The sequence below is a fragment of the Burkholderia sp. Tr-862 genome (genome assembly GCF_011753085.1).
Lineage (GTDB): Bacteria > Pseudomonadota > Gammaproteobacteria > Burkholderiales > Burkholderiaceae > Burkholderia > Burkholderia ambifaria.
Genome location: NZ_VWWG01000003.1, coordinates 1 through 114,217, shown reverse-complemented (window position 1 = coordinate 114,217; position 114,217 = coordinate 1). Strand labels below are relative to the sequence as shown.

The window sequence follows — 114,217 nt, the reverse complement described above, 5'->3', positions numbered from 1 at the left end:
CCTGGTAGATCAGCCCTTCGTTCAGCAACGCATAGACGACATCGTCGAACGCGGCGGGGACCGCCCGGGTGTCGCCGAACTGGTCGATCCACTTCAGCGCCTCGATGGCTTCGGGAGAAAGGATAGGGGTCATGCGTTGGCCTCCGGCGTCGGTGTCGTTCCATCCTAGCACTTCGTCCGGACGCCGAATACCGAGGCAAACGCGCGCCGCGAAAGCCGGTGCGTCGCGCACGGTCAGACCGCCCGCGCCGCGCCGGCGTACAAACCGCGCTCAGAGGCGCGCGATCGACACTTCGGTGGACTTCACGAGCGCGACGACTTCGGCGCCGACCTTCAGCTCGAGCTCGTCGACCGAACGCGTCGTGATCACCGACGTGACGATGCCGAACGGCGTCTCGACGTCGACCTCGGACACCACCGGCCCGCGAATGATCTCCTTCACCTTGCCCTTGAACTGGTTACGCACGTTGATTGCAGTGATGCTCATCGGGTTGATCGCTCCGAACAAAAAAGTCTGAGAACGGGCGGCCTGCGCCGCCCGGATTTAAACGGCCCAGCGAATCTGCCCGACCGGTCGTACGTGATCGACTTCAAATGCTGCCTCCTGACCGGCGCCGCCCGGCCCGCCCGCGAGCACGCGTTGCAGCACACGGTCTTCCAGCGCGGCGAATGCGGCCGATGCGCGCGCACGCGGCCGATCGAGCGGTACCTGCTGATCGAGGGCGACGCGTCCCTGCTCGATCAGCAGGATGCGGTCACCCAGCGCGACGGCTTCCTGCACGTCGTGCGTGACGAGCAGCGCGGTGAACCGATGCTCGCGCCACAACCGCTCGATCAGCGCATGCATCTCGATGCGGGTCAGCGCGTCGAGCGCGCCGAGCGGCTCGTCGAGCAGCAGCAGTTGCGGCCGGTGCACCAGCGCGCGGGCAAGCGCGACGCGCTGCCGCTGGCCGCCCGACAGCTGCGCGGGCCAGTCGTTCGCCCGCTCGAGCAGCCCGACTTCGTCGAGCACCGCGCGGGCCTGATCGCGCGCGCCGCGCCCCAGGCCCAGCATCACGTTCTGCAGCACGGTCTTCCACGGCAGCAACCGCGCATCCTGGTACATGATCCGCGTGTCGAGCCTGCCGCCGCCCTCGCCGCGCGTCACGAGCGCACCGCTGCTCGGCGCCTCGAGCCCGGCGACGAGGCGCAGCAGCGTGGATTTCCCGCAGCCGCTGCGGCCGACGATGGCGACGAAGCTGCCGCGCGCGATGCCGAGTTCGACGTTGTCGAGCACGGTACGCGTGCCGAAGCGCTTGCTGACGCCCGACAGCGTCACCGCATCGTCGGGCGCAGGGCTGCCGGTGCGCCGCCGCGCGAGCGGAACGACGGATGCGCCGCCGTCCCGATCGACGATCGCCGCATCCCGTGCGGCGGCGTCCGTCACGCGCGCCTGCGCCAGTTCCGCCTCGAGGTCCGCGCCGGCGAGCGGGCCGTAGGCGGCCGCCGAAGTGGTCGCATTCATGCCTTTGCTCCTGATTGATAAGCGGGGTGCCAGCGCAGCGTCACGCGCTCGATCCATTTCGCCAGCACGTCGGCCAGCTTGCCGAGCACCGCATACAGCAGGATGCCGACCACCACCACATCGGTTTGCAGGAATTCGCGCGCGTTCATCGTCATGTAGCCGATGCCCGACTGCGCGGAAATCGTTTCCGCGACGATCAGCATCACCCACATCAGCCCGAGCGCGAAGCGCACGCCGACCAGAATCGACGGCAACGCGCCGGGCAGGATCACGTCGCGGTACAGCGCGAAGCCGCGCACGCCGTAGCTCTTCGCCATCTCGATCAGGTTTGCGTCGACCGAGCGGATCCCGTGATACGTGTTGATGTAGACGGGGAAGAACACGCCGAGCGCGACGAGGAACAGCTTCGCCTTCTCGTCGATGCCGAACCACAGGATCACGAGCGGAATCATCGCGAGCGCGGGGATGTTGCGGATCATCTGGATCGTCGAATCGAGCGCGACCTCCGCCGCTTTCGACAGGCCGGTCGCAAGCCCCAGCGCCAGGCCGACACCGCCGCCGATCGCGAAACCGAACAGCGCGCGCCAGGTACTGACCTTCACATTCGCCCACATTTCGCCCGACGTCACGAGCGACCATGCGGCGCGCACGACCGCCACCGGTTCAGGCAGCACGCGGGTCGACAGCCAGCCGACGCGCGCGCCGACCTCCCACACGACCAGCAGCGCGAGCGGCACGAGCCACGGCGCGATTGCGCGCCACGCGCGGGCGGCCACGGCGGCGCCCGTCGATGTTTTCGTTGTCATCGCAGGCCTCCTTCGCTCAGCTCTGGCTCGCCTTGGGCAGGTAGTTGTTGCCGACGATCTCACCGAACGGACCCGACAGCGGACCGGACGGCCGCTTTGCGCCCTCGCCCTTGATCAGCGGGAACACGAGCTCGGCAAAACGGTACGACTCCTCGAGGTGCGGATAGCCGGACAGGATGAACGTTTCGATGCCGAGGTCGGCGTATTCGCGCATACGTTCCGCGACCTGCTCGGGATTGCCGACGAGCGCGGTACCGGCGCCGCCACGGACGAGCCCGACACCCGCCCACAGGTTCGGGTACACCTCGAGCGCCTCGCGGCCGCCACGCTTGCCGCCGTGCAGCGCGGCCATCCGGCGCTGGCCTTCCGAATCCATGTTCGAGAATGCCTTCTGCGCGCGGGCGATCGTCTCGTCGTCGAGACGGCTGATGAGCCGCTCGGCATCGCGCCATGCTTCGTCCTCGGTCTCGCGCACGATCACGTGCATGCGGATGCCGAAGCGGATCTTGCGGCCGCGCGATTCGGCGCGTGCGCGGATGTCGGCGATCTTCTTCGCGACAGCCTCGGGCGGCTCGCCCCAGGTCAGGTAGGTGTCGATGTGATCCGCGGCGATCGTGTGCGCGGCCGGCGACGACCCGCCGAACCACAACGGCGGATGCGGGCGCTGCACGGGCGGATAAAGCGCCTTGCCGCCCTTCGACTGAAGGTGCTTGCCGATGTAGTCGAAGCCGCCGTTGTCGTGCGATGCGGCGAGCAGCCCGCGCCAGATGTGCAGGAAATCGTCGGTGATCTCGTAGCGCGTGTCGTGATCGGCGAACAGTCCGTCACCTTCGAGCTCGGCGGCGTCGCCCCCCGTCACGACGTTGATCAGCAGGCGCCCGCCCGACAGGCGGTCGAACGTCGCGGCCATCCGCGCCGCCAAGCCGGGCGATGCGATGCCCGGGCGCACGGCGACCAGGAACTTCAGGCGCTGCGTCGCGGGAATCAGGCTCGATGCGACGACCCACGCATCCTCGCAGGAGCGGCCGGTCGGCAGCAGCACGCCTTCATAGCCGAGCGTGTCGGCCGCGACGGCGATCTGCTTGAAGTAATCGTAATCCGCGGCGCGCGCGCCTTCGGCGGTACCGAGGTAACGGCTGTCGCCGTGCGTGGGGATAAACCAGAAAACATTCATCTGCTGCTCCTGCTTGACTGTCCTTGCCGAAATCGGGATAAAACGAGGCCCTGCTCGCGTCGCGGATGAGCGACGCATGCATGATGTGCGTTCGAATCGGGATGGCTCGCCGGTCAGGCCGTGCAGCGGGCGAGTACGCGATTGCACGGCTGTTTCTGAGAAATCAGTCTATGGATCGGTGCAGGGCTTTGGAACGATTTTTTTGAGCTTAAGTTTTCCGCTTTCGTGATTAGCACGACGCTCCAGCGAATATCGCGGCGGCCGGGCCCTATAATGGCGCACCAATCCGAACAACTTCGCGCGGACGGCCCCGGCCAACCGCGCCTGCAATGCACTCACCGATGCAGAAAGTCATCCTGCCATTCCTGTCCGGCTTCCTGGCCGCCCTCTTCTTTCGCGAAGCGACGCTCGCGCTGCTGCACACGGCCGACCTGATCGCCGCAGCCGGATTCTCCACGCAACCGTTCGCACCGCTCGGCATTCCTGAATTTGTCGCGAACGCGCTGATCAGCGCGTGCTGTGCCATCCCGATGGCGTGGCTGCTGCGCGTGTCGCCGGAGCGCGAGGCGCCGTGGATCGGCGCGCTGGTGTTCGGCGGCATCGTGCTGACGGCTGCCCGCGTGTTCGCGATCGATCCGCTGCGTGGAATCTGGCCGTCGGGGAACATGATGCCGGTGCTCGCGTCAGGCTTCGCCGCGAACGCGGTCTGGGGCTTCGGCGCGCTCGTGTTCATGCGCGCGTTCATGTCGGACGACGCCGGCGACGAATGACGCACGTCTCGCGACGAGGCCCGTGCCCACCGCCGCCGAGCCCCACCGGCATCCGCCAATGAAAAGGCCGCCTGCACATGCAGGCGGCCTTTTTGCATTTCACGTCGATAGCGCGCACGTCAGTCCTTCAGATTGCGCAGAGGATGCGTGTCGGGCGTCCACGGGCTGTCGAACATCGCGAGCACGTCGGCCCGGTCGATAGCGGCGGCCGACTTGAAGCGCCAGACTGGCTGGTGGTCCTTGTCGACGATCAGCGCCCGCACGCCTTCGATCACGTCGCCGTGCGCGAACGTCGAGCGCGTGAGGTCGAGATCGCGCCGCAGGCAATCGGCCATCGTCGCGCCACGCGCCCGTTCGACGACTTCGAGCGACACGGCCATCGACAGCGGCGACAACTGGCTGCGCATCGCATGGGTCGCCTTCTCGACCCATCCGTCGATGGCCGCGCAATCCTGCTCGGCGTCGAGCGACGCAAGGATCGCGCCGATATCCGGTCGCGCGAAATGCCGATCGATCCCGGCGCGCGCATCGGCCAGCGCCGACGTGTCGGGCGTCGGGACGACCTTGTGCGCGGCAGCCGCATCGGCCACGCACGCGACTGCCTGCGCGCCGCTGTCGATGCGCGTGCTGCGCAACGTATCGAGCAGCGCCGGCAGCGCGGCATCGGGCAGATAGACGTCGGCGAGCTGCGCATACAGGGCGCCGGCCGCGTCGAGCGACGCGCCGGTCACGGCAAGATAGCGGCCGATCGCGCCCGGCGTGCGCGCGAGGAACCAGCTCATCCCGACGTCCGGGAACAGGCCGATGCGCGTTTCGGGCATGGCCATCTTCGTTGAATCGGTGACGACGCGCAGCCCGCCCGTATGCCGCGCGGCCTGCGAAATGCCCATGCCGCCGCCCATCACGACGCCGTGCATCAGCGCGATGTACGGTTTCGGATAGGTGAAGATCGTGTGGTTGAGCGTGTATTCCTCGATGAAGAACATGTCGATCGCATCGCGGTCGCCGCGCTGCCACGCGTCGTGGAAGAAGCGCACGTCGCCGCCCGCGCAGAACGCGCGCGGATGCGGGCTGTGCACGACGACGGCCACCACGTCGGCGTCGTCGCGCCACGCATCGAGCGCCTGCTGCATCAGGCGGATCATCCCGACCGACAGCGCATTCAGCGCCTTCGGCCGGTTCAGTTCGAGATAGCCGACGCGGTTCGCGACATACGCGCGCACGTCGGGCTGGGCGGCTTCGGCGGAAGCGGAAACGGAAGCGGAATCGGTCATGTGGGCCATCCGGCGTATCGCGGGCGCACGCTCAGTGCGCCTGCATCTTCGAGAACAGGTTCAGCACCACGACGCCCGCGACGATCAGGCCGAGGCCGATCACCGCCGGCACGTCCGGCACCTGACGATAGAGCAGCATCGCGACGAGCGTGATCAGCACGATGCCGGCGCCCGACCACACCGCATAGATGATGCCAACCGGCATCGTGCGCAGCGTGAGCGACAGACAGTAGAACGCGATGCCGTAACCGGCCACGACGAGCGCCGACGGCCAGAAGCGCGTGAAGCCGTCCGCCGCGCGCAGCGCGGACGTGCCGATCACTTCCGCGACGATCGCGATCGCGAGCCATGCGTAACCCGGGAGCTGCATCGCTCAGCTCCTCGAAAGCGCCAGCGCGGCGTAGTCCTGCCCGAGCTCGGCGCACAACGCTTCGACGACGAACTCGTGATCGACGCGCTGCGGCAGCCCCGATGCGGTGATCGAGCCGATCACGCCGGCCCCCGCAACGGTCAGCGGAAACGCACCGCCATGCGGCGAATATTCCGACACGGGAAGCCCGTGCTTGTCCGCGAGCGACGCGCCGGCCTGCTGCATGCGCAGGCCGATCGCATACGAACTGCGGCGGAAATGCGCGACGACGTTGCGCTTGCGGCGCACCCAGTCGGCGTTGTCGGGTGTCGCGCCGGCGAGCGCCGCGTAGAACAGCGGCTGGCCGAACGTGACGATGTCGATCGCGATCGCGTGACCGCGCGCCGTGGCGAGCGCATGCATCCGGTTGCCGAGCGCCCAGGCGCGGGCCGGGTCGAAATGGGGAAATACGAGCGCCTGTTCCTGCGCGCCGATCGATTGCAGATCGTGAGCGATGTCCATGAATCCGTCGATGCAGAAGTAACAGTAGTGAGCGTTGCAACGGCACCGATGCAATCGCGCACGGCTTCGCTGCAAGAATGAACGACACGAGCAAACCGTTCGATTCTAGCGCACGCGCCCGCCGTACCGGCCCCACAAGCTGCCAACGAGCGCCTGCAACGCGATTGTCAAAAAGTGCTTGCATGCGTTCGGGATACTCCATATAATTCATTTCTTCGACGGACGCGGGGTGGAGCAGTCTGGCAGCTCGTCGGGCTCATAACCCGAAGGTCGTAGGTTCAAATCCTACCCCCGCAACCAACGTCCCGATTCATGCAAAAAGCCCGGCTCTACGCCGGGCTTTTTGTTTCTCGCGCCCGATCCCGCGCATCGCGGCCGCGCTTCACGCGGCACGCCGCGCCCATGCGCTCGCGTTCGAGAATGCCCCGCCCCGGTGATACACTCGCATTCACCTCGTCCCTTCCACTCGACATGAAATTCTGCTCCGTCTGCGGTCACGACGTCATCGCGCGCATTCCACCGGGCGACAATCGTGAGCGCTTCATTTGCGATCACTGCGGCACGATCCATTACCAGAATCCGCGTAACGTGGTCGGCACGGTGCCGGTCTGGGGCGATCAGGTGCTGCTGTGCCGCCGCGCGATCGAACCGCGCTACGGGTTCTGGACGCTGCCGGCGGGCTTCATGGAAATGGGCGAGACGACGGCCGAGGCCGCCGCGCGCGAGACGCTCGAGGAAGCCGGCGCGCGTGTCGAGATTCAGAACCTGTTCACGCTGCTCAACGTGCCGCACGTGCATCAGGTCCACCTGTTCTACCTGGCGCGGCTCGTCGATCCGGCTTACGAGGCCGGCGAGGAAAGCCTCGAAGTCAAACTGTTCGACGAAGCCGACATTCCGTGGGACGAAATCGCGTTCCCGACCGTCAGCCAGACCCTGCGCTTCTTCTTCGCCGATCGCGCCGCCGGCGACTACGGCGTGCATACCGGCGATATCTTCCGCTCGCTGCGCAACGGCTGAGCACGCGCCCCATGGTCCCCTGGCTCGGCCCGGACGATCCGTTTCCGCCCGTCGAACGCGCACTGGGTCCCGCGACCGGCGCGCCGGGACTGCTCGCCGCGAGTGCCGACCTGCTGCCGTCGCGCCTGATCGAGGCCTACCTGCGCGGCATCTTCCCGTGGTATTCGGACGGCCAGCCCGTGCTGTGGTGGAGCCCCGACCCGCGGATGATCCTCGCACCGGCCGAATTCAAGGTGTCACCGTCACTGCGCAAGACGCTCAGGCGCGTGCTGCGCGAACCCGCGTGGGAAGTGCGCGTCGACCATGACTTTGCGGGCGTGATGCGCGCGTGCGCGCAAGCGCCGCGCCGCGGGCAGCGCGGCACCTGGATCACGGCCGAGATCATCGACGCCTATACGTCGCTCTACCGCTCCGGCAACGCGCACAGCATCGAGACGTGGCACGACGGGCGCCGCATCGGCGGTCTGTACGGGGTTACGTTCGGACGGATGTTCTTCGGCGAGTCGATGTACGCGGATGCCACCGATGCGTCGAAGATCGCGCTGGCGACGCTGGTCGCCCACCTTCGCGAGCAGGGGCTGGAAATGATAGACTGCCAGCAGAATACGTCGCATCTAGCGTCGCTCGGTGGCCGCGAGATCGCACGCAAGGCCTTTGTTGCTCACGTGCGCCGCGCGGTGGCTGAACCGCCGATTCCGTGGCAGTTCGACAAGCGCGTGCTCGCCGCGCTGACGGGCCCCGCCGAACCGGCGGCGCCCTCCGGGATCGAGCGCTAGCGCGGCACTCCATCCCTGCATCGAGAGCTGCCCATGACTCACCCGACTGAGCTGCCGCTTTCACCGCTTTCGGCGCTGCAATTCTATGCAACGGCGCCCTATCCGTGCAGCTATCTGGACGGCCGCATCGCGCGCTCGCAAGTCGCGACGCCGAGCCACCTGATCAACTCCGACATCTATACCGAGCTCGTGAAGGCCGGCTTCCGGCGCTCGGGCGTCTTCACCTATCGCCCGTACTGCGACGGCTGCCGCGCCTGCGTACCGGTGCGGGTGCCGGTCGGCGCGTTCACGCCGTCGCGCACGCAGCGCCGGATGTGGAAGCGGCACCGCGCGCTCGTCGCGACTGTCTCGCCGCTGCACTACGACGAGGAGCACTACGCGCTCTACATGCGCTACCAGTCCGCGCGCCACGCGGGCGGCGGCATGGACCGCGACAGCCGCGACCAGTACGAGCAGTTCCTGCTGCAGAGCCGGATCAATTCGCGCCTCGTCGAATTCCGCGACCTCGACGCGCCGGGCGGCGAGCCGGGCAAGCTGCGCATGGTCAGCATGATCGACATCCTCGGCGACGGACTGTCGTCGGTCTACACGTTCTTCGAACCCGACGACCAGCACACGAGCTACGGCACCTACAACATCCTGTGGCAGATCGAACAGGCGAAGAGCCTCGGCCTGCCGTACGTGTATCTCGGCTACTGGATCCGCGAGAGCCCGAAGATGGCCTACAAGGCGAACTTCCATCCGCTCGAAGGGTTACTCGACGGCCGCTGGAAAATACTCGATCCCGATCGTGTCGAGCTGCCGCCGGTCGACGCGGCACTGGCGCGCGCGCCGCTGCCGGGCGGACATTCCGGGTCGGGTTGACGAGCCTTCCCGCAGCGCGGCGTCGCGCCTGCAACGGGCACCATTTCCGCCCGTGCATGCGCCGCCGCACCGCAAGAGAGGCGCCCCCGCCGGCGCGCGCGAAGCGAAGCCCGCCCTTGCCGCGCAACTCCCGGTAAAATAGCGGGTTGTCATTCATTCCGGCCGTCCGCCCAATTCCCGTGTTCAGTTCCCTCTATCCGCTGGCCCGCGCATCCCTGTTCAAGATGGATGCGGAAGACGCTCACCACCTCACGCTGCGCGCGCTCGGCGCGGCCGGCCGCACGGGCCTCGCCTGCGCGCTGTCGGCGCGCGTGCCCGATGCGCCGCGCACCGTGATGGGGCTCACGTTCCGCAACCCGGTCGGCCTCGCCGCCGGCCTCGACAAGGACGGCGCGGCCATCGACGGCCTCGCGTCGCTCGGCTTCGGCTTCATCGAGGTCGGCACCGTCACGCCGCGCCCGCAGCCGGGCAATCCGCGCCCGCGGATGTTCCGCCTGCCGCAGGCCGACGCGCTGATCAACCGGATGGGCTTCAACAACCACGGCGTCGACCAGTTCGTGAAGAACGTCCAGGCGGCCCGCTATCGCGGCATCCTCGGCCTGAACATCGGCAAGAACGCCGACACGCCGATCGAGCGCGCCGCGGAAGACTATCTCTACTGCCTCGAGCGCGTGTACCCGTTCGCGAGCTACGTGACGATCAACATTTCGTCGCCGAACACGAAGAACCTGCGCCAGCTGCAGGGCGCGGGCGAACTCGACGCGCTGCTCGCCGCGCTGAAGGACAAGCAGCAGCGCCTCGCCGACCTGCACGGCAAGCTCGTGCCGCTCGCGCTGAAGATCGCCCCCGATCTCGACGACGAACAGGTGAAGGAAATCGGCGACACGCTGCTGCGCCACAAGATCGAAGCAGTCATCGCCACCAACACGACGCTGTCGCGCGCGGCCGTGCAGGGCCTGCCGCACGCGGACGAAGCCGGCGGCCTGTCGGGCCGCCCGGTGTTCGACGCCTCGAACGAAGTGATCCGCAAGCTGCATGCCGAAGTCGGCAGCGCGGTGCCGATCATCGGCGTCGGCGGCATCTTCTCGGGCGAGGACGCACGCGTGAAGCTCGCGGCCGGCGCATCGCTGGTCCAGCTCTATACGGGCTTCATCTATCGCGGCCCCGCGCTCGTGGCCGAATGCGTGAAGGCCATCGCGCGCGAACGCACCGCGTAATATAGTCATAAACAAACGATATTTAGCGGTCGATTGTGTTTTTGCTATGATCGACCGCACTTTCAGAATCAAGCGCCCCGCTGGGGCAAGGGAAGCTCACACGATGAAAATTTCGCTGCTGAAGAAGCTGCTCGTTGCCGGCCTGATCGGCACGTCGTTCGCCGCCGCCACCGCGCATGCGGCCGACCTCCTCGACCAGGTGAAGCAACGCGGCACGCTGCGCGTCGGCCTCGAAGGCACGTTCCCGCCGTTCAACTCGAAGAACCCGCAAGGCGAGCTCGTCGGCTTCGACGTCGACATCGCGAAGGCCGTCGCCGCGAAGCTTGGCGTGAAGGCCGAGTTCGTCACGACCGAATGGAGCGGCATCATCGCGGGCCTGCAGGCCGGCAAGTTCGACGTGATCGCCAACCAGGTCGGCATCACCGACAAGCGCAAGGAAACGCTCGACTTCTCGCCGGCGTACACGTACTCGTCCGCGCAGCTGATCCAGCGCAAGGACGATACGCGCCAGTTCAAGTCGCTCGACGACCTGAAGGGCAAGAAGCTCGGCGTCGCGCTCGGCACGAACTACATGGACATGGCGAAGTCGGTGCCCGGCATCGACGTGAAGACGTACCCGGGCGCGCCCGAGTACCTGCGCGACCTCGCGGCGGGCCGTCTCGACGCGGCACTGAACGACCGCCTGATGCTCGCGTACCTGACGAAGAACTCGCAACTGCCGCTGCGCCCGGGCGCGAACGTCGGCTCGGCGAATCCGTCGGGCATCCCGTTCAAGAAGGGCAACCCGAAGTTCCAGAAGGCGATCGACGACGCCATGGCGCAACTCGCGGCCGACGGCACGTTCACGAAGATCTCGGACAAGTGGTTCGGCATCGACGTGACGAAGCCGATCAAGTAAGCACGCCTCTGTTTCCCGCCTGACGGCGGGCCGGAATGGGCGGCATCCGAAACGATGCCGCCCTTTGTTTTATCGGTCCGGTTTATGATTGCGCTTTCGCGCACGCATCCGCTTCGTATTCCATGTCGACAACGTCCCTGCTCGTCCAATCGCTGCCGGTGCTCGCCCAGGGTGCCGTACTGACCGTCAAGTTCGCCGTGCTGTCGATGGTGTTCGGCCTGCTCGGCGCCGTCATGCTCGCGATGATGGGCATCCGGCAAAGCGAACCGCTCGAGGGCTTCGAACGCATCTGGGTCAACGCGCTCGCGTGGCTCGCGCGCGCGTATGTGAGCCTGATGCGCGGCACGCCGCTGCTCGTGCAGATCTTCGTGATTTATTACGGATTGCCGAGCCTCGGCATCTCGCTCGACCCGACGCCGGCCGGCGTCATCGCGCTGTCCGCGAACGTCGCCGCTTACATGTCCGAAAGCATGCGCGGCGCGATCAACGGGATCGCGCGCGGCCAATGGCTGGCCGCCTACAGCCTCGGGCTGTCGTGGGGGCAGACGCTGCGCTACGTGATCGGCCCGCAGGCGCTGCGCATCGCGGTGCCGAGCCTGTCGAACAGCCTGATCAGCCTGATCAAGGACACGTCGCTCGTGTCCGTGATCACGGTGACCGAGCTGCTGCGCAGCGCGCAGGAGGTGATCGCTGCGACCTATCAGCCGTTGCCGCTGTACCTCGCCGCCGCCGCTGTCTACTGGGTGCTGTGCCAGATCCTCGAATGGGTCCAGCGCTGGTACGAAAAGCGCCTGTCGCTGCCCGCGCGGCACTGAGCACGTTGCATCGCTCGCCGGGCCGCGGCTGCGCGCCCGGCCCCTTCCTTCCCGCCTACTCGCCCGAATAGCGCACGCCGAGCGCCGCGCGTGCCGCGTCGGTCATCGCGATCATCTGTCGTGAATGGTCGTGCGTCATGATCGGGCTCTCGCGTTCACCCGCGCGCAGCAGGTCGCAGAAATGCGCGGTCTCGTAGTTCAGGCCGCCGCCGTCGAACGGTGCATCGAGTTCGACGGTACGCCCGTCGGCATAGCGGATCGTCGCCCGCGTGGGGTTCCACCACTTCTCGTGAATCGTCACGTGCCCGCCCGCCGCGGCGATCAGCGCGTCGCCGCGTCCCATCACGTCGAGCCCGCAAAAGAGCTGCGCGATGCCGCCATTCGCGTGGCGGCTGTTCAGGCTCGCGAAGACGTCGACGCCCGTCGCGCCGACACGGCCGAGCGTCTGCACGTCGTGTGCGGCGCCGAGCCAGTCGACCGCGAGAAACGCTTCGTAGATCCCGATGTCGAGCAGCGCACCGCCGGCTCGATCGAGCCGATAGACGGAATGATCGTCCGGCACCGCCGACGACGCGCAGCCCGCGCGCACGAGCCGGATCTCGCCGATCGGATCGTCATGCAGGTGCGCACGTAACTGCTGGTACAGCGGAAAGAACGGCGGCTTCATCGCTTCCATGAAGAGCCGGCCGGCCGCGCGCGCCGCGTCCAGCACCGCGTCGAGCTGCCCTGCGTTCAGCGTCGCCGGCTTTTCGCACAGCACGGCCTTGCCGGCGGCGAGCGCCGCCTGCGCGTACTGGGCATGACTGTCGTGGAGGGTCGCGATGTAGATCGCGTCGATGTCGCTCGCGAGGAGCGCGTCGAGGCTGGCCGCGGGCGAGCCGCCGCAGTTGCCGCAGAAGGCGGCTGCCGCATCGGCGCGGCGTGCCCACACGCCGGCGAGCACCGCACCCGGCACGTGAGCGAGGCTTTGCGCGAAACGGCGTGCGATGCTGCCTGCGCCGACGATGCCGAAGCGCACCGGGCGGTTGTCGAATTCGTTCATCCGGATCTTCCGTGTCGTTCGTATGACGGTGGCCGACACGCTGCCGGCCGGCCGTCATGATAAACGGCTCGCCGGCTCACGGCTGAGCGACGCGGGTGGATTCAGGCGCGCATGGGCACGTCGACGGAGAAATCGCGCGAGATCTCGTCGGCGCTGAAATCGATCAGGGCGAGCGATGCCGCTTCGGCTTCGCGCGGATCGCGGCGTTCGATCGCATCGACGACGCGCGCATGCGCCTTGACCGCGATGTCGTGCGCGCCATCCTTCTGCACGACGCGCGGATTCACGAGCCGCACCGCGCCGCGCACGATCGCCGCCATCTGCTGGAAGAACTGATTGCCGCTCGCCTGGACGATCCGCGTGTGCAGCAGTTCGTCCGCCGTGTCGTAGCCGGGGTCGCCCGGCTGCAACACCTTGAACGCGTCGAACGCCTCACGGATACCCGCGATGTCGACGGCCGTTGCACGGACCGCCGCCTGCGCGGTCGCGCGCGGTTCGATCAGCATCCGGAATTCGATGACGTCGCGCATGAATTGCGGATCCGGTTTCGCACGAAACCGCCAGCTCACGACGTCTTCATCGATCATGCGCCAGTCGCGCATCGGTCGAACCCGCGTACCGACTTTCGGACGCACGTCGAGCATGTCGCGCGCAAGCAACATCGATAATGCTTCGCGCATCACCGTGCGGCTCACGTCGAACTCTTTCGACAGCACGTCCTGCGGCGGCAGAATGCCGCCGTACTTGTCCTCGACGATACCCGCGACAAGCCCATCCATCACTTTGGCGACCAGTGACCGGTCTTTGCCCTGCTCCATGACACCTCCCCGTGCGTCGATTTGCGAACACCTGCTCCGCAGTTCCGCCGGCCCTGGTTACGACTGTTCTTATGATCTATAAGTTGATGATTTCGGGGATATTTCGCTATCTGGTAAACACCTGACAGGGTTATCCCTCTTTTGGAAGAGGTGATTTATAAGGCTTCAAAAAAAGCCCGGAAAGCGCGCTGCGCTTGCCGGGCCGGGACTTCAACAAGATTTAAACATGCAATCCATTACGGCTTCTTGACGCCATTACGGACTGCTTCTCATTCAGTTTTGATTAACCGGGATAAACGATCGTCTCGACGCCGTTTGCCGTGCCGAGCAGGCACAGATTCGCGCCGCGCTCGGCGAACAGGCCGACCGTCACGACGCCCGGCCACGCGTTGACCTGCGCTTCGAAACCGCGCGGATCGGCGATCTGCAGCCCCTTCACGTCGATGATCTCGTTGCCGTTGTCGGTGATGTACGGCGCGCCGTCCTGCGTCACGCGCAGTACCGGCACGCCGCCGAGCGCGGTCACGCGCCGGCCGATCGCCGTGCGCGCCATCGGCACGACCTCGATCGGCAGCGGGAATGCGCCGAGCACCGGCACGCGCTTGCTGCCGTCCGCGATGCAGACGAACGTATCGGCCACCGACGCAACGATCTTCTCGCGCGTCAACGCACCGCCGCCGCCCTTGATCATTGCACCGCTTGCGTCAATCTCGTCGGCCCCGTCGACGTACACCTGCAGCGACTCGACCTCGTTCAGGTCGAACACCTTGATGCCGTGCGATTTCAGGCGTTCGGTCGTCGCGAGCGAGCTCGACACGGCGCCGCGATAGCGCGATTTGACGGCCGCGAGCGCGTCGATGAAGCAGTTGGCGGTCGAGCCTGTGCCGACGCCGATCACGGCGCCTTCCGGCACGTTCTGGATCACATAATCGGCGGCCGCCTGGCCGACCAGGCGTTTGAGTTCGTCTTGAGTCATGAGGTGGGAATACAGCGGGATTGCGGAAAACCGCCAGTTTACCGGACTCGCAAGACGCCCCGGGCTTTTTCCGCGCGGATGTCGGCCCCGGGCACGCCGACGGTCACGGCGTGCCGTTGGCCGACGCGTTGCCGGCAGGCGGAGCGGGGAAATACTTGTCGAGCAGCGCCTGTGCGATCGCGTCGGTCTCGGCATCCGGATTGCCCGCGTAGTCGGATGGCCGGAAGTGCATCTGGAATGCGGCGAATACGCGGCGCGTCCGCGCGTCGAGCACGCCATCGGTCGGCACGTCGTAGCCGTAGCGCGCGAGCTTCAGCTGCAATTCGCGCACGTCGACGAGCGCGTGCGGATCGCGACCGCCGAGCCGCGCGGCCACGGTCGCATCGTCCGGCCATGCGCCGACGCCGGCTTGCGCGAGCGCATGCCACGGAAACAGCGGACCGGGATCGATCTTGCGTTGCGGTGCGATATCGCTGTGTCCGACCACGCGCGTCGGCGCAATCCCGTAGCGCGCGACGATATCCTTCGACAGGCGAATCAGCGCATCGACCTGCTCGGGCGAATATGGCTGCCAGGTAAGGTTTTGCGGATCGAGCGGGCCGCGATTCACGTTCTCGATGCCGATCGACGCCGCATTGAGCTCGGTCGTGCCCTGCCATTCGCTGATGCCCGCATGCCATGCACGCTTCGATTCAGGAACGAGCTGATAGACGACCGGCATCCCGTGTTCGATGCGCGGTTGCGGCGGCACGACGTAGTGCACGCTGACCGAATCGCCGGTCAGCGTGCGCAGCGATTTCGCTTCGTCGCTTTCGGTGTAATGCATCACGAGAAAGCGGATCCGCGCATCGGCGCCTCGCGCGTGCAGGCTCGTGTCGGCGTAGTAGCCGCCGCGCTCGATCAGCGACGGCGACGTGCAGGCGGCCAGCAGGCCAAGGATGGCGCACGATGCGCCGAGGCGAATCAGGGTCATGGTTCGCGAGTTCCGGGGCCGCGTGCCGCGCACAATCGCGGCACGCGTCGTTCGGGTCATGGCGGCCCGCGCATCGCGCGAGACCACGTGCGTCAGCCCGTCAGGCGGCCCGTCAGTCAGCCGGCGATCAGCCCTTCACGCGCCGCTGCCGCACCGCCTCGTACAGGCACACGCCGCTCGCAACCGACACGTTCAGGCTTTCCACGCTGCCGGCCATCGGGATGCTCATCACGTCGTCGCAGGTGTCGCGCGTGAGCCGGCGCATACCTTCGCCTTCCGCGCCCATCACGATGGCGACGGGGCCGTCGAGCTTCGTGTCGTACAGCGTCGCCGACGCGTCGTCCGACGTGCCGATGATCCATACGCCCGCTTCCTTCAGCTCGCGCAGCGCGCGGGCGAGGTTCGTGACCGTGATGTACGGCACCGTGTCGGCCGCGCCGCTCGCGACCTTCGCCGCGGTCGCGTTCAGGCCGACCGCGCGGTCACGCGGCGCGATCACTGCATGCGCGCCTGCCGAATCGGCGACACGCAGGCATGCGCCCAGGTTGTGCGGATCGGTGACACCGTCGAGCACCAGCAGAAGCGCCGGGCCCTGGATGCCGTCGAGCAGTTCGGACAGGTTCTGCGCGAGCGGAACGTCCTCGACGCGCGCGACGACGCCCTGGTGGCGCTCGGTATGCGCGAGGCCCCACAGGCGGGTTTCGTCGGCCGCGATCAGCCGCACGCCCGCTTCCTTCGCGGTGTGCAGGAAGTCCTGCATGCGGCGGTCGCGGCGCGTCTGGTCGTACAGCACCTCCGCAACCGTCGATGCATCGTGCCGCAAACGTGCGGTCACCGCATGAAAACCGTAAAGAACCTTCAGACGTGACATGACTGGAACAACCTTCGATCAAACGTGCGGCCGCGCAACGCGCGCAGCCGCGATCCATGGAAAAGGAAAGCGCCGCGTTGCCGGCCGGTGACCGGTAGAACGCGGCGTCTCTCGATACTGCAAGGGCGTGCGCGTGCGCCGCCCCGAACGCTCAATACTTCTTGCGGGCGTGTGTCTTCTTCGCGGCCGTCTTCGCCGGCGCACCGCCCTTCTTCTTCGCCGCACGCGCGTCGTTCACCGCGGCGGTCGGTGCGCTGGCCGTCCTCTTGCGGCGCGGCGCGGCTTCCTCCACCGGCGGCAACGAGCGCACACGCGGGCCGCCGCGATCGTTACCGTTGCCGACGGCAGCCGGCGCCGGTGCCGGACGCGGCGCCTTCACCGGCGTGTCGCGCACGAGGCGGAAGTCGATCTTGCGCGCATCGAGATCGACGCGGCTCACCTGCACGCGCACGCGATCCGACAGGCGATAACGGATGCCCGTGCGCTCGCCCCGCAGCTCGTTCTTGATCTCGTCGTACTGGAAGTAGTCCGAGCCGAGTTCCGTGACGTGCACCAGCCCTTCGATGAACAGCGTGTCGAGCTGCACGAAGATGCCGAACGACGTGACGCCGTTCACCATCCCGCCGTATTCCTCGCCGAGCTTGTCGCGCATGAAGTAGCACTTGAGCCAGGCCTCGACGTCGCGCGACGCTTCGTCGGCACGCCGCTCGTTCGCCGAGCAGTGCAGGCCGAGTTCTTCCCAGATCGCGGTGTTCACGCGCGAACGGCCGCGCGCTTCGTCGTCGGCCTGCTGCATCGCGCGGGCGCGCGGCGACAGCGCGGTGTTCAGCTCGAAGCCGTCCGGCGCCTTCGGCGTGTACTTCTTGCCCGACAGGATCGCGTAGATCGCGCGGTGCGTGAGCAGGTCGGGATAGCGGCGGATCGGGCTCGTGAAGTGCGCGTACGCCTCATACGCGAGACCGAAGTGGCCGATGTTGTCCGGGCTGTAGACGGCTTGCTGCATCGAGCGCAGCAGCATCGGCTGCAGCATCTGCGCGTCGGGCCGGTCGCGAATCTGCGCCATCAGCGCCGCATAGTCACTCGCATGCGGCTTCTCGCCGCCGCCGAGCGACAGGCCCATGCCGCGCAGGAACGCGCGCAGGTTCTCGAGCTTTTCCGGTGTCGGCCCCGCGTGCACGCGGTACAGGCCCGCATGCTTGTTGCGCTTCAGGAAGTCGGCCGCGCAGACGTTCGCGGCCAGCATGCATTCCTCGATCAGCTTGTGCGCATCGTTGCGCTGACGCGGCACGATCTGTTCGATCTTGCCCTGCGAGTTGCAGACGATGTACGTCTCGGTCGTGTCGAAGTCGATCGCGCCGCGCTTCTGGCGTGCGGCGAACAGCGACTTGTAGACGCCGTACAGGTCCTGCAGGTGCGGCAGCAGGTCCGCGCGGCGCGCGGCCTCCGGTCCCTTCGTGTTCGACAGCACGGCCGCGACTTCCGTGTACGTCAGGCGCGCGGCCGAATGGATGACCGCCGGATAGAACTGGTACGCCTTGATCTCGCCGCGCGCGGTAATCACCATGTCGCACACGAGCACGCAGCGGTCGACCTGCGGATTCAGCGAACACAGCCCGTTCGACAGCTTCTCCGGCAGCATCGGGATCACGCGGCGCGGGAAATAGACCGACGTGCTGCGCTCCAGCGCGTCGGCGTCGAGGCCGCTACCCGGTTGCACGTAGTGCGACACATCGGCGATCGCGACGATCAGGCGGTAGCCGTCGCCGCGACCGACCTTGGTCGGCTCGCAGTAGACGGCATCGTCGAAGTCGCGGGCGTCCTCGCCGTCGATCGTCACGAGCGGCACGTCGCGCAAATCGACGCGGAAGCGCAGGTCGGCCGGACGTACCGCGTCCGGCAGCGCGGCGGCATCGTTGAGCGCCCGCTGGCCGAATTCGTGCGGCACGCCGTACTTGCGCACGGCGATCTCGATTTCCATGCCCGGATCGTCGATGTCGCCGAGCACTTCGACGACGCGGCCGAGCGGTTGCGAATGGCGGCTCGGGAAGTCGGTCAGTTCGACGACGACGACCTGCCCGACCTTCGCCTTCTTCACGTTCTGCGTGATCAGGATGTCGTGGCCGATGCGCTTGTCTTCGGGGGCGACGATCAGCGCGCCGTTCTCGTTGAGCAGGCGGCCGATCACGCGCTTGTTCGCGCGCTCGGTGACCTCGACGACATGGCCTTCCGGCCGGCCACGGCGATCGTAGCCGACGATCCGCGCGAGCACGCGGTCGTTGTGCATCACCTTCTGCATTTCGCCGTTCGGCAAAAACAGGTCGTCCTGGCCGTCGTCGCGGATCACGAAGCCGTAGCCGTCGCGATGCCCTTGCACGCGACCGGCAACGAAGTTCGACGGATGAGTGAGCTGGTAGTGACCGCGTTTGTCGAGGCGGATCTGGCCGTCGCGTTCCATTGCGGCGACACGCCGGAAGAACCCCTCGCGTTCCTGGCGCTTGATCGACAGCGCTTCGGCGATGTCGTTGGCGGCCAGCGGCGCGTCGCTCGTACGCAGCACGCCGAGAATTTCTTCACGGCTCGGAATGGGGTACGGATATTTGCTCAAGGGTTTGTCGATGATTGTTCTCGTTGCGTTGACTGATGGTGCACGGCATCAACATAGAAGTGTCCGTCAGACAGTTCTATAGTGACGGCGGCGGGTCATTCTATCATCCGACAGTGTCGCCAAATAACCGCGAATGCCGCGTGCAGGCGCCGCGGCGGCCGGTTCGCGGCGCATCGCAAAAATGTGTTGACACGGATAATTGGGGCGCTATAATTTCGCTTCTTTGCAGCAGGCAGCTACTGCAAAACGTGCCCAGGTGGCGGAATTGGTAGACGCACTAGGTTCAGGTCCTAGCGGTGGCAACATCGTGGAGGTTCGAGTCCTCTCCTGGGCACCATCTGTTTTTAAAAAGGTCGGCTTATGCCGGCCTTTTTTCATTTCCGGCCCAGGAAGCAAAGCGCCTGCGCGCTTTGCGCGAGGACTCGAAAGGCTGCGCTTGCAAGCGCAGCCGGGGTCGCGCATGTGTGACCGAGTCCTCTCCTGGGCACCATCTGTTTTTTAAAAAGGTCGGCTTAAGCCGGCCTTTTTTCATTTCCGGCCTCGCATTGCGCGCACTGGCCGCGCCATATGCCCGTCACTCCGATCGATAGCAGAATTAATCGGTTATCGGTTGCCCTCCCCGTTGGTACGTTAGCCGCGTTGCTTTCAACGAACCCAACGGGGAACCCGCTCCATGACGTCGATGAACCGCCGCGCATTCGCGCAGACGATGCTGGCCGCCGGCCTGAGCGCCGCCGGCATCCGGACGCACGCCGAGAACACGCCATCCACGCTGCGCATCGGTTATCAGAAATCGTCGACGCTCATCACGCTGCTCAAGACGCGCGGCACGCTCGAGCAGTCGCTCGCGCCGCTGGGCCTGCGCGTGTCGTGGCATGAATTCGCGAGCGGCTTGCCGCTGACCGAAGCGCTCAACGTCGGCGCGATCGACTTCAGCGCCGACGTGGCCGACACGGTTCCCGTTTTCGCACAGGCCGCGCATGCGCGGTTCGTGTACGTCGCACAGGAAGCGCCATCGCCCAAAGCGCAGGCCATCATTGTCAAGAACGGCAGCACGCTGCGCACGCTCGCCGATCTCAGGGCCAAGCGCATCGCCGTCACGAAGGCCGCCGGCAGCCACTATCTGCTGCTTGCCGCACTCGCGCGCGCCAAGCTCGCCCCAACCGACGCCGCGATCCACTACCTGACACCGGCGGACGGCCGCGCGACATTCGAGCGCGGCAGCGTCGATGCGTGGATCACGTGGGATCCGTATGTCGCGTCCGTCGACTCGAACCCCGACGTGCGGATTCTGGCCGACGGCAACGGGCTTGCTTCGTACCAGCGCTATTACCTCGCGTCGAGCAGCTTTGCCGCCGCGCGCCCCGACGTGATCCAGATCGTCTTCGACCGTCTGTCGCAGGCCGGCGCGTGGCTGCGCGAGCATCAGCAGGAGGCCGCCGATACCCTCGCGCCGATCTGGGGACTCGACGCGAAGACGATCGAGCGCGCCAACGCACGACGCAGCTATCTCGTGCGCGCCGTGGTCACGCAGAATTTCGGTGAGCAGCAGAAGATCGCCGATACGTTCCTCGCAGCCGGCTTGTTGCCCGCCCGCGTCGACACGGGCGATGCGTTGCGCTGGAATTTCACGACTAAGCGCGCGGAGCCGATCGGCGCCTGATGCCCCGAACATGCAACGCACGATATTTTTATCGCCGTCGCTCAAATTGAGTTGACAGCCTCTTCGAACACGCTACAATAGCGGTCTTCGCATCGCAGCAAGCGAAACGTGCCCAGGTGGCGGAATTGGTAGACGCACTAGGTTCAGGTCCTAGCGGTGGCAACATCGTGGAGGTTCGAGTCCTCTCCTGGGCACCATCTGTTTTTTGAAAAGGTCGGCTTATGCCGGCCTTTTTTCATTTCCGGCGCCGGATTGATACGCTCGCTCGCGGCGGCATCTGTCCACATACCCGACGTCACGACGCATCGGCGATTCGTGGCCGCTCATGCCCTCGCTCAACGTCGCCAGCAAGCCATCAAATAATTTTCGTTCGCAACCCGTTGACAGATCCTTCAGACGCGCTATAATTTTGCTTCTTTGCAGCAAGCAGCTACTGCAAAACGTGCCCAGGTGGCGGAATTGGTAGACGCACTAGGTTCAGGTCCTAGCGGTGGCAACATCGTGGAGGTTCGAGTCCTCTCCTGGGCACCATCTGTTTTTTGAAAAGGTCGGCTTATGCCGGCCTTTTTTCATTTCCGCTTCCGCAAGCGCGATATCGCGTTCATATCGCGACTCACACCGCCCCTCCCCATTACGCGCGCCAGGCGTACCGCATCCCCTCCCTCGTCATCTTTGCGCAAGGACGATCCATTTCGGCCTTCGAAATTAGCTCACACGCGTCATCTGCGCCAAGCAAACGATCCGCCGGATCGCGCTGAAACATTGCGCCAACCAGGACCGCGAGGTCGGCCGGCAGCCGAATCCTGCGCCCCGTCGCAACCCGCAACGACGCTCGATGAAAACCTGCCGCGCCCGCAAACCCACGCCCCGCCTGCCTCTCCGACCGAAGCCGGGATTTCCCTAGGCTGACATGCCGTCGCTCACGCGGTTAAATAAATCAACGTGATTTATTTAATGCGTCGACAGACGACGCGCCCATGGAAGGAGACGCCATGAGAAGCCCGCACATCGGCCAGGGAAGCAACTCGGCCAACGTGCGCCGTTACAACGAGCGCCTGCTGTTGAAGACGCTGCGCCGTGCGGGCAGCGCGTCGAAGGCCGACCTTGCGCGTCTCGCGAGCATGACGGGCACGGCGGTCGGCAGCATCATCGCGTCGCTCGCCGACGCGAAGCTGATTGAATTCGCCGGCCGCACCGAGGGCCAGCGCGGCCAGCCGGCATCGTTGATCCGTCTCGATCCGCGCGGTGCGTTCGGCATCGGCGTCCATCTCGACCGGATGCGCATCGAAACGGCGCTCGTCAATTTCGCGGGCGACGTGCTCGGCCGCCGCTCGCACGACACGCTGCTTCCCCCGCCCGCCGACGTGCTCGAGATCGTGCGGCGCGACATCGATGCCATGCAGGATCTGCTCCCCGCGCATGAGCGCGCACGACTCACGGGCGTCGGCGTCGCCCAGCCGTACAACCTCGGCGCGTGGATGCGCGAGCTCGGCCTCGCGCCCGACACGTTCCGCGCATGGGAAGACGTCGATTTCGCGAGCGATCTCGGGCGCATGCTGTCGCTGCCCGTGTTCGGCGAAAACGACGGCAACGCCGCCGCGATCGCCGAACTGTTCTACGGGTACGGCCGACAGTGCGACGACTTCGTCTACCTGTTCATCGGCCCCGCGATCGGCGGCGGCATCGCGGTCGACGGAGACTGCCTGCGCGGCGTGACCGGCAATGCCGGCGACATCGCCGTGATTCCCGTGCCGCCGAGCCGGCTGGCGTCCGCACCGCCGCCGCGCGGCCCGTGGGACATCCTGCTCGCCCGCGCGTCGCTGCATGCGCTCGTGCGCCACCTCCGCCATCACGGCGAGACGGTCGAGAATCGCGCCGACCTCGAGGCCTGCATCGCGCGCGGCCTGCCGGCAGTCGACGAATGGATCGACGACTGCGTCGACGCGCTCGCGCCGGCATTGCGCGCGGTGCTCTGCGTCGTCGATGCGCCGGTGGTGGTGCTCGACGCCGATACCGACGCCGGCCTGCTCGACGCGGTGACGACCCGCCTGCGCGCGGCCCTCGTCGCCACCGCGCCGGAAGCGCGCGGCACGCCGACGCTCGTACGCGGCACGTTCGGGGCCGACGCCGGTGCGATCGGCGCCGCGACGCTGCCGATGTTCTTCAACTTCTCCCCGCGGGCCGGCATCCTCAAGGGCGCCCGCACCGAATCGCAGGAGGTCAACCATGTCGCGATCTGAGTCGTCCCGGCCGCTGCTCGAGATGCGCCGGATCAGCAAGACGTTCCCGGCCGTGCGCGCGCTCGACAACGTCAGCCTGACCGTCTATCCGGGCGAGATCCATTCGCTGATGGGCGAGAACGGCGCAGGCAAGTCGACGCTGATGAAGATCCTCTCCGGTGCGTACCGCGCCGACGCCGGCGGCGAGATCCTGATCGACGGCGAGCGCATCGACGTCGACGGCCCGCTCGTCGCGCGCGATGCGGGCGTCGCGGTGATCTACCAGGAGCTGTGCCTCGCGCCGAACCTGACCGTCGCGGAAAACATCTACGTCGGCCGCGAACTGCGGCGCGGCAACCGGCGCTGGGGCACCATCGACCGCGCGGCGATGGCGCGCGGCTGCCAGGACGTGCTCGCCCGCCTCGGTGCGCCGTTCGGTCCGGACACGCTCGTCGGCACGCTGTCGATCGCCGAGCAGCAGCTCGTCGAGATCGCGCGCGCCGTGCATACCCGCGCGCGCATCCTCGTGATGGACGAACCGACGACGCCGCTGTCGTCGCGCGAGACCGAGCACCTGTTCGGCCTGATCCGCCAGCTGCGCGAGGAAGGCCTCGCGATCATCTACATCAGCCACCGGATGGCGGAAATCTATGAATTGTCCGACCGCGTGTCGGTGCTGCGCGACGGATCGTACGTCGGCACGCTCGAGCGCGAATCGCTGTCGGCCGAACGGCTCGTCGCGATGATGGTGGGCCGCGACATCTCCGGCTTCTACAAGAAGGAACATGCGCCGTACGACCCCGGTCACCTGCTGCTGTCGGTGCGTGACATCGCCGACGGCGAGCGCGTGCGCGGCTGCAGCCTCGACCTGCATGCCGGCGAGGTGCTCGGCATCGCCGGGCTCGTCGGCGCGGGCCGCACCGAACTGGCGCGGCTGATCTTCGGCGCGGAGCCGCGCACGCGCGGCGACGTGAAGCTCGGCGACCGCGCGTTCGGCGCGCATTCGCCGCGCGACGCGATCGACGCCGGCCTCGTCTACCTGACGGAAGACCGCAAGCGCCAGGGTCTGTTCCTCGACATGAGCGTACGCGACAACATCAATATCTCGGTGTGCAACCGCGATGCGCGGCTCGGTGCGCTCGATCTCGCACGCGGTGCGCAACGCGCACGCGACGCGATCGCATCGCTGTCGATCCGCGTGCCGAACGCCAACGTCAACGTCGGCGCGCTGTCGGGCGGCAACCAGCAGAAAGTGCTGCTGTCGCGCCTGCTCGAAACCAAGCCGCGCGTGCTGATTCTCGACGAACCAACGCGCGGCGTCGACATCGGCGCGAAATCCGAGATCTACCGGATCATCAACGAACTGGCCCGCGCGGGCGTCGGCGTGATCGTGATCTCGAGCGAACTGCCGGAAATCATCGGTGTCGCCGACCGTGTGCTCGTGATGCGCGAAGGCGAGATCGCCGGCGAACTCGGCGGCCACACGCACACGCCCATCACGCAGGAAGCGATCATCGCGCTTGCGACCGGCTCGCAGGCCGAACTCGCCGACGCGCACTGACCACGGCCCCTTCATTTCCTTCTTCATTCAAGGTACCGAAATGATCAACCCGACCAAGCAGCGGAACCTCGCTTCCGCGACGGCCCATCCGGTGGCCACCCGTACGCCCCTGATGCGCGGCGCCGATCATCGCGCACGCATGCAGTCGCTGATGCGCACCGCCGGCATGCTGCCGGTGCTGCTGGTTCTCTGCATCGGCTTCGGATTCCTGACCGACGGCTTCTTCACGCTGCAGAACCTGTCGATCGTCACGCAGCAGGCGTCGATCAACATCGTGCTCGCGGCCGGCATGACCTTCGTGATCCTGACGGGCGGCATCGACCTGTCGGTTGGCTCGGTACTCGCCGCGTCGGCCGTCGCCGCACTGCTCGCCTCGACCATCCCCGGCTGGGGCTGGCTCGGCGTGCCGATCGCGCTCGCCGTCGGCCTCGTGTTCGGCGCGATCAACGGCGGCCTGATCTCGTTCCTGCGCCTGCCGCCGTTCATCGTCACGCTCGGCGCGATGACGGCCGTGCGCGGGGTCGCCCGCCTGATCGGCAACGACACGACCATCTTCAACCCGCAACTGCCGTTCGCATTCATCGGCAACGGCACGATCCTCGGTGTGCCGTGGCTCGTCGTGATCGCCTGCGCGGTGATCGCGCTGTCGTGGTTCATTCTGCGCCGCACGGTGCTCGGGATGCGGATCTATTCGGTCGGCGGCAATCCGGAAGCCGCGCGGCTGTCGGGCATCAACGTGCGGGCAATCCAGATGTTCGTCTATGCGGCGTCGGGCCTGCTCGCGGGTCTCGGCGCGGTGATGTCGTCCGCGCGGCTCTATGCGGCCAACGGCCTGCAGCTCGGCCAGTCGTACGAACTCGACGCGATTGCGGCGGTGATCCTCGGCGGCACGAGCTTCGTCGGCGGCGTCGGCTCGATCGTCGGCACGCTGATCGGCGCGCTGATCATCGCGGTACTGACCAACGGCCTCGTGCTGCTCGGCGTGTCGGACATCTGGCAGTACATCATCAAGGGGCTCGTGATCATCGGCGCGGTCGCGCTCGACCGATATCGCCAACGCGACTCGGCCCGTACCTGACACGCTTTCCTCACCGTTCAATCATCAGGGCGCAGGCAGGTCCTCCTGCGCCCGTCCGCCAACGGACCATCCGGAGACACAACGACATGTTCAAGCACAAAGCCGCCCTGACCGCCGTCGCCTGCACGCTCGCATTCGGCGCTGCCGCCGCCCATGCAGCCGACAAGCCGCTGAAATCGATCGGCGTCACGGTCGGATCGCTCGGCAACCCGTACTTCGTCACGATCGTGAAAGGCGCCGAAGCGCGCGCGAAACAGCTCAACCCGAACGCGAAAGTGACCGCCGTGTCGGCCGACTACGACCTGAACAAGCAGTTCACGCAGATCGACAACTTCATCTCCGCGCACGTCGACATCATCCTGCTCAACGCGACCGATCCGAAGGCGATCGAGCCGGCGGTGAAGAAGGCGCAGGCGGCCGGCATCACGGTCGTCGCGGTGGACGTCGCGGCAGCCGGCGCGAACGCGACCGTGCAGACCAACAACGTGAAGGCCGGCGAGCTGGCGTGCGACTATCTCGCGAAGAAGCTCAACGGCAAGGGTAACGTGATCATCGAGAACGGCCCGCAGGTGTCGGCCGTGATCGATCGCGTGAACGGCTGCAAGGCGGTGCTCGCGAAGAATCCGGGCATCAAGCTGCTGTCGAGCGACCAGGACGGCAAGGGCTCGCGCGAAGGCGGGATGAACTCGATGCAGGGCTACCTGACGCGCTTTCCGAAGCTCGACGGCGTGTTCACGATCAACGACCCGCAGGCGATCGGCAGCGATCTCGCGGCGAAGCAGCTGAACCGCCCGAACATCGTGATCACGTCGGTCGACGGCGCACCGGACATCGAGGTGGCGCTCAAGTCCAACACGCTCGTGCAGGCGTCGTCGAGCCAGGATCCGTGGGCGATGGCGCAGCAGGCCGTCAACGTTGGCTACGGAATCATGAACGGCCAGAAGCCGGCCAATCCGATGATCCTGATCGAGCCGACGCTCGTCACGCGCGACAACGTGAAGGGCTACAAGGGCTGGAGCAGCCCGCGCTGATCGCGTTGCGCGACCCGCGACCCCGGGCGGCGCCGGGCCGCGTCGCCGCGTGCGACGCGCGCCCTGCCTGTCCGTCCACCTCAACCGCCGCACCGCCGCGCGACATGCCGCGGCACGAGATTTCGACATGACGACGACGTTCCCCCGCCTGATCGTATTCGGCGAAGCGCTGACCGATTTCATCCGCGACGATGCGCACCACTGGCGCAGCGTCGCGGGCGGCTCGTGCTGGAACGTCGCGCGCGTCGGCGCGCGGCTCGGCGTGCCGACCGCGTTCGCCGGCACGGTCAGCCACGACATCTTCGGCGACGAACTGATGCGCCGGAGCGCCGATGCCGGGCTCGACCTGCGCTTCATGCGACAGGTCGATCGCCCGCCGCTGCTCGCGATGGTCGTGTCGAAACAGCCGCCCGACTATTTCTTCATCGGCGAGAACAGCGCCGACCTCGCGTTCGATCCGGCCGACCTGCCCGATGGCGCACTCGACGCGGCCGAGATCGTGCACGTGGGCTCGCTCGGCGTCGTGCGCGAGCCGCTCGCGCCGCGCCTGATCGAGGTCGTGCGGGCTGCCCGCGCGGCCGGCAAGCGGATCTCGTTCGACCCGAACTATCGCGCGCCGATGGCCGCGCCGTCGTATCGCGACACGCTGCGCACGCTGGCCGGTCTCGCCGACTGGATCAAGGTATCCGATGAAGATCTGCGCGGCCTGTTTTCCGAACTCGACGAAGCCGCCGCGCTCGCGCAATTGCGCGCCTGGGCGCCCGATGCGACCGTGCTCGTCACGCGCGGCGCGGCCGGCATGCAGCTCCTGCACCGCGACACCGCGCTGTTCCAGCCGGCGTTCGCGACCGAGGTCGCCGACACCGTCGGCTGCGGCGACGCCAGCATCGGCGGCTGGCTGGCCAGCCAGCTCATGCATCCCGGCGCATCGGCCGCCGACCATCTGCGCTACGCGGCAGCCTGCGCGGCGGTCGCCTGCGCGCATGCGGGCGCGTATGCGCCGACGGCTGCCGAAGTTGCCGACGTCGTGGCCAGCCGCGCGAGCGCCGAACCGGCCGACGCCGCGCTATCGCACTAGGCGGCACCGGAGCTAGGCCCGCGCGTGTGCCCCGCAGGCTCATGCGCCTGCCTTCCCGACCTTGCCGCGCGCCTGCAGCAGTTGCAGGCTCTCGTCGACGCTCAGCTCGGACATCGCTTCGTCACGCAGCGTGTCGTCGGTCGCGCGACTTAGCGCATGCAGCGCGTGCTCCTTGAGCCGCACGATCGCGAACTGCAGCCCGCGTGCCGCGCATTCGGCCGCGAACGTGCGCAACGACTCGATCGTCGTGCCGTCGACGTCCGGCGTTTCCTCGAGACTCAGCATCACGGTATGCGTATCGGGCGCGGCCTTCATCAGCGCGCGCACGCGATTGAGCATCCGGTCTGCGTTCGCGAAGAACAGCTGCGCCTCGGGGCGCACGATCAGCACACCGGGTATCGGCTTCGCATCGGCGTGAATCGCGACGGCGACGAAGTCGTGCCCGTCGCGCAGCCGGCCGAGCACGCTGACGTTCGGCTCCGACAACTTGCGCAGCGTCAGCAGCAGGCTCACGCCGATGGCCGCGAGCAGCCCGTGCAGCACGCCGAGCACGAGCACCGCGAGCAGCGCGGCGACCACGACGAGCCGGTCGCGATGCCAGACCCAGTACGGCCGGAACACCGACGGATGCAGCGAATGGCTGACCGCGAAGATCACGATCGCCGCGAGCACGGGCTCCGGCGTGCGCGCGAGCTGCGGCAGCAGCAGCCACACGATCAGCGCGACCACGCCGGCGGCCCACAGGCTCGAGAAACGCGATTGCGCGCCGGCCGCCTCATTCGCCGACGTCGCCGAATAGCCGGCGCCGACCGGCATCCCGTGCAGCAGCCCCGACACGAGGTTCGCGCAGCCGATCGCGACGAGGTCGCGGTTCGGTGACACGCTGTCGCCGTGCTTCAGCGCGAAGTTGCGGATCGATCCGTACGACTCCGCATACAGGATCAGCATCAGCGCGAAAGCGAGCTCGACCGTCTGCATCCATGCGTTGCGGTCGAGATGCGGCAGCCCGAATGCGAGGTGCTGGAAATCGATGTGTCCGACGATCGCGATCCCGTAGTGCTGCCAGTCGACCACATAGCCGGCCGCGATCGACAGCACGATGACGACGAGCGTGGCCGGCACCCGCTTGCTGCGCCCGAGCAGGAACAGCAGCGCAAGCGCGCTCCCGCCGAGCGCGACGCTCGCGAGGTTTGCACGCGGCGCACCGGCGACGAGGTCGAGCACGACATGCGGCGCATCGCTGTGCTGCACGGAAATCGCGAGAATCTTCGGCAGTTGCTTGAGGACGATCGTCAGCGCCAGTCCGAACGTGAACCCGCGCAGGACCGGACGCGCGACGAAATCCGACATGCCGCCGAGCCGTGCCACGCCCGCCAGGATGAACAGCACGCCGGTCATCGCGACGAGTGCGGCCGCCAGCGCGAGTTGCGCGGCGAGCGCCATCCCCGATTCGGCCAGCACGGTCGCCGCGAGCACGGCCGCCGACGACGAGGTCGACGACACGATCGCAAAGCGGCTGCTGCCGGTCAGCGCATACACCACGAGCCCCGACAGCAGCGCGATCAGACCGGCCTGCGGCGGCAGGTTGGCGAGCCCCGCATACGCAACCGCCTCGGGAATCAGCAGCCCGGCGATCGACAGACCGGCCAGCGCGTCAAGGCCGATGCGCCGCGTGGGCGGCGGCGTTGCCGCATCGAGTGCGGCGAAATGCTCGGGATGCTGCGGGCCGGCATCCGGACGGGGCGAGGCGGTCGTCATGAGGCGGTAGGCGCCGTGCGCATGTCAGGATTTGGCGGCGATGACACCCGACCAGCCGGGCAGATAGCGCGCGTCCTGGTCGTGTGCGCGGCGCAGCGAGACGTCCAGCGCCTTCGAGAAGTTCTTGCGGATCTGGTCGAGCGTCACGTGCTGGCGCAGGTAGTCGGCCCACAGGAATTCGCTGAACGGCGTCGCATCCTTCGCATAGCCGCCCGCCGTGCGCAGTTCGCCCGCGAGGCTCCGGTACGGATCGTCCTCGAGCCCCGTCAGCACCTTCGGCAGATTCGCGTAGTCACGACGCGAGCCATCCGAACCGAACGGATGCACCCACTGGTTGTGTTCCATCATCCGCCAGAAGATCGTCTCCTCGAGCCAGGACAGATCCTTCAGCAGCATCGCGTTCACGCGCGTCTGCCCTTCCTCGATCAGCGCGAGGCCGAGATGGTGATGATCGGTGATGTAGTAAAGGCCGCCCGGGCCGAGGACGGCCGGAAACCAGTGAGAGTCGATCGCGGCCTTGCGCGCACGCTTGTCGAGCGCTTTCCAGTGCTTGCGCTTCGCTTTCACTTCGCGATAGCCGACCGTCATTTGCGTCGGACGCAATGCGTCGAGCCGGACGGGAATGAGATGAACGTCGTTGCCGAGTGCCATGGTCGTACCCCATGTTGGGAATTTCCGGCAACGATACTCCTGATCGTGCGAACTGCTAATCCCTCGCGACGAGGACAGGCATGCGCTTGACCTTCTCTGACAACCGGCGTCGCTGCCGCATCGCGTCACCGCGTCAGGCTCGCAGGTCGTCGCGCTCGAGACGATGACATACGTAGGGAATCCCGTCGTGCACGACGCTCACGCGCCGCATCCCGAGCTTGCGTGCGACGTTCAGCGAGCCCGTGTTCGCCTCGGCGATATCGGCGATCACGCGCGGCAGCCGCACGGTGTCGAACGCATGACGCACGACGGCCGCGGCGGCCTCGCACGCGATGCCGCGCCCCCACGCCGCGCGCACGAGCCGCCAGCCAATCTCGACGTCGCGCGCGCCGCCCGCATAGTCGGGAATCAGCAGGATCCAGCCGATGAACGTGTCCGGCGCGGCCTTCTCGAAGATCGACCAGTAGCCGAGGCCCGGCGGATAGTCGCGCGTGATCCGGTGCGTGACGAAGCGGCGATGTTCGTCCGGGTCGTGCCACGGGCCCGCGATGTAGCGCGTGACCTCCGGATCGCGATCCATCTCGATGCTCGCGTCGAGATCGGCCAGCACGCGCGGGCGCAGCCACAACCGCTCGGTCTCCAGGACGGGCAATGCGGCTACGGAAGGTTCGGTCATCGGGACTCCTGATTCGGGGGCGATGCGCATCGTGCGCATCACGCATTACATAACTGCTACAAAAAGCCTTCCGGAATGATACAGACGCCTGACGCTCGTCTCGCACCCCGTTGTTTCCGCTTTCTCAACAGATCATTTCGTAGGGATTATTCCCGATTCACGGTTATCGCGCCCCACATCGGACGGCGTCGCGGCCTACACTCGATCCATGCTCCCGCGCCGCGCGCCAGCCGGGCCGGCATCCGCCTTCAGATCGTGAGCGCAAGCCAACGAGGAGACCTCGGACATGAGCTGGACCCGCGAACAACGCAACGTCACGATCGCCGCCTACCTCGGGTGGACGCTCGACGCGTTCGACTTTTTCCTGATGGTCTTCGTGCTGAAGGACATCGCCGCCGAATTCGCGTCGACGATCCCCGCCGTCGCGTTCGCGCTCACGCTGACGCTCGCGATGCGCCCGATCGGTGCGCTGATCTTCGGCCGGCTCGCCGATCGCTTCGGCCGTCGCCCGACGCTGATGGTCAACATCGCGTGCTATTCGCTGTTCGAACTCGCGTCGGGCTTCGCGCCGAGCCTGACCGCGTTGCTGGTGCTGCGCGCGCTGTTCGGCATCGCGATGGGCGGCGAATGGGGCGTCGGCTCCGCGCTGACGATGGAAACCGTGCCGACCCATGCGCGCGGCTTTGTGTCGGGCTTGCTGCAGGCCGGTTATCCGAGCGGCTATCTGCTCGCGTCCGTCGTGTTCGGCCTGCTCTACCAATACATCGGCTGGCGCGGGATGTTCATGGTCGGCGTGCTGCCCGCGCTGCTCGTGCTGTACGTGCGCGCGCACGTGCCCGAGTCGCCGGCCTGGAAGCAGATGGAAAAGCGTTCGCGGCCGAGCCTCGGCGCCACGCTGCGGCAGAACTGGAAGCTCACGATCTATGCGATCGTGCTGATGACCGCGTTCAACTTCTTCTCGCACGGCACGCAGGATCTCTACCCGACCTTCCTGCGCGAACAGCATCACTTCGATCCGCACACCGTGTCGTGGATCACGATCGTGCTGAACCTCGGTGCGATCGTCGGCGGCCTGTCGTTCGGCGCGATCTCGGAGCGGATCGGCCGCCGGCGCGCGATCTTCATCGCGGCGCTGATCGCGCTGCCGGTGCTGCCGCTGTGGGCGTTCTCGAGCGGCCCGGTCGCGCTCGCGGCCGGCGCGTTCCTGATGCAGATCTCGGTGCAGGGTGCGTGGGGCGTGATCCCGGTCCACCTGAACGAGATCTCGCCCGACGAGATCCGCGCGACCTTCCCCGGCGTCGTCTACCAGCTCGGCAACCTGCTGGCGTCGGGTAACGCGACGATGCAGGCGTCGCTCGCGGTTTCGCAGGGCAACAACTACAGTTTTGCCCTCGCGCTGGTCGCCGGCATCGTCGCCGTCGTGATCGCCGTGCTGATCGTGTTCAGCCGCGAACGGCGCGGCATCGACATGACGCAATCGGTCAATACGCGTACCACCGTCGGCTGAACCCGCGCGTTGCCGCATTGCACCATCGCGCGTGCCCCGTCCAGCCGGGCCGCACGCGAGGTATGCCGCACCTGCACATCGAACTAGAGGAATTTATCCAGATTCCCTGCTTGCCCGCGCCGCCTGCGTTTTTTTATCTTAATAAAAACGGCTGTTTGAATTACATAATCAAATCACCTGTTCGCGGCCGCGCGACCGGCATTGGGAGGCGGGACATGGCAGTAAGTCAGGAGGGGCGATCGTCCGCGGGACGGCCGTCCGGGACGCGGGCACCCGGCAATCGGCAGGCCGGCGGAACGAAGGCGCGCATTCTCGATGCGGCCGAGGACCTGTTCATCGAGCATGGCTTCGAAGCGATGTCGATGCGGCAGATCACGTCGCGCGCGGCGGTGAACCTCGCCGCGGTGAACTACCACTTCGGCAGCAAGGAAGCGTTGATCCACGCGATGCTGTCGCGTCGGCTCGATCAGCTCAACCAGGAGCGCCTCGGCATCCTCGACCGCTTCGATGCGCAGCTCGGTGCGCACATCACCTGCGAACACGTGCTCGGCGCGATGTTCATTCCCGCGCTGAAGGCGTCGCGCAACCCCGATCGCGGCGGCCCCGCGTTTCTTCGCTTGATCGGCCGCGCGTACACCGACCCGTCGCCGTTCGTGCGCAACTTCCTGACCGCGCACTACGCGAGCGTCGCGGGCCGCTTCTTCGATGCGTTCCAGCGCGCGCTGCCGCATCTGCCGCGCACGGAGCTCGGCTGGCGGCTGCACTTCGCGATCGGCGCGCTGTCCGGTGCGCTCGCCGGCGCCGAAACCGAAAGCCTGATCGACGAATTCTCGCAACGCCGCACGATGAACGACGTGCAGATGATCGCGCGGCTGTCCTCGCTGATCGTCGCCGCGCTGAAGGCGCCGATGCCCGACAGCACGCAGTTGTCGATCTTCGCGGCCGTGCTCGACGACGCGGGCGCGAGCGAAGCCTTCGGGCTGTCGCCGGGTACGGCCGCGGCCGATACGGCGACCGCACATTCGGCGAGCTGATTGCGTCACGCCGCGCAGGCGGCGATTCACGGTTTGGGCGGCCCGGGCCGGCGTTGATGCGCCGGCCTGGGCCGTACGAATGTCATGCGGCGGGAGCCAAGGCTGGCCGGCTTTCGTCGACGAAAAGCATGGGGTGAGAGTACGTGCCGAAGCGCCGACTCTCGTCGACCGCGAAGCATGGGGTGAGAACAAGCGCTGAAGCGCCGACCCTCATCGACCGCAAAGCATGGGACGAGAGTAAGGCGCTAAAGCGCCAACTCTCGTCGACATTGGAGACACATCATGTCCTCATCCGCAGCAACCGCAACGGCCCAGCTCCCGCCGAACAGCGACGGCGTCTGGTACGCGTCGTATCCGCCCGGCGTGCCGCACGAGATCGACGTCACGCAATACGCGTCGCTCGTGCAGTTCTTCGACGAATGCACGACGCGCTTCGCCGAGCGGGTCGCCTACGTGAGCGCAGGCGCATCGATGACCTACCGCGCGCTCGCGCAGAAAGTCGAAGCGTTCGCGTCCTATCTGCAAAGCGCCGGCGTGAAGCCGGGCGACCGCGTCGCGATCATGCTGCCGAACACGTTCCAGTACCCGGTCGCCCTGTTCGGCACGCTGAAGGCCGGCGCGATCGTCGTCAACGTCAATCCGCTCTATACCGCCCGCGAACTCGCGCACCAGCTGAAGGACAGCGGCGCGCAGACGATCGTCGTGTTCGAGAACTTCGCGCGCACGCTGCAGGAAGCGCTGCCGGAAACGCAAGTGAAGAACATCGTCGTCACCGCGCTCGGCGACCTGCTCGCCGACGGTTTCAATGCGAAGGGGCGCCTGATCAACTTCGTGCTCAAGCACGTGAAGAAGCTGGTGCCTGACTACAGCCTGCCGCAGGCGATCCGGCTGCGCTCCGCCCTCGCGCTCGGCGCGCGCGGCAAACCGCAGCCGGTGCAGACGACGCGCGACGATCTCGCGTTCCTGCAATACACCGGCGGCACGACCGGCGTCGCGAAAGGCGCGATGCTCACGCACGGCAACCTGATCGCGAACCTGCTGCAGGCCAAGGCGTGGATCGCCGATCAGGTGTCGGGCGACGTCGAGACCGTGCTGACGCCGCTGCCGCTCTATCACATCTATTCGCTGACGGTGAACGCGTTCATCTTCATGGGGCTCGGCGGGCGCAACATCCTGATCGCGAACCCGCGCGACATGACGATGGTGATGAAGATCATCCGCAACGAAACGTTTACCGGGATCACCGGCATCAACACGCTGTACAACGCGTTCCTCGACAACGAGGAATTCCGCAAGCGCGACTTCTCGCAGCTCAAGCTCGCGATGGCGGGCGGGATGGCGATGCAGCGCGCGGTCGCGGAGCGCTTCCAGCAGGTCACGGGCCGGCCTGTCGTCGAAGGCTACGGGCTCACCGAATGCTCGCCGATCGTCACGATGAATCCGGTGAACCTGAACGACATGGCCGAATTCAGCGGCTCCATCGGCCTGCCCGCTCCGTCGACGCTCGTGCGCTTTCGCCGCGAGGACGGCACCTGGGCCGCCGTCGGCGAGCCGGGCGAGCTGTGCGTGCACGGGCCGCAGGTGATGCGCGGCTACTGGCAGCGGCCCGACGAGACCGCGAAGGTGATCGACGCCGACGGCTGGCTCGCCACCGGCGACATCGGCGTGATGGACGAGCGCGGCTTCATCCGCCTCATCGACCGCAAGAAGGACATGATCCTCGTGTCGGGCTTCAACGTGTATCCGAACGAGATCGAGGAAGTGCTGGTGATGCATCCGGGCATCAGCGAAGCCGCTGCTATCGGTATCCCGGACGAAGTCCAGGGCGAACGGATCAAGGTCTTCGTCGTGCGCCGCGACCCGGCGCTGACGGTCGACGACGTGCTCGCGCACTGCCGCAAGAACCTGACCGGCTACAAGATGCCGAAGTTCGTCGAATTCCGCGACGCGCTGCCGCAGACCAACGTCGGCAAGATCCTGCGCCGCGCGCTGCGCGACGAGGAACTCGCCAGGATCAAGGCCGCGAAGCAAGGCTGAACGACGCATCGCTCCGGGAGACACTGTCGATGAACGAAGGAAACAAACGCCGCGCGACGCATGCCGCCGCTGCAGTCGCCTGCATGCTGTTGCTCGCGCAGCCGGGCCTGCATGCGCAGGAAACGGCCGATGCCGCGAGCGCGACGCAGGCGGCCGCCCTGCCGGCGGAGCTGGCGAAGGTCACGCACGAGCCGCTCGCGCAGCAGGCGCGCTGGCTGCGCACGGCCGCCCAGCGCGGCACGCTCGCGCAACTCGACGATGCGACGCTGACGACGCTGTTCAAGGCGCTCGATCCGCTCGCCGTGCCGCTCTATATCCGCAATGGTCCCAACGGTTATCCGTCGTACCAGTTCACGATGGTGCGGCAGGAACGCATCAGCGGGAAATGGTCCGACACGCCCGATCGCATGCTCGTGAAGACCACCCGCGAGCCGCTGCGCGTGTATGCGAAATGGCTGCCGGGCGGCGCGCATGCGGGACAGGAGACGATCTACGACACGACCCAGCGCAAGGACGAGATGTACGGCCATCTCGGCGGCCTGCTCGGCAAGATTCCGTTGTGGACGGCGCTCGACGGCGCGCTCGCACGCGCGCAGTCGAATCACCAGGTGAAGGATCTCGGCACCGAGTTCATCACGAACCTGTACCTGACCGAAGGGAAGAAATACCAGGAAGCCGGCGTGCAGCGGCCGACGCAGGTGGAAGCGAAGACGATCGGCGGTGTGCGCGTCGTCGCACTCACCTACGAGACGCCGACCGGCCGGCCGCAGTTTTACGCGAAGAAGGAAACGCTCGGGCTCGACCTGCACGCGCCCTACTTCCGGACCGTCGAATCCTATGACAACGACGGCAAGATCTTCGAGCGGATCATCATCGAGAAGATCGCGCCGGCAACGCTCGACGAATCCGCGTTCGACCCGAAAAACCCGGACTACGCGTTCTGAGCGTCGACGGCGCGCCGCATGTCGCGCTCAGTCGTCGTCATCGTCGTGGTGGTGCTTGTGCCAATGCTTGTAATAGTGCCTGCGCCATTTCCGGTAACGGTCGTCATCCTCGTCGCCGTAGTAGCCGTATCCGTAACCCGGATACGCGACCACCGCCGGCTGCGGCGCCACATAGACCGGTGCCGGCTCGACATAGACCGGTGCGACCGGCACGCCAATGCCCACCGACAGGTCGACGTGCGCCATTGCACTGGCGGAAGCGAGCAACGCCACACTCCCGATCGATACCGCCAATCCCCTCTTGTTCATGTTTCCCTTCCTGATCCGCCGGCCTGCCCGGCACGCGCGATGAAGATAATCCGGCTGCGCCCGGCCAGGTGCTACGCCGTTGCGAGAGTCGTAACGCGACGTAACGAAACGGCGCTAGCCATTTGGCCGAATCGCGAAAACGCGCTGGAACGTCTATAGTGGGTTACGGTTCGACACAATCACGACCGCGCGCTGGTGGAACGAACAGGGTAAAATCCCGCCAAACACTTGGTGGGCGACCACGCCATCCACACGCACAACATATTCTCTGACGCAGGCTCCTGCCGCACCTCAATGGCCAATCCCGCAGAATCCCATCCGCAAAACGACTTCATCAATTCGGCGCGCAAGGAACGTAAGCGTGTTGAAATCTATCTCGTCAACGGCATTCGTCTGACGGGGTGTATCGAGTCGTTCGACCAGTACCTGGTGATGCTGCGCACCCCCGTGGGTCTGCAAGGCATCTACAAGCGTGCGATTTCCACGATCCAGCTCGATACGGGCGGCTCGCGCCCAGGTGGCGGCGGCCCCCGCGGCCCGCGTACCGGCGGTCGGCCGGGCGGCCGCGAAGGCGGCGGTCACAGCCCGTACGGCTCGCATGGCGGCTCCCGCGAATCGCGCGGCGACGGCGGCTACGGCTCGCGCGAGCCGCGTGAAGGTTACGGCTCCCGTGAACCGCGCGAAGGCTATGGCTCCCGCGAACCGCGCGAGGGTTATGGCGCGCCCCGCGAAGGTTACAGCGCCCCGCGCGAACCGCGTGAAGGCTACGGCGCGCCGCGCGATGCCGGTGACGCATCGGGTAACACGTCGCAGTCCGACACACGCGGCGGCAACGGGCCAGTGATCGTCACGCGCCGCCGGCGAATCGTGCCGGACGGCCAGTAAAACAAAAGGGCAAGCCAACCGGCTTGCCCTTTTTCCTGGTGGGTCGGCGCGGCATGTCGTCGCACCGGCCGTACCGTGATCGCTCAGTGTGCCGTCGCCGGCAAGCCTGCATTGGCCTCACGCTGCAGCGAACGCACCTGCTGCTGCAATGCGCGCAGTTGCGACTGAAGCTCCGCCTGCTGCGCCTGCAACGCCGCCGTTTCATTGCGGACGCTCTTCTGGCGATCCACGACCGCAGCCTGCTGCTCGCGTGCGATGGAGATGTCGGCCTGCAGACGCCGCGCCCGCTCCTGCGTGAGCGCGATCTGCCGGTCCGTCTGTGCCTTCTGCGATTCCAGCTTCGCCGCACGCAATTCGTTGACGGCCAGCCGTTCCGCCTGATGCGAGAAATCGCGATAGACCGCTTCCGCCCGCGTTTCGTCGTAAGTCTTGATCACGCGCCAGAACGCCTTCTGCTGGAACAGCGCGACGAAATAGGCACCGTCCTTCACGCTGAACAGCAGGCTCGCGCCGTAGCTGCCGTTATAGCTGGTGCGCATTTCCGTCAGCGAATGCGCCTGGATCTGGCGCTGCAGTTCATCAACCGTGCTCGGCCCGGTCGTCTCGCCCGCCTGCGGCTGCACCGACGTTTGCACCTGCTGATCAAGCACCGGAATCGCCGCCACCGGGGCCGACGCCTGCTGTACCGCCGGCGCTCCATTGCCTGCCAACCCCTGCGCGTACGCGCCCTGCACGCCTCCCATCATGGCGAGCAACACACACGCCCGCCCCAACCCCGTCATATGGCTCATGAATTTTTATTCCCGCCCGTGTCGTTGTAATTCAGCGCGATTTTATCTCATTAATTACTCGCTTTCGCGGGTCTCGGGCTCTTCGTCGAATATCTGATATTTACGCATCTTTTCCCACAACACCTTGCGGCTGATGCCGAGCTGCAGCGCCGTATCCTGGCGCCGCCAACCGTTTGCGTCGAGCGCCGCGATCACGCGGCTGCGCTCGTTCATGTCCCACTTGCTTCGGTCGACGAAGACTTCCGCCGCGCTTTCCGCCGGCACCGGCTGCGCCGAGTTGCGCGCATGCGCGACCAGCCGCTGCAACCGCGCCGCATCCCAGCCGCCCGTCTGCCGCACCGTCACGCCGACGCGCTCCGCGAGGTTGCGCAGTTCGCGCACGTTGCCGGGGAAATAGCTGTCCGCGACCGCGTCCGCGAGCCAGTAAGGCAGATCGGACAGCTGCGCGAGCCGCTCGTCGCCCACCACTTCCGCGACGAACGACTTGAACAGCGCGATCTTGTCGACCGCGCCCCGCTCCTCCAGCGACGGAATGCTCAGTTCGATCACCGCGAGCCGATAGTAAAGATCCGCGCGGAACAGGCCGTCCTTCACGAGCTGCGGCAGCTTCTTGTTGCTGGCCGCGACGAGACGAAAATCGACCTTGAGCGGCGTCGTCGCGCCGACCCGCAGCACGGCGCCGTCCTCGAGCACGCGCAACAGCTTGACCTGCTGGTACAACGGCAGGTCACCGACTTCGTCGAGGAACAGCGTGCCGCCCGCCGCCTGTTCGAAATACCCTTTATGCGCAACAACCGCGCCGGTGAACGAACCTTTCGCATGCCCGAAGAACAGCGATTCGAACAGGCCGTCAGGGATCGCACCGCAGTTGACCGGCACGAATTCGCCGTTGCGATAGCGCGAATGCTTTTCGTGGAGCAATTGCGCGATCCGTTCCTTGCCGACGCCGGTTTCGCCGTGCAGCAGCACATTGGTGTCGCAGTCGGCGAACGTGTCGACTTCGTGCAGCAGCGCCTGCATCGACTCCGAGTGCGCGACCAGTTCGGACGGCTGCAGCGTTTCGGCCGCGTGCGCGCGCAGCTGCGTGACGAGCTTGCCGATCATCCCGCGCAGTTCGGCGCAGGTGAAGTCGAGCGGCAGAATGTGCGAATAGTCGGGCGGATACTGCGATGCGTCGTGGTCGCGCGCCGCGCCGACCCAGACGACCGGCATGCCGATGTTGGCTTGCCAGTCGCGCAGGAACGCCGCGCCGGTTTCAATCATCGTCACGCTGATGATCGCGAGCGATGGCCGCAATGCGGCGCGCTCCGGCGAGATTTCCGCATTGTCGGCGCGGATCACTTCGACGTCGAAGCTCGCCATGCAGCGGGCAACGCGGTCGACAATGTCCGCCTTGCCTTCCCAGACGTACAGATCGAGTTCTGCGATTGCGGGCGTGTTTCTCATCGGGTGGTCTTGCTTCTCTAATTACTGACAGTTTGCGCAGCGCCGCAGGTCAGCGACATCTGATGTACCGTGGCGGCACCGAGCTGGACGCCAAGCAGATCCAGCAGCGGATTGATGATACCGTCCAGCGCGCTCAACAGCGGGCTCAAAACGCCGGTCAGGAGCCCCAGCAGTTTCGGAATGAAATCCGCTGTGATCGGGACGGTGATGGTTCCGGACAGCAGCTCCGCTTTCGGCGTGATCGTGGCCGAGCTCAGACCGGCCAATGCATTGCTCACGGCCGAACCCAGCGCATTCGTGTTGGTGGTCCAGTAGTAGGACGGATCGCTTCCGCCCCGTCCGTAAAACGTATTGGTCGCCGTGTTGCCGGCCAGATTCACCGACACGTTGGAAACGGTCGCGGAAACCTCGACCGCGCCAGCCAGCACACGCACGTCGAGCACCTTGGCAGGCGTCGAGCAGCTGTAGGTCGCCGGCAGGTTGAGCAGGTTGCCGCTGAGCGGCGGCTGGCCGATACATAGATTCGCGACGCTCGGTTGCGCGCTGATCGTGGCCGAATTCGGCGAGGTCAGGCAATTGGTCGACAACAGCGTTGCGCTGCCCGCGCCGAGCTGCACGTAAAGCGGCAGATACACGTTCGCGGACGCCACGACCGGCAGCGGATTCACACCGAGGTTGACGAGGAGATAGAGGCCGATCTGCGCATTCGTCGCGACCGTGCGCCACGCGCCGGTCGCGTCCTTCCCGCCTTCGCCCACCGCGATGGTCGGCGGGCTGATGATCTGCACCTGCAACTGCGCGATCGATACGGAAGTGCCGTTCGGCAGCGCAAGCGGCACATTCGCGCCGATTACGACGCCCGGCTTGCCGCTCTGTGAGATCTGCGCCATCGCCATCACGAGATCGAGCACGTTCACGGTCGCGTCGGCCGCCGCCTGCGCATTCGCGAGGCCGAGCGTGAGCAGCGACGTGGCACCCTGTCCGGTCAGGCGCGCGACGTTGATGCTGGTATTGCTGACCAGGCTCAGGTTGAGGATGTTGTTCAGTGCGCCGGTCGCACTCGACTGCAGAGCGGTGCCGAGGGTGGTGGTCTTCCCGACTGCCGCCACCGTCGCCTTGAGCAGCGTGCCGACCGATGCCTGCGCATTGACCAGCCCGCCCATCGTCCCGTTGCCGACCGACAGCGACTGCAGCGCGACGGCGATATCGCCCAGCTTGACGTTCGCGCAGGCAAGCCCCTGATAGGACGCAAGATTGAGCGTCAGCGGCGTACCGCCCTGGCCTTGCAGCAGCGCGCCCAGCAGCGCATTCACCAGACCGGGATTGCCGGTCGGCACACCCGAGCAGCCGACTCCACCGACGGCTGCCAGCGTCGCGCCGATCGAGAACGTGTCGATGTTGGTCGCCTTCGCGGTCGACGTGGCGATCACGGTGCGCGTCGGTCCGAAGAAGAAATACGGCATCGACTTGGAAATCGTGACCCGAACCGCATTCAGCTGGGTGAGCTTGGGAACCGACGTCTTCGACGAATAGAAACTGCTCGACGTCCCGGTGGCCGTCGGTGCCCAATAACCGCAATCGGCCGACAGGGTCGTGGTGCCGCCGACGGAAAAGCCGTTCGTCGACGCGTTTTTCGTGGCCACGCTCGTCACGTTCGCACACGCATCGTCCAGCCGCTGGACCGCGGCCAGCGCCGCGAGATCGGCGACGCGCTGCATGTCGCGGCGGGCCAGGAACACGTTGCCGATGTCGACCGAACCGAGAATGACCATCGCCAGCAGTATCCATACGGACGCCATGACGACGACCGCGCCGCGCTGTCGCCGCGGCGCGGCGCGCCCCCGTCCGGACACTCGATTCGATGAATGGCGAGCCGCGATCATTACCGTCTCGCTCAATACGTTTGCATGGAATGCTGCCCGCCGGACCCGCCGCTGCCGTTCTCGTTGACCGGCGACCCCATCGACTCCGGAATCTTGTGCTTGAACGAATCGAGATAGCGCTGGTAGCTGAGCGACGCGGTATCACCCAACATCGGCAACGCCGGTCCGGCCGCACGGTTGTCCCGCTGCAGCGCGAGCAGCGCGTCGGTCGAATGGCCGACTTCCGCCGCCGACGGCATCGATTCCGCGCAATGTGCCGCAGTCGCGGCCCCCAACAATGCAACCAGTGTGATGCCGCGATGCAGCCCTGCAAGGCGGCGATTGAAATGTTTGTCGTTCGTCATGTCACTTCCCCCCGAATGCTTTGTCATTGTGCGAACCGTTGCAGCAGCGGCGCGGTGGGATCGAATCCCTGAATGTTTGCGACTGGCGACGGCCGCCGTGAGACATCGGCGCCCGACACGTCGACCACGCTGCCCGAGCCGACCGGCGTCACCGTCGCGACCGAGGTCGGTGGCGGTGACCCGCGGCGCCACGCACGCGCTGCCGCCGTGATTTTCGTCGCGTCGCCGCGGATGTCGTTGCGCACGTCGGCCGACAGCTTCTGCTGTGCCATGAGCCGCTGCGCGTCGTGCGTACGGCCGGACGCGAGCAGGTACAGCACCAGGTTGCTGATGATCTTTGGATTGTTCTGGTCGAGTTCAGCCGCCTTCATCAGCGGGATGCGCGCACCGTCGATATCGCCGCCGCGCAATTTTGCGTAGGCGAGATCCGACAGCGTCGCGGCATCGGTCGGTGCCAGCACCGTCGCCTGCGACAATGCCTGCGCGGCGCGCGGGAAATCGCCCGCCGCACCGGCGATCAGCCCCAGCCCGCGATACCCGCGCGACGCCAGCGGCGTGTTGAGCAGTTGCGTATAGACAGCCGCGCTCGCAGCCGGCTGGTCGGTCATGCGCAACGCATCGGCGCGCAGAAGGATGGTCTGCGGTGACGCACCGTACTGCTTCTCGTATGCATCGATATGCGCGAGCGACGCGTAATACAGTCCTTGCGACTGCATCCGCTCGATCAGGCCCAGATACATGCCGGGCGTATCGGGTGCTGCCTGTTTCTGCGCCGCGGCGTCCATCAATGCCGCACGCTCGGCCTGCGGACCGACGCCGTACCCGCTTTCCTTGAACGCCGAGCACGCGCAGAGCAGGCTCGCCATCGCCACCATGCCGGCCACTTTCGCGACTTCATCGATGCGTTTCATTTTCCGTCCTTTCCCTTCCCTGCGTCAGCGCTGCGCCTGACTTAGCGCACGCAACACCGAGATCATCCCCGGCCCGGCCGTCACGATCAGCAGCGCCGGCAGAAGCGTCACGATCATCACGCCCGTCATCTTCACCGTCAACCGACCGATGCGCTCGCGCAGCATCGCACGACGGGCCTCGCGCAAGCGTTCGCCGAACTGCTTGAGCGGCTCCTGGACCGCGCCGCCGTGCTTGTCGACCTGTATCAGCAATCGCACGATGGCGCGCAGATCCTCGTTTTCAAAGCCTGAAGACAACCGCTGCAACGACTGCTCGCGTGTTCGCCCCGCCGCGAACTGCCGTTGGGCAATTTCCATTTCCGACGACAGCACGGGCATCATGCCCTTGAAGTCGTTCGTGACGACCTGAATACTCTGATCGAGCGACAAGCCAACCCCTTGAAGCAGACGCAGCATGTCGACCAGCAGCGGCAACTCGTCGATCACCGCTTGTCGACGCTTCGCGGCACGGCGCCTCAGGTAGAGCTTCGGCACCATGAATCCGACGATGAACGAAATACCCACGCCTAGCCACCACTGCGTGCCACTCACATGCGGCCCGACCACGCCGATGTATGCGAGCGGAATGACGATCGAGCAGGCGATCCGCGCACTCAGGAACAAGCCGCGCGTGCGCGTATCGACAAAACCGCATTGCTCGAGCAGCAGCCGATCCTCTTCGGCCACGACCAGCCGACCGATACCGGTATCCAGCCATCGCATCCCGAACACGGACAGACGCGCCTGCATTTGCGCGAATCGCGACGGCTGACCGGGTGCCTGCCGGGCGTCCGGCTCCTTCCGCAACGATTCATCCGCATCCTGGGCTGCCCGCCCGCTGGCGGCCGCCAGCGCTGCAAGCCGCCGCTCGAGTGCGTCGGTCAGTGTCCGGCCGCTGCGCGATTGCGCATGCGCGCTGCGGATCGCGAGCAACGCCAGCAACAGGATGCCCAGCGCGCCAAGCACCAGTGCGAGCGAACCAAGTTGATTGGCTGTCATGCCGTCACCTGAGTTTGGCCATGTGATAAAGCCAGATCCCGCCCGCTGCCTGCAGCATGAAAGCGAGGACCAGCAACTGGCGACCGGTGTAATCGCTCCACATCGACTGGAGATAGAGCGGATTGGTCGCGATGACGAAGCTGCCGATCGCGATCGGCAGCATGACGAGCACCCATGCAGACAAACGCGTTTCCGACGACATCGCCTCCAGTTCCCGCTCGGCCTGTTCGAGGTCGCGCATGAACGTCGACATCCGGTCGAGCATGATGTCCGCGCGCCCGCCGTACCGCACCGACAGCCGCAGCACCGACCCGACCAGTTCGAACTCCTTCGTGTGGTACACGCTCGCGATATGCATCATCGCGCGGTCGATCTCGACGCCCGTCCGCAGCATCCTCGACACACGGTCCAGGCATCCGCGCAACGGTGCCTCGGTGGTCTGCAGCGCGGCCTGGAACGCGGCCGGCACGCTGTTGCCCAGCGTCACCAGCCGCACGATGCCGTCCAGAAACGACGGCAACTGACGAACGATCATCTGGCGCCGCCGATGGATACGCGACACCAGCCAGAACACGAGCAGCGCGGCCCCGCAGACGAGCGCGGCGATGCCGCCGAGCCAGCCGCCCCGGTCGCCGGCGGCAAACGCGGCCCCGGTCAGCGCCAACAGCGCAAGCAGCGCCTTGCCGCGCGCGTCCTCGATTCCCGCGCGGCTTGCCACGTTGGCGAAATACTCGGTCGCGACTGCGCGCCAGCGTCCCCATTGCGAAGCTGGCACACCGGATGATGCGCGTGCCGCGGCGGGCGCTGCCGCCACGGCAGACGCCGGCCGGGCTTGCCGCTGCGGCACACCGCCCGCTCGCGCGCCGGGTTCGATCCGGCTGTCGATGAAGCGCTGCACGTCAGCGCGATCGCGCTTCATCTCGCCGTGCCGCCACAGCATCAGCGCGGCGGCCACGAGCAGAAGCGCCATTGCCAGCACGCTATACATTGAAACCCCCGCCGCCGCGGCCAAACCCGCCGCCGAACCCGCCACCGCCGCCACTACCGCCAAAGCCGCCCTGCAGCGTCTGACGGAAGCGGGCGAGCTTCGGCGAGTGCGGATGAATGCCGAGCGATTCCCAGTTGTCGACTTCTTCGCCTTCGGGCGTCACACGTGCCTCGTAGCGATACAGTTCCTGCGTCGCGATGATGTTGTCCGACAGGCCGGTTACCTCGGTAATCGACAGGATCCGGCGCCGTCCGTTAGACAGACGGCCAATCTGCACGATGAAGTCGATCGCGTTCGCGATTTGCCGGCGCAGGCTCGACTCGGTGCCCTGAAACCCGGCGAAGCCGGCCAGCATCTCGAGACGATAGAGGCACTCGCGCGGCGAACTCGCATGCACGGTCCCCATCGAGCCGTCGTGGCCCGTGTTCATTGCCTGCAGCATCTCGAGCACCTCGCCGCCGCGCACTTCGCCCACGATGATCCGGTCCGGGCGCATCCGCAACGTATTGCGCAGCAAATCGCGAATCGACACGACACCGGTCCCGTCGAAGCCGCCGGGCCGGCTTTCGAGGCGCACGACATGCGGGTGATTGAGCGACAGTTCGGCCGTATCCTCAATCGTCACGACGCGCTCCGGCTCGGGAATGTGGAACGCGAGCGCATTGAGCAGCGAAGTCTTGCCTGAGCTCGTGCCACCCGACACGAGGATGTTGCAGCGTGCCTCGACCGCCGCCTCGAGCAGCGCGCCGATCTCCGCATTGAACGTGCCGTTGCCGAGCAGATCGGCCGGCTTGAGCGGATCCTTGCGGAATTTCCGGATCGACACGACCGGCCCGTCGATCGACAGCGGCTCGATCACCACGTTGACACGCCCGCCGTCCGGCAGGCGCGCATCGACCATCGGATTCGATTCGTCCAGGCGCCGGCCGATCGGCGCAAGGATGCGTCGCACGATACGCAGCAGGTGCGCGTTGTCGGTAAAGCGAATCGGCAGCTTGACCAGGATCCCGTGGCGCGACACGTAGATGTCGTTGTAGCCGTTGATCAGGATGTCCTCGACATGCGGATCGGCGAGCAAGTCCTCGATCGGCCCGAACCCGGCAAGCTCCTTGGTCAGCGCCTCGGCAATCGCCCTGACCTCGTTCTCGTTGAGCGGGATGCGTCGCAAACGCACGAAGCTGTCGATTTCCAGGTCGACGAACTGATTGATCGCCTGGCGCGACCAGCGACCGAATTCGGCCCCCAGTTCCTCAATGCGCGTCAGCAAGTGTTCGTGCGCGGCGTTCTTGATGTCATGGAACTGCTGCGACTGGGAGAACGGCGCGGCGCCGTCGGCAAATTGAATGTCGTGTGCCATCGCTTACGAACGCTTGGACGAAGGTTGAATGAAACGCTTGAGCACGGACAGGCCCGAAGCGGCGCTCTTTGCTGGCGCCACCGTGCCTGCCAGTCGCTCAGCGAGCGGCTCGAGCGCACGCACATACGGATCGCGCTCGGCCATGTCGACGATGAGTCGCCCCTGGTTGGCCGCCTGCCCGATCGACACGCGCCGCGCAGGCAGCGTCGTCAGCAACGCGATGCCGAGCCGGTCTGCGATCTGGGCCGGCGTCAGGCTCAGTGCCGCGTCGTACTGGTTGACAACGAGACGCATCTTGCCGAGGTCCATCCCTGCATCGCGCAGCCCCTCGAGCAGATCGACCGCGGAGACGATCGACGCGACGCCCTGATCGCAGACCAGCCACGCCTCGTCGGCAACCGCCGCGATCTGCGCGACGAACTCCAGGTTTGTAAAGCCGCCCAGATCGACAATCTGTTGATCGAAGAATGCGCGCAGCCGGTTCAGCAGGCCGACGCAGGCCGCATACGACACGTCGCGCAAATCGGCGAGGTTCGGCGGCAGCGTCGTCAACGCGACGCCGCTCGCGTGTCGTGCGAGGGCCGTGTTGACGAACGTTCGGTCGATGCGGCGCAGGTTGCGCACGGCCTCGACAAAATGGAATTCGCAACGCGTGTTGAGAAAGAGTGCGCTATCGCCCGCCGGCAGACCCAGGTCGACGAGCGCCGTTTGCCGGGCATGCGGCGTGGCAACACCGAAGGCAGGCGCGTCGCCGGCGACGATGCCGGCAGCCCCGCGCTTGTGCAGCCATACGGCCAGATTCGATGCGAGCGTACTCACGCCCATCCCGGCGCGCGCACCGAGCAGCGCGACCAGCTTGCCGTGGCGATTGGCCGGTTCCGCGCCGGCGTGCTCGAGCAGTCCGCGCGTGATACGCAATGCGTCTTCCGCACTGCCGGAAACGTCGATGAAATCGCGCACGCCGGCCCGGAGCGCCGCGAGCGCGCTTTCCGGCTCCGCCAGCGTACCGAGCGCGACGACCGGCAGGCTCGGGTGTGCAACACGCACCGCCGCCGCGGCAGCACTCGCTTCGGCCTGGGCACGGGAAAAATCGATGAAGACGATCGCGGGGTTGAGGCCGACGATGCGCTGGGCCAGCGGGCCGGGCTCCAGCGATACCGCTTCCACCATGCCGGCCGAGACGAGCGTATCCCGCAGCCAGCGGAGATGCTCGTCCTGGTGGGATGCGCATACAAAATAATCAGTCACGGCGGGCTCAGCCAATGAATGGGTTCTCGCGTTCATGTTGAATACCCCCGAATCCATATCGCGCGATGCCGCGCCGTGCGGTCATTTCGAAAATCCCGGCGCGGCATCCGGCGACGCGATACCGCCAAGATACGAGCGCCAGACAGGCCCGTCGCGCTGCTCGGACAACTCACCCGGCGTCGCCGGCAGCGGTGCGCCCTTCGCGATCGGCGCCACCAGATGCGGCGTCACGATGATCACCAGCTCTTTGTCGTTCTGCTGGTAATTCAACGATTTGAAGAACGCACCGATGATCGGCAGATCGCCCAGGACCGGCACCTTGCTGATGTTCGACATCGTTTCGCGGTCGATCAGGCCGCCGATCACGAAGCTCTCGCCATCACCCAGTTCGACCGTCGTATCCGCGCGCCGGGTCGTGATGGCCGGCACCGACACGCTGTTGATCGTTACGCCATGCTGAAAGTCCAGCTGGCTCGATTCGGGCGCGACCTTGAGCGCAATCCGGCGCTGGCTCAGCACGGTCGGCGTCAGCGTCAGACCGACGCCGTACTGCTTCCAGTCGATCGCTGTCGAGCCCAGTGCCTGCGGCACCGGTACCGGAATTTCGCCGCCCGCGAGAAAACTCGCGCTCTGCCCCGACAGCGCCACCAGCGTCGGCTGCGCAAGTACGCGGGCCAGGTTGTTCGCTTCGAGAATCGAAATATTGCCGAAAATGCCGCGACCGGCGGAATTCACGACCAGGTTGAACGCCGACGCGATCGGAATGCCGGCCGTCGCCGCGAAGCCCGGCGTCGCGCCGCCCGTCACGGACTGAAGGCCGCCCGGCGAAAACGCACCGAACGCGAAGCCGTTGCTCTGCTTGAAGAAGTTCAGCCCCGCCTCCTTCAGCACCGAGCGGCTGAATTCGACCACGCGCACGTCGACCTGCACGACGCTCCGGTTACCGACCGTCGACGCATCGATTACCGTGCCGTCCTTGCCGCCCATCCGCTTGCCGACAGCCACGGCCCGTTCATGCGCATCGAGCGACGCCGAGGAGCCGGACAGGACCGCGGCTCCGCCGTATGCCTTGACCTTCGGCCCCGAACCATCCAGTGCCGCCTGAGCGGCCGCATCGACGACATTGACGTTCCACACCGTCGGCTCGTCGCGGCCCCGCTCCCACAACAGCACGTTCGTCGAACCCGGTGCCTTCGCAACCAGCAGCACCGATCCGGCATGGCTCCCCTTCATGACCAGCACGTCGATGACGGCGGGATCGCCAACCGCAATCCGTTGCAGCGTGCGGCCCGCGGCGATCTGTCGTTGCGAGCCGACCGCAAGGTCAATCGACGCGTCCGTGCCGGCAGCCTCCGTCAGGACACCAAAGGTCATGGCCCAGATAGCAATCGCGTATGCAATCAGTTTGTTTGTCATTGTGTCGGGGCCGTCGCACGGCCTTCTCTCTTCCGTAGCTGCTGTCGATGATCGTACGTTGATGTCAATAGGCAACCGTTTCGGCACGCCCGCCACGAATGACTTCGATGCTGCTGCCGCTCCCCCGGGCCATGACAGGCGCGCGCGGGGCAACCGTCGCGCGGGGTGTACCGCGTGCACGTCCGCCCGACAGGTCGTCCAGCCATACGCCGCTCGCGGCCTGCGCCGACGGCGTCGCGCCCCCGCCCCCCGTACGAACCGCGACCGTCTGTGTCGCGATTTCGGTGTCGCGCGGATTGCGCAGCGCGAGCGTGAGACGACCGCTTGCCTCGGCGAGCGTGAGCGCATCGACCTGTGCCGTCGGCACGGCGAGCACCGCGGTCCGTACCGCGCCGCTCGGTCCGCTACCGCCGTCCCGATCGGAGGTCGCATCGCCAAACGACAGCACCCGGACCTTCGACAGCAGCAGACGCGCCTGCGTACCGGGAATCTCCGAAGTCGCCTGGGCGCCGCCGGATCCGTCACGCCGCAGATTCAGGAACACGTCGACGAAGTTGCCGGGCCGCAACCGGTTGCCGACCGCGTTCGATTCGTCGACCTTCACGGCGATGGCACGCTCACCAAGCGCCACCTGGTCGGCCAGTCCGGAGGTCAACCCGCCTTCGAGCACCGGGGCGGCGGCAAGAATGTCGTTCGCCGGCACGCGACCGACAAGGGCCGTCGGATCGCTGAACCCGCCGGTCGGCAACATGGGAACCTGTGCAAGCTTCAATGCATCGGCGGGAATCGGCTGGCCGGCCGGCAGCAAGCGCGCCGCCACGACGATCGGCACCGATTGCGCCGCGACAGTCGGCGTTGCCACAACCTGCGGACGAGCCGGCGCGCGACCAAGCGTCCATGCATAGATCCCGAGCAGAACTGCGATTGCGATCAGCAGCCCGGCGATGATCTTCGTCAAGTTGTTGGCCATGGTGAATGTCGGTGCCATAGATTGATGTAGTTATGTTCGAGCGTGGACACCGCTTGCATGTGACCCGCCTTGTATGCTGCCCGGCTCATAGGATGGTTGCCGGATTGATCTGGACGGTGGCCGTGCCGGTAAGCTGCTTCGGCGTAACGAGACCCAGCAACGGCAGAGACGGAACCAGCGGATGCGCCTGGTACGGATAGGTCACCGTGACTGTCACGCAATACATCGCCGGGTCGTAGCTGCAGGTTCCTGATACCGGCGTCGGGATCTGGACATGGGCCAGCCATGAAGTGAGGCCGACCGCCGTCGTCTTTGCTGCGCTCGCCCGGTCCGTCAGCGCCTGCGTGCCCGAACCGTTAGTCTCATACACATAGTTCAGTGCCGAACGCGCCCCCTCGGTCGCGGCAAGCGTGAGGCCCTGCTGAACCGCGAAAATCAGCCCGAACGTCACGATCGCGTACAGAATCAGGAAAAACAGCGGAAATACCAGCGCGAATTCGACGGCAGTCGCTCCTCGCTCCCTCGAGCGCGCGGCCGGTCGATAATGTCGTTTCATCGCCCGCTCCAGGTTACGACCAGATAGGCCAACCAAATTGCCGCGGGAACGACGAGACACGCCGCGTATGGTGTCGAGCGCCGCACGCCGAGCGCCATTGCCGGCAATCCGCGCACCCATAACGCGCCGAGCGGCGTGCGAGTGAGCAGCATCAATCCAAGGACGTGTACTCCGGCGGCAAGGCTGGCAATAACCCACAGCCAAAGCAATATCGGCAAACCGCACCACGCACCGAGAACCGCGAATACCTTGACGTCCGCCGCCCCCATGACGCGCATCGCAAAGAGCGGGAAGAAACTGACCAAACCGACCAGCATGCCGATCAATGCCTGCCCGGTTGAAATACCAAATGGATTTGCGTGTATCAGTGAACTGACGAGCGCAGCAGTGCCTCCGCAGATGACAAGCGAATTCCGAACGAGCCGAAATCGAATATCACCGGCAGCAACGAGAGCGGCCCAGGCAAAAAAAATGCTGGTGCTGAGGAGATGTGCCATATCGCGAACGACTGCGCATGCCGATGTAACGGCGAGCGAGCCGCAACCGCGACTCGCTCGCCCCCAACGAACTGCAACGGTTAGGGCAGCGAACTGGCAATCGTGGAGAACAGAGCCGCGATCTTCGTGCCGATGGTCGTCACGCTGGCAATGATCAAGGCCGCAATCAGACCCGCAATCAGCCCATACTCGATCGCGGTAACCCCGTCTTCTTCCTTGAGGAAGCGCTTGATAAGTGCTTTCATTTTTTAATTCCTCGTGCCTGTATGTACATTTTTTGGCCTTTTATACGTTGTACATCCCCCGTATATCTGGCCCTTGCCCCGCGCCGTTCGTTATCTGTGTAACGACAACCGGGTGCGCTTTCTTTATATGTCACCCCGAGGGGTAAGTATCACAATTTGATGGAAGTTAACATTCGCGATAGTGACCCTCCTCGAACGTCGTGTACCGAGCCGTACATTTCCTTACATCTGCTCCGGATTCTATATCCGATCCTATTTAAGTTCCAACCTCTTTCAAGACCGGATCGAAAAAACTTTCCGGGAGCGCAACGCATTTGTACGGCGTTTCGGTACGACTTACACATAGGATTTACGATAGGTTAGATGTGCACACCTAATCCACCAGTAAAACAACAGACCGCCCGCGGGCCCTGTACCGGCCCCACGTTACGCCGCACGCGTAACGCCAATGTTGTGACGTTACGTTACGAAACGGCCGAAACCGTTCTCATCTGACTGCTTTTAAACAGTTTCAACAATCTTTCAATTTCCCCAAATTCCTTTTCCGACAAGGAATTGCATCGTTTAAAACCAATCGTCGAGCCGACGGCTCTCGAAATGGCACGACAGTTGCAGAGTAGTCCCCGCATCACTCAACACAACATCAATTGCAATGCGAGGACGAAATGGACATTCAGGTTATCCCTCATGGCACGCTCCGGACGACTATGATCGCGGCCACCGTGGCAGCCATGCTTTCCCTCTCCGCGTGCGGCGGCTCCGGTTCCATCAGCAAGGGCCTCAGCGGGGGCTCCAGCTCCGGGGGCGCCGACTCCATCTCCACGTCCGGCGGCGGCACTTCGGGCGGCACGTCAGGTTCGACGAGCGGTGGCACCTCGGGTAGCACCAGCGGCTCGACCAGCGGCAGCACGAGCGGTTCGACGAGCGGCAGCACCAGCGGAACGACGAGTGGAACGTCCAGCGGTACGAGCGGCACCTCCGGTGTGTCGGCGAACCCGGTGGGGAGTGTCCTCGCAAAGGGCGGCAACCTCGTCACGGATCTCGGTGGAACCGTGTCGAACCTCGGCAGCACCGTCGCGAACCAGTCGCTGCCCGGCGTCGACCCGGCCACGACGCAGGCCGCAGGCGGCATCATCCAGCACGTCGGCGGTGCGGTCACGGCGCTCGGCAATGGCGTGGGCGACGGCCTCGGCCAGCTCGGTGCGGCGAAAGACCCGGTCGGTGTCACGGTCGCCAGCACGGGCGGCGTCGTCAACCAGCTCGGCGGCGCGGTCACGCAGACCGGCAACCTGGTCACGAGCCTCGGCAGCGGCCCGCTGTCGCCGCTCGCCCCTGTCACCGGCGCCGTCGGCGGCCTCGTGACGCAAGTCGGCAACGCGGTATCGAACGGTGGCACCACGCTGTCCAACGCGCTGTCGACCGGCCCGATCCAGCAGGTCACGCAGACGGTCAGCTCGGCCATCACGCCGATCACGGCGATGGTCGGCCAGACGACGCAGACGATCGGGACGGCCACCGGCCTCGGCGCCCCGGTCAACACGCTGCTCGGCACGCTCGGCAACGGCCTGAATCAGGGCGGCGCGCTGATCGCATCGACAGGCGGCAACCCCGTCACGACCGGCGTCGGCAACTCCGTCTCGTCGACCGGCAATAGCGTGAAGGCTGTCGGCGGCCTGCTCACGGGCAGCACCGGCGGCGCGACCAACCCGCTCGCACCGCTCACGGGCCTCCTCTCGACGGTCACCGGCCCGCTCGGCGGCGCAACGGGCGGCACCAGCGGCGGCCCGCTCGCTCCGATCACCGGCCTCGTCTCCACCGTCACCGGCACACTCGGCGGCGCGGCTGGCGGCACCAGCGGTGGTCCGCTCGCTCCGGTCACGGGTCTGGTCTCCACCGTCACCGGCGCACTCGGCGGCGCAGCCGGCGGCACCAGCGGCGGCCCGCTCGCTCCGGTCACCGGCCTCGTCTCCACCGTCACCGGTGCACTCGGTGGCGCAACCGGCGGCACGAGCGGCGGCCCGCTCGGCCCGGTCACGGGCCTCGTCTCCACGGTCACCGGCGCGCTCGGCAACGTAACGGCCGGTGGCAATCCAATCGCCGCTCCGGTCCCCGCGGTCACCAGCACGGCCGGCGCACCGTCACTGAGCGGCACCACGGGTGCCGTCACGAACTCGGGCTCGGGTTCGAATCTGCTCGCACCTGTCACGTCGCTGATCGGCGGCCTGCTCGGCGGCACGCACGGCAAGTAATCAGACATCCATTCATCGACAAGACAGCGAGGAGTCCATCATGTCCCAGCAACGTTCCATCACGACGGTCGCCCTGCGCCAGTGGCGCATGCCCCTCACCGCATTCGCCGCTGCGTGCCTGCTGGCCGCCTGCGGCGGCAACAGCGTCAGCACGCCGCCGACCAGCAGCAACGGCGGCGGCTCCAGCGGCACGAGCGGTACCAGCGGCACGAGCGGCACCAGCGGTACGACGAACGGCACCAAGGGCGTCGTCAGCACGGCCGGCCAGACCGCGACCGACCTCGGCAGCACGGTCGGCAACATCAGCGTGCCGGGCCTCGGCGACGGCGTGACGAAGGGCGTCGGCAGCACCATCTCGAGCACCGGCACGATCGTCGGCGCGGCTGCCGATGCGTTGAGCAACGGGCTCGGACAGACCGGCACGATCAAGGACCCCGTCGGCACAACGGTCGCCGGCCTCGGGAACGTCGTCGGCGCGACGAGCAACACCGTGTCCGGGCTGAGCTCGACGGTCAAGGCGCTCGGCACGGGGCAGCTCTCGCCGCTCGCCCCTGTGACGACGCCGGTCGGCACCGTGCTCGACACCGTCGCCAACGGTCTGACGGCCGCCGGCACGACGATCGGCTCGACGTTGTCGTCGGGTGCCGTGCAGCAAGTGACGCAACCGCTCAGTTCGGCAATCACGCCGCTGGTAATCACCGCGGGTCAGGTCACGCAACAGGTCGGCACGACGACGGGCCTCGGACAACCGGTATCGGGCCTGCTCGGCCAGGTCGGCGGCGCGATCAGCTCGGCGGGCAAGCAGGTGGCCAGCACGTCGAATCAGCCGCTCGTCGGCGATGTCGGTCAGCTCGTCACCACGGTCGGCAACACCGTGACCAACGCAGGCGGCCTCGTGAACCCGAACGGCCCGAACGGCGCGGCGCCGATCCCCGGCCTGATCACGAGCCTCGTCGGCGGCTCGACCACGACCGTCCAGAACGGCTCGTCGTCGGGTTCCAGCTCGACGAACCCGCTCGGCGGCCTGCTGTCCGGCCTCGGCTCGACGCCGCTCGGTTCGCTCACGGGCGCGGTCGGCGGCGCGACGGGTGGCGCAGGCGGGGCAAACCCGCTCGCGCCCGTCACCGGTTTGCTGAATACTGTCACCGGAGCAGTGGGCGGTGCGGCGGGATCCGGGGCTTCGTCGAATCCGCTCGCGCCGGTCACGTCGCTCGTCGGCGGCGTGTCGGGGACAGCATCGTCGGGCAACTCGACGGGCCTCCTGGCGCCGGTCACGGGGCTGCTGGGCACGCTGGGTAGCGTCGGCAAGTAAGGAAGACAGTCGCGCCTTTGCAGCCGGAGCAGGAGGCGCGGCCGTACAAAACACAACCGGCAATGCGGCACGCGGCGCGCGACACTCGATGTCGCGCGCCCGCATTAGAACGAAGACGAAAAGAAAGGCCTACGAGGAAGAACAATGAAATCCAGATTCGACACATGGATGATGCTGCTCGCCATCGCGGCAGCAGGCACGGCACAGGCACAGACGCGCGCAGCAGGCAACCCGCTCGATTCCCTCCCCCAGATCAATGCGCCGAAGAAAGGGCCGAACGTCACCGTGCAGGTCGCGCCGCAGGCACCGCAGTTGCAGGAGCTGCTGTCGCGGCACGTGACACCGACAACGTTCCAGGTCGAAGGCGTGAAGTCGGTGCCGTTCGACGAAATCTCGCGTCGCTTCACGCCCCTCGTCGGCAAGGACATCACGATCGGTGAGCTGATCGAAACCGCCAACGGCGTGACCAAGCTGTACCAGGATCGCGGCTATGCGCTGTCGTTCGCGTTCATTCCCGCGCAGACGTTCGAGAACGGCGTCGTGCGCGTCACGGTCGTCGAAGGCTACGTGGCGGACGTCAAGGTCACCGGCAAGCCCGGCGCGATGGAATCGAAGATCCGCGCGATCGCCGCGCACATCACGGCCGATCGCCCGCTGCGCCGCGCGACGTTCGAGCGCTACGTGAATACCTTCGGCCTCCTGCCCGGCCTCACGGTGAAGGCCAACGTGCCGCCGCCGCAAACGACCGACGGTGCGACGACGCTCGAACTCGCCGTCGACCGCAAGGCCTTCAACATCAGCACCGGCATCGATTTCAATCACCCGGGCGTCCAGGGGCTCATCACCGCAACGGAGAATGGCCTCACGTCGTTTGGCGAACAATTGAGCATTTCCGCGCTGGTGCCGCCCGGACGCGACAAGCAGACCTACGTCGCATTCAGCGGCGCGGTGCCGGTCGGCAGCAGCGGCCTGGTCACGCGCCTCGACGCCAGTACCTATCGCGGCAAGCCGACCGACAACCCGGGCCTGCCGTCGACCGTCGAGCGCACGGTCAAGAACGAGAAGCTCGGTCTTTCGGCATCCTATCCATTGCTGCTGAACAACCAGCGCAGCCTGCTCGGCACCGTGTCGGGCTATGCGTCGCACAATGAAGACCGCTACCAGAACAAGATCACCGGCAACAGTATCGACACGCGCTCGCAGGTCCGCGTGCTGCAAATGCAGCTCGACTACACGAGCGTGTCGGCCAAGCAAGTCCAGAAACTCAGCGTCAACGTCGCGAAGGGCTTCAACATTCTCGGCGCGTCGAAATCGCAGGACATCACGATCGGCTCGAACACGACGTCGGTGGACAGCCCGATTTCGCTGACGTTCGTGCGCACCGGCGCGACCTTCACGCAGACCAACGAATGGCCGTTCAAGATCGGCACATCGGTCTCGCTGACCGGCCAGTACAGCCCCGATTCGCTGCCGACGTCGGAACAGGTCTCGTTCGGTTCGACGCGCTATGCGCTCGGCTACCAGCCCGGCGAAACGTCGGGTGACTCGGGTTGGGGGATGTCGCTGGAGGTCAATCGCGGCTTCACGCCGGGCTGGACGTACATGAAGTCGATCACGCCGTACATCGCGTATGACATGGCACGCGTCTACCTGCATACGGGCACGCCGTCGCCGAACCGCTTGTCGTCGGTCGCTATCGGCGTACGGTTTACGGACAGCCGCTACTACAGTCTCGACCTGAATATCGCGAAGCCGGTCGGCGATGCGCCAGTTGAAAGCGCATCGCGCAGCCCGCGCGTGAATGCCGCGTTCTCGTATCAGCTCAACTGATCGGTCACCAAACAGCCCGCGTCTCGCGAGCTGTTTGGAATAGAGTCCCCTCTATCAAACGCAGCGCGCGGTTTCACGTATTCTGACAAAGCTCGCAACATGCCACCGCCCCATGCAGGCGGTCGTGCGGGCGAATCGAACACGACATGAAACAAGGAGGAAGACAATGATTCAACTGACCCGCCCGTTGCGCGCACTGGCCGTCGCAAGTGCACTGCTCGCTTGCGCCGCCCCCACCTACGCCCAGGCCGACAACCCCATCGGCATGTGGCAGACAATCGACGACAACACGCATCAGCCGAAGGCACTCGTGCAGATCGCCGAGGACGGTGACGGTTCGCTGTCCGGCAAGGTCGTCAAGGGTCTCGGCGCCAACGACACGCCCGATCGTCGCTGCACCGCGTGCACGGACGAGCGCAAGGATCAGCTCATCAAAGGCATGACGATCATCAAGGCGATGAAGAAGGACGGCGACCACTGGGACGGCGGCAACATTCTCGACCCGGAAAACGGCAAGATCTACAAGTGCAAGATGTCGCTGGAAGACGGCGGCCAGAAGCTCGTCGTGCGCGGCTACATCGGCGTATCGCTGCTTGGCCGATCGCAGACCTGGGTTCGCGCACAATAACTGACGCGACGCGCGTCGATACGCGCGACGCAATGAAAAATCGGCCTGCGATGTAGTCAGGCCGATTTTGTTTTGGTGCGGGCGTTAACGAAATCGAACGACTTCACGCTGCGTGCTTCAACGTATCCGACGCATAGCTGCCCGGTGCACGATACACCGGTGCCGCGGCACCCCGCACCTCCGCCGCCTTCGATTGCGGGTGCTTGCGCATCCGCGTGGACAGTTCGTTGCACAGATTCACGCCTGCGTCGCCATACAGCTCGCGCATCACCTGCATCAACGTGCCGGTCTCGTGCCAGACCTTGAAGCGGCGATGACATGTCTGGTACGAAGGGTAACGACGCGGCATCGCGGACCAGGTCGCGCCGCTATAGATGACCCATAGAACGCCGTTCAGGACGGCGCGCGTGTTGGCCAACGGTCGGCCGCGCAACTCGGTGCGGGGCTGCATTTCAGGCAGAAGCGGCACGACGCAGTGCCACTCGTGGTCGGTCAAATCGCGATACGGTGTCATGGATATCTCCAGCCTTAAGAACCATGACACAACGATATCGGCCGCCTTCAATGATGAATATAAGACAAGTCCGAAAATACCCGGGGATCGCGATAATTTGACCGGAATTGACGTTTGAAGCCTGTCATTTGTCGAAAACTACGATCACGTCAGCGAAGTATCGACAATGCGGCGCGGCGTTTCGAGGTATTCCTTCGACTGCATCTCGACGATTCGCGATACCGTGCGCGCGAACTCGTTCGCCATCGGCCCCTCGATGTACAGTTGCTCCGCAGGCACCGCCGCGGACATCAGCAGCTTGACCTTGTGGTCGTACAGTACGTCGATGAGCCAGGTGAAGCGCCGCGCCTCCGATGCCATGCGTGGCGACATCTGCGGCACTTCGGACAGCACGATCGCGTGAAAACGGCTGGCCAGCTCGAGATAGTCGTTCTGCGAACGCGGGCCGCCGCAGAGCGTCGCGAAATCGAACCAGACGACCCCGTCGGCCTTGCGCAACGCCTTCAGTTCGCGCTTCTCGATATGCAGAATCGGGCTTTCGTCCGGCACCGCGGCGAGCTTCGCGAATGCATGACGCAGTTCTCGATCGGCATCCGCGCCGAGCGGCGTGTGATACATCCGCACCTGCGCAAGCGTGCGCTGGCGATAGTCGACGCCCGCGTCGACGTTCAGCACGTCGAGCTTTTGCTTGATCAGCTCGATCGCCGGCAGCATGCGGTCGCGATGCAGGCCATCGGGATACAGGTCGTCGGGATCGTAGTTGGACGTCATCACGAACTGCACGCCGTTGTTGAACAGGCGATCGAGCAGCCGGTACAGGATCATCGCGTCCGCGATGTCCGACACGTGGAATTCGTCGAAACAGATCAGCCGGTAGCGCTTCGCGATGCGTCGCGCGAGTTCGTCGAGCGGATCCGCCTGCCCTTTCAACTCCTCGAGTTCGCGGTGCACTTCACGCATGAATTCATGGAAGTGCAGGCGCGTCTTGCGCTGCACGGGCACCACCGCGTAGAAGCTGTCCATCAGGAAGCTCTTGCCGCGGCCGACGCCGCCCCACATGTAGACACCGCGCGGCAGGTCCGGATGATTGATGAGCTTCTTGAACGCGTTCGAGCGGCGCGCCTTGTAGTCGACCCACTCGTCGAAGCAGTGCTGCAGGCGATCGACGGCCGCGCGCTGGGCGGGATCGGACTGATAGCCGCGCGTGGTCAATTCGCGCGTGTAGTATTCGGTGACGTTCATCGGGCAAACCGGAAAAAACAAAGGCGAGCGGGAAACTCCCGCCCGCCTTCGTCATGAGGCGGCTGCGCCGGCCAAAGGCCGGCCGCCGCTATACCGCACTCAGCTGTTCAGCGAGCGCTTGTCGACGGCGAGCGCCGCTTCGCGCATCACTTCCGACATCGACGGGTGCGGATGGCAGATGCGGGCGATGTCTTCCGACGCCGCCTTGAACTCCATCGCCACCACGGCTTCGGCGATCAGGTCCGACGCGTTCGCCGCGATCACGTGCACGCCGAGCAGTTCGTCGGTCTTCGCGTCCGCGATCATCTTCACGAAACCGTCCGGCGCGTTCATGCCGAGCGCGCGACCGTTGATCGAGAACGGGAACTTGCCCGACTTGATCTCGCGGCCTTCGGCCTTCAGCTGCTGCTCCGTCTTGCCGACCCATGCGATTTCCGGGTACGTGTAGATCACCCACGGAATGCAGTTGTAGTCGATATGCGGCTTCTGGCCGTCGATCACTTCCGCGACCAGCACGCCTTCGTCTTCCGCCTTGTGCGCGAGCATCGGGCCGCGCACCACGTCGCCGATCGCGTAGACGTTCGGCACGGCCGTACGGCAGTGGTCGTCCACGTCGATGAAGCCGCGCTCGTTCGCCTTCAGGCCGATGGCCTCGAGGCCGAGGTTGTCGGTGTTCGGCACGCGGCCGACCGATACGATCAGGCGGTCGGCGTCGAGCGTCTGCGCGTTGCCGTCCTTGTCCGTGTAAGCGATCGACACACCATCTGCGGTCGTCTTCACGTCACCGATCTTCACGCCGAGATGGATGTCGAGGCCCTGCTTCTTGAACAGCTTGGCCGCTTCCTTCGCAAGCGCTTCGTCGGCTGCGCCGAGGAACGCCGGCAGCGCTTCGAGCACCGTCACTTCGGAACCCAGGCGACGCCACACCGAGCCGAGCTCGAGGCCGATCACGCCTGCGCCGATCACGGCGAGCTTCTTCGGCACCGACTCGAACGTCAGCGCACCTTCGTTGTCCGACACGATCTTGTTGTCGACCGGGACGTTCGGCAGGTGACGCGCCTTCGAGCCCGTCGCGATGATCACGTTCTTCGCGGTGACGACTTCGGTTTCACCTTCGCCGCTCACTTCGATCTGCACGCCGGCGTCGGTCTTGCCGGTGAACTTGCCATGGCCCTTCAGCCAGGTGATCTTGTTCTTCTTGAACAGGAACTCGATCCCGCTCGTCATCTTCTCGACGATCGCATCCTTGCGGCCGAGCATCTTCGCGACGTCGATCTTCACGCCGTCGACCGTGATGCCGTGGTCGGCCAGGTGGTGCGACGTGTTCTCGAACTCTTCCGACGACGCGAGCAGCGCCTTCGACGGAATGCAGCCGACGTTCAGGCAGGTGCCGCCGAGCTTCAGCGCGCCGGCCGGGTTCTTCCACTTCTCGATACAGGCAACGGTCTTGCCGAGCTGCGCGGCGCGAATCGCGGCGATGTAGCCACCGGGGCCGGCGCCGATCACGACGACGTCAAATTCCTTGGACATGACAATCCTTTCTACTTGTACGTCCGCACGCTCGCGCGGTGGCGCGAGCGTGCGGAGCGGGTCATTGCAGTGAGACTCGGCTTACAGATCGAGCAGCAGGCGTGCGGGATCTTCCAGCGCATCCTTCATCGCGACGAGCGACAGCACGGCTTCGCGGCCGTCGATGATCCGGTGGTCGTACGACAGCGCCAGGTAGTTGATCGGACGGATCACGATCTGGCCGTTTTCGACAACCGGGCGCTCCTTCGTCGCGTGCACGCCGAGGATGGCCGACTGCGGCGGGTTGATGATCGGGGTCGACAGCATCGAGCCGAACACGCCGCCGTTCGAGATCGAGAACGTACCGCCCGTCATTTCCTCGATCGACAGCTTGCCGTCCTTCGCCTTCTGACCGAATTCGGCAATCTTCTTCTCGATCTCGGCGAGGCTCAGTTGATCCGCATTGCGCAGGATCGGCACGACCAGGCCGCGCGGCGAACCGACCGCGATACCGATGTCGAAGTAGCCGTGATAGACGATGTCGTTACCGTCGATCGACGCGTTCACCAGCGGGAACTTCTTCAGCGCGTGCACGGCCGCCTTCACGAAGAACGACATGAAGCCGAGCTTCACGCCGTGTTCCTTCTCGAACTTGTCCTTGTACTTGTTACGCAGTTCCATGACCGGAGCCATGTTCACTTCGTTGAACGTCGTCAGGATCGCGTTGGTCTGCTGCGACTCGAGCAGACGCTCGGCGATACGCGCACGCAGGCGCGACATCGGCACGCGTTGTTCCGGACGGTCGTTCAGCCACGTCGCTGCCGACGCCGGCACCTTCACTTCCGGCAGCGCCGGCTTGGCAGCGGCGGTCTTCGCCGGTGCGGCGGCCGGCGCGGCCTTCGGTGCGCTGCCTGCTGCGAGCGCGTCGCCCTTCGTGACGCGGCCGTCGCGGCCCGAACCTGCGACGTCGCCTGCCGACAGGCCCTTCTCGGCCAGCAGCTTCGACGCGGCCGGCGATGCGGCAGCCGAGCTCGATGCGACAGCGGCAGCCGGCTGGGCTGCCGGTGCGGCTGCAGCAGTTGCTGCTGCCGGCTTCACTTCGGCGGCGCCTGCCGCGGCTTCGGCAGCACCTGCCTTCGCTTCGGTGTCGATCGTCGCGATGATCTGGTCGGCAACGACCGTGTCACCGTCGTTCTGCAGCACTTGCGCGAGCACGCCCGCGGCCGGTGCCGGCACTTCGAGCACGACCTTGTCGGTCTCGAGTTCGATCAGGATTTCGTCTTGCGCGACTGCTTCGCCCGGCTTCTTCTTCCACTGCAGCATGGTGGCTTCCGACACCGACTCCGAAAGCTGGGGGACTTTGACTTCTACGATAGCCATGTGATTTTCCTGGATGCTTAATCTGGGTAATGACGAGGTTCGTGCGATTCCTTCGGCCGGAGCGGCGCGCGACGCGCCCGGCGGGCCAAAAGAGACGGGAAAGCGCCGCGCGCCTTCCCGTTTCGCTTCCGTCGGTTATTTCGCGATCGATGCGCTCTTCAGGCGGCCGAACGCACCTTCGATCAGTGCCTTCTGCTGCTCGTAGTGCTTCGCGTAGTAGCCAACCGCCGGCGAGGCCGAAGCCGGACGGCCGCTGTATGCCAGCTTCTGCCCTTCCTTCATGCCTTCCTTCAGGTGGTGCTCGACGTAGAACCAGGGGCCCTGGTTCTGCGGCTCGTCCTGCACCCAGACCACTTCAGTCGCGTTCTCGTACTTCTTCATTTCGGCTTCGAACTGCTTGTGCGCGAACGGATACAGCTGCTCGATACGGATGATCGCGACGTCGTTCGCCTTCGCTTCGCGGCGATGTGCAACGAGGTCGTAATACACGCGACCCGAGCATGCCAGCACGCGCTTGACCTTCTTCGCGTCGATGCCGCCGTCGGTTTCGCCCAGCACCGGCTGGAACGAACCCTTCGCGAGTTCCGACAGATCCGACACCGCTTCCTTGTGGCGCAGCAGCGACTTCGGCGTTGCGACGATCAGCGGCTTGCGGAACAGGCGGATCATCTGGCGACGCAGCAGGTGGAAAATCTGCGCCGGCGTCGTCGGCTGAACGACCTGCATGTTGTGATCGGCACACAGTTGCAGGAAACGCTCGATACGGGTCGACGAGTGTTCCGGACCCTGGCCTTCGTAGCCGTGCGGCAGCAGCATCGTCAGACCCGACACGCGGCCCCACTTCACTTCACCCGACGAAATGAACTGGTCGATCACGACCTGCGCACCGTTGACGAAGTCGCCGAACTGGGCCTCCCACAGCACGAGCGTGTTCGGCTCGGCGGTCGAGTAACCGTATTCGAAGCCCAGCACCGCTTCTTCCGACAGCACCGAGTCGATCACCGTGAACTTCGCCTGACCTTCGGCGATGTTCTGCAGCGGCACGTACGTGCCGTCGTTCCAGCGCTCGCGGTTCTGGTCGTGCAGCACCGCGTGACGGTGCGTGAACGTACCGCGGCCCGAGTCCTGGCCCGTCAGGCGCACCGAGTAGCCCGATGCGACGAGCGACGCGAATGCGAGGTGTTCGCCCATGCCCCAGTCGAGCGGCTGGTCGCCGCGCGCCATGTTGCGGCGGTCGTTGATCACGCGCTCGACGAGCGGGTGAACCTTGAAGTTTTCCGGGACCGTCGTGATGCGTTCGCCGAGGCGCTTCAGTTCGGCGAGCGGCACGGCCGTATCGGCTGCGTCCGTCCACTTGCGGTTCAGGAACGGAACCCAGTCGACCGCGTACTTGCTCTTGTAGTTCGACAGGACCGGATCAACGGTGTGGTGGCCGTCGTCCATTGCCTTGCGGTACGCCTTCACGTAGTTGTCGGCGTCTTCCGCGGTGATCACGCCCTGCTGCACGAGCTTCTCGGCGTACAGCGCACGGGTGCCCGGGTGCTGCGCGATCTTCTTGTACATCAGCGGCTGCGTGACGGCCGGCGTGTCCTGCTCGTTGTGGCCCAGCTTGCGGAAGCAGACGATGTCGATCACGACATCCTTGTGGAACTGCATCCGGTAGTCGATCGCGATCTGGATCGCGAGCACGACGGCTTCCGGATCATCGCCGTTCACGTGCAGCACCGGCGCCTCGATCATCTTGACCACGTCGGTACAGTACAGCGTCGAGCGCGCGTCGCGCGGGTCGGACGTCGTGAAGCCGATCTGGTTGTTGATGACGATGTGCAGCGTGCCGTGCGTGCCGTAACCGCGCGTCTGCGCGAGGTTCAGCGTTTCCATCACGACGCCCTGGCCGGCGAAGGCCGCGTCGCCGTGGATCTGCACCGGCAGCACTTGCAGGCCGTCTTCGTCGCCGCGACGGTCCATCCGCGCCTTCGCGGAACCTTCGACCACCGGGTTCACGATTTCGAGGTGCGACGGGTTGAACGCGAGCGACAGGTGGACCGGGCCGCCTTCGGTCGACACGTCCGACGAGAAGCCCTTGTGGTACTTCACGTCGCCGGCCGGCAGGTCGTCGACGTGCTTGCCTTCGAATTCGGCGAACAGGTCGGCCGGCATCTTGCCCAGCGTGTTGACCAGCACGTTCAGACGGCCGCGGTGCGCCATGCCGATGATGATTTCCTGCACGCCGGTCTTGCCTGCGTGCTGGACGACTTCATCCATCGCCGCGATGAAGCTTTCGCCGCCTTCGAGCGAGAAGCGCTTCTGGCCGACGTACTTGGTGTGCAGATAGCGCTCGAGGCCTTCCGCTGCCGTCAGGCGATTCAGGATGTGCTTCTTCTTGTCGACCGAGAAGGCCGGCGTCGCGCGGGTCGATTCCAGGCGCTCCTGCCACCAGCGCTTCTGCTCCGGATCGCTGATGTACATGTACTCGGCGCCGATCGTGCCGCAGTACGTGTCACGCAGACCCTTGACGATATCGCGCAGCGAAGCCTGGTCGAAACCGAAATACAGGTTGCTTGCGCTGTATGTCTGGTCGAGGTCGCCTTCGGAGAAGTCGTAGAACGCGGGTTCGAGTTCGGGAATGGCGGGACGTTCGCGACGCTTCAGCGGATCCAGATTGGCCCATTGCGAGCCGAGGAAGCGATAGGCGCTGATGAGGGACTGGACGTGGACCTGCTTGCGCGCGGTCGCCAGATTGCTGGTGCTTTCGCGCGGGATGAAGGCATTGGCCTTCGCACGCTCGGCAAACGATTCGACGATCGGAAAATGAGCGACGTCATTGGCAGTCGAGCCGTCGGTTGCAGGCACGTTCTGCAGCGCGTCGAAATACTCTCGCCAGTTCTCCGGCACCGATGCCGGATTGTTGAGGTATGCATCGTACAGTTCTTCAACGTACGAAGCATTGCCGCCGAACAGATAGGAGTTCAGCTGAAACTGCTTCATTACATCTGACATTTTACGCTCACCTTTCTTCGAGCTTCTCGAGAAATAGCGGGTTACTCAACCTTCCGCGACACGGCCTGACCGTTTAGCGGATTGCGAATCAAGTCTTGCTTGGAAGGACCTAAAACTTGCGTGCGCGCAGCATATCACAGAACCGATACCGAAGTTCACGACGACATGTGCCCGAAAGCACCGCACGACGGGGTTTTGCCGGATTGCCACGACCCTGGGGAACAGTGTTTTGCAACCACCCCGGTTGCGCATCGCGCGGATGCAAAAAAGGCCGCCCGAAGGCAGCCTTTTCCATCATGCATGGGAACGGTCGATGCTTAGTCGACTGCGCCTTCACGGCTCGCGCGGCGACGCTCGTGCTCCTTCAGGAAGCGCTTGCGCAGGCGGATCGACTGCGGCGTCACTTCGACGAGCTCGTCGTCGTCGATGAATTCGACCGCGTATTCGAGCGACATCTGGACCGGCGGCACGAGACGCACGGCTTCGTCGGTACCCGACGCACGCACGTTGGTCAGCTGCTTGCCCTTGATCGGATTCACGACGAGGTCGTTATCACGGCTGTGAATGCCGATGATCATGCCCTCATACAGCGCGTCGCCCGGCTTCACGAACATGCGGCCGCGATCCTGCAGCTTCCACAGCGCGTATGCCACTGCCGCGCCATCGTCCTGCGAGATCAGCACGCCGTTGCGGCGCTCGAAGACCGAGCCGTCCTTGACCGGTGCGTACGAGTCGAAGATGTGGCTCATCAGGCCCGTGCCGCGCGTAAGCGTCAGGAATTCGCTCTGGAAGCCGATCAGGCCACGTGCCGAGATCTTGTATTCCAGACGCGTGCGGCCGCGGCCGTCCGACGCCATGTCGAGCATTTCGCCCTTGCGGCGGCCGAGCTCTTCCATCACGCCGCCCTGGTGCTCGTCCTCGACGTCGACGGTCAGCAGCTCGTACGGCTCGTGGCGCACGCCGTCGATTTCCTGCATCACGACGCGCGGACGCGACACGGCCAGCTCATAGCCTTCCCGGCGCATGTTTTCGACGAGAATCGTCAGGTGCAGTTCGCCGCGGCCCGAGACTTCGAACACCGTTTCGTCGCCCGTGTCCTTCACGCGCAGCGCGACGTTGTGGTTCAGTTCCTTCATCAGGCGATCGCGGATCTGGCGGCTCGTCACGAACTTGCCTTCGCGGCCGGCCAGCGGCGACGAGTTGACGAGGAAGTTCATCGTCAGCGTCGGCTCGTCGACGGTGATCATCGGCAGCGCTTCCGGCGTATCCACCGCGCAGATCGTTGCGCCGATGCCGACATCTTCAATACCGTTGATCAGCACGATGTCGCCCGCTTCGGCCGAGTCGACCTGCACGCGCTCGAGGCCCGTGAACGACAGCACCTGGTTGATCTTGCGGTTCAGCACATCGCCTTCCGGGCCGAAGCGCATCGCGACCGGCTGACCCGGCTTGATGCGGCCGCGCGTGATGCGGCCGACGCCGATCCGGCCGACGTACGTCGAATAGTCGAGCGACGTGATCTGCAGCTGCAGCGGCGCGTCCGGATCGGCCGGACGGACCGGCACGTGCTGGAGAACCGCCTCGAACAGCGGGCGCATGTCGCCCTCGCGCGCCGCCGGGTCGAGCGACGCATAGCCGTTCAGGCCCGATGCGTAGACGATCGGGAAGTCGAGCTGCTCCTCGGTCGCGCCAAGCTTGTCGAACAGGTCGAAGGTCTGGTTGATGACCCAGTCGATCCGCGCACCCGGACGATCGATCTTGTTGACGATGACGATCGGCTTCAGGCCGAGCGCGAGCGCCTTCTTCGTGACGAAGCGGGTCTGCGGCATCGGGCCTTCGACCGCGTCGACGAGCAGCAGCACCGAGTCGACCATCGACAGCACGCGCTCCACTTCGCCGCCGAAGTCCGCGTGCCCCGGCGTGTCGACGATGTTGATGTGCGTGCCTTCGTATTCGACCGCGCAGTTCTTCGCGAGAATCGTGATCCCGCGCTCTTTTTCGATGTCGTTCGAGTCCATCACCCGTTCGGCAATCTGCTGGTTCTCGCGGAAGGTGCCGGACTGGCGGAGCAGTTGGTCGACGAGCGTGGTCTTGCCGTGGTCGACGTGGGCGATGATGGCGATATTGCGAAGGGCGCGGGTCATAGAAACCTGGAAATTCGTTGAACGCGCAAACGCGCACGCTCGTCAGTCACCGGGACACGTGCGCGCGCGTTGCAGCTTGGAAACCACAAATTATAGCACGTGAGTGTGGCGGGCGCCGGACTGTTCGTTGCAGCGCAACAAACGACACCGCCCTGCCGTCGTCTAAATCCGGTCACCCCGGCCTGGCCGGACGCCGAAGACCCTGACGTCGACAAGGGGATTTTGGGGCACGAAGCGCGTCGTCGCCCGTTCGATTAACATTTGCCGCGGCAAACAATTGTGCCTATACTGCTGCCTAGTCAACTATTGCAGCCTCAGGGTTTTATGTCGGATTCTCCTTCCCAATCGCCTGTTTCGCCGCTGTCCTCGTATCAGATGAACGACAGCGTCGGTTATCTGATGTCACGCGTGAAATCAGTGATGACCAACCTCGTCACGCAACGCACGCAGGAAGAGCTCGGCATCACGGGCACGCAGGCGAGCATGCTGTTCATGATCGCGGTCGGCAAATGCTCGACGGCCGCCGAGCTCGCGCGGGAATACGGGATCGACGCGAGCGCGGTCACGCGCCTGCTCGATCGCGTCGAGAAGCGTGGCCTGCTGTCCCGCGTGCGCAGCATCGAGGACCGGCGGGTCGTGCGGCTCGAGCTGACCGACGAAGGCCGCGCGCTGGCCGAGCGGTTGCCGCCGGTGTTCCGCAGCGTGCTCGACGAGCTGCTGGGCGGGTTTACGCCGGAAGAAGTCGGGTTCCTCAAGAGCATGCTGCGCCGCATTCTCAGCAACTATTGCGAGAACGCCGGCGGTAGCCTGCCGCAATAGTTGCCATAACAATTACTTTTGACAGATTAATGTAAGGAAATCCTTGCAGTGTCCATCATTCATTCCGAGTCAGGGAACAGCGCGATGAAATCCTCCCCGTTGTCCGTGCGCGCCGGGTCGTGCCGCGTCGCCGTCGCCGCCGCGCTTGCCGCGCTGGCGCTGGCGGGCTGCGCAAACTACATCGGCATCAAGAGCGACAAGCAGATCGCTCCCGCGTCGCAATTCGAAACCACCCAGAGCCTGCCGGCCCAGGGTGGCCAGTGGCCGGCGCTCGACTGGGCAAACCAGTTCGGCGATCCGCAGCTGCCGAAGCTGATCGACGAGGCGCTCCAGGGCAACCCGTCGATCGCTCAGGCGCAGGCGCGCATCGCAAAAGCATCGTCGTACATCGAATCGTCGCGCTCGAACCTGATGCCGAAGGCCGAAGCCAGCTACTCGTGGACGCGCGAGCTGTATTCGTCGAACGCGCTGTTCCCGCCCCCGTACGGCGGCCAGTGGTACAGCGAGAACAACGCGCTCGCGAGCGCGTCGTGGGATCTCGACCTGTGGGGCAAGAATCGCGAGCGCCTGCACACGGCCGTGTCGCAGGAAAAGGCCGCCGAAGCCGACATGCAACAGGCGCGCATCACGCTCGCGGCGTCGGTCGCCCGCACCTACAACTCGCTCGCGCAACTGTATGCGCTGCGCGACATCGCCCAACGCGAGATCACTAACCGCCAGACGGTCGGCAAGATCACCGACGGCCGCGTGTCGGCCGGCCTCGACACCAACGTGGAACGCCAGACCGCGCGCGGCAATATCGCGACGACGCAGGCGTCACTGTCCGACCTCGACGGCCAGATCACGACCGTGCGCTACCAGCTCGCCGCGCTGCTCGGCAAGGGTCCGGACCGCGGGCTGCAGATCGCCGAGCCGGTGATGAGCCCGGCCGGCGATGTCGCGCTGCCCGGCAACCTGCCGGCCGACCTCGTGGCGCGGCGCCCCGACATCGTCGCCGCGCGCTGGCAGGTCGAGGCCGCGATGCACGACGTGAAGGAAGCGAAGGCCGAGTTCTTCCCGGACGTGAACCTCGCGGCCGGCTTCGGCTTCGATGCGTTCGGCTGGGGCAAATTCCTGAATTTCGCGAGCCGCCAGGCGCAGTTCGGCCCGGCCATCCACCTGCCGATCTTCGATGCCGGCGCGTTGCGCGCGCAGCTCAAGGGCCGCTATGCGGACTTCGACTTGTCGGTCGCGAACTACAACCAGACGCTGATCAACGCGCTGAACGACGTCGCGACGCAGGTCGCGTCGATCCGCGCGGTCGATCGCCAGATGGATGACGCGCAGCGTGCGCTCGACGCGTCGACGCGTGCGTACGATCTCGCCGTGATTCGCTACAAGGCCGGCCTGTCGCCCCAGCTCCAGGTGCTGACCGCGGACAGCAACCGCCTCGCATCGGAACAGACGGTGACCAACCTGAAGATGCGCCGGCGCGACATGCAGCTCGCGCTGATCAAGGCGCTCGGCGGCGGGTTCGACGCGACCGGCACGCGGCTCGCCGCGCCCGACGCCGACAAGCCGACGAAACAGGCCGCCAACTGATCCGGCGCCACCACTACGCAGACACTCGAAATAACGGACGGAGAAAATCGCCATGAGCGACCCTCAACAAAACGCCGCCAGCGCACAGCCGCAGAACAACGGGAAGCGCAAACGGATGATGACGCTGCTGATCGCGGTCATCGTGATCGCGGCCATCGCGTACGGCCTGTACTACTTCCTCGTCGCGCGCTTCCATGAAGAGACCGACGACGCGTACGTGAACGGCAACGTCGTGCAGATCACGCCGCAGATCACGGGTACCGTGATCGCCGTGAAGGCCGACGATACGCAGACGGTCAAGGCCGGCGATCCGCTGGTCGTGCTCGATCCGGCCGACTCGCAGGTCGCGCTGCAGCAGGCCGAGGCCAATCTCGCGCAGACGGTGCGCCAGGTGCGCGGCCTGTTCGTCAACGACGATCAGTACCGTGCGCAAGTCGCGCTGCGCCAGTCCGACCTGTCGAAGGCGCAGGACGACCTGCGCCGCCGGGTGGCCGTCGCGCAGACGGGCGCCGTGTCGCAGGAAGAAATCTCCCACGCACGCGACGCGGTGCGCGCCGCCCAGGCGTCGGTCGACGCGGCGCAACAGCAGCTCGCATCGAACCGCGCGCTGACCGCGAACACGACGATCGCGTCGCACCCGAACGTGATGGCTGCTGCGGCGAAGGTTCGCGACGCGTACCTCGCGAACGCGCGTAACGTGCTGCCCGCGCCGGTCACCGGCTATGTCGCGAAGCGCTCGGTGCAGGTCGGCCAGCGCGTGTCGCCGGGCAACCCGCTGATGTCGGTCGTGCCGCTGAATGCAGTGTGGGTCGATGCGAACTTCAAGGAAGTCCAGCTCAAGCACATGCGCATCGGCCAGCCGGTCGAACTGACGGCCGACATCTACGGCTCGTCGGCGGTCTACCACGGCAAGGTCGTCGGCTTCTCGGCCGGGACGGGTTCGGCGTTCTCGCTGCTGCCGGCGCAGAACGCGACGGGCAACTGGATCAAGGTCGTGCAGCGCCTGCCGGTGCGTATCGAGATCGATCCGAAGGAGCTCGAGAAGCATCCGCTGCGCATCGGCCTGTCGATGCAGGTCGACGTCGACATCAAGGATGAGCGCGGCGACCAGCTCGCCAACGCGCAGAACACCGTCTACGAGACCAACGTGTTCGCGAAGTACGGCGATGCAGCCGACGCCGAGATCGCACGCATCATCGCCGAGAACGCCGGCGGCAACGCAGCGGCACCGGCCGCGGCTGCAGCGAAGTCGAGCGGCGCCGCCAAGATGATGTAACGACTCCGACTCCGGAAAAACTACCGACATGGCACAGGCTCCAGTCTCCCACCCGCCCCTGCAGGGCGGGCAACTCGTGCTCGGGACGATCGCGGTATCGCTCGCGGTGTTCATGAACGTGCTCGACACGTCCATCGCAAACGTCGCGATCCCGACCATCTCGGGCGACCTCGGCGTATCGTCCGACCAGGGTACGTGGGTCATCACGTCGTTCGCGGTCGCGAACGCGATCTCCGTGCCGCTGACGGGCTGGCTGACCGATCGCTTCGGACAGGTTCGCCTGTTCATCGCGTCGATCATCCTGTTCGTCATCTCGTCGTGGATGTGCGGGCTGGCGCCGAGCCTGCCGTTCCTGCTCGCGTCGCGCGTGCTCCAGGGCGCGGTCGCGGGGCCGATGATTCCGCTGTCGCAATCGCTGCTGCTGTCGAGCTACCCGCGCGCGAAGGCGCCGATGGCGCTCGCGCTGTGGTCGATGACGACGCTGATCGCACCGGTCGCGGGCCCGATCCTCGGTGGCTGGATCTCGGACAACTACTCGTGGCCGTGGATCTTCTACGTGAACATCCCGGTCGGCATCGCCGCCGCGCTGGCCACGTGGTCGATCTATCGCACGCGCGAATCGACGGTGCGCCGCGCGCCGATCGATGGCGTCGGCCTCGCGCTGCTCGTGCTTTGGGTCGGTTCGCTGCAGATCATGCTCGACAAGGGCAAGGATCTCGACTGGTTCGCGTCGACGACGATCATCGCGCTCGCGCTGATCGCGGTCATCTCGTTCGCGTTCTTCGTGATCTGGGAGCTGACGGCCGAACATCCGGTCGTCGACCTGTCGCTGTTCCGCATGCGCAATTTCACGGGCGGCACGATCGCGCTCGCGGTCGGCTACGGGCTCTACTTCGGCAACCTCGTGCTGCTGCCGCTGTGGCTGCAGACCCAGATTGGCTACACGGCCACCGATGCGGGCCTCGTGATGGCGCCCGTCGGGCTGTTCGCGGTCCTGCTGTCGCCGCTGACCGGCAAGTTCCTGCCGCGCACGGACCCGCGCTACATCGCGACCGCCGCGTTCCTGACGTTCGCGCTGTGCTTCTGGATGCGCTCGCGCTACACGACCGGCGTCGACGAGTGGTCACTGACGCTGCCGACGCTCGTGCAAGGCATCGCGATGGCCGGCTTCTTCATCCCGCTCGTGTCGATCACGCTGTCCGGCCTGCCCGGCCATCGCATTCCCGCGGCATCGGGCCTGTCGAACTTCGTGCGGATCATGTGCGGCGGCATCGGCACGTCGATCTTCCAGACCGCGTGGGATCACCGGAACAACTTCCACCACGCACAACTGGTCGAGCAGGCCAACCCGTACAACCCGACGTTCAACCAGGCCGTCACGCAGATGGGCAACCTCGGGCTGACGCAGAGCCAGGCGCACGGCCTCATCAACAACATGGCCACGCAGCAGGCCGCGCAACTGGGCGTGAACGATCTGTTCTACATCTCGGCGGCGATCTTCGTGCTGCTGATCGGACTGATCTGGATCACGAAGCCCGAACGCGCGGGCGGCGGCGATGCGGGTGCGGCGGCGTCGGCTGCACACTGAGCACCGCGCTCGAACGAGCGCGCCAAACAAAATAGCCCGGTCGACTCCGACCGGGCTATTTTTTCATTCCGACGGCGCTTGCGCGCCGCGCATCATGCAGCCGTCACGACAAGCCGTTCGGGTGCGAGCACGCCGTTGGCCTTGCGCGCCACGCCGAGCAGCCGTGCCGCATCGTACACACGCACACGCTCGCCCTCCGCCGCATCGATCGGATCGAGCGCCGACAGCGGCAAGCGCTGACCATGCAGGAACCGCTTCGCGCCGGCTTCGTCCAGACGCACCAGCGGAAACGTCGACAGCAGCGCGTCGACCGGCTGAAGCCACGCATCGCGCGCCGCTTCGTCCGCGTCGGACAGCGCGTCGAGCGTCACCGCATGCTCGAGCGTCAGCGCACCGACACCCGTGCGACGCAACATCGTCAGATGCGCGCCGCAACCGAGCGCTTCGCCGATATCTTCGGCCAGCGTACGCACATACGTGCCCTTGCTGCAGGTCACGCGAAACGTCACGTCCGGCAGCTCACAGGCCAGCAGGTCGAGTGCATGAATCGTCACGTTGCGGCCTTCCCGTTCGACGGTCTGGCCCGCGCGCGCATATTCGTACAGCGGCTTGCCGTCGCGCTTGAGCGCCGAATACATCGGCGGCACCTGCACGATCTCGCCGGTAAAGCGCGCGAGTGCGGCTTCCACCGCCGCCCGGTCGCATTCGACGGCGCGTGTGTCGAGCACCTCGCCTTCCGCGTCGCCGGTGGTCGTGCGTACGCCTAGACGCATCGTCGCTTCGTAGGTCTTGTCCGCTTCCAGCAAGTCCTGCGAGAACTTCGTCGCCTCGCCGAAGCACAGCGGCAACAGGCCCGAGGCCAGCGGATCGAGCGTGCCGGTGTGACCGGCTTTCTTCGCGAGAAGCAGGCGCTTCGCGCGAATCAGGGCGTCATTGCTCGACAGGCCGACCGGCTTGTCGAGCAGGAGGACGCCGTCCAGCGCGCGCCGAGGCACGCGCGGACGCTGAGGGGCTGCAGTCTTCATAGGGCGCGCGCGCTCAATCGTCCTTCGCGGGCGCGTCGGCTTCGTCGTCGTCCTTCGCGCGCGTCGAGTTGGCCTCCTTGATCAGGCGCGACATTTCCACGGCCTTCTCGATCGTCTGGTCGTAATGGAAATGCAGCGTCGGCACCGTATGAATGTGCAGACGCTTGAACAGCAGGTTGTGAAGGTGACCCGACGCGTGGTTCAGCGCTTCCTGCGTCTTTTCCGGATCGCCGGTGAGCGCCGTGAAATAGATCTTCGCGTGCGCGTAGTCCGGCGTGAGCTCCACACTCTGGATGGTCACGATACCGATGCGCGGGTCTTTGACCTCGCGCATGATGAGTTCGGACAGATCGCGCTGAATCTGGTCGGCAATCTGAACGTTGCGATTGGGGGAAGTACGTTTCCTGGACATGATCGATCCCTGATTCGTTTATCAGGATAATGCGGCCGCCTTCTGGCACGCCGCCATGAAAATGGGCGGGACAGGCCCACAAGCCTGCCCCGCCCACGAGCCGATACGCGACTATTACAGCGTACGGGCGACTTCGGTCACTTCGAAGACTTCGAACTGGTCGCCTTCGATGACGTCGTTGAAGTTCTTCACCGACATACCGCACTCGAAGCCTTGCTTCACTTCCTTCACGTCGTCCTTGAAGCGCTTCAGCGATTCGAGTTCGCCCGTGAAGATCACGACGTTGTTGCGCAGTACGCGCACCGACGACGAGCGCTTGACGATACCGTCCGTGACCATACAGCCGGCGACCGTGCCGATCTTCGGCACCTTGAACACCTGGCGCACCTCGACCATACCGGTGATGACTTCGCGCTTCTCCGGCGCCAGCATGCCCGACATCGCGGCCTTCACCTCATCCACTGCGTCGTAGATGATGTTGTAGTAGCGGATGTCGATACCGTTCGCTTCGGCCAGCTTGCGCGCCTGTGCATCCGCACGCGTGTTGAAGCCGATGATGACCGCCTTCGATGCCGTCGCGAGGTTGACGTCGTTTTCGCTGATGCCACCCACCGCGCTGTGCACGATCTGCACGCGCACTTCGTCGGTCGACAGCTTGAGCAGCGACTGCACGAGCGCTTCCTGCGAGCCCTGCACGTCCGCCTTGATGATGAGCGGCAGGTTCTGCACTTCGCCTTCGCCCATCTGCTCGAGCATGCTTTCCAGCTTCGCGGCCTGCTGCTTCGCCAGCTTGACGTCGCGGAACTTGCCCTGGCGGAACAGCGCGATTTCGCGCGCCTTGCGCTCGTCCGGCAGCACGATCACTTCCTCACCGGCACCCGGCACTTCCGACAGACCCTGGATTTCGACCGGGATCGACGGGCCGGCTTCCTTCGTCGGCTTGCCGTTCTCGTCGAGCATCGCACGCACGCGGCCATAAGCCGAGCCTGCGAGCACGACGTCGCCGCGGTTCAGCGTACCCGACTGCACCAGGATCGTCGCGACCGGGCCCTTGCCCTTGTCCAGCTTCGCTTCGATCACGATGCCCTTGGCCGGCGCCTCGATCGGTGCCTTCAGTTCCAGCACTTCGGCCTGCAGCAGCACGTTCTCGAGCAGGTCGTCGATACCGACACCCGTCTTGGCCGACACCGGCACGAACGGCGAATCGCCACCGTATTCTTCCGGCACGACGCCTTCCGCGACCAGTTCCTGCTTGACGCGGTCCGGGTTCGCTTCCGGCTTGTCGATCTTGTTGATCGCCACGACGATCGGCACGCCACCCGCCTTCGCGTGAGCGATGGCTTCCTTCGTCTGCGGCATCACGCCGTCGTCGGCAGCCACCACCAGCACCACGATGTCGGTCGCCTTCGCGCCGCGTGCACGCATTGCCGTGAACGCTTCGTGACCCGGCGTATCGAGGAACGTGATGACACCGCGCGGCGTTTCGACGTGGTATGCGCCGATGTGCTGCGTAATGCCGCCCGCTTCGCCCGCTGCAACCTTCGCGCGGCGGATGTGGTCGAGCAGCGAGGTCTTGCCGTGGTCGACGTGGCCCATCACGGTGACGACCGGCGGACGCGGCAGTTGCTCCGCATCGGTGGTGGCCTCGCCTTCGACCAGCAGCGCTTCCGGATCGTCCAGCTTCGCGGCAACCGCGCGGTGGCCCAGTTCCTCGACGACGATCATCGCCGTTTCCTGGTCCAGCACCTGGTTGATCGTGACCATCTGGCCCATCTTCATCATCACCTTGATGACTTCCGAGGCCTTGATCGACATCTTGTGCGCGAGATCGGCAACCGAGACGGTTTCCGGCACGTGCACTTCACGCACGATCGGTTCGGTCGGTGCCTGGAACGTCGATGCGCTGTCCTGGTGACGGCCACGACCCTTCGGGCCGCCGCGCCAGCCGCGGTCGACGCCGCCGCTCGAATCGCCGCGCGTCTTGATACCGCGGCGCTTGGCTGCGTCGTCCTGCCAGCCGCCCTTGCCGCCACCCGGCTTCTTGTTGCGGTCGCCCGCACCTGCCGGTGCCTGCGTCGTCGCCGGCGCTGCGCCGGCCGGCTTCTTCACGGCCGGACGTGCCGCGCCTGCGCCCGCCGGCTTTGCCGGCTTGTGCAGCGTGCCCTTCGCTTCGACCGGCTTCGGCGGTTCCACCGGCTTCGGCGGCTCGACTGCCTTGACCACGGCCTTGCGCGGCGTGTTCATCATTTCGCGGATCGCGCGCGCTTCGGCCTCGGCCGCCTCGCGACGCTTGCGAATCTCTTCCTGCTCGGCGCGCGTCTTGTCCGCCGCCTCGCGGGCAGCGTCCTCGGCCTTCTTCGCCGCTTCGCGCTGGGCCGCACGTTCGGCGGCCGCGCGTGCTTCGTCCTGCGCGGATTGCGCACCGGCCGATTCCTGCTGAGCCTCGGCGGCCTGCTGGGCGGCAGCCTGCTGTGCCGCTACGGCTTCGGCCGTGGCACGCTTCGCCGCCGCTTCTTCCTCGGCACGACGGCGCTCAGCTTCGGCCGCTTCCTCACGGGCGCGGCGCTCGGCTTCCTCGCGCTCGAGGCGCTCCTGGCGCTCGCGCAGTTCCTGCGCCTGCTTCTCGAGCAGCTCGGCCTCGCGGCGCGCTTCTTCCTCGCGACGCTTCAGTTCCGCATCGTCTTCCGCTTCGGCGACCTGCGCCTGACCCTGTTCCGCACCCTCGGCCACGTCGTCGCGCTTGACGAACGTACGCTTCTTGCGGACCTCGACCTGAATGGTGCGAGCCTTGCCCGTCGCGTCAGATTGCTTGATCTCCGACGTATGCTTGCGGGTCAGCGTGATCTTGCGCTTGTCGCCGTCGGTTGCGCCGTGCGACTTGCGCAAATGATCGAGCAGACGCGCCTTGTCCGCCTCGGACAGCGCATCGTCTTCACTCGCTTTCTGGACGCCCGCTGCCTGCAGCTGTTCGAGCAGCACACCAGCAGGCATTTTCAGTTCCGCGGCAAATTGGGCTACGTTGTTACTCGCCATTCATTCCTCTTAGTGCAAGGACCGATTCCTTGCGGTTAGCATCGGGTCAGGCCATAAGGCCGCCATCAAATCAGTGCGCCATGGTCATTTCTCACTGGAACCAGTGTTCACGTGCTTTCATGATCAACGCCTTAGCGGCATCCTCTTCCATCCCGGTCATATCGACCAGTTCATCCACAGCCAGCTCGGCGAGATCGTCCCGCGTCTGCATGCCGTGTTCGGCCAGCTTTGCGAGCAACTCCGGCGTGACGCCGTCGAGGCCCTTCAAATCCAGCGCTGCGTTTTCGACCTTTTCTTCGTTCGCGATCGCCATCGTCAACAGTGCGTCGCGTGCGCGGTTGCGCAGCTCGTGCACGGTGTCCTCGTCGAATGCCTCGATTTCGAGCATTTCGTTGAGCGGCACGTAAGCGATCTCTTCGAGGCTCGTGAAGCCTTCGTCAATCAGGATGTCGGCAACTTCTTCGTCGACGTCGAGACGCGCCATGAAGAGCGCACGCAGTCGATCGCGCTCTTCACCCTGCTTCAGGGCGGATTCGTCCGGCGTCATGATGTTGATCTGCCAGCCGGTCAGTTCACCGGCAAGGCGAACGTTCTGACCGCTGCGGCCGATCGCGACAGCCAGCTCGTTCTCGTCGACGACGACGTCCATCGAGTGCTTTTCTTCATCGACGACGATCGACTGGACGGCTGCCGGCGCGAGCGCGCCGATCACGAACTGGGCGGGATCCTCGGACCATAGCACGATGTCGATGTTTTCGCCACCAAGCTCGTTACGCACGGCCTGCACGCGGGAGCCGCGGATGCCGACGCAGGTACCGATCGGATCGATCCGCTTGTCGTAGGCGATCACGCCGATCTTCGCGCGCACGCCCGGATCGCGAGCGGCTGCCTTGATCTCGAGCAGGCCCTGCTCGATTTCCGGCACTTCCATCTCGAACAGCTTCATCAGGAACTCGGGCGCCGTGCGCGAAAGTTCGATCTGCGGACCGCGCGCGGTGCGGTCGACCTTCGCGATGTACGCACGCACGCGGTCGCCCACGCGCAGGTTTTCCTTCGGAATCAGCTGGTCGCGGCGCAGCAGCGCTTCGACGCGGCCCGATTCGACGATGAAGTTGCCCTTGTCGAGGCGCTTCACCGTACCCGTCATGATCTTTTCGCCGCGCTCGAGGTAGTCGTTCAGGATCTGCTCGCGCTCGGCATCGCGCACCTTCTGCAGGATCACCTGCTTGGCGGCCTGCGCGCCGATACGGCCGAACTCGATCGACGGCACCGGTTCCTCGACGAATTCGCCGACTTCGACGTCGGGGTTCTGCTCACGCGCTTCGAACAGCAGGATCTCGCGATCCGGCTCCTGCAAGCCTGCCTCGTCAGGGACGACGAGCCAGCGACGGAAGGTTTCGTGCTCGCCGCTTTCGCGATCGATATGGACGCGGATTTCGGCGCCTTCGTCGAACAGCTTCTTGGAAGCGGACGCGAGCGCAGCCTCGAGGGCGCCCAGCACCACATCCTTGTCGACGTTTTTCTCGCGCGCCAGCGCATCCACCAGCATCAACACTTCGCGACTCATTATTTGCGGCTCCTAAAGTCAACTTGCGGAATCAGGCGGGCTTTGTCGATGTCTGCCAGCGTGAAATCCAGCATGGCCGCCTCGCCCTTCTTCCCCTCAAATTCCAAACCGATCGTTTCGCCATTCGGCGCGTGCAGAATGCCCCGGTACGTCTTGCGCCCGTCCAGCGGCTTTTTCAAGGTCACGGAAACTTCGCTGCCGGCGAAGCGCTCGAAGTCGGCCAGTTTCTTCAACGGGCGGTCGAGCCCCGGAGACGAGACTTCGAGCCGTTCGTAATCGATGTTTTCGACCGTCAAGACGTGCTGGAGCTGACGCGTGACCTTTTCGCAATCTTCGAGCGAAATGCCGGCAAGCTGATCGATATAGATGCAAAGCATGCCGCGCCCGGTGCGCTCGAGATCCACCAGCTCGTAGCCGAGCCCGGTGACCGTGGTTTCTATCAGTTCCGTCAGTTGCACAGTGTCCTCTCAGGTGTTCGCGCCCGCCGCTCGCGATTACACCCGCGGGCGCGCGCCTTAGCCGGCGCAGGAAGCGCTACCCGAGATGCCTAACCGTTTCAGCAAAAAAAAATGGGCGGAACGCCCATCTTCTCTTACTGGTGGTCGCACCTGAGCCGCACATTGAATCCGTACGCCCAGCGACTCCGCGATTATAGCGTTTTTTGGCGCAAACGCCAAGCCAGCCGGTAAAAGCAGCGCCCAGCCCGCATTTACCGACCAAAAATGCGAAACCGGACTGTCCGACCAGGCACAATCCGGCAGCGCGATATATATACAGTCAAAAGCAAGTCATGCAACGCACGTGCCGACCGAACCGGATTCACGCCGATTTCGCCGGCACACCGGCGGCGTCACGCCGCCGTCCGCCAGAAACGCTCAGCGACCGCGCGAGCGATTGCGCTGCGGGCGCTGGCCACCGCGTGCACCACCACCGGCGTTGCCGGCGCCTTCGGCGCGATTGCCGTTCGGGTTGCGGTTGCCGCCGCCCTTGCCGCCGCCACGCTTGCCGCCCGCGCCGCCTTCACGCTTGGGACCGGCGCCATACGACGCGCGATTGCCGTCGACATCGCGGCCGCCGCCCGAGCGGTTGCCATGGCCCGACGGCGAAACCGGCAGGCTGCCGTAGCCGCTCAGGCCCGGCAGGCCCGGACCACCGCGCCGACCGCCGCCGCGACGCGGCTGGTCGAGTTGACCATGCGTGGTCAGCACCGGCTCGCGGCTGATGAAGCCCATCGACGTCTGCATCGGATCCGGCTGGCGGCGCTCGGCCGGCCCACTGCCACCGCGCTTGCCCTTTTCCTCGGACGGCGCCTTCAGGCCGACGGTCGCCATCAGCTTGCGCACCTGCGCCTCGTCGAGCTCTTCCCAACGACCGCGCTTCAGGCCGCGCGGCAGCGGAATCGGACCGTGGCGCGTACGGATCAGGCGACTCACCATCAGGCCGGCCGCTTCGAACATCCGGCGCACTTCGCGGTTGCGGCCTTCGGCCAGCGCGACGTGATACCAGTGGTTCGTGCCTTCGCCGCCGCCGTCGCGGATGCGCAGGAAGTTTGCCGGGCCGTCATCGAGTTCGACGCCATGCAGCAGCTTCTGGCGCATCCCTTCGGACAGCTCGCCGACGACACGCACCGCATACTCGCGCTCGACGCTGTAGCGCGGATGCATGAAGCGGTTCGCGAGATCGCCCGACGTGGTCAGCATCAGCAGACCTTCGGTGTTGAAGTCGAGGCGGCCCACCGCGAGCCATTTCGCCGTCTTCATCGGCGGCAGGCGATCGAACACCGACGGACGACCTTCCGGATCCGCATGGCTGACGATCTCGCCCGTCGGCTTGTGGTACAGCAGCACGCGCGGCGGCTTGTTCGGCAGCTTGCGCTTGACCGGCTTGCCGTTGATGCGGACCTGGTCGGTCGGCATGATGCGCTGGCCGATGTGCGCGGGCTCACCGTTCACCGACACGCGGCCGGCGACGATCAGCTCTTCCATTTCGCGGCGCGAGCCCATGCCGGCTTCCGCGAGCACCTTGTGAAGCTTCGGCGCGTCGTCGTCCGGCGACAGCACGCGCTTGTTCGTCGGCTGCGCGCGACCGCGACGCAGCATCGGCGCACGCACGCCGCTGCCGCCCGCCGAGTTGTCCGCGTCGAAGGCCGGCGACGTCACATAGGCGAACAGATCGTCCTGCGACACTGCATCGCCTTCGGCCTTCGCCGCGCCGCCCTCGGCCTTCGCCGGACCGCCACGCCGCCCCTGGCCGCCTTGTCCGCCCGGGGCACCCTTGGCTGCACCTTCACGCTTGCCGGCCGGCTTGCGGCCGCCCTTGGCCGCGCCTTCCTTGCGCGGTGCGCGTGCGGGCTGCGCTTCCGCGGCCTCGGCCGGCTGCGCGTCGGCGCCTTCGCCGTCCTGCGACTCGCCATCGGCGCCCTTCGACTTGGCCGCCGCGCGGCGACGCGCGATCAGGCTGCGCGGACCGCGCCGCAGGCCGCGGCGGGGACGCTCGTCACCACCCGCGGCCGGAGCGTCCTGCTCCGGCGCATCGTCGGCACGCGAGGCCTGTACGGCAGGCGCGGACGATTCAATATCGTGGATATCTGTCAAAACAACCTCAAAATGTCAGGTCTCGCGCCCGGCGCGGGCGCGGCAAGAAGTCGGCCGCGATTAGGCGCGGCGCTGTTCGGGTTCTGCTTCGTCGTCCGGCAGCGCGTCGGCGCCGATGGGCGCGCTGGCACTGCGTACGGCATCGGCGAGGCTGTCGGACGTATCGTCCAGCATCTCGCCGTCCGCGGGACGGGATCGTGAGGCGCCGGCGTTCCCAGCCTCGCGCGGCATGTCGCCGACCGCCTCCGCTCCGTCTCCGGCAACCGCGTCGGCGGCCGGCTTGCGATCTTCCTCGTTCCACTCCGCGCGCGGCGGCTCGGACTGCCCGCCGGCCGGCGCTACTTCGGCGCCGCCCTGTTCGGTTTGAACGCGATCAGCTTCCAGCGTATCGCGGTTCGGCATTTCGTGCGTCGACGCGACGTCCGTCGCCGCGTCACCCGGCAATTCGTCATGCTGCGCGTGCGGTTCGTCGACCGCCGCTTCGCCGGCTTCCGGCGTCGCTTCCACCGCCAACACATCGCCGTCGAAGTCCATCGCCTGCTGCGCGAGCAGCGCGGCCTCGATGTTCGCGGCGGGTTCCTCGAGCGCGGGCAGGTCGTCGAGCGCCTTCAGGCCGAGATCGTCGAGGAACTGCTTGGTCGTCGCATACAGCGCCGGACGCCCCGGCACGTCGCGATGCCCGATCACTTCGATCCAGCCGCGGTCCTCGAGCTGCTTGACCACCTGCGTATTGACCGTGACGCCGCGAATCTCTTCGATGTCGCCGCGCGTGACGGGTTGCCGATACGCAATGATCGCGAGCGTTTCGAGCACCGCGCGCGAATATTTCGGCGGCTTCTCGGGATGCAGTCGATCCAGGTAGTGACGCATCGCCGGCTTGCTCTGAAAGCGCCATCCGGTTGCCAGCGCCACCAGTTCGACACCGCGGCCGGACCAATCCTGTTTCAGATCTTCGAGCAACGTGCGGACCGTGTCAGCCGACACGCCGTCGGCAAAGAGCTTGCGCAAATCGCCGAGCTTCAGCGGTTCCTGCGCGCAGATCAAAGCAGTCTCGAGGACGATCTTCGCCTCTTGGGTATTCATGCAGCTAGGCCAGACCCTGTGGTCAAACGAACCGGATCAAACAGACGAAAGTAACGGAAGACGCGCTCGCCCGATTCTGATCGGTCATATTGATGGGAGCACGAACCGGGGGCGGCGAACCAACTTCAAGCCAGGCCCAAACCGGACGGAACAGCACGGCTCAACGACGGAACCGCGTGACTGAGCGCCATATTACGCAAAATCGCCCTGTGCGTAAAGATGAGCCGAACGGCCCCGCCGTTCCGCAGGCCCCAGGCGCTCCGTCCCCGCTTCAGCGCGAGCCCGCGCCGCCTGCGAGGAAGCGGCGCAAGCGCTCGACGCCTGCTTCGAGCCGCGCCGGATCGCATGCATAGCACCAGCGCACGAACCCTTCCCCCTCCGGGCCGAACGCGCGCCCCGGCGCCAGTCCGAGCCCCGCCTCGCGCACCAGCGACTTGCAGAACGCGAGGCTGTCTTCCGCGCCGGGCAAGCGCAGGAACAGATACATCGCGCCCGGCGGAGGCGGCACGTCGACGCCCGGCAGCGTGCGCAGCGCGGCAACCAGATGGTCACGCGCGCCGCGCAGCGCCGCGACGAACGACTGCACGAACGGCTCGCCATCGCGCAGCGCGACTTCGCCCGCGGCCTGGATGAAACCGGGGGCGCACGACGTGTTGTATTCCACCAGCTTCGACAGATCGCCCATGACCGGCGTCGGTGCGACCAGCCATCCGAGCCGCCAGCCCGTCATCGCCCAAGCCTTCGAGAACGAATTCACGACGACCACCCGCTCGTCGCGCGACGCGATATCGAGGAACGACGGCGCGCCGGCCGCACCGAACGCGAGTCGTTCGTACACCTCGTCGGCGACCACCCAGATGCCGTGACGTCGGCAATGCGCGAGTACGGCCTGCTGGTCGTCGCGGGACATCGTCCAGCCGGTCGGATTGTTCGGCGAGTTGACGAACAGCATCCGCGTGTCGGGCGTCAACGCCGCGAGCAGCCGGTCGACATCGAGCCGCCAGCCCACATCGCCATGGCCGAGCGGCACGCATTCGACCTGCGCACCGAGGATCTTCGGGATTTCGACGAGGTTCGGCCAGAGCGGCGTGACCGCGACGACGCGATCGCCCGGACCGACCAGCAGTTGCGCAGCCAGCATCAGCGCGCTCACGCCCGAACTCGTCACGGCGACCGTATCGACCGGCGTCGCGCCGTGCCGCGCGCTCACGTAGGCCGCGATCGCCCGGCGCAGCGGGACGGTTCCGAGGTTCTGCGTATAGAAGGTTGCGCCGTCGCGCAGCGCCGCCGCGGCCGCGTCGCGAATGAATGCCGGCGTCACGCGATCGGATTCGCCGAACCAGAACGGCAGCGCGTCGGGCACGTCGAAGCCGGCGTTCGCCACCTCCCTGATCAGCGACGGACGCAGCGCCTGGACTGCGCTGCGCGCCGCCGGTGCGCCCGTCGCCGGGCCGACATCTGCGGAATGCGTCATCGAGAACCGCCCCCGTGGAACAGGATCCGCGTAGTGTACCGGCGTGCGCGCCGGATCCGTACCCTCAGTCGAGATCCTCCGCCCGCGCCGGCATCTGGCGCGCGAGCTCCCAGATCGCCTGCGCGGCGGGCGACAGCGACCGGTCGCGGCGGCGCACCAGCTCGACGGTGCGCTCGGTACGCGGCGTCAGCGGCCGCGCGACCAGCGTCGATCCTGCCGGCAGCGGCAGCGACAGCCAGGGCTGCACGCTCACGCCGACGCCGGCCTCGACGAGCCCGAATACCGTCGCCGAATGCCCGAGTTCCTGCATGACGGTCGCATTCACCCGATGGGCAGCCAGCGCAGCGTCGATCAGCGGCCGGCTTCCGGACGCATGGTCGAGCAGCACGAGGCGCTCGCCGTCGAGTGCCGTCCACGGCACCTCCGCCCGCGCCGCAAGCGGATGATCGGCGCGCGCGACCAGGCAGAACGAATCGGTCATCAACGGTTCGCACACGAGATCCGCAACGGTGAGCGGCCCGATGACAACGCCGAAATCGACCTCGCTCGACTTCACCTTGCGCAGCACGTCGCTCTGCACGTCGTCGCGCAAGCCAAGTGTGACGAACGGGAACTGGCGCTCACACGACGCGACGACACGCGGCATCAGCCGGCACGCGATCGTCGGGCTCGCGGCGACGATCACGCGCCCTCGCCGCTGCTCGCCGATCTCGCGAATCTCGCGCAGCGTGTCGTCGAGATCGTCAATCAGGCGGGACACGCTCGCGATCAGGTTTGCTCCGACATCGGTCAACTGCACGTCGCGCGTCGTCCGGTCGATCAGCTTCAGCCCGAGCTCTGTCTCGAGCTCACGCACACAACGGCTCACCGCGGACTGCGTGAGTCCGATCTCGTCGCCCGCGCGGCTGAAGCTCCTGAGCCGCGCAACCTCGATGAAGACGCGAAGCTGGCGCAGCGTTACGTTCATCCCCTCACCTCATCAATCGTGGATACCGATGCGCGATTTTAATGCGCGAAACGCGCTTCGATGTGCGAATCCGGCATCGACCACCCATGTTTCGCTGCGGTGCAATATTCGCGCGAACGCACGCGGCACGGGCGAAGTGCACAAGATTGGTGATTGTCCCGATTTGCTGGCGGGTTATTTTGGCGTCTTATACGCCCCTAGCTGACTTAGCCGTTAGCCCGCTGCCAAGCGGCTCTCAAGGGAATCGCCTCCGACGTGGCACACATCGTGCTTTACCTGACGCACAGGGCGCAGGTTTTCGTCGGACGGAGGGCAGAAACGCCGCTGCCGGCCAACCGGACGCCCCCACCCGGCACTCGACGTTCGAGTGCCTGAAGAGTGCGCGGCGCAGGGCAGCGCACCGGAGTTAGCTTCGCTGAGGTGAGGACATGATGCTGTTCGACGATTTGAGAGATAACGAGTGGGCGCTGGTCGAGGGTCTGTTTTGCTCGGAACCCGCACGAAGCGAACGGCGCGGCCGTCCCCGCGTGGAGGCCCGTTCCGTGGTCAATGCCGTGCTGTGGGTACTGTCGACGGGTGAAGGCTGGTCCAAGCTGCCGGGCCGCTATCCGTCGCCGCCGACCTGCCGCCGTCGCTTCGACGAATGGCAGGCAGACGGTACGCTCGCCGAAATCGTCAAGCGACTCGGCACGAGCGGCCGCCAGATCTCGTTGCGCGGTCGCATCGGGGCAAGCGCGGCGAAGCCGCCGGCACCGCCGAGCCGCGACCGGCTGCGCGGCGCGTTCTGGACCAATCCGGAATCCTGGCGCGCCCCCGTGAAGATGGCGTAACGCATGCTCGATCGGGCGGCTTCGGCCGCCCGGTTTCTTTCAGCGCCTCGTTCATCGCATGGCGCTCGCGTCGTCGTCGGTCACCGGTGTCGTGCTGCGATACATCTCTTTACTATTATTTACAGCAAACCTGCCCTCCCGCGCTTACCTTAGCGTCATATCAACAAGCTGCGCCGGCGGCTTGAAGGGAGCCCCCGCCATGAAACCAATGTCACTGCTCGTCGCATGCGGCATTGTCATTTCACTGGCGCTGACCGCCCCCGCTCGCGCCGATGATCGCGGCAAGCAGCCTCACCGCCAGCAAGAGCACCGGAATACCCTTCGCCAGCAACCGCCTGCGACGGCGTCCAATCGGCAGACCGTGCCGCGCGGCGACTTGCGCGGCGACATCGCCAGCAACGCACGAGCGCGCATCGGCTCGCAGCCGTCCGAGTTGCCGCGCCATCCGTAGCCCGGCAACCTGCAGGTTTTCGTCAAAGAAAATTCCCCGATTCGGGAACTGCTCGATATGCGACGAGTCACATTCGTTGCCATGAGCACAGCGTGGCAACAGCAAAAGTATCCGGTACGCCCGTATCCTCGCGATACGGGCTTTTTTTCGGAGTGTCGCGCGGGATGGGTGCGCGAGGACAGGCGCGCGCCGCTACAGGCGGCTTTCGAGAATCGCCACGGCACTGGCTTCGCTCAATGCGTAGTCGTCCATACGGCGGTCGGTCCAGGAAAGTAATTTCTCGTCGCGCTCGAGGCGCGCACATTCGGCTCGACCGTTGTCGGTCAGCACCGCGATGTCGACCGGAGCATGAAAACCCGGTGCGGGAGCAACGGTCTTCTGCCTGACCGTGTCCATCAGTCCTAGCGACCGGAGATACTCGAACACGCCCGGGCGGCGCGCCCACGGTACCTGGCGGTACTGCACTCGTCTCAATGCGTCGAGCACCGCTTCGTTGGAATACGTGGCCATCTCGATTCTTTCTTAAAGTGCAGCGACAATGCGAAGCGGCGCGCCGGGCGGGAGCTCCGCCCGCCGATACCGCCACCGATTCTGGGGGCCGACGTTCGGCGTCGCGTTAGGGCCGGATCGTCAGCCGTCCATAAAAAGACACCATACCCCAATCAAATTGATTCTGTTCGATTCATTTGTACTTCTCTTCATCTGTTTCATGCTCTGCCGCAAGCGGCGGCGACAGATCGCAATCGCCGGCGTCGCGGTGTGCTGGCTGCTCGCAACCGGCTGGCTCGCGGCGCCGCTCATCGCGTGGACCGAGGCCGGCGTGACGCCGGTCGAGCACCCCGACATGCACGGCCGCACCACGTTGATCACCCTCGGCATCGGCACGCGGCGCGGCGAAACCGGCCTGCGGGTGCCGCCCGACGGCGAAGCGCGCATCCGCAAGACCGCCGCGCTCTATCGCACGTGCCTGCAGCAGGCCACACGCTGCACCGTGGTGATGTCGGGCGGCGACCCGCAACATCACGGCGAAACCGAGGCGGCTGTCTACGGGCGCCGGCTGGTGGCGGAAGGCGTCGCTCTCGGCGACCTCGTGCTCGAGCCGAACAGCCGTACGACCTACGAAAATGCGAAATTCACTGCTTCTATACTACGCTCACAACATGACGACACGCGCATTCTCGTCGCGTCGTCGTACCAGATGCGCCGCGCATTGCTCGATTTCCGCCACTTCGGCATCGATCCGCAGCCCGTTTATTCGAACCGCCGGCGCGCTCAGATGGGCTTGCTGCCCCGCTGGCACAATCTGGAAGACGCGAACCAGGCGTTGCACGAGCTGGTCGGCATCGCGCAATTCCACGTCTATCGATGGCTCGGCTGGTTCTGACGGCGCGACGGGCACCCGAGCAAAAGCGACGGTGCCGCCCCGGGATGGCATGCGCGTGACGGAACGCACGAAGTGTTGCGCGACTTCAACGAGGCCTTGCGCTGCGCCGCGATCCGATGCACATTGATCCGTCACTTTTGTTACACTCGACACGCACTCGATTGCAGTCGCCAGACAAAACGGCAACATTCGGGTTCATCACCACTTAGCGGAGGTAAAGCAATGAAGAAGACGTCCCTGGCTATTCTGGTCGCGATGTCGGCGCTGACTGGCGCAGCGTATGCGCAAGAGAGCACGCAAATCCAGACCATTACCGATCCGGCAAAGATCTCCGAGATCGAGCAGCGCGCACAGGCACTGCAACAGCAGCAGGCAGCCGAGGCTGCACAGCCGGCGGCGCAGGAAGAGCATCACCACGCCAAGAAGGCGATGCATCACAAGGCAGCGAAGAAGGCCGGCAAGAAGGCCGCTCCGGCAGAAGCTGCCAGCCAGTAAGTTCGGCGGCACCGCACACGCGAAAAGCCGAATCCGGGCAACCGGGTTCGGCTTTTTTGGTTGCGGCGCCTGCGCGCTGTGCTAAAGTCGCGCACCGAAATTTTCCACCCGTGCGCACCCCGGTGCGGAGGACAGCATGAGCAACATTCAACTCGACATCGAGTGGACCGAAGAAGCCACTCGCAAGATCAAGCAACTGATGCCGCGCGGCTCGACCGACGCCTTCCTCGCATTGCCACCGATCGAGTGCCTGCCGATGGAGGGCGACGTGCTTTTCCTCGGCCCGCAAGGCAAGCAGCAACCGTTCATCGTCGCCGAACGCCAGTATCATCACGACGGCGATGCCGACTGGACGATCATCCTGATTCTCGACGTCCCTAGCACGTCGCACTGACGGATCGCAGCGGCCGGCAACGCGTCCGGCCGCGCCACCCCGCTCACACGAATCTCCACAGCTCGCGGATCCCGGAACGATCGTTCCGTCCGCGACCGCTCCGCGGCAAGCCAGAATGTGCGACGAATGCGCATGCACGGCCAACGCAGCCTTACCCTCCCAACGCTCGACCAATACGAATCCCCGCGGCCGGGTTGGCACGCACTCGCTTTGCCGCCCCACAAAAAAAATTGCCCGCGCTTCAGAAGAAGCGCGGGCGAAACCGTCGCCCTACGAGGAAAGGCGACGGGGCCATCGGGATCCGCGCATGGCGCGGATCGTCATCGGTTTTGCGCCGGCGCTTGCAGCACCGGCATCTGAAGACGTGGATACCGTTGGTCGGACGGTCACGAAGCCACCCGCTCTCTGACGCCACCCTCCCTGTCCTCACGATTCCACCTTATAAAGCAGTTTGCGTGCCAGGCACATTTACGAAAGTACGCCGTTGATCCATAAGGATATTTTCTGCGGTCATGACGATGTAACACCTGTTCTGCGGCCGTAACGCGCGGATGTTACGTAACGTCACGACGAGGGATCGAACGCCCCGCACTCGCCGGCGCCAGCACGCGCGACAATGAAAAAAGCCCGCCGGAAGGCGGGCTTTTTCGAAGGCCGGGATCGTGCCGCGATCAGCGCAGCTGATTCACGAGCAGCCCCATGATCTGCCGGGCCGGCGTCGATGTATCGATCGCACCCGAATCGTCGACGACTGCGACGCGCGTCTGGTCGGACGACAGCGCCTTCACGTTGACGCGATACTGCTTCGCCTGCTTTTCCTTCTTGCCGTGGAACAGCTGGCTCCAGAAGCCCTGCTCGGCCGCGCTGATGTCCTTCGGATCGACATAACGCACGAAATACAGGCCCTTCGTGCGATCGCGATCGTCGACCGTGAAGTTCGCGCGATCGAGCGCGAGGCCGACGTGCAGCCACGAACGGTCGTACGGCTCGCCGAGCGTGACTTCGGACGGAACCGCAGCCGAGTCGACGTCGTTCGCTTGCGACGACGTACGCGCGACGTTCTGCGCGGCGATCGCCGCGGCGGCTGCCTTCGATGCGTCGGTGTCCGCCTTCTTGTCCTTCGGCACCGTGTTGTCGTTGATGTTCGCGATCGGCGGCTCGCCATTCTTCGCACGCTGCTCGTTCTGGGCGAGCACCGCCATCAGCCGCTTCAGGTATTCCGTCTCGAGCGCCGGATCGTTCGGCTTTGCTTCCCACTTGCTCGAATCGTTGTTCGCACCGGTGATCGCTTCGCGCATGCCCTTCTGGCTGATGAACACGTAGGTGCCGCCGTTCGGGGCCGAATCGAGGCGCGTGCGGTACTTGTTGCGCTCGGCCGTCACGTACGAGTTGCCCATCGCCTTCGAGATCACGCTACGGATCAGCCCGTCGTTGATCTGCGGGTGGGTCTCGTTCCAGTCGGTTTCCATCACGCCCTTGTCGCGCTGGTCGACGACGAGCAGGAAGCCCTGCTCCTGCCAGAAGCGGCGAACTTGCGGCCAGATGTCGGCGGGCTTCTTGCCGTCGATCACGAGCCAGCTCTCGGTGCCGTCGCGCTGGATATGCATGCCGGACACGGCGGGCGCGACGGTGTCCAACGCGGGTGCCGCTTGCTGGACCTGCTGAAGCGCAGACAGGGAAGTCGCGCCGCCCTGCGGCGGCAGCGAACGCTGATCGGCCGTCTCGTCAAGCATGTTGGGCGGCACTGCGAGCGACGCTTCCTTCGATTTCGAATCGCTCTTGTAGTCCACTTTCGTGGGCGACGACGTACCGCAACCGGCGACGAGCGCGCCCGTGGCGAGCACTGCAGCGAACCGCATGGTAAGACGAAGATCAGTCATGTTCGGGGAATCCTCTTCCGCTAAATCACGGCGCTTTCCGTGGATCAACCTTGCATTTTACCGGGGCCGCGCCGGGATGTGCAAAAAAGCGACGGCCAAGAAAAAACCCGCGTCAGCCTGAACTGACGCGGGTTCTTTATCTGGTCGGGGCGAGAGGATTTGAACCTCCGACCACCTGCACCCCATGCAGGTACGCTACCAGGCTGCGCTACGCCCCGAAAGAAAAAAATTATAACAGACAGTTGTCCGGTTTAGAACGGGTCGCATGCATTTTGTGAATGTTCCTGCGAAATTTTTTCGAGGTGGCGTGACACCACGTGACGCCCTCGACGCGGGCGGCAACGCGCATCCGGCCGCGCCTATGCGCCGGCCATGCGATCCGCCCAATGCTCACCGCTTGCGCGCGACACAGATGACCGTGAGGCCCGCCATCCGATTGAACCGGAACATCGGCAACTCGGCCCGGCAGATCAGCTTGAGCAAACCATTGACGACCGGATGGTGCCGGCGCAATTGCGACGCCGGTTCGCGCGGTTGCCGACGCGCCCGCTCGCTCAGCCGCAATGCCGCCGCGAGCGGAAACGTGAGGCCGAAGTAGTAGGCGCCGTGCTCGACCTCCAGTCCCGCACGACGCGCGACGTCTTCAAGACCGTCGAGCGTGTACCTGCGCTTGTGCTCGAGAAAATCGTCATGCGCGCTCCAGAGGAACTGAAACGCGGGAACCGTGATCAGGAACCGGCTGCCCTTCGGCGCGCCCGCCACATATCGCGCAAGCAGCCCGACATCGTCATCGACGTGCTCGAGCACATCCATCAGCAACACGAGATCGGCATCGAATCGATCGACGGCGCGCCGAAAATGGACGGGCTTGCCGGCTGCCTCCCCGTCGGTATCGTCGGGGTAGCTCGTATCGACACACCACGCTTCGGTCGCCTGCGTGCGCTCGAGCAAATGCTTGGAAAAGAACCCCGAGCCCGCGCCGACGTCGAGTATCCGGCTCGCGTCCGACGGGCCCAGGAACCGACGGATCGCGCGCGCCTTCGACGCGTAGTACCAGTGATCGCCTACATCCGCTCCCAATACGTCGAGCTCCTTCAGATCCATGACGCCTCCCCCGTGTCGGCCACCATGCTGATCCATCCAGCCACTGATGCCGATCTTACCGCGCCTCGGCCGTGGCACCCACGACAAGTTGCGTGAATCGCACCGGCAATCCACGTTGCGTCCTAATCGAAAAGGACGATGGCCGTTTCGCCGCGGATCGCTACCGTGCGCTTGCCCGGCGCGAGATTGACGCGAGATCGACGCGCACGGCACATCGTCCGGCTGCACATGCCGACCGAAACGGCACCGCCGCGCTTTGTCGCGCCGTGCGGCGTGCCGCCAGCGGTTTCGGTCGCAACCGCGGTCGCGACTTCCTGTCACCGTCTCCGAAAAAGGCCAGTGAATGAATCAGAAAAACGAAATTTCCCGTCGACACTTTCTCCAGCTGGGTGCGGGCACGCTCGGCATCGCGCTGGGAAGCACATCGCTTCTGTCCGCGTGCGGCGGCGACTCGATCGCGGTCGCCCCCGTCACGACGCCCAGGCTCGGGTCGGCAGCGAACTTTCGTGACACCGCGGGACCCGACGGAACGGGCTATGCCATCGCGAGTGGCGCAGCGATGAAAAAAGGCGTGATCTACCGGTCTTCCGCGCTCGCGTTGTCCGCGGCCGACCTCGCTACGGTCGATACGCTCGGCATCACGCAGGTGTGCGACCTGCGCACGACTTCCGAGATCCAGGCGCAGCCGGATGTGCCATTGGGCGGCGCCACGTGGCAGAACCTCAACGTGCTCGGCGTCGCCAATCTCAACCCGCTTCCGACCAGTGGCGCGACGGCCGCGGCCTTCATGCAGCGCATGTATCGGGCGTTCGTGACGTCGGAAACGGCGCGGACGAGTTACCACACGCTATTCGCCGGCTTTGCCGCGTCCGGCGGCAACCTGCTCTTTCACTGCACGGCCGGCAAGGATCGCACCGGCTGGGCGACGGCCATTCTGCACACGATCCTCGGCGTCCCCCAGCAGACGATTCTTGCCGACTATTTGCTGACCAACGTCTACAGCGCGTCGCAAATCGCCGCCTATGTCGCGCAGGCGCGCAAGAGCGGCGGCCAGGATGCGGCGGACATGATGGCCGCGCTGCAGAGCGCGCAGGACGCTTATCTGCAGGCGGCATTCGACCAGGCCGTCACGTCGTACGGCTCGATGGCGTCGTACATCGATAACGGCCTGCAGCTGGACCAGCCGACGCAGAATGCGATCCGGCAGCGCATGCTGGTCTGATCGGCCGTGCCGGCGACGACAGCGATACCGCATCCGTCGCCGAGCCGCCGCAAAACCAAACGACCGTTTGATCTTGCCGCCCTGCCACCGGGAATCCGTTGTCCTGTCGTGCGCCGCCCGGCCTTGCCCGGACGCCCGTTGTTTGGTAACGCCGCTCTAGCGCGCTATGCCACACTGCACGGCATCGACGTCCGCGCCGCGCACCGGCCGCGCGCCCTCGTCGATCACGACAAGACTTGGAGACAGACGATGCGGAATGCGGTCCGGCGCGGCCATCGCACGCCTTTGGCAATTTTCGACTGGATGGCTGCCCCGCGACGCGCGGCGGCCTCGGTTTCACACGGCACCTCCCGTGCACTCGGCTGCGGCACGCTGGCGCTCGCGCTGCTCTGCGCCGGTTGCGCGGAACCAGCCGCGCAGCGTGACGGCAACGCGTCGGTCGCCTCGACGAAAATCGAGCGAGCCAAGGCCGAACGTCTCGCCCATGAGCAGCAGATCGGCCGCACCGTGCCGTCGCTCGCGTCGATCCGCCTCACGCAGCCGCGCCCATTCACGCTGCGCGACTCGGGCCAGAACGGTGCGATGACGTTTCTGCGCGATGTCGATTTCCGCATCGTTAACAACCTCGGCTTCTTCATCCACCAGCTGTCCGCGACACTCGTGCCGACGCAGGCCGGCGCGCCGATCGTGTTCGATGATCCGACGAGCTTCGAGATCGACGTGCACGAAGGCACGGTCACACTCGACAACACGAAGCTGACCGCACTCTTCGACACCTACATCTTCGGTTACCGCAACGCACCGCTGCGCAAGCTCGCCGTATCGGCCGGCGACGGCGTGATCCACCTGCAAGGCGAGTTGCAGCGCGACGGCTGGGTGCCGTTCTCGCTGACCGGCACGCTGGCGATCCGCGACGGCAGTCAGCTCGTGTTCCATCCGAGCGGCGTGCGCGTATCGGGCATCAATGCGCAGCCGGTGATGCACGCGGCCAACGTGAAGATGGCCGACCTGCTGAAGGTCGAGACACCGATCGCACGGCTCGTCGGCGACGACCTCGTGATGTCGGTCGACAAGCTGATGCCGCCGCCGCGGCTGAAGATCCGGATCACCGCGCTGCGCGTGACGCCGGCCGGACTCGACCTGACGCTCGACGACGGCTCGCACGCCGGCTTCGCGCTGCCCGCGAATGCGCCGCAACAGGCGATGTACATTCGCGGTGGCGACGTGAAATTCATGCGCTCGATGCCGATGAACGCCGACATCCTGATCAGCCCCGTCGATCCGACGAAGCGCGACCAGAATTTCGTATTCGACCTGTACCACTATCGCGACCAGGTGTCGGCCGGTTATTTCAATTTCGACGAAAGCGGTGCGATGGCGATCCGGATGCCGTCGTATGCGGGCCCCGCGAGCGGCGCGCCGCTGGGCAATGCGGCAGCACGCCTGAACGACAGCTTCCTCGCCGCGCAGCAGAACGCGTTGCGCGACTTGCGCCAGCACTGGGAAGCGTTTGCGCTCGCGGCCACCGGAGCACAGCCCGGCATGCAGAAAGTCTCGATGCGACGCTCGTCAACCACGCCGTTCAACGAACGGCACGTGTCGAACCGCAACCCGACGATCCACCTGCACAACGTCGACTTCAACCTGTCCGGCGACATCGGCTTCCACGTCGAGGATCTCGATGTGCAGCTCATCGCGAAACGGCCGGGCGAACCGGTCGACCTCGACGATCCGAACCAGTACGACATCCGCATTCTCGGCGGGACGGTCGTCGAATCGTGGAAGGCGATGTCGGCGCTCTTCAACAACTATCTGCTCGATTATTCGCCTCGCTCGTTGAATGATCTGCAACTGAGCGCGGATGGCCAGGAACTGCGCGTCCAGGGCGGCATCAAGCTCTGGAATCACGTGCCCGGCGTGTGGCTGCCAACCGACATGAAGGGCTCGCTGTCGGTGCTCGACGACCGGCACCTCGCGTTCAAGCCGTCGCAGGTGTCGGTGCTCGGCATTCCGCAGGCGAAGCTGCTGCGCTCGCTCGGCATCGAACTCGCGTCGCTGACGCCGCTGCAGCGCCGCGGCGCGGAACTGCGCGGCGACACGCTCGTGCTCGATCAGTACACCGTATTTCCGCCGCCGGTGCTGAGCGGAAAGCTCGCCCAGGCGACGGTCGAACGCGACGGACTGCGTCTCACGTTCCGGCGTGCCGCCGACGCACCGGTGCCGAAGCGCCCGCAGATCGACGCACCGAGCTACATGTGGATGGACGGCGGCGACATGAAAATGTTCAACGTACTCGAACTGAATGTGCGCGCACTGATTCGGAACTCTGCCGACGCCGGCCCGATGCGTTTCGACCTGTACGGCTACCGCAGCCAGGTCGCGCAGGGCTCGGTGCGGATGCTGCCGGACGGCACGCTGGTCGTCGACATGGGCAAGCCGAACCCGATCGCATCGCGCTGACAGCGCGGGCCCGCGTGCATGAAAAAAGCCCGGTGGCACTTCGCCAACCGGGCTTTTCTTGATTCGAGCGCCACGCTCAGTCGTGCTTCAGTCCGTCGATCACGTCGAGGAGCGCCTGCCGCAACGCGTTCACGTCGACTATTGCCCCCTGCTTGTCCGGCGCACGCTCATCGGCTGCCGGCATGTCCGGCACGGCCGGTGCAACGGCACCGCGTTCGCTGCCCGGTGAATCGAGCCGGTTGCGCGCCCCGTTGATCGTGAACCCTTGTTCGTACAGCAACTCGCGAATCCGCCGTATCAGCAGCACTTCGTGATGCTGGTAGTACCGGCGATTGCCACGCCGCTTCACCGGCCGCAACTGCGTGAATTCCTGTTCCCAGTAACGCAGCACGTGCGGCTTGACCCCGCACAGCTCACTGACCTCACCGATCGTGAAGTAGCGCTTCGCGGGAATCGGAGGCAAGACGACTTTCTCAACCGTAGTGGTCATCGTCGGTTAACCGTCGGTAAAGGGTGCGCGGCGGCCGCGCGGAGACGTCAACGCGCGGGCGTTATTCCACGCCGTTTTCGACCAGCGCCTTCAGCTTCTGGCTCGCGTGGAAGGTTACGACCCGGCGGGCCGCGATTGGAATCGCCTCGCCCGTCTTCGGATTGCGGCCCGGACGCTGCGGCTTGTCGCGCAGCTGGAAATTGCCGAACCCCGACAGCTTGACGCTTTCACCGTTTTCGAGCGCGTCGCGGATCACTTCGAAAAAAGCCTCGACCATGTCCTTCGCTTCACGCTTGTTCAGCCCGACGCTGTCGAACAGCAGCTCCGCCAGTTCCGCTTTCGTCAGCGTCGGCGTCTCGGTGGACGCCGGCGCCGAAGCGTCGCGGTTCATGGCGCTGCGTTGCGCCGTCAGGAGGGCTTCGAATTCACTCGAGGTCATGTCGTTCATATCTGCCATACAGCGCGTTAAACCAAAACTTACGATGGGGAAAAGCCGCCCGCCAACGGGCGGCCCCTCTCCTTAGCCGCGCAGGCGAGCACCGGCACGAGCCATTCGCTCGACCAGGGTCTGGATCGCCTGATCGACGACCTCGTCCTGTAGCGTGCCAGCCGCGTCCTGCAGCGTCACGCGGAAGGCAAGGCTCTTCTCGTGCGCGGCAAGGCCACCGGAAGTATTTGATTTTGCACGAAATTCGTCGAAGAGTACAACCTTCTGAACGAATCGGCAGGCGTCGTCGGCCAGCGCCTTCTTCATTTCGTCGAAAAGTGCCTGAACCTCGACCGCCTGATCGACCACGACGGCGATATCGCGCCGCACCGGCGGGAATTTCGACACGTCGGTCGGTGCCGGCAGCGCACGCGCGATCAGCGCGTCCGCGTCGATTTCGAACATCACCGGCGCGTGCGACAGCTCGTACTTCTGCATCAGGCGCGGATGCAGCTCGCCGATCCAGCCGACCGCACGACCATCGACTTCGATGCGCGCGCTGCGGCCCGGATGAAGGGCCGGATGTTCGGCCTTCACGAAGCGCGCGGCGGCCGGTGCGAGCAGCGCCTCGAGATCGCCCTTCACGTCGAAGAAATCGACAGCGCGGGTCGCCACGCCCCACTGCTCGTCGACCGCCGGGCCGTACGCGAGCGCGCCGACACGTTTCGGCTGCGTGTAGCCTTCGACGGTCAGCTCGCCGGCCTTCACCGACGGATCGGCGAGGAACACGCGGCCCGCCTCGAACACGCGCACGCGATCCGCGCGACGGTTCAGGTTGTGGCGCAGCACCGAGATCAGGCTGCCGAACAGCGTCGTGCGCATCACCGACAGCTGGCTCGCGATCGGGTTCAGCAGGCGGATCGGGTTGTCGTTGCCGGCGAAATCGTGCTCCCACTCCGCATCGACGAAGCTGAAGTTGACCGTTTCCGCGTAGTCGCGCGCCGCAAGCGCATGACGGATGTCGTGGATCGAACGCTGCGTCTCGTTGGTCGCGCGCATCTCGCTCGTCGCGACCGGCGGACGCGCCGGAATCTTCTCGAAGCCGTAAATGCGTGCGACTTCCTCGATCAGGTCTTCCTCGATCTCGATGTCGAAGCGGTGCGACGGCGGCGTGACCAGGAACGCGTCGTCGTCACGCTCGAACGGCAGGCCGAGGCGCGTGAAGATGTCCGCGATCTCGTCGGCGTCGATCTTCACGCCGATGATGCGGTTCGCGCGCGATACGCGCATCTTCACCGGCGCGCGCTGCGGCAGGTTGACCGCCTGATCGTCGATCGGGCCGGCCTTGCCGCCGCAGATCTCGAGAATCAGTTGAGTAATGCGCTCGACGTGCTCGACGGTCGTCGCGTAGTCGACGCCGCGCTCGAAGCGATGGGCCGCATCGGTCGAGAAGTTGTACTTGCGCGCGCGGCCACGGATACTGTCCGGCCACCAGAACGCGGCTTCCAGGTAGATGTTGGTCGTGTCGAGCGTGACGGCCGTGCTGTCGCCGCCCATGATGCCCGCGAGGCTTTCAACGTGGCGGTCGTCCGCGATCACGCCGACCGTTTCGTCGAGTTCGACCGTATTGCCGTTCAGCAGCTTCAGCGACTCGCCGCGCTTGCCCCAGCGCACCTCGATGCCGCCGTGGATCTTGTCCAGGTCGAACACGTGCGACGGACGCCCGAGCTCGAACATCACGTAGTTCGAGATGTCGACGAGCGCCGACACGCTGCGCTGGCCCGAACGCTCGAGGCGCTCGACCATCCATTGCGGCGTCTTCGCATGCGCGTTCACGCCGCGGATCACGCGGCCGGAGAATCGGCCGCACAGATCGGGCGCGGCAATGCGCACGGGCAGCGTCTCGTCGAGCTCGACGCGCACCGGACGGATATCGACCGGCGTCAGCGGAGCGCCGGTGATCGCGGCCGTCTCGCGCGCGATGCCGAACACGGACAGGCAATCGGCCTTGTTCGGCGTCAGCTTGATTTCGAAGATCGTGTCGTCGAGATTGAGCGTGTCGCGGATGTCCTGACCGACCGGCGTGTCTTCCGGCAGGATCAGCAGGCCGCTGTGGTCTTCGGACAGCTTCAGTTCGCGCGCCGAGCACAGCATCCCCTGGCTCTCCACGCCGCGCAGCTTCGACAGCTTGATCGCGAACGGCTTGCCGCCCTCTTCCGCCGGCGGCAGTTCCGCGCCGACCAGTGCGACCGGCACCTTGATGCCGGGCGCCACGTTCGGTGCGCCGCAAACGATATTCAGCGTCGCGCCGGTGCCGGCGTCGACCTGGCAGACATTGAGCTTGTCCGCATCCGGATGCTTGACGACTTCGAGCACGCGGCCGACGACGATCTTCGACGTCGGCGGCGCAGCCTTGCTCAGCGATTCGACTTCGAGCCCCGCCATCGTCAGCGCGTGCGACAGTTCGTCGGTCGTCAGCTGCGGGTCGACAAAGGTTCTCAACCAGGATTCAGGGAATTGCATGGATGTCTACGTTCGAAACAGGTTAGATCGACGCCCGGGCCCCGTCGGAAACGTCCGGCGGGGCGTGCGCGGGCACATGTCGGCGCGGCGCGTGCGTTATGCGAACTGGCGCAGGAAACGCAGATCGTTCTCGAAGAACAGCCGGAGATCCTGCACGCCGTAGCGCAGCATCGTCAGGCGCTCGAGGCCGCTGCCGAACGCAAAGCCGATGTAGCGCTCGGGATCGAGGCCCATGTTGCGGATCACGGTCGGATGCACCTGCCCCGAGCCCGAGATCTCGAGCCATTTGCCGGCGTTCTTGCCGTGCTCGAACATCATGTCGATCTCGGCCGACGGTTCCGTGAACGGGAAATACGATGGACGGAAGCGCACGAGGATGTCGTCGCGCTCGAAGAATTTCTTCAGGAAATCGGTATAGACGCCCTTGAGGTCGGCGAAGCTGATATTTTCGTCGATCCACAGCCCCTCGACCTGATTGAACATCGGCGAGTGGGTCGCATCGCTGTCCACGCGATACGTGCGGCCCGGCGCGATCACCTTGATCGGCGGACGGTTCATGCGCGCGTAACGCACCTGCATCGGGCTCGTGTGCGTGCGCAGCAGCAGCTGGCGGCCGTCGGCATCCTTGCCTTCGACGTAGAAGGTGTCCTGCATCGAACGCGCCGGATGGTTCTCCGGGCTGTTCAGCGACGTGAAGTTGTACCAGTCGGTCTCGATTTCGGGACCGTCGGCCACGTCGAAACCGATCGAGCGGAAAATCTGTTCGACGCGCTCCCACGTGCGCATCACCGGGTGCAGGCTGCCTGCACCGGCGCCGCGGCCCGGCAGCGTGACGTCGATCGCCTCGGCGGCGAGGCGCTGGTTCAGCAACGCGTCGGCCAATGCCTGACGGCGTGCGGTCAGCGCGGCTTCAACCTGCTGCTTCGCGACGTTGATGCGTGCGCCTTCGGTCTTGCGTGCTTCGGGATCGAGCTTGCCGAGGCCCTTGAGCAACTCGGTCAGCGCACCCGACTTGCCGAGAAATCGTGCTTTCTCGTTTTCGAGCGTGGTGATGTCGGCAGCCTGTTCGAAGGACTGCTGCGCGTCGGCGACAATCTGGTCCAGATCCATAGATCCCATCATTTCCAACGTCATTCGGTCTTGGCGAGCAAATCTGCCCACCAAACAAAAAAGGGGCTCGGAAGAGCCCCGTTTTCGCTGCAGCGGCCGAAACTACCGGAACATCGCTGCAACTAACCACGCAGTGCTAATTTCGCAATTAGGCTGCAACGGCGGCTTTCACCTGCTGGACGATCGCAGCAAAAGCAGCCTTGTCGAACACCGCCATGTCGGCCAGGACCTTGCGGTCGAGTTCGATCGACGCCTTCTTCAGGCCGTTGATGAACACGCTGTAGGTCATGTCGTGCTGGCGAACTGCCGCGTTGATACGCGTGATCCACAGTGCGCGGAACACACGCTTCTTGTTGCGGCGATCGCGGTACGCGTACTGACCAGCGCGCATCACCGCCTGCTTGGCGATGCGGTAGACGTTATTGCGACGGCCGCGATAACCCTTGGCCAGCTTGATGATCTTCTTGTGGCGGGCCCGTGCGGTTACCCCACGTTTGACTCGAGGCATGTTTCTCTCCTTAGAGTATCAGTTGAGGGGTTACGCGAACGGCAGCATTGCGCGGACGGAGTTCAGATCGGAATCATGAACTGCCGTTGCGCCGCGCAGGTGACGCTTGTTCTTCGTGGTTTTCTTGGTCAGGATGTGACGCTTGAAGGCTTGACCGCGCTTGACGGTACCGCCCGGACGCACCACGAAGCGCTTTGCAGCACTCTTCTTGGTCTTCATCTTAGGCATGACGAACAACTCCAGTTTATTAGATGGCGATGGGTGTGCGGTTGGCATGCGCCCTTGACCCGCCCTTCGAAACCCAGTCCACTTGTGTACGGCGAACCGCTTGCGCAGCCGCCGTCATTGTTGGCGCGCCGCCCTGACCGGGCAACGCACCGAACCACTTTCGAACCTGCGCGCCGTGCGCGCGGGCCCGTTACTTCTTTTTCTTCGGCGAGAGCACCATGATCATCTGGCGCCCTTCCATCTTCGGCATCTGCTCGACCTGGCCGACTTCCTCGAGATCCGTGCGCAGACGTTCCAGCATCCGCATGCCGATCTCTTGGTGAGCCATTTCACGGCCGCGGAAACGCAACGTGATCTTCGTCTTGTCGCCCTCTTCGAGGAAGCGCATGAGATTGCGGAGCTTGACGTTGTAGTCACCGTCATCGGTACCCGGGCGGAATTTGACTTCCTTCACCTGGATGACCTTCTGCTTCAGCTTCGCTTCGTGCTGCTTCTTGGACTCCTGATACTTGAACTTGCCGTAGTCCATCAGACGGCAGACCGGAGGAACCGCTTGCGGCGCGATTTCCACCAGATCAACATCCAGTTCTTCCGATTTACGGAAAGCATCAGCGAGTTTTACGATACCGAGCGGTTCGTTCTCGATCCCGACCAGACGCACTTCCGGCGCAGAGATTTCACCGTTGATGCGATGCGACGACTTATCAGTAGCGATGTTACGTTTCCTCTAAAAATTAAAAAAACGAGCCGCGCTGCCAGGGCGGTTACTTGAACGAGCGCAGGTCTTCCTGCAGACGCTCAACGAAGGCTTCGATCGGCATAACGCCAAGATCGACGCCGCCTCGGGCACGCACGGCTACCGTTTGCGCATCACGCTCCTTATCACCCACGACGAGGAGATAAGGCACCTTTTCCAGCGTGTGCTCGCGTATTTTATAGCTAATCTTCTCGTTGCGCAAATCGCCCGCCACTCTAACCCCTTGTTTTTGCAACGTTTGGGTCAGAGAGTGCGCATATTCCACCTGACTTTCGGCGATATTGAGCACAACTGCCTGGAACGGCGCGAGCCAGGCCGGCATCGCGCCGGCATGGTGCTCGATCAGAATGCCGAGGAATCGCTCCATCGAACCGACGATCGCACGGTGCAGCATCACCGGCCGGCGGCGGCTGTTGTCTTCCGCGACGTACTCGGCGCCGAGGCGCTCCGGCAGCACCATGTCGAGCTGCAGCGTGCCGCACTGCCACGAACGGCCGAGCGCATCCTTGATGTGGTATTCGATCTTCGGGCCATAGAACGCACCCTCGCCCGGCAGCTCTTCCCACGACAGGCCGCACGCCGTCAGCGCGTCGCGCAGGCCCTGCTCGGCGCGATCCCAGGTTTCATCCGTGCCCGCACGTTGTTCGGGGCGCAGCGACAGCTTGATGTCGATGTGATCGAACCCGAAATCCTTGTACACGCTCATCGCCAGCGTATTGAACGCGATCGACTCGGCGATGAACTGCTCTTCGGTACAGAAGATGTGCGCATCGTCCTGCACGAAGCCGCGCACGCGCATCAGGCCGTGCAGCGCGCCCGATGCCTCGTTGCGGTGGCACGAACCGAATTCCGCGTAGCGCAGCGGCAGATCGCGGTACGAGCGCAGGCCGTGGTTGAACACCTGAACGTGCCCCGGACAGTTCATCGGCTTGATCGCGTAGTCGCGCTTCTCCGACTCCGTCGTGAACATGTTCTCGCGATAGTTCTGCCAGTGGCCCGACGCTTCCCACAGCGAGCGGTCCATGATCATCGGCGTCTTGATCTCGAGGTAGCCGGCGTCGTTCACGCGGCGGCGCATGTACTGCTCGACCTGCTGCCACAGCGCCCAGCCCTTCGGATGCCAGAACACCATGCCCGGCGACTCTTCCTGCATGTGGAACAGGTCGAGCTGCTTGCCGAGCTTGCGGTGGTCGCGCTTTTCCGCTTCCTCGAGCATGTGCAGGTATTGATCCTGGTCTTCCTTCTTCGTCCAGGCCGTACCGTAGATGCGCTGCAGCTGCTCGTTCTTCGAGTCGCCGCGCCAGTACGCGCCCGCGACCTTCATCAGCTTGAAGACCTTCAGCTTGCCGGTCGACGGCACGTGCGGGCCGCGGCACAGGTCCGTGAAGCCGCCGTGCGAGTACAGCTTGATTTCGTCGCTTTGCGGAATCGATTCGATGATCTCGGCCTTGTACTTCTCGCCGATGCTGCGGAAATAGCCGGCCGCCTCGTCGCGCGACACGACGCGGCGCGTCACCGGCTCGTCCTTCTTCGCGATTTCCTGCATGCGCTTTTCGATCTTTTCCAGATCTTCGGGCGTAAACGGGCGGTTATACGAGAAGTCGTAGTAGAAGCCGTTGTCGATCACGGGACCGATCGTCACCTGCGCATCCGGATACAGCTCCTTCACCGCGTACGCGAGCAAGTGCGCGGTCGAGTGACGGATGATGTCGAGACCGTCGGCATCCTTGTCCGTGACGATCGCGAGCGCTGCGTCGCGATCGATGACCGTGGACGTGTCGACGAGCTCGCCGTCGAGCTTGCCTCCAAGCGCAGCCTTCGCGAGGCCGGGACCGATCGAGGCCGCAACCTCGGCAACTGTCACCGGATGCTCGTATTGTCGAACTGAGCCGTCAGGCAAGCGTATCGAAACCATAGCAATCTCCGTGATGCCGACAGTGGGCGGCAAACCAGGTACGCGATATAAAAAATCACGCGCGAAATTTCGCGACAAAAAAAATGCGGCCCCGCTTTCGAGGGGCCGCATTCGATACTTCACTCAGGCTGAAAGGGCGAAAACGTTCCTCGACTAGCGTCGCTCCGAAAAGGTTTCGGTCAACGTTCGCGGTGTCATAACCGTATTCGCCCTGTTCGCGTTGAGTTATCTACTGCATCGAATACCCGGAAACCGGGCATTCTCAATTCGTTGGTAGGCTCGATTGGACTCGAACCAACGACCCCCACCATGTCAAGGTGGTGCTCTAACCAGCTGAGCTACGAGCCTAGAGAAGCTAAGATTATATGGAGCTAACGCCGGCTTGGCAAGCGTTTTTATGCGGCCGCAGTAAAACGATTGCGTTCCGCCCCCATTACAGGGACGTCATGTCTTGCGCCCCGCCCGCACGACGCCCTGCACTTCGCCAAGCAGCGTGCACGCACGCTGCACCTGCGCGGAATTCGACACCTCGACCGTGAACTGCATGAACGCCGCATTGCGGCGACTCTGCGTCTTCACGCCCACCACGTTCATTTTCTCGCGCGCGAACACTTCGGAGATGTCACGCAGCAAGCCTTGCCGGTCGCTCGCCTCGATCATCAGGTCGACCGGATAGACGGACACGCCGCGTCCGCCCAGCACGTCGGCCGACCAGGTCGTCTGCAGCACGCGCTCCGGCGCCCGCTCGGCCATCCGCCGGAACGTCGGGCAGTCGCTGCGGTGGATCGACATCCCCTTGCCGCGCGTGACGAAACCGCTGATCGGGTCGGGCGGCGCCGGACGGCAGCAGCGCGCAAGCTGGGTCAGCAGCGCATCGACGCCGACCACCAGCACGCCGGTCGACGCGCCGTGCGCGACACTCGCCCCGCTGCTGCGCTTCTCGAAATCGGCGGGCGCCTCGGGCGCATGCTCGGGCGGCGGCGCATCGGACAGCGCGTGCTCGACGTTGCGCAGGCTGAATTCTTCCTTGCCAACGACCGAGAACAGTTCGTCGGGTGACTTGAAGCCGAGCTTCGCGGCGAGGTTGTCGAGATTGACCGACGTCTTGCCCTCGCGCTGCAGCGTCTTTTCGACGAGCGCGCGGCCATGCGCGATGTTCTCTTCCTGCTCGATCGAGTTGAACCACGCCCGCACCTTCTGTCGCGCACGCGAACTCTTCAGGTAGCCGAGCTGCAGGTTCAGCCAGTCGCGCGACGGGCCGCCCTCCTTCACCGCGACGATCTCGACCGTCTGGCCGTTCGCGAGCGACGTGTTCAGCGGCACCATCACGCCGTCGACGCGAGCGCCGCGGCAGCGATGGCCGAGCTCGCTGTGCAGGTGGTAGGCGAAATCGACCGGCGTCGCACCCTGCGGCAGCGCGATCACGCGCGCCTGCGGCGTCAGCACGTAGATGTGGTCGTCGTCGAGCGACGTCTCGCGCAGCTGGGCCCACGCCTGGTCGCCCGACACTTCGACGTCGTCCTTCCATGCGAGCAGCTGGCGCAGCCACGCGATCTTCTCGTCGTACTTGTCGCTCGCTGAAAACTGGCCGCCATAGCCGCGCGCGCCGGCTTCCTTGTAGCGCCAGTGCGCGGCGATGCCGTACTCCGCGAAGCGGTGCATTTCCTGCGTGCGGATCTGCACTTCGAACGCGCGGCCGTCGTCGCCGATCACGACCGTATGCAGCGACTTGTAGCCGTTCGGCTTCGGGCGCGAGATGTAGTCGTCGAATTCCTTCGGCACCGGTTGCCACAGGTGATGCACGATGCCGAGCACCGCGTAGCAATCCTTGATGTCCGGCACGATCACGCGGAACGCCCGCACGTCGTACAGCTCGGCGAAGTCGAGCTCCTTGCCGCGCATCTTGCGCCAGATGCTGTAGATATGTTTCGGCCGCCCGCTCACGTCGGCCGGGATGTGCGCTTCCGCCAGCTCGTGCTGGAGCCGCTCGATCGCTTGTGCGACGTAGGCCTCGCGCTCGATGCGCTTCTCGTCGAGCAGCTTGGCGATGCGCTTGTAGGTGACCGGATCCTCGAAGCGGAACGCGAGGTCCTCGAGTTCCCACTTCAGTTGCCAGATACCGAGACGGTTTGCGAGCGGCGCGTAGATCTCGAGTGTCTCGCGCGCGACGTCGGGCGGCGGATCGATCTTCGCCGCCGCGTAATAACGCAGCGACTGCAACCGCGACGCCAGCCGGATCAGCACCACGCGGATGTCCTGCGCGAACGCGAGCAGCATCTTGCGCAGCGCCTCGATCTGCGTGCGCCGCTCTTCCGCCGCGTCGCGCCCGGCGTCGGGCATCGCATTTTGCGCGGCGCGCAGGCTGACGGTGCCGAGCCGCAGCAGCTTGCGCACGTCGGACACGAGCCGCGCGACCTCTTCGCCGAACCGTTCGGTCAGTTCCCGCTCGGGATCGTTCAGGTGCGGCGTCAGTACGAACAGCGCGGCCGCCTGCATCGCGTGCGGGTCGACGTTCAACGTGCGCATGATCGACGCCGTGCCCGCCGAGTGATCGGCGAGCAGTTCGCCCGACGACAGGCGCGCGTCGCCGGCCCGCTCGCGCACGAACGCGAGCACGTCGTCGAACGACGGCGCCGCGACGGAAGAAGCGGAAACGGGTTCGGTCATCGCACGGCCTGGCGTATTGCGGTCATCGTGATGCTTCGCTCAGCTCCGCTGCGCGGCGACGACGACGATCTCGACCAGCAGCGCCGGATCCGCGAGCTTCGCCTCGACGGTCGCGCGCGGCGGCGTGTTGCCCGGCGCGACCCACGCGTCCCACTCCGCGTTCATGCCTTCGAAGTTCGCGAGATCCGAAATGTAGATCTGCACCGACAGCAGATGCGCCTTGTCGCTGTTCGCTTCGGCGAGCAGGCGGTCGATGTGGCCCAGCACTTCACGCGTCTGGCCCTTGATGTCCTGGGTGGTGTCTTCGGCGATCTGGCCAGCCAGATACACGGTACCGTTGTGGATCGCGGTTTCGGAGAGACGGGCTCCGACGTGGTGACGAATGACTGCCATGGAATGTTCCGGTCGTTTGAGTGGGTGAAGAATCGGCGACGACGCGGCCCGCATGCCGCCGAACCGCATATTATGACGCGATTATGAGACGCCTTCGACGAAAAACCGCCGCGCGAGCGCAATCTGGTCGGCGTTCAGGAATGCCGGCGCATGCCCCGTGCCGGGAATTTCCGCCTGCGCCACATGCCGGCCGCGGCGCACCATCTCGGCGGCGGTCTCGCGCGACAACAGGTCCGACTCGGCGCCGCGCACGACGAGCAGCGACGCATCGGTCGTCTCGATCGCGCGCCACAGCGCGGCCTCACCGAGCGCGGCCAGTTCGGGCGTCGTCGCCTTGAACGGCTCGGCGATGCGCGGATCGTAGCGCATCGTCCAGCCGCCGTCGGGCAGCTCGCGCAGCAGCGGCCGATTGATCTCGCGCCATTCGTCGCCGGTCAACTCCCCGAACGGCAGCGACAGCGACGTCAGATAGTCGACACCTTCCTGCTCGGTCGCGAAGTGCGGCTGCACGCCGAGGTATTCGCCGATGCGCGTCAGCGAATCGGGTTCGATGCGCGGGCCGACGTCGTTGACGATCATCCGGCGCAGCGGCGAACCGGGCAACCCCGCGAGCGCCATGCCGATCAGCCCGCCCATCGACGTGCCGAACCAGTCGACCGACTCGACATCGAGCCGCGCGATCAGCGTGACCATGTCGGCCACGTATTGCGGAATCGCGTAATGCCGCGGATCGGCGAGCCAGTCGGAGCGACCGCGCCCGACGACGTCGGGGCAGACGACGCGATACGTATCGGACAGCGCGGCGGCGAGCCGGTCGAAGTCGCGCCCCGAACGGGTCAGGCCGTGCACGCAGACCAGCACGCGCGGATTGGCCGGGTCGCCCCATTCGGTATAGGCGACGTGATGAAGGCTGGCGACGCTTGCACACTGCACGCGTCGCTGACGGGGAATCGGAGGATTCGCTGAGGTTATCGGCATCGTTGGCATCCTGTCGAACAGAGGCGGCGCGGCGGACAACGCTTGCGTCGCCCGATGCAAACGATTGTAAACCGCTTCGTCACCGCAGGTCGTCACGCACACGCCACCGCCGGCACATCGTTCGCAGCGTGCTCAGTCGCCGCGGCCCCACGCGCCGCGCAACTGCTCGCGCAGGAAATCGACGAATGCGCGCACGCGCAACGGCACGTGACGACCACCGGGATAAACCGCATGAAGCGGTGCCGCGGGCGCCGCGAATGCCGGCAGCACGCGGACCAGTCGACCGGCATCGAGATCGGCACCGACGTCCCAGATCGACTTCAGCGCGATGCCCGCGCCCTCCAGCGCCAACGTCCGAGCCGCGCCACCGTCGTTCGTCAGCAGCGCGGCCGTCACCTCGACCGCAACCGTGCCCTGTGCACCGTCGAACCGCCACTCGGCACGCGGCTGGTCGCCCATCACGATGCATCGGTGCGCACGAAGCTCGGCCGGTTCAGCCGGCACTCCGTGCGCGGCGAGATAGCTCGACGACGCGCAAAGCACACGATGATTCGGTGCGAGCTCGCGGGCGATCATTGTCGAATCGGCGAGGCTGCCGATCCGCACGGCGACATCGATGTCATGCGCGAGCAGATCGACGATCGTGTCGGTCAGCATCAGTTGCACGATCAGCTCGGGATGCCGCCGCTGAAACGCGGCGACGAGGGGCGCGATCCGCAGTCGGCCGAGCTCGCCCGGCGCCGTGACGCGCAGCACACCGCCAACCGTGCCGCGGCGATCGGTCATCAGCGTTTCGGCACGCTCGACTTCGGCCAGGATGCGCAGCACCTGCGCGTGGAACTGCGCACCGTCGTCGGTCAGCGTCTGCTGCCGCGTCGTCCGGTGCAGCAAACGCACGCCGAGCTGCGACTCGAGATGCGCAAGCCGCTTGCTGACGACGGACAGCGACAAGTCCAGCTCGCGCGCCGCCGCCGACAGGCTGCCGGCCGACACGATTCTCGCGAAGGTATCGAGCGCCGGGAGATCGTCGATCAGCATCGCGGCACCGGCCCCGATTGAGCCTTTCCTTTTTTCGAATAATCCATTCGATTTCCGACGGTATTTAGATGGAAATCGAAAACCTACCATACCTGTTCCGCGTCGTCGCACGACGCTCTACACAGGACCCTCCAAACCATGTCGATTCGCCTTCTTTCGGCCGCTCGGCCGATCACCCGCGTCATCGCCGCAGCCGCCTGCGTCGTTGCGCTGTCGCCTGCCGCCTCCCGCGCGGCGGGGCTCGTCGAGCCGCACAGCCTGACCGTCGCGGCCGACGTGCCGACCCCGCAGGCACGCGCGCAGATCCTCGCCGCACGTCGCTACGGCACGTTCTGGGATACCGGCGACGCCAGCCTCGCCCGCACGGCACTCGCTGCCGGCTTCATCGACCGAACGCTTCCGGCCGGCCGCGCACAGGGCGTACCGGGGCCGCTCGCGGCATCCCAGACGATGCGCGCGGCCATCCCGGACCTGCGTTGCGACATCGAGCAGATGATCGTCGCGGGCGACCGAGTCGTCGTGCACCTGCATTTTCGCGGGCATTTCACCGGCACGTTCAATGGCACGGCCGGCAGCGGGCAGACGGTCGACTTCATCGCGACCGACATCTACCGGATCGACCACGGCCGGATTGCGGAAAACTGGCACATCGAGGACAACCTGACGCTGATGCGCCAGCTCGGGCTCGTCGGCTGACGGAGAAGACGATGACCTACAGCGACTCCAATTCGGCGACGCCTCCGGCGCGCCGCACATTTCTTGCACAGGCCGGCGCCGGGCTGGCGGCCGGCGTCGCGGTGGTCGCGGGCGCCTCCCGGCCGGCCGCCGCCGCGCCGGCACCGCAGCCGGAAGACACGAGCGCCGGCGGATTCTGGCCGAACGATACGCGGCTCGTCATCTCGATCTCGATGCAATTCGAGGCCGGCGGACAACCGCCCAAGGGCGCAGACAGCCCGTTCCCGCCCGTCGAATTTCCATCGTCGGTGCCGGTCGATCTGGCGTCGGCCACGTGGTTCGCGTATGGCTATCGTGAAGGGATTCCGCGCCTGCTTGACCTGTGGGACCGGCACGGTGTGAAAGTTACGTCGCACATGATCGGGGAAGCCGCACGCCGGCATCCCGAACTGGCGCGCGAGATTGTGTCGCGCGGCCACGAAGCGGCCGCGCACGGCCCGACATGGCGCTCGCAATTCGCGATGAACCGCGACGATGAACGTCGCTTCCTCACCGAAGCCCGCGACATGGTCGAAGCGGCGACGGGACAGCGCCCGATCGGCTACAACTGCAACTGGCTGCGGCGCGGGCCGCACACGCTGCCGCTGCTGCAGGAACTCGGTTACGTGTATCACATCGACGACGTCAGCCGGGACGAGCCCTTCATCGAGACCGTCGGCGGTCGCGATTTCGTGGTCGTCCCGTATACGCTGCGCAACAACGACATCCTGCTGATCGAGGGCCGCAACTACTCGCCGACGATGTTTCTCGAGCAGATCAAGCTCGATTTCGACCAGCTGTACGCGGAAGCCGGGCAGCGGCGCAGATTGATGTCGATCAGCGCGCACGACCGGATCAGCGGCACGCCGCAGATGGTCCGCGCCTGGGACGCGTTCCTGCGTTACGCTCGATCGCATCCGGGGGTGGCCTTCATGCGCAAGGACGACATCGCCCGGTTCGCGCTACGCAGCCCGTCGACGCTGCGCGAAACCGAAACGATCTGACCGGATTGCACTCACCTCCTCTCCTCGGAACGACCACCATGAACGATCCACTCCACGGAAACAAAGTACTTGTCGTCGGCGGCAGCTCGGGTATCGGCGCCGCGGCAGCGAAGGCCTTCGCGCAACGCGGCGCTGTCGTGACGATCGCATCGCGCGCCCCGGCCAGGGCCGGTGCAGATGCCGCGCCGGACGAGCACGTGCGCACCGAAGCGCTCGACATCACCGATACGGCAGCCGTCGATGCGTTCTGCGCGCGCGTCGGCCAGTTCGACCACGTCGTGATTTCGGCCGCGAAGACAGCCACGGGCCCGCTGCGCGCACTGCCGCTTGCCGACGCGCAGGCAGCGATGGACAGCAAGTTCTGGGGCGCATACCGCATCGCCCGCTCGATCGATATTGCACCCGGCGGTTCGCTGACATTCGTGTCGGGTTACCTGAGCGTGCGGCCAAACGCGTCGTCGGTGCTGCAGGGTGCGATCAACGCGGCGCTCGAGGCGCTCGCCCGCGGCCTTGCGCTCGAACTGGCGCCCGTGCGGGTGAACACCGTGTCGCCCGGCCTGATCGCGACGCCGCTGTGGGACAAGCTCGCACCCGACGCACGCGATGCGATGTACGCGGGCGCCGCCCAGCGCCTTCCCGCACGCCGCGTGGGCCAGCCCGAGGACGTCGCGAACGCGATCGTCTACCTGGCCACGACACCTTACGCGACCGGTTCGACGGTGCTGATCGACGGGGGCGGCGCGATCGCGTGACGCATACGGTCATGGCAAAACGCCCCGCGTTCCGTCAGGAACGCGGGGCGTCGAGGGTCATGCGGAAAGGACGGTGCTCAGGCGACCGCGCTCACATCGAGCGGTGCGCCCGTCTTCGTCTGGATCTCTTCCGCGCTCACGCCGTCGGCGAGCTCGAGCACCTTCAGGCCGTCCGGCGTCACTTCGATCACCCCGAGATCGGTAATGATCAGGTCGACCACGCCGACACCCGTCAGCGGCAGGTTGCATTCGTCGAGGATCTTGTGCTGGTCGCCCTTCGCGACGTGCTCCATCAGCACGACGACGCGCTTCACGCCCGCGACGAGATCCATCGCGCCGCCCATGCCCTTGATCATCTTGCCCGGGATCATCCAGTTCGCGAGGTCGCCCGTCTTGCTGACCTGCATCGCGCCGAGGATCGCGAGGTTGATGTGGCCGCCGCGAATCATCGCGAACGAATCAGCCGACGAGAAGATCGACGAGCCCGGCAGCGTCGTGACGGTCTGCTTGCCGGCGTTGATGAGATCCGCGTCGACTTCCTCCTCGGTCGGCGACGGGCCGATGCCGAGCAGGCCGTTCTCCGACTGCAGCCACACCTCGACGCCTTCCGGCACGTGGTTCGCGACGAGCGTCGGCAGGCCGATGCCGAGGTTCACGTAGAAGCCGTCCTGCAGTTCCTTCGCCGCGCGCGCGGCCATCTGGTCACGATTCCAGGCCATGTCAGTCTCCTTTCGCGCGTACGACGCGTTGTTCGATGCGTTTCTCGGGCGTCGCGTTCAGCACGATGCGCTGCACGAAGATGCCCGGCGTGTGGACCTGGTCTGGATCGAGCGTGCCGTTCTCGACGATCTCCTCGACTTCCGCGACGGTGATCTTGCCCGCCATCGCGCACATCGGGTTGAAGTTGCGCGCGGTGCGGCGATAGATGAGGTTGCCGGACTTGTCGGCCTTCCACGCCTTCACGAGCGCGACGTCGGCCGTCAGCGACGGCTCGAGCACGTAGTGGCGATCGCCGAACTGGCGCGTTTCCTTGCCTTCCGCGATCACGGTGCCGTAGCCGGTGTTCGTGAAGAAGGCGGGAATGCCGGCGCCGCCCGCGCGCAGCTTCTCGGCGAGCGTGCCCTGCGGCGTGAATTCGAGCTCGAGTTCGCCGGCCAGGTACTGGCGCTCGAACTCCTTGTTCTCGCCGACGTACGACGAGATCATCTTCTTGATCTGGCGCGTTTCCAGCAGCAGGCCGAGACCGAAGCCATCGACGCCCGCGTTGTTGCTGATGCAGGTGATGCCCTTGACGGCCGAATCGCGCAACGCGCCGATCAGCGCCTCGGGAATCCCGCACAGGCCGAAGCCGCCCACCGCGAAGGTCTGTCCGTCACGGACGATCCCTTCCAGCGCGGCGGCCGCGCTTGGATAGACTTTGTTCATCTGTTTGTCCCTTCCTCTATGGAAACCAGCAAAACCGGTTCACGCGCCCACTGGGCCGCAAGCCCGCCGCATCATTCTATGCATGCACGGCGATACCTGCGTCGAGGCGCGCTGTTTTTATATCGCGACAAACCGTCGCGAGATGCCTGAAAGGGTACGATGCGGCACGGATACGGCACAATACGCAAAAATACATAAGCGTTTCCCTCCGCTTGCCTGCGCCATGCCCGCTCTCGATTACCAGACTGCCTTTCACCTCGCGCCGCTCGGCCTCGTGATGTCGCGCGACCGCGTGATCGAGGACTGCAACGACGCGCTCGCGTCGATCTTCCGCTGCGCGCGGGCCGATCTGCTCGGGAAGTCGTACGAGGTGCTCTATCCGTCGCCGGGCGAATTCCAGCGGATCGGCGAACGCATTTCGCGGGTGATGATCGCGAACGGCATCTACGCCGATGACAGAATCATGAAACGGGCCGACGGCGAGCTGTTCTGGTGCCACGTGACGGGCCGCGCGCTCGACCGCACCGCGCCGCTCGCGGCCGGCATCTGGACCTTCGAGGACCTGAGCGCGACACGCCGCGTCGCCGTCGAGCTGACGCCGCGCGAACGCGAGATCGCCGCGCAGCTCGCGACCGGCAAGACCAGCAAGCAGATCGGACGCATGCTCGACATCAGTTCGCGCACGGTCGATATCTACCGCGCGCGGCTGATGCGCAAGTACGGCACGAACAATACGCCGGAACTGCTGCAGCGCCTGCTCGGCCAGTAACACGCGCGCCGGAATGGCAATCGGCCGCGTGACACGGCCGATTCGGGGGATCCTCAGGAAATGGCGACACACCGGCGCCCGTGCACCGGGTTCGATGCCGCAGCGCTCAGCCGACCTTCGCCACGAGCGCGCGTTCGATCGTATCGCGCAGCAGTTGCGGCAGCGGCACCGACTTGCCGAGCGCATAGTCGACCCACACGCAGCGCGCATTGCCGCGCGCATAGACGTGCTGCGGATCGTCCGCGCGCGTCAGCTCGAAACCGGTGTCGAAGCTGCTGCGGCCCGGCTTCGCGGCCGACATCCTCGCGATCACGTCGCCAGGGTAGTGCAGTTGCTTCAGGAACTCCATCGACGCCGTGACGATCACGGGCCCCTGCCCCTCGCCGTTGCCGCCCGCGATGCCGAGTTCCTCAAACCACGAGATCCGGGCCTGTTCCATGTAGCGGAAATAGACCGTGTTGTTCACGTGGCCGAACGCATCCATGTCGCCCCAGCGGATCGGCATCGACATTTCAAATACGGGGGAATATTCGCTCATTGCAGTCTTCTTTGTTGCTGAGTGTCATCCACTCAGGCGAGGCCGAAGCCATCGTCGGCGGAGATAATCGAGCCGTTGATGAACTGCGACTCGTCGGCCGCGAGCAGCAACAACAGCCCGTCGAGATCCTGCGGCTTGCCGACGCGCCGGCGCGGCAGCATCGACTGCAGCTTCTGGCCCTGCTCGGTTTCCCACAGGTAATGATTGATTTCGGTATCGATATAGCCCGGACAGATCGCGTTGACGTTGATCCCGTGGCGGCCCCATTCGAGCGCCATCGCGCGCGTCATCTGCACGACCGCCGACTTGCTCATCGCATACAGCCCGATCTGCGGAAACACGCGCAGGCCGGCCACCGACGCGATGTTGATGATCCGGTACGGCGGCTTGCCGTTGCCGTTCGCGCGCATCATCATCCGTTTCGCGACTTCCTGCGCGACGAAAAACGCGCCGCGCGTGTTGGTGTCGAACACGAATTCGAAATCGGCCGGCGTCACGTCGACGAGCTTCTGCATCGTCGAGACGCCCGAATTGTTCACGAGGATGTCGATCGTACCGGCTTCCGTCTCCGCGTGCGCGATGGCCGCCTTGATGCTCTGCACGTCGGTGACGTCGAGCGACACGACGTGTGCGGCACCGCCCGCCGCCTCGATCTCCGCGCGCAGTTCCTTCAGGCGCTCGACGCGGCGGCTCGCGAGCACGACCTTCGCACCGGCCTGCGACAGCACCTGCGCGAAGCGTTGCCCGAGACCGCTCGATGCGCCCGTGACCAGCGCGACCTTGCCTTCCAGATTGATCGATCGACCCATTGCACATCCCCTTTCGATATCGTTTCGCCGCGACGGGCGCCCTGCCCCCACGCAGCATAACCCTGGCACAAAAAATAGAACGATCGTGCTAATCTATCCGCATGCTGTTGCGGCAAGCGTTTCGTTTCGCAGACAATACGCTCCCGAATAAAAGCATTCTAACGGTTAGAGGAACGCCAATGACCCCCGCAAGCCTCATCGAGCAATACGGCCCGCGCGAATCGATGGAATACGACGTCGTGATCGTCGGCGGCGGCCCCGCCGGGCTGTCGGCGGCGATCCGGCTCAAGCAGCTGGCCGCCGAGAAAGGCACCGAGATCGGCGTGTGCGTGC

General features: G+C 65.5%; 104 protein-coding genes, 6 tRNA genes and 2 pseudogenes (1 of these 112 cut by a window edge). 43 read left to right on the top strand and 69 right to left on the bottom strand.

Going from position 1 to position 114,217, the window contains the following annotated elements:
* From F3J14_RS02065 to ssuD, 5 genes are all read right to left on the bottom strand, one after another.
* Window positions 1-133, bottom strand: the 5' portion of a protein-coding gene (locus F3J14_RS02065) for a hypothetical protein (protein ID WP_006751018.1). It extends 65 nt beyond the left edge of the window; 133 of the gene's 198 nt are visible here — the first part of the coding sequence; the start codon lies at window positions 131-133; the stop codon falls past the left edge of the window.
* A gap of 138 nt (window positions 134-271) precedes the next feature.
* Window positions 272-487 carry a molybdopterin-binding protein gene (locus F3J14_RS02060; RefSeq protein WP_006400187.1) on the bottom strand — a complete coding sequence of 72 codons (216 nt, stop codon included), beginning with the start codon at window positions 485-487 and terminating at the stop codon, window positions 272-274.
* Window positions 488-544: 57 nt separating this feature from the next.
* Window positions 545-1,504 carry an ATP-binding cassette domain-containing protein gene (locus F3J14_RS02055; RefSeq protein WP_166721548.1) on the bottom strand — a complete coding sequence of 320 codons (960 nt, stop codon included), beginning with the start codon at window positions 1,502-1,504 and terminating at the stop codon, window positions 545-547.
* Complete coding sequence (gene ssuC / locus F3J14_RS02050; RefSeq protein WP_166721547.1) at window positions 1,501-2,310, bottom strand: aliphatic sulfonate ABC transporter permease SsuC; 810 nt, start codon at window positions 2,308-2,310, stop codon at window positions 1,501-1,503. Before ssuC ends, F3J14_RS02055 begins: the two co-directional genes overlap by 4 nt.
* A 16-nt stretch (window positions 2,311-2,326) precedes the next feature.
* A complete protein-coding gene (gene ssuD / locus F3J14_RS02045) occupies window positions 2,327-3,484 on the bottom strand; it encodes an FMNH2-dependent alkanesulfonate monooxygenase (RefSeq protein WP_166721546.1) in 1,158 nt (385 codons plus the stop codon).
* A 341-nt stretch (window positions 3,485-3,825) separates the two neighbouring features.
* Here ssuD and F3J14_RS02040 point away from each other — a divergent pair, with 341 nt between their 5' ends.
* A complete protein-coding gene (locus F3J14_RS02040) occupies window positions 3,826-4,254 on the top strand; it encodes a hypothetical protein (protein ID WP_006751022.1) in 429 nt (142 codons plus the stop codon).
* Window positions 4,255-4,373: 119 nt separating this feature from the next.
* On the opposite strand, the gene F3J14_RS02035 is transcribed toward F3J14_RS02040, so the two are convergent.
* Genes F3J14_RS02035 through F3J14_RS02025 form a run of 3 tightly spaced genes read right to left on the bottom strand, consistent with a single transcriptional unit; the run spans window position 4,374 to window position 6,399 of the window.
* Window positions 4,374-5,528 carry an enoyl-CoA hydratase/isomerase family protein gene (locus F3J14_RS02035; RefSeq protein WP_166721545.1) on the bottom strand — a complete coding sequence of 385 codons (1,155 nt, stop codon included), beginning with the start codon at window positions 5,526-5,528 and terminating at the stop codon, window positions 4,374-4,376.
* Window positions 5,529-5,559: 31 nt separating this feature from the next.
* Window positions 5,560-5,898, bottom strand: coding sequence for a multidrug efflux SMR transporter (locus F3J14_RS02030; RefSeq protein ID WP_006758010.1), 339 nt, complete (start codon window positions 5,896-5,898; stop codon window positions 5,560-5,562).
* A 3-nt stretch (window positions 5,899-5,901) separates the two neighbouring features.
* The gene (locus F3J14_RS02025) at window positions 5,902-6,399 is read right to left on the bottom strand and encodes a heme-degrading domain-containing protein (RefSeq protein WP_166721544.1); all 498 of its coding nucleotides are present in this window, start codon (window positions 6,397-6,399) and stop codon (window positions 5,902-5,904) included.
* Between the two features lie 223 nt (window positions 6,400-6,622).
* Between F3J14_RS02025 and F3J14_RS02020 the strand changes: the two genes are divergently transcribed.
* The 7 genes from F3J14_RS02020 (at window position 6,623) to F3J14_RS01990 (ending at window position 11,986) form a co-directional block, all read left to right on the top strand.
* Window positions 6,623-6,699: transfer RNA gene (locus F3J14_RS02020), tRNA-Met, on the top strand.
* Between the two features lie 171 nt (window positions 6,700-6,870).
* The gene (locus F3J14_RS02015) at window positions 6,871-7,416 is read left to right on the top strand and encodes an NUDIX hydrolase (protein ID WP_166721543.1); all 546 of its coding nucleotides are present in this window, start codon (window positions 6,871-6,873) and stop codon (window positions 7,414-7,416) included.
* An 11-nt stretch (window positions 7,417-7,427) separates the two neighbouring features.
* Window positions 7,428-8,192, top strand: a complete 765-nt coding sequence (aat, locus tag F3J14_RS02010; protein WP_166721542.1) for a leucyl/phenylalanyl-tRNA--protein transferase — start codon at window positions 7,428-7,430, stop codon at window positions 8,190-8,192.
* Window positions 8,193-8,225: 33 nt separating this feature from the next.
* On the top strand, window positions 8,226-9,056 hold the full coding sequence (locus F3J14_RS02005; protein WP_166721541.1) for an arginyltransferase: 831 nt from the start codon (window positions 8,226-8,228) through the stop codon (window positions 9,054-9,056).
* 179 nt (window positions 9,057-9,235) lie between these two features.
* Window positions 9,236-10,273 (top strand): quinone-dependent dihydroorotate dehydrogenase, encoded by a 1,038-nt coding sequence (locus F3J14_RS02000; protein ID WP_006751029.1) that lies wholly within the window; start codon window positions 9,236-9,238, stop codon window positions 10,271-10,273.
* 103 nt (window positions 10,274-10,376) lie between these two features.
* Complete coding sequence (locus F3J14_RS01995) at window positions 10,377-11,171, top strand: cystine ABC transporter substrate-binding protein (protein WP_166721540.1); 795 nt, start codon at window positions 10,377-10,379, stop codon at window positions 11,169-11,171.
* Between the two features lie 122 nt (window positions 11,172-11,293).
* A complete protein-coding gene (locus F3J14_RS01990; RefSeq protein ID WP_006758016.1) occupies window positions 11,294-11,986 on the top strand; it encodes an amino acid ABC transporter permease in 693 nt (230 codons plus the stop codon).
* 55 nt (window positions 11,987-12,041) lie between these two features.
* On the opposite strand, the gene F3J14_RS01985 is transcribed toward F3J14_RS01990, so the two are convergent.
* The 6 genes from F3J14_RS01985 to rnr form a co-directional block, all read right to left on the bottom strand.
* A complete protein-coding gene (locus F3J14_RS01985) occupies window positions 12,042-13,028 on the bottom strand; it encodes a Gfo/Idh/MocA family oxidoreductase (RefSeq protein WP_166721539.1) in 987 nt (328 codons plus the stop codon).
* Between the two features lie 101 nt (window positions 13,029-13,129).
* Window positions 13,130-13,846 carry a FadR/GntR family transcriptional regulator gene (locus F3J14_RS01980; RefSeq protein WP_166721538.1) on the bottom strand — a complete coding sequence of 239 codons (717 nt, stop codon included), beginning with the start codon at window positions 13,844-13,846 and terminating at the stop codon, window positions 13,130-13,132.
* Window positions 13,847-14,129: 283 nt separating this feature from the next.
* Window positions 14,130-14,822 carry a ribose-5-phosphate isomerase RpiA gene (gene rpiA / locus F3J14_RS01975; RefSeq protein WP_166721537.1) on the bottom strand — a complete coding sequence of 231 codons (693 nt, stop codon included), beginning with the start codon at window positions 14,820-14,822 and terminating at the stop codon, window positions 14,130-14,132.
* 103 nt (window positions 14,823-14,925) lie between these two features.
* Window positions 14,926-15,795 carry an N-acetylmuramoyl-L-alanine amidase gene (locus F3J14_RS01970; protein WP_166721536.1) on the bottom strand — a complete coding sequence of 290 codons (870 nt, stop codon included), beginning with the start codon at window positions 15,793-15,795 and terminating at the stop codon, window positions 14,926-14,928.
* Window positions 15,796-15,922: 127 nt separating this feature from the next.
* Window positions 15,923-16,666 carry a 23S rRNA (guanosine(2251)-2'-O)-methyltransferase RlmB gene (rlmB, locus tag F3J14_RS01965; RefSeq protein WP_011656749.1) on the bottom strand — a complete coding sequence of 248 codons (744 nt, stop codon included), beginning with the start codon at window positions 16,664-16,666 and terminating at the stop codon, window positions 15,923-15,925.
* A gap of 151 nt (window positions 16,667-16,817) precedes the next feature.
* Window positions 16,818-19,271: a ribonuclease R gene (gene rnr / locus F3J14_RS01960; protein ID WP_166721535.1), complete on the bottom strand. Its 2,454-nt coding sequence runs from the start codon at window positions 19,269-19,271 to the stop codon at window positions 16,818-16,820.
* A 250-nt stretch (window positions 19,272-19,521) separates the two neighbouring features.
* On the opposite strand from rnr, the gene F3J14_RS01955 reads away from it, so the two are divergent.
* From F3J14_RS01955 to F3J14_RS01915, 9 genes are all read left to right on the top strand, one after another.
* Window positions 19,522-19,608: transfer RNA gene (locus tag F3J14_RS01955), tRNA-Leu, on the top strand.
* A 336-nt stretch (window positions 19,609-19,944) separates the two neighbouring features.
* Window positions 19,945-20,934 carry an aliphatic sulfonate ABC transporter substrate-binding protein gene (locus tag F3J14_RS01950; RefSeq protein ID WP_166721534.1) on the top strand — a complete coding sequence of 330 codons (990 nt, stop codon included), beginning with the start codon at window positions 19,945-19,947 and terminating at the stop codon, window positions 20,932-20,934.
* A 110-nt stretch (window positions 20,935-21,044) separates the two neighbouring features.
* Window positions 21,045-21,131, top strand: a tRNA-Leu gene (locus tag F3J14_RS01945).
* 247 nt (window positions 21,132-21,378) lie between these two features.
* Window positions 21,379-21,465: transfer RNA gene (locus F3J14_RS01940), tRNA-Leu, on the top strand.
* A 461-nt stretch (window positions 21,466-21,926) separates the two neighbouring features.
* A complete protein-coding gene (locus tag F3J14_RS01935; RefSeq protein ID WP_166721533.1) occupies window positions 21,927-23,174 on the top strand; it encodes an ROK family protein in 1,248 nt (415 codons plus the stop codon).
* A complete protein-coding gene (locus tag F3J14_RS01930) occupies window positions 23,161-24,714 on the top strand; it encodes a sugar ABC transporter ATP-binding protein (protein ID WP_166721532.1) in 1,554 nt (517 codons plus the stop codon). Before F3J14_RS01935 ends, F3J14_RS01930 begins: the two co-directional genes overlap by 14 nt.
* Window positions 24,715-24,754: 40 nt before the next feature.
* Window positions 24,755-25,792, top strand: a complete 1,038-nt coding sequence (locus F3J14_RS01925; RefSeq protein ID WP_166721531.1) for a ribose ABC transporter permease — start codon at window positions 24,755-24,757, stop codon at window positions 25,790-25,792.
* An 86-nt stretch (window positions 25,793-25,878) separates the two neighbouring features.
* Window positions 25,879-26,823: an ABC transporter substrate-binding protein gene (locus F3J14_RS01920; RefSeq protein ID WP_166721530.1), complete on the top strand. Its 945-nt coding sequence runs from the start codon at window positions 25,879-25,881 to the stop codon at window positions 26,821-26,823.
* Between the two features lie 127 nt (window positions 26,824-26,950).
* On the top strand, window positions 26,951-27,901 hold the full coding sequence (locus tag F3J14_RS01915) for a carbohydrate kinase (RefSeq protein WP_166721529.1): 951 nt from the start codon (window positions 26,951-26,953) through the stop codon (window positions 27,899-27,901).
* 39 nt (window positions 27,902-27,940) lie between these two features.
* Here F3J14_RS01915 and F3J14_RS01910 read toward each other — a convergent pair whose 3' ends face one another.
* From F3J14_RS01910 to F3J14_RS01900, 3 genes are all read right to left on the bottom strand, one after another.
* Complete coding sequence (locus F3J14_RS01910; RefSeq protein ID WP_166721528.1) at window positions 27,941-29,659, bottom strand: SulP family inorganic anion transporter; 1,719 nt, start codon at window positions 29,657-29,659, stop codon at window positions 27,941-27,943.
* Window positions 29,660-29,683: 24 nt separating this feature from the next.
* Window positions 29,684-30,310, bottom strand: coding sequence for a ParB-like protein (locus tag F3J14_RS01905; RefSeq protein ID WP_166721527.1), 627 nt, complete (start codon window positions 30,308-30,310; stop codon window positions 29,684-29,686).
* 133 nt (window positions 30,311-30,443) lie between these two features.
* Window positions 30,444-30,986: a GNAT family N-acetyltransferase gene (locus F3J14_RS01900; RefSeq protein WP_166721526.1), complete on the bottom strand. Its 543-nt coding sequence runs from the start codon at window positions 30,984-30,986 to the stop codon at window positions 30,444-30,446.
* Window positions 30,987-31,272: 286 nt separating this feature from the next.
* On the opposite strand from F3J14_RS01900, the gene F3J14_RS01895 reads away from it, so the two are divergent.
* From F3J14_RS01895 to F3J14_RS01880, 4 genes are all read left to right on the top strand, one after another.
* Complete coding sequence (locus tag F3J14_RS01895) at window positions 31,273-32,493, top strand: MFS transporter (RefSeq protein ID WP_166721525.1); 1,221 nt, start codon at window positions 31,273-31,275, stop codon at window positions 32,491-32,493.
* A 215-nt stretch (window positions 32,494-32,708) separates the two neighbouring features.
* Window positions 32,709-33,527: a TetR/AcrR family transcriptional regulator gene (locus F3J14_RS01890; RefSeq protein ID WP_166721524.1), complete on the top strand. Its 819-nt coding sequence runs from the start codon at window positions 32,709-32,711 to the stop codon at window positions 33,525-33,527.
* Between the two features lie 282 nt (window positions 33,528-33,809).
* A complete protein-coding gene (locus tag F3J14_RS01885) occupies window positions 33,810-35,564 on the top strand; it encodes an AMP-binding protein (RefSeq protein ID WP_166721523.1) in 1,755 nt (584 codons plus the stop codon).
* Between the two features lie 29 nt (window positions 35,565-35,593).
* Window positions 35,594-36,508 carry a DUF1571 domain-containing protein gene (locus F3J14_RS01880; RefSeq protein WP_166721522.1) on the top strand — a complete coding sequence of 305 codons (915 nt, stop codon included), beginning with the start codon at window positions 35,594-35,596 and terminating at the stop codon, window positions 36,506-36,508.
* 27 nt (window positions 36,509-36,535) lie between these two features.
* Here the strand turns inward: F3J14_RS01880 and F3J14_RS01875 are convergent, their stop codons facing one another.
* Window positions 36,536-36,817, bottom strand: coding sequence for a hypothetical protein (locus tag F3J14_RS01875; RefSeq protein WP_166721521.1), 282 nt, complete (start codon window positions 36,815-36,817; stop codon window positions 36,536-36,538).
* Window positions 36,818-37,111: 294 nt separating this feature from the next.
* Between F3J14_RS01875 and hfq the strand changes: the two genes are divergently transcribed.
* Entirely contained in the window at window positions 37,112-37,702 is a 591-nt protein-coding gene (gene hfq / locus F3J14_RS01870) for an RNA chaperone Hfq (RefSeq protein ID WP_166721569.1), read from the top strand.
* 83 nt (window positions 37,703-37,785) lie between these two features.
* On the opposite strand, the gene F3J14_RS01865 is transcribed toward hfq, so the two are convergent.
* The 14 genes from F3J14_RS01865 to F3J14_RS01800 all read right to left on the bottom strand — a co-directional run bounded on the left by F3J14_RS01865 (window position 37,786) and on the right by F3J14_RS01800 (window position 51,392).
* The gene (locus tag F3J14_RS01865) at window positions 37,786-38,493 is read right to left on the bottom strand and encodes a DUF2968 domain-containing protein (protein WP_166721520.1); all 708 of its coding nucleotides are present in this window, start codon (window positions 38,491-38,493) and stop codon (window positions 37,786-37,788) included.
* Window positions 38,494-38,547: 54 nt separating this feature from the next.
* Window positions 38,548-39,939: a sigma-54 dependent transcriptional regulator gene (locus F3J14_RS01860; protein WP_166721519.1), complete on the bottom strand. Its 1,392-nt coding sequence runs from the start codon at window positions 39,937-39,939 to the stop codon at window positions 38,548-38,550.
* Window positions 39,940-39,956: 17 nt separating this feature from the next.
* Window positions 39,957-41,822 carry a TadG family pilus assembly protein gene (locus F3J14_RS01855; RefSeq protein WP_166721518.1) on the bottom strand — a complete coding sequence of 622 codons (1,866 nt, stop codon included), beginning with the start codon at window positions 41,820-41,822 and terminating at the stop codon, window positions 39,957-39,959.
* A gap of 11 nt (window positions 41,823-41,833) precedes the next feature.
* Complete coding sequence (locus F3J14_RS01850; protein ID WP_166721517.1) at window positions 41,834-42,166, bottom strand: DUF3613 domain-containing protein; 333 nt, start codon at window positions 42,164-42,166, stop codon at window positions 41,834-41,836.
* Window positions 42,167-42,189: 23 nt separating this feature from the next.
* The gene (locus tag F3J14_RS01845) at window positions 42,190-43,077 is read right to left on the bottom strand and encodes a pilus assembly protein (RefSeq protein WP_166721516.1); all 888 of its coding nucleotides are present in this window, start codon (window positions 43,075-43,077) and stop codon (window positions 42,190-42,192) included.
* A 24-nt stretch (window positions 43,078-43,101) separates the two neighbouring features.
* Complete coding sequence (locus F3J14_RS01840; RefSeq protein WP_166721515.1) at window positions 43,102-44,115, bottom strand: type II secretion system F family protein; 1,014 nt, start codon at window positions 44,113-44,115, stop codon at window positions 43,102-43,104.
* A gap of 4 nt (window positions 44,116-44,119) precedes the next feature.
* Window positions 44,120-45,103, bottom strand: a complete 984-nt coding sequence (locus F3J14_RS01835; RefSeq protein WP_166721568.1) for a type II secretion system F family protein — start codon at window positions 45,101-45,103, stop codon at window positions 44,120-44,122.
* Window positions 45,096-46,460 carry a CpaF family protein gene (locus F3J14_RS01830; protein WP_166721514.1) on the bottom strand — a complete coding sequence of 455 codons (1,365 nt, stop codon included), beginning with the start codon at window positions 46,458-46,460 and terminating at the stop codon, window positions 45,096-45,098. The genes F3J14_RS01835 and F3J14_RS01830 overlap by 8 nt, the downstream gene beginning before the upstream one ends.
* A gap of 3 nt (window positions 46,461-46,463) precedes the next feature.
* Window positions 46,464-47,744, bottom strand: a complete 1,281-nt coding sequence (locus F3J14_RS01825; RefSeq protein WP_166721513.1) for a fimbrial protein — start codon at window positions 47,742-47,744, stop codon at window positions 46,464-46,466.
* Between the two features lie 45 nt (window positions 47,745-47,789).
* On the bottom strand, window positions 47,790-49,124 hold the full coding sequence (locus F3J14_RS01820; protein WP_166721567.1) for a type II and III secretion system protein family protein: 1,335 nt from the start codon (window positions 49,122-49,124) through the stop codon (window positions 47,790-47,792).
* Between the two features lie 64 nt (window positions 49,125-49,188).
* Window positions 49,189-50,094 carry a Flp pilus assembly protein CpaB gene (cpaB, locus tag F3J14_RS01815; protein WP_166721566.1) on the bottom strand — a complete coding sequence of 302 codons (906 nt, stop codon included), beginning with the start codon at window positions 50,092-50,094 and terminating at the stop codon, window positions 49,189-49,191.
* 85 nt (window positions 50,095-50,179) lie between these two features.
* Entirely contained in the window at window positions 50,180-50,650 is a 471-nt protein-coding gene (locus F3J14_RS01810) for a TadE/TadG family type IV pilus assembly protein (protein ID WP_166721512.1), read from the bottom strand.
* A complete protein-coding gene (locus tag F3J14_RS01805; RefSeq protein WP_166721511.1) occupies window positions 50,647-51,147 on the bottom strand; it encodes a prepilin peptidase in 501 nt (166 codons plus the stop codon). The genes F3J14_RS01810 and F3J14_RS01805 overlap by 4 nt, the downstream gene beginning before the upstream one ends.
* An 80-nt stretch (window positions 51,148-51,227) precedes the next feature.
* The gene (locus F3J14_RS01800; protein WP_166721510.1) at window positions 51,228-51,392 is read right to left on the bottom strand and encodes a Flp family type IVb pilin; all 165 of its coding nucleotides are present in this window, start codon (window positions 51,390-51,392) and stop codon (window positions 51,228-51,230) included.
* 665 nt (window positions 51,393-52,057) lie between these two features.
* Here F3J14_RS01800 and F3J14_RS01795 point away from each other — a divergent pair.
* From F3J14_RS01795 to F3J14_RS01780, 4 genes are all read left to right on the top strand, one after another.
* Complete coding sequence (locus F3J14_RS01795; RefSeq protein ID WP_166721509.1) at window positions 52,058-53,641, top strand: collagen-like triple helix repeat-containing protein; 1,584 nt, start codon at window positions 52,058-52,060, stop codon at window positions 53,639-53,641.
* Window positions 53,642-53,681: 40 nt separating this feature from the next.
* A complete protein-coding gene (locus tag F3J14_RS01790; protein WP_166721508.1) occupies window positions 53,682-54,953 on the top strand; it encodes a collagen-like triple helix repeat-containing protein in 1,272 nt (423 codons plus the stop codon).
* A 144-nt stretch (window positions 54,954-55,097) separates the two neighbouring features.
* Window positions 55,098-56,783, top strand: a complete 1,686-nt coding sequence (locus tag F3J14_RS01785; RefSeq protein WP_166721507.1) for a ShlB/FhaC/HecB family hemolysin secretion/activation protein — start codon at window positions 55,098-55,100, stop codon at window positions 56,781-56,783.
* A gap of 166 nt (window positions 56,784-56,949) precedes the next feature.
* The gene (locus tag F3J14_RS01780) at window positions 56,950-57,411 is read left to right on the top strand and encodes a DUF2147 domain-containing protein (protein ID WP_166721506.1); all 462 of its coding nucleotides are present in this window, start codon (window positions 56,950-56,952) and stop codon (window positions 57,409-57,411) included.
* Between the two features lie 103 nt (window positions 57,412-57,514).
* On the opposite strand, the gene F3J14_RS01775 is transcribed toward F3J14_RS01780, so the two are convergent.
* The 6 genes from F3J14_RS01775 to typA all read right to left on the bottom strand — a co-directional run bounded on the left by F3J14_RS01775 (window position 57,515) and on the right by typA (window position 67,200).
* Entirely contained in the window at window positions 57,515-57,925 is a 411-nt protein-coding gene (locus tag F3J14_RS01775; protein WP_166721505.1) for a transposase, read from the bottom strand.
* Window positions 57,926-58,069: 144 nt separating this feature from the next.
* Window positions 58,070-59,167, bottom strand: a complete 1,098-nt coding sequence (zapE, locus tag F3J14_RS01770) for a cell division protein ZapE (RefSeq protein WP_166721504.1) — start codon at window positions 59,165-59,167, stop codon at window positions 58,070-58,072.
* A gap of 99 nt (window positions 59,168-59,266) precedes the next feature.
* The gene (lpdA, locus tag F3J14_RS01765) at window positions 59,267-60,697 is read right to left on the bottom strand and encodes a dihydrolipoyl dehydrogenase (protein ID WP_166721503.1); all 1,431 of its coding nucleotides are present in this window, start codon (window positions 60,695-60,697) and stop codon (window positions 59,267-59,269) included.
* Between the two features lie 81 nt (window positions 60,698-60,778).
* Window positions 60,779-62,056, bottom strand: a complete 1,278-nt coding sequence (gene odhB / locus F3J14_RS01760; RefSeq protein ID WP_166721502.1) for a 2-oxoglutarate dehydrogenase complex dihydrolipoyllysine-residue succinyltransferase — start codon at window positions 62,054-62,056, stop codon at window positions 60,779-60,781.
* Window positions 62,057-62,191: 135 nt separating this feature from the next.
* Complete coding sequence (locus F3J14_RS01755; RefSeq protein WP_166721501.1) at window positions 62,192-65,056, bottom strand: 2-oxoglutarate dehydrogenase E1 component; 2,865 nt, start codon at window positions 65,054-65,056, stop codon at window positions 62,192-62,194.
* A 317-nt stretch (window positions 65,057-65,373) separates the two neighbouring features.
* On the bottom strand, window positions 65,374-67,200 hold the full coding sequence (gene typA, locus F3J14_RS01750) for a translational GTPase TypA (RefSeq protein ID WP_006752282.1): 1,827 nt from the start codon (window positions 67,198-67,200) through the stop codon (window positions 65,374-65,376).
* Window positions 67,201-67,524: 324 nt separating this feature from the next.
* Between typA and F3J14_RS01745 the strand changes: the two genes are divergently transcribed.
* The 4 genes from F3J14_RS01745 (at window position 67,525) to F3J14_RS01730 (ending at window position 72,464) form a co-directional block, all read left to right on the top strand.
* Window positions 67,525-68,019 carry a MarR family transcriptional regulator gene (locus F3J14_RS01745; RefSeq protein WP_166721500.1) on the top strand — a complete coding sequence of 165 codons (495 nt, stop codon included), beginning with the start codon at window positions 67,525-67,527 and terminating at the stop codon, window positions 68,017-68,019.
* Between the two features lie 84 nt (window positions 68,020-68,103).
* Window positions 68,104-69,600: an efflux transporter outer membrane subunit gene (locus F3J14_RS01740; RefSeq protein ID WP_166721499.1), complete on the top strand. Its 1,497-nt coding sequence runs from the start codon at window positions 68,104-68,106 to the stop codon at window positions 69,598-69,600.
* Between the two features lie 52 nt (window positions 69,601-69,652).
* Window positions 69,653-70,876, top strand: a complete 1,224-nt coding sequence (locus F3J14_RS01735; protein WP_166721498.1) for an HlyD family secretion protein — start codon at window positions 69,653-69,655, stop codon at window positions 70,874-70,876.
* Window positions 70,877-70,904: 28 nt separating this feature from the next.
* The gene (locus F3J14_RS01730; protein ID WP_166721497.1) at window positions 70,905-72,464 is read left to right on the top strand and encodes a DHA2 family efflux MFS transporter permease subunit; all 1,560 of its coding nucleotides are present in this window, start codon (window positions 70,905-70,907) and stop codon (window positions 72,462-72,464) included.
* 92 nt (window positions 72,465-72,556) lie between these two features.
* On the opposite strand, the gene truB is transcribed toward F3J14_RS01730, so the two are convergent.
* The 9 genes from truB to F3J14_RS01685 form a co-directional block, all read right to left on the bottom strand.
* Entirely contained in the window at window positions 72,557-73,489 is a 933-nt protein-coding gene (gene truB, locus F3J14_RS01725) for a tRNA pseudouridine(55) synthase TruB (RefSeq protein WP_166721496.1), read from the bottom strand.
* Window positions 73,490-73,502: 13 nt separating this feature from the next.
* The gene (gene rbfA / locus F3J14_RS01720; RefSeq protein WP_166721495.1) at window positions 73,503-73,901 is read right to left on the bottom strand and encodes a 30S ribosome-binding factor RbfA; all 399 of its coding nucleotides are present in this window, start codon (window positions 73,899-73,901) and stop codon (window positions 73,503-73,505) included.
* 114 nt (window positions 73,902-74,015) lie between these two features.
* Window positions 74,016-76,934, bottom strand: a complete 2,919-nt coding sequence (gene infB / locus F3J14_RS01715) for a translation initiation factor IF-2 (protein WP_166721494.1) — start codon at window positions 76,932-76,934, stop codon at window positions 74,016-74,018.
* A gap of 91 nt (window positions 76,935-77,025) precedes the next feature.
* Entirely contained in the window at window positions 77,026-78,501 is a 1,476-nt protein-coding gene (gene nusA, locus F3J14_RS01710) for a transcription termination factor NusA (protein ID WP_006752290.1), read from the bottom strand.
* Window positions 78,501-78,959 carry a ribosome maturation factor RimP gene (gene rimP, locus F3J14_RS01705; protein ID WP_006752291.1) on the bottom strand — a complete coding sequence of 153 codons (459 nt, stop codon included), beginning with the start codon at window positions 78,957-78,959 and terminating at the stop codon, window positions 78,501-78,503. The genes nusA and rimP overlap by 1 nt, the downstream gene beginning before the upstream one ends.
* Before the next feature lie 417 nt (window positions 78,960-79,376).
* Complete coding sequence (gene rluB, locus F3J14_RS01700) at window positions 79,377-81,095, bottom strand: 23S rRNA pseudouridine(2605) synthase RluB (protein ID WP_166721493.1); 1,719 nt, start codon at window positions 81,093-81,095, stop codon at window positions 79,377-79,379.
* A 60-nt stretch (window positions 81,096-81,155) separates the two neighbouring features.
* The gene (scpB, locus tag F3J14_RS01695; RefSeq protein ID WP_166721492.1) at window positions 81,156-82,178 is read right to left on the bottom strand and encodes an SMC-Scp complex subunit ScpB; all 1,023 of its coding nucleotides are present in this window, start codon (window positions 82,176-82,178) and stop codon (window positions 81,156-81,158) included.
* A 271-nt stretch (window positions 82,179-82,449) separates the two neighbouring features.
* A complete protein-coding gene (locus tag F3J14_RS01690; RefSeq protein ID WP_166721491.1) occupies window positions 82,450-83,652 on the bottom strand; it encodes a pyridoxal phosphate-dependent aminotransferase in 1,203 nt (400 codons plus the stop codon).
* Window positions 83,653-83,716: 64 nt separating this feature from the next.
* Window positions 83,717-84,619 (bottom strand): LysR family transcriptional regulator, encoded by a 903-nt coding sequence (locus F3J14_RS01685; RefSeq protein ID WP_166721490.1) that lies wholly within the window; start codon window positions 84,617-84,619, stop codon window positions 83,717-83,719.
* A 431-nt stretch (window positions 84,620-85,050) separates the two neighbouring features.
* On the opposite strand from F3J14_RS01685, the pseudogene F3J14_RS01680 reads away from it, so the two are divergent.
* A pseudogene (locus tag F3J14_RS01680) lies at window positions 85,051-85,437 on the top strand (transposase); the annotation flags it as partial.
* A gap of 211 nt (window positions 85,438-85,648) precedes the next feature.
* Window positions 85,649-85,900 (top strand): hypothetical protein, encoded by a 252-nt coding sequence (locus F3J14_RS01675; RefSeq protein WP_006754207.1) that lies wholly within the window; start codon window positions 85,649-85,651, stop codon window positions 85,898-85,900.
* Between the two features lie 192 nt (window positions 85,901-86,092).
* Here F3J14_RS01675 and F3J14_RS01670 read toward each other — a convergent pair whose 3' ends face one another.
* Entirely contained in the window at window positions 86,093-86,410 is a 318-nt protein-coding gene (locus F3J14_RS01670; RefSeq protein WP_006754206.1) for a hypothetical protein, read from the bottom strand.
* A gap of 199 nt (window positions 86,411-86,609) precedes the next feature.
* Here F3J14_RS01670 and F3J14_RS01665 point away from each other — a divergent pair, with 199 nt between their 5' ends.
* The 3 genes from F3J14_RS01665 (at window position 86,610) to F3J14_RS01655 (ending at window position 88,173) form a co-directional block, all read left to right on the top strand.
* Window positions 86,610-87,284: a YdcF family protein gene (locus tag F3J14_RS01665; RefSeq protein WP_211080318.1), complete on the top strand. Its 675-nt coding sequence runs from the start codon at window positions 86,610-86,612 to the stop codon at window positions 87,282-87,284.
* Between the two features lie 222 nt (window positions 87,285-87,506).
* Window positions 87,507-87,779, top strand: coding sequence for a hypothetical protein (locus F3J14_RS01660; RefSeq protein ID WP_166721489.1), 273 nt, complete (start codon window positions 87,507-87,509; stop codon window positions 87,777-87,779).
* A 136-nt stretch (window positions 87,780-87,915) separates the two neighbouring features.
* A complete protein-coding gene (locus F3J14_RS01655) occupies window positions 87,916-88,173 on the top strand; it encodes a hypothetical protein (protein WP_006758856.1) in 258 nt (85 codons plus the stop codon).
* Window positions 88,174-88,216: 43 nt separating this feature from the next.
* On the opposite strand, the pseudogene F3J14_RS35510 reads toward F3J14_RS01655, so the two are convergent.
* From F3J14_RS35510 to F3J14_RS01640, 4 genes and pseudogenes are all read right to left on the bottom strand, one after another.
* Window positions 88,217-88,362, bottom strand: a pseudogene (locus F3J14_RS35510) (antibiotic biosynthesis monooxygenase); the annotation flags it as partial.
* A gap of 482 nt (window positions 88,363-88,844) precedes the next feature.
* Entirely contained in the window at window positions 88,845-90,053 is a 1,209-nt protein-coding gene (gene bamC, locus F3J14_RS01650) for an outer membrane protein assembly factor BamC (protein ID WP_166721488.1), read from the bottom strand.
* A gap of 141 nt (window positions 90,054-90,194) precedes the next feature.
* Window positions 90,195-90,271, bottom strand: a tRNA-Pro gene (locus tag F3J14_RS01645).
* Between the two features lie 172 nt (window positions 90,272-90,443).
* A complete protein-coding gene (locus tag F3J14_RS01640) occupies window positions 90,444-91,157 on the bottom strand; it encodes a methyltransferase domain-containing protein (protein ID WP_166721487.1) in 714 nt (237 codons plus the stop codon).
* A gap of 92 nt (window positions 91,158-91,249) precedes the next feature.
* On the opposite strand from F3J14_RS01640, the gene F3J14_RS01635 reads away from it, so the two are divergent.
* From F3J14_RS01635 to F3J14_RS01625, 3 genes are all read left to right on the top strand, one after another.
* A complete protein-coding gene (locus F3J14_RS01635) occupies window positions 91,250-91,504 on the top strand; it encodes a hypothetical protein (RefSeq protein ID WP_166721486.1) in 255 nt (84 codons plus the stop codon).
* Window positions 91,505-91,518: 14 nt separating this feature from the next.
* The gene (locus tag F3J14_RS01630; RefSeq protein WP_348771932.1) at window positions 91,519-92,379 is read left to right on the top strand and encodes a tyrosine-protein phosphatase; all 861 of its coding nucleotides are present in this window, start codon (window positions 91,519-91,521) and stop codon (window positions 92,377-92,379) included.
* A 249-nt stretch (window positions 92,380-92,628) separates the two neighbouring features.
* Window positions 92,629-94,839 carry a hypothetical protein gene (locus tag F3J14_RS01625; protein WP_166721484.1) on the top strand — a complete coding sequence of 737 codons (2,211 nt, stop codon included), beginning with the start codon at window positions 92,629-92,631 and terminating at the stop codon, window positions 94,837-94,839.
* A gap of 76 nt (window positions 94,840-94,915) precedes the next feature.
* On the opposite strand, the gene F3J14_RS01620 is transcribed toward F3J14_RS01625, so the two are convergent.
* The 13 genes from F3J14_RS01620 to F3J14_RS01560 form a co-directional block, all read right to left on the bottom strand.
* On the bottom strand, window positions 94,916-95,329 hold the full coding sequence (locus F3J14_RS01620) for a MerR family transcriptional regulator (RefSeq protein WP_166721483.1): 414 nt from the start codon (window positions 95,327-95,329) through the stop codon (window positions 94,916-94,918).
* Between the two features lie 61 nt (window positions 95,330-95,390).
* Window positions 95,391-95,777 carry an integration host factor subunit alpha gene (locus F3J14_RS01615; RefSeq protein ID WP_006753316.1) on the bottom strand — a complete coding sequence of 129 codons (387 nt, stop codon included), beginning with the start codon at window positions 95,775-95,777 and terminating at the stop codon, window positions 95,391-95,393.
* A 72-nt stretch (window positions 95,778-95,849) separates the two neighbouring features.
* The gene (pheT, locus tag F3J14_RS01610; RefSeq protein WP_166721482.1) at window positions 95,850-98,279 is read right to left on the bottom strand and encodes a phenylalanine--tRNA ligase subunit beta; all 2,430 of its coding nucleotides are present in this window, start codon (window positions 98,277-98,279) and stop codon (window positions 95,850-95,852) included.
* Window positions 98,280-98,375: 96 nt separating this feature from the next.
* Window positions 98,376-99,389 carry a phenylalanine--tRNA ligase subunit alpha gene (gene pheS, locus F3J14_RS01605; RefSeq protein WP_006753318.1) on the bottom strand — a complete coding sequence of 338 codons (1,014 nt, stop codon included), beginning with the start codon at window positions 99,387-99,389 and terminating at the stop codon, window positions 98,376-98,378.
* 148 nt (window positions 99,390-99,537) lie between these two features.
* Window positions 99,538-99,897: a 50S ribosomal protein L20 gene (gene rplT / locus F3J14_RS01600; RefSeq protein ID WP_006052502.1), complete on the bottom strand. Its 360-nt coding sequence runs from the start codon at window positions 99,895-99,897 to the stop codon at window positions 99,538-99,540.
* A gap of 30 nt (window positions 99,898-99,927) precedes the next feature.
* A complete protein-coding gene (gene rpmI, locus F3J14_RS01595; RefSeq protein WP_004191477.1) occupies window positions 99,928-100,125 on the bottom strand; it encodes a 50S ribosomal protein L35 in 198 nt (65 codons plus the stop codon).
* A gap of 190 nt (window positions 100,126-100,315) precedes the next feature.
* Window positions 100,316-100,840, bottom strand: a complete 525-nt coding sequence (infC, locus tag F3J14_RS01590) for a translation initiation factor IF-3 (protein WP_166721564.1) — start codon at window positions 100,838-100,840, stop codon at window positions 100,316-100,318.
* 49 nt (window positions 100,841-100,889) lie between these two features.
* Complete coding sequence (gene thrS / locus F3J14_RS01585) at window positions 100,890-102,797, bottom strand: threonine--tRNA ligase (RefSeq protein WP_166721481.1); 1,908 nt, start codon at window positions 102,795-102,797, stop codon at window positions 100,890-100,892.
* Between the two features lie 271 nt (window positions 102,798-103,068).
* Window positions 103,069-103,145, bottom strand: a tRNA-Val gene (locus F3J14_RS01580).
* A gap of 96 nt (window positions 103,146-103,241) precedes the next feature.
* The gene (locus tag F3J14_RS01575; protein WP_166721480.1) at window positions 103,242-105,464 is read right to left on the bottom strand and encodes a bifunctional (p)ppGpp synthetase/guanosine-3',5'-bis(diphosphate) 3'-pyrophosphohydrolase; all 2,223 of its coding nucleotides are present in this window, start codon (window positions 105,462-105,464) and stop codon (window positions 103,242-103,244) included.
* 39 nt (window positions 105,465-105,503) lie between these two features.
* Complete coding sequence (locus tag F3J14_RS01570) at window positions 105,504-105,857, bottom strand: RidA family protein (protein ID WP_006758848.1); 354 nt, start codon at window positions 105,855-105,857, stop codon at window positions 105,504-105,506.
* Window positions 105,858-105,938: 81 nt separating this feature from the next.
* The gene (locus F3J14_RS01565; protein ID WP_166721479.1) at window positions 105,939-106,835 is read right to left on the bottom strand and encodes an alpha/beta hydrolase; all 897 of its coding nucleotides are present in this window, start codon (window positions 106,833-106,835) and stop codon (window positions 105,939-105,941) included.
* 132 nt (window positions 106,836-106,967) lie between these two features.
* A complete protein-coding gene (locus tag F3J14_RS01560) occupies window positions 106,968-107,873 on the bottom strand; it encodes a LysR family transcriptional regulator (protein ID WP_166721478.1) in 906 nt (301 codons plus the stop codon).
* Between the two features lie 138 nt (window positions 107,874-108,011).
* Between F3J14_RS01560 and F3J14_RS01555 the strand changes: the two genes are divergently transcribed.
* From F3J14_RS01555 to F3J14_RS01545, 3 genes are read left to right on the top strand one after another with little or no spacing between them, the layout of a single operon-like run.
* Window positions 108,012-108,569 (top strand): ester cyclase, encoded by a 558-nt coding sequence (locus tag F3J14_RS01555; RefSeq protein ID WP_166721477.1) that lies wholly within the window; start codon window positions 108,012-108,014, stop codon window positions 108,567-108,569.
* Between the two features lie 11 nt (window positions 108,570-108,580).
* Complete coding sequence (locus F3J14_RS01550; RefSeq protein WP_166721476.1) at window positions 108,581-109,591, top strand: polysaccharide deacetylase family protein; 1,011 nt, start codon at window positions 108,581-108,583, stop codon at window positions 109,589-109,591.
* A 38-nt stretch (window positions 109,592-109,629) separates the two neighbouring features.
* Window positions 109,630-110,343, top strand: coding sequence for an SDR family oxidoreductase (locus F3J14_RS01545; RefSeq protein ID WP_166721475.1), 714 nt, complete (start codon window positions 109,630-109,632; stop codon window positions 110,341-110,343).
* Window positions 110,344-110,420: 77 nt separating this feature from the next.
* On the opposite strand, the gene F3J14_RS01540 is transcribed toward F3J14_RS01545, so the two are convergent.
* Both F3J14_RS01540 and F3J14_RS01535 read right to left on the bottom strand, forming a co-directional pair.
* Entirely contained in the window at window positions 110,421-111,062 is a 642-nt protein-coding gene (locus tag F3J14_RS01540) for a CoA transferase subunit B (protein ID WP_166721474.1), read from the bottom strand.
* Window position 111,063: 1 nt separating this feature from the next.
* Window positions 111,064-111,768, bottom strand: a complete 705-nt coding sequence (locus F3J14_RS01535; protein WP_166721473.1) for a CoA transferase subunit A — start codon at window positions 111,766-111,768, stop codon at window positions 111,064-111,066.
* Between the two features lie 223 nt (window positions 111,769-111,991).
* On the opposite strand from F3J14_RS01535, the gene F3J14_RS01530 reads away from it, so the two are divergent.
* Entirely contained in the window at window positions 111,992-112,537 is a 546-nt protein-coding gene (locus tag F3J14_RS01530; RefSeq protein WP_011656664.1) for a PAS and helix-turn-helix domain-containing protein, read from the top strand.
* A 106-nt stretch (window positions 112,538-112,643) separates the two neighbouring features.
* Here the strand turns inward: F3J14_RS01530 and F3J14_RS01525 are convergent, their stop codons facing one another.
* Window positions 112,644-113,075, bottom strand: a complete 432-nt coding sequence (locus F3J14_RS01525; RefSeq protein WP_166721472.1) for a thioesterase family protein — start codon at window positions 113,073-113,075, stop codon at window positions 112,644-112,646.
* A 32-nt stretch (window positions 113,076-113,107) separates the two neighbouring features.
* Window positions 113,108-113,884, bottom strand: coding sequence for an SDR family oxidoreductase (locus F3J14_RS01520; RefSeq protein ID WP_006753332.1), 777 nt, complete (start codon window positions 113,882-113,884; stop codon window positions 113,108-113,110).
* A gap of 107 nt (window positions 113,885-113,991) precedes the next feature.
* Between F3J14_RS01520 and F3J14_RS01515 the strand changes: the two genes are divergently transcribed.
* Window positions 113,992-114,217: FAD-binding protein (locus F3J14_RS01515; protein ID WP_226251539.1), on the top strand; the 226-nt coding region annotated here is incomplete at its 3' end.

Coding starts and splice junctions, on each gene's coding strand:
- F3J14_RS01985 (WP_166721539.1), bottom strand. CDS start 13,028: ATGAACGAATTCGACAACCGCCCGGTGCGCTTCGGCATCGTCGGCGCA.
- F3J14_RS02035 (WP_166721545.1), bottom strand. CDS start 5,528: ATGACCGATTCCGCTTCCGTTTCCGCTTCCGCCGAAGCCGCCCAGCCC.
- F3J14_RS01520 (WP_006753332.1), bottom strand. CDS start 113,884: ATGGGTCGATCGATCAATCTGGAAGGCAAGGTCGCGCTGGTCACGGGC.
- F3J14_RS02060 (WP_006400187.1), bottom strand. CDS start 487: ATGAGCATCACTGCAATCAACGTGCGTAACCAGTTCAAGGGCAAGGTG.
- F3J14_RS01980 (WP_166721538.1), bottom strand. CDS start 13,846: ATGGAGCAGGGCAAAGACCGGTCACTGGTCGCCAAAGTGATGGATGGG.
- F3J14_RS01805 (WP_166721511.1), bottom strand. CDS start 51,147: ATGGCACATCTCCTCAGCACCAGCATTTTTTTTGCCTGGGCCGCTCTC.
- F3J14_RS01730 (WP_166721497.1), top strand. CDS start 70,905: ATGGCACAGGCTCCAGTCTCCCACCCGCCCCTGCAGGGCGGGCAACTC.
- rlmB (WP_011656749.1), bottom strand. CDS start 16,666: ATGTCACGTCTGAAGGTTCTTTACGGTTTTCATGCGGTGACCGCACGT.
- rpiA (WP_166721537.1), bottom strand. CDS start 14,822: ATGACTCAAGACGAACTCAAACGCCTGGTCGGCCAGGCGGCCGCCGAT.
- F3J14_RS01660 (WP_166721489.1), top strand. CDS start 87,507: ATGAAGAAGACGTCCCTGGCTATTCTGGTCGCGATGTCGGCGCTGACT.
- zapE (WP_166721504.1), bottom strand. CDS start 59,167: ATGAACGTCACCGAATACTACACGCGCGAATTGACCACGCGCGGCTAT.
- F3J14_RS01825 (WP_166721513.1), bottom strand. CDS start 47,744: ATGAACGCGAGAACCCATTCATTGGCTGAGCCCGCCGTGACTGATTAT.
- F3J14_RS01530 (WP_011656664.1), top strand. CDS start 111,992: ATGCCCGCTCTCGATTACCAGACTGCCTTTCACCTCGCGCCGCTCGGC.
- F3J14_RS01525 (WP_166721472.1), bottom strand. CDS start 113,075: ATGAGCGAATATTCCCCCGTATTTGAAATGTCGATGCCGATCCGCTGG.
- scpB (WP_166721492.1), bottom strand. CDS start 82,178: ATGAATACCCAAGAGGCGAAGATCGTCCTCGAGACTGCTTTGATCTGC.
- F3J14_RS01625 (WP_166721484.1), top strand. CDS start 92,629: ATGCGGAATGCGGTCCGGCGCGGCCATCGCACGCCTTTGGCAATTTTC.
- nusA (WP_006752290.1), bottom strand. CDS start 78,501: ATGAGTCGCGAAGTGTTGATGCTGGTGGATGCGCTGGCGCGCGAGAAA.
- F3J14_RS01615 (WP_006753316.1), bottom strand. CDS start 95,777: ATGAACGACATGACCTCGAGTGAATTCGAAGCCCTCCTGACGGCGCAA.
- F3J14_RS02005 (WP_166721541.1), top strand. CDS start 8,226: ATGACTCACCCGACTGAGCTGCCGCTTTCACCGCTTTCGGCGCTGCAA.
- F3J14_RS01890 (WP_166721524.1), top strand. CDS start 32,709: ATGGCAGTAAGTCAGGAGGGGCGATCGTCCGCGGGACGGCCGTCCGGG.
- F3J14_RS01880 (WP_166721522.1), top strand. CDS start 35,594: ATGAACGAAGGAAACAAACGCCGCGCGACGCATGCCGCCGCTGCAGTC.
- F3J14_RS01830 (WP_166721514.1), bottom strand. CDS start 46,460: ATGGCACACGACATTCAATTTGCCGACGGCGCCGCGCCGTTCTCCCAG.
- F3J14_RS01840 (WP_166721515.1), bottom strand. CDS start 44,115: ATGACAGCCAATCAACTTGGTTCGCTCGCACTGGTGCTTGGCGCGCTG.
- F3J14_RS02025 (WP_166721544.1), bottom strand. CDS start 6,399: ATGGACATCGCTCACGATCTGCAATCGATCGGCGCGCAGGAACAGGCG.
- F3J14_RS01920 (WP_166721530.1), top strand. CDS start 25,879: ATGTTCAAGCACAAAGCCGCCCTGACCGCCGTCGCCTGCACGCTCGCA.
- F3J14_RS01745 (WP_166721500.1), top strand. CDS start 67,525: ATGTCGGATTCTCCTTCCCAATCGCCTGTTTCGCCGCTGTCCTCGTAT.
- cpaB (WP_166721566.1), bottom strand. CDS start 50,094: ATGGCCAACAACTTGACGAAGATCATCGCCGGGCTGCTGATCGCAATC.
- F3J14_RS01930 (WP_166721532.1), top strand. CDS start 23,161: ATGTCGCGATCTGAGTCGTCCCGGCCGCTGCTCGAGATGCGCCGGATC.
- F3J14_RS01950 (WP_166721534.1), top strand. CDS start 19,945: ATGACGTCGATGAACCGCCGCGCATTCGCGCAGACGATGCTGGCCGCC.
- F3J14_RS01925 (WP_166721531.1), top strand. CDS start 24,755: ATGATCAACCCGACCAAGCAGCGGAACCTCGCTTCCGCGACGGCCCAT.
- bamC (WP_166721488.1), bottom strand. CDS start 90,053: ATGACTGATCTTCGTCTTACCATGCGGTTCGCTGCAGTGCTCGCCACG.
- F3J14_RS02030 (WP_006758010.1), bottom strand. CDS start 5,898: ATGCAGCTCCCGGGTTACGCATGGCTCGCGATCGCGATCGTCGCGGAA.
- F3J14_RS01565 (WP_166721479.1), bottom strand. CDS start 106,835: ATGCCGATAACCTCAGCGAATCCTCCGATTCCCCGTCAGCGACGCGTG.
- F3J14_RS01790 (WP_166721508.1), top strand. CDS start 53,682: ATGTCCCAGCAACGTTCCATCACGACGGTCGCCCTGCGCCAGTGGCGC.
- F3J14_RS01970 (WP_166721536.1), bottom strand. CDS start 15,795: ATGACCCTGATTCGCCTCGGCGCATCGTGCGCCATCCTTGGCCTGCTG.
- rplT (WP_006052502.1), bottom strand. CDS start 99,897: ATGCCTCGAGTCAAACGTGGGGTAACCGCACGGGCCCGCCACAAGAAG.
- F3J14_RS01755 (WP_166721501.1), bottom strand. CDS start 65,056: ATGTCAGATGTAATGAAGCAGTTTCAGCTGAACTCCTATCTGTTCGGC.
- F3J14_RS01990 (WP_006758016.1), top strand. CDS start 11,294: ATGTCGACAACGTCCCTGCTCGTCCAATCGCTGCCGGTGCTCGCCCAG.
- odhB (WP_166721502.1), bottom strand. CDS start 62,056: ATGGCTATCGTAGAAGTCAAAGTCCCCCAGCTTTCGGAGTCGGTGTCG.
- F3J14_RS01820 (WP_166721567.1), bottom strand. CDS start 49,124: ATGACAAACAAACTGATTGCATACGCGATTGCTATCTGGGCCATGACC.
- ssuD (WP_166721546.1), bottom strand. CDS start 3,484: ATGAATGTTTTCTGGTTTATCCCCACGCACGGCGACAGCCGTTACCTC.
- F3J14_RS01735 (WP_166721498.1), top strand. CDS start 69,653: ATGAGCGACCCTCAACAAAACGCCGCCAGCGCACAGCCGCAGAACAAC.
- ssuC (WP_166721547.1), bottom strand. CDS start 2,310: ATGACAACGAAAACATCGACGGGCGCCGCCGTGGCCGCCCGCGCGTGG.
- F3J14_RS01690 (WP_166721491.1), bottom strand. CDS start 83,652: ATGACGCATTCCGCAGATGTCGGCCCGGCGACGGGCGCACCGGCGGCG.
- F3J14_RS01800 (WP_166721510.1), bottom strand. CDS start 51,392: ATGAAAGCACTTATCAAGCGCTTCCTCAAGGAAGAAGACGGGGTTACC.
- F3J14_RS01775 (WP_166721505.1), bottom strand. CDS start 57,925: ATGACACCGTATCGCGATTTGACCGACCACGAGTGGCACTGCGTCGTG.
- pheT (WP_166721482.1), bottom strand. CDS start 98,279: ATGCAATTCCCTGAATCCTGGTTGAGAACCTTTGTCGACCCGCAGCTG.
- F3J14_RS01915 (WP_166721529.1), top strand. CDS start 26,951: ATGACGACGACGTTCCCCCGCCTGATCGTATTCGGCGAAGCGCTGACC.
- F3J14_RS01885 (WP_166721523.1), top strand. CDS start 33,810: ATGTCCTCATCCGCAGCAACCGCAACGGCCCAGCTCCCGCCGAACAGC.
- aat (WP_166721542.1), top strand. CDS start 7,428: ATGGTCCCCTGGCTCGGCCCGGACGATCCGTTTCCGCCCGTCGAACGC.
- F3J14_RS01855 (WP_166721518.1), bottom strand. CDS start 41,822: ATGATCGCGGCTCGCCATTCATCGAATCGAGTGTCCGGACGGGGGCGC.
- F3J14_RS01550 (WP_166721476.1), top strand. CDS start 108,581: ATGACCTACAGCGACTCCAATTCGGCGACGCCTCCGGCGCGCCGCACA.
- F3J14_RS01670 (WP_006754206.1), bottom strand. CDS start 86,410: ATGGCCACGTATTCCAACGAAGCGGTGCTCGACGCATTGAGACGAGTG.
- F3J14_RS01540 (WP_166721474.1), bottom strand. CDS start 111,062: ATGGCCTGGAATCGTGACCAGATGGCCGCGCGCGCGGCGAAGGAACTG.
- F3J14_RS01780 (WP_166721506.1), top strand. CDS start 56,950: ATGATTCAACTGACCCGCCCGTTGCGCGCACTGGCCGTCGCAAGTGCA.
- F3J14_RS01895 (WP_166721525.1), top strand. CDS start 31,273: ATGAGCTGGACCCGCGAACAACGCAACGTCACGATCGCCGCCTACCTC.
- F3J14_RS02055 (WP_166721548.1), bottom strand. CDS start 1,504: ATGAATGCGACCACTTCGGCGGCCGCCTACGGCCCGCTCGCCGGCGCG.
- F3J14_RS01845 (WP_166721516.1), bottom strand. CDS start 43,077: ATGAAACGCATCGATGAAGTCGCGAAAGTGGCCGGCATGGTGGCGATG.
- F3J14_RS01785 (WP_166721507.1), top strand. CDS start 55,098: ATGAAATCCAGATTCGACACATGGATGATGCTGCTCGCCATCGCGGCA.
- infB (WP_166721494.1), bottom strand. CDS start 76,934: ATGGCGAGTAACAACGTAGCCCAATTTGCCGCGGAACTGAAAATGCCT.
- F3J14_RS01810 (WP_166721512.1), bottom strand. CDS start 50,650: ATGAAACGACATTATCGACCGGCCGCGCGCTCGAGGGAGCGAGGAGCG.
- F3J14_RS01535 (WP_166721473.1), bottom strand. CDS start 111,768: ATGAACAAAGTCTATCCAAGCGCGGCCGCCGCGCTGGAAGGGATCGTC.
- F3J14_RS01575 (WP_166721480.1), bottom strand. CDS start 105,464: ATGACCGAACCCGTTTCCGCTTCTTCCGTCGCGGCGCCGTCGTTCGAC.
- F3J14_RS01910 (WP_166721528.1), bottom strand. CDS start 29,659: ATGACGACCGCCTCGCCCCGTCCGGATGCCGGCCCGCAGCATCCCGAG.
- F3J14_RS01555 (WP_166721477.1), top strand. CDS start 108,012: ATGTCGATTCGCCTTCTTTCGGCCGCTCGGCCGATCACCCGCGTCATC.
- F3J14_RS01875 (WP_166721521.1), bottom strand. CDS start 36,817: ATGAACAAGAGGGGATTGGCGGTATCGATCGGGAGTGTGGCGTTGCTC.
- F3J14_RS01865 (WP_166721520.1), bottom strand. CDS start 38,493: ATGAGCCATATGACGGGGTTGGGGCGGGCGTGTGTGTTGCTCGCCATG.
- rpmI (WP_004191477.1), bottom strand. CDS start 100,125: ATGCCTAAGATGAAGACCAAGAAGAGTGCTGCAAAGCGCTTCGTGGTG.
- F3J14_RS01860 (WP_166721519.1), bottom strand. CDS start 39,939: ATGAGAAACACGCCCGCAATCGCAGAACTCGATCTGTACGTCTGGGAA.
- rbfA (WP_166721495.1), bottom strand. CDS start 73,901: ATGTCCAGGAAACGTACTTCCCCCAATCGCAACGTTCAGATTGCCGAC.
- F3J14_RS01640 (WP_166721487.1), bottom strand. CDS start 91,157: ATGGATCTGAAGGAGCTCGACGTATTGGGAGCGGATGTAGGCGATCAC.
- F3J14_RS01740 (WP_166721499.1), top strand. CDS start 68,104: ATGAAATCCTCCCCGTTGTCCGTGCGCGCCGGGTCGTGCCGCGTCGCC.
- F3J14_RS01905 (WP_166721527.1), bottom strand. CDS start 30,310: ATGGCACTCGGCAACGACGTTCATCTCATTCCCGTCCGGCTCGACGCA.
- F3J14_RS01935 (WP_166721533.1), top strand. CDS start 21,927: ATGAGAAGCCCGCACATCGGCCAGGGAAGCAACTCGGCCAACGTGCGC.
- F3J14_RS01665 (WP_211080318.1), top strand. CDS start 86,610: ATGCTCTGCCGCAAGCGGCGGCGACAGATCGCAATCGCCGGCGTCGCG.
- thrS (WP_166721481.1), bottom strand. CDS start 102,797: ATGGTTTCGATACGCTTGCCTGACGGCTCAGTTCGACAATACGAGCAT.
- F3J14_RS01995 (WP_166721540.1), top strand. CDS start 10,377: ATGAAAATTTCGCTGCTGAAGAAGCTGCTCGTTGCCGGCCTGATCGGC.
- F3J14_RS01570 (WP_006758848.1), bottom strand. CDS start 105,857: ATGGCAGTCATTCGTCACCACGTCGGAGCCCGTCTCTCCGAAACCGCG.
- typA (WP_006752282.1), bottom strand. CDS start 67,200: ATGACCCGCGCCCTTCGCAATATCGCCATCATCGCCCACGTCGACCAC.
- F3J14_RS02015 (WP_166721543.1), top strand. CDS start 6,871: ATGAAATTCTGCTCCGTCTGCGGTCACGACGTCATCGCGCGCATTCCA.
- pheS (WP_006753318.1), bottom strand. CDS start 99,389: ATGGATCTGGACCAGATTGTCGCCGACGCGCAGCAGTCCTTCGAACAG.
- F3J14_RS01655 (WP_006758856.1), top strand. CDS start 87,916: ATGAGCAACATTCAACTCGACATCGAGTGGACCGAAGAAGCCACTCGC.
- F3J14_RS01545 (WP_166721475.1), top strand. CDS start 109,630: ATGAACGATCCACTCCACGGAAACAAAGTACTTGTCGTCGGCGGCAGC.
- F3J14_RS01560 (WP_166721478.1), bottom strand. CDS start 107,873: ATGCTGATCGACGATCTCCCGGCGCTCGATACCTTCGCGAGAATCGTG.
- F3J14_RS01835 (WP_166721568.1), bottom strand. CDS start 45,103: ATGTATAGCGTGCTGGCAATGGCGCTTCTGCTCGTGGCCGCCGCGCTG.
- F3J14_RS01900 (WP_166721526.1), bottom strand. CDS start 30,986: ATGACCGAACCTTCCGTAGCCGCATTGCCCGTCCTGGAGACCGAGCGG.
- F3J14_RS01685 (WP_166721490.1), bottom strand. CDS start 84,619: ATGAACGTAACGCTGCGCCAGCTTCGCGTCTTCATCGAGGTTGCGCGG.
- F3J14_RS01620 (WP_166721483.1), bottom strand. CDS start 95,329: ATGACCACTACGGTTGAGAAAGTCGTCTTGCCTCCGATTCCCGCGAAG.
- truB (WP_166721496.1), bottom strand. CDS start 73,489: ATGAAGACTGCAGCCCCTCAGCGTCCGCGCGTGCCTCGGCGCGCGCTG.
- F3J14_RS01675 (WP_006754207.1), top strand. CDS start 85,649: ATGAAACCAATGTCACTGCTCGTCGCATGCGGCATTGTCATTTCACTG.
- lpdA (WP_166721503.1), bottom strand. CDS start 60,697: ATGTCCAAGGAATTTGACGTCGTCGTGATCGGCGCCGGCCCCGGTGGC.
- F3J14_RS02040 (WP_006751022.1), top strand. CDS start 3,826: ATGCAGAAAGTCATCCTGCCATTCCTGTCCGGCTTCCTGGCCGCCCTC.
- F3J14_RS01795 (WP_166721509.1), top strand. CDS start 52,058: ATGGACATTCAGGTTATCCCTCATGGCACGCTCCGGACGACTATGATC.
- hfq (WP_166721569.1), top strand. CDS start 37,112: ATGGCCAATCCCGCAGAATCCCATCCGCAAAACGACTTCATCAATTCG.
- F3J14_RS01850 (WP_166721517.1), bottom strand. CDS start 42,166: ATGACGAACGACAAACATTTCAATCGCCGCCTTGCAGGGCTGCATCGC.